Source organism: Bacillus sp. AM 13(2015), assembly GCF_001518755.1.
GTDB classification, from domain to species: Bacteria; Bacillota; Bacilli; order Bacillales; family Bacillaceae; genus Bacillus; species Bacillus safensis.
In genome coordinates this window covers 171,846-287,188 of record NZ_LKCP01000082.1, presented here as the reverse complement: position 1 = coordinate 287,188, position 115,343 = coordinate 171,846, and the positions used below count along the sequence as shown (strand labels likewise).

111 protein-coding genes, 4 pseudogenes and 1 other annotated feature (2 of these 116 cut by a window edge) are annotated in these 115,343 nt (G+C 41.6%); of the genes and pseudogenes, 20 read left to right on the top strand and 95 right to left on the bottom strand.

Annotated elements, in window-relative coordinates; all coding sequences use genetic code 11:
• The 51 genes and pseudogenes from pyrE to AOQ70_RS14825 form a co-directional block, all read right to left on the bottom strand.
• Positions 1-308 carry the start of an orotate phosphoribosyltransferase gene (pyrE, locus tag AOQ70_RS15075; protein ID WP_059377083.1) on the bottom strand. 331 nt of this gene lie to the left of the window's left edge, so the window shows 308 of its 639 coding nt (coding positions 1-308); it begins with the start codon at positions 306-308; its stop codon lies beyond the left edge, outside the window.
• A 7-nt stretch (positions 309-315) separates the two neighbouring features.
• Positions 316-1,020, bottom strand: a complete 705-nt coding sequence (gene pyrF / locus AOQ70_RS15070; RefSeq protein ID WP_059377082.1) for an orotidine-5'-phosphate decarboxylase — start codon at positions 1,018-1,020, stop codon at positions 316-318.
• The gene (locus AOQ70_RS15065; RefSeq protein ID WP_059377080.1) at positions 992-1,924 is read right to left on the bottom strand and encodes a dihydroorotate dehydrogenase; all 933 of its coding nucleotides are present in this window, start codon (positions 1,922-1,924) and stop codon (positions 992-994) included. Before AOQ70_RS15065 ends, pyrF begins: the two co-directional genes overlap by 29 nt.
• A complete protein-coding gene (locus tag AOQ70_RS15060; protein ID WP_047202126.1) occupies positions 1,918-2,694 on the bottom strand; it encodes a dihydroorotate dehydrogenase electron transfer subunit in 777 nt (258 codons plus the stop codon). Before AOQ70_RS15060 ends, AOQ70_RS15065 begins: the two co-directional genes overlap by 7 nt.
• Positions 2,691-5,906, bottom strand: coding sequence for a carbamoyl-phosphate synthase (glutamine-hydrolyzing) large subunit (gene carB / locus AOQ70_RS15055; protein ID WP_059377078.1), 3,216 nt, complete (start codon positions 5,904-5,906; stop codon positions 2,691-2,693). The genes AOQ70_RS15060 and carB overlap by 4 nt, the downstream gene beginning before the upstream one ends.
• Positions 5,891-6,985, bottom strand: coding sequence for a carbamoyl phosphate synthase small subunit (locus tag AOQ70_RS15050; RefSeq protein WP_024424230.1), 1,095 nt, complete (start codon positions 6,983-6,985; stop codon positions 5,891-5,893). The genes carB and AOQ70_RS15050 overlap by 16 nt, the downstream gene beginning before the upstream one ends.
• Complete coding sequence (locus AOQ70_RS15045; protein WP_059377076.1) at positions 6,982-8,268, bottom strand: dihydroorotase; 1,287 nt, start codon at positions 8,266-8,268, stop codon at positions 6,982-6,984. The genes AOQ70_RS15050 and AOQ70_RS15045 overlap by 4 nt, the downstream gene beginning before the upstream one ends.
• On the bottom strand, positions 8,252-9,175 hold the full coding sequence (locus AOQ70_RS15040) for an aspartate carbamoyltransferase catalytic subunit (protein WP_047202122.1): 924 nt from the start codon (positions 9,173-9,175) through the stop codon (positions 8,252-8,254). Before AOQ70_RS15040 ends, AOQ70_RS15045 begins: the two co-directional genes overlap by 17 nt.
• 130 nt (positions 9,176-9,305) lie before the next feature.
• The gene (locus tag AOQ70_RS15035) at positions 9,306-10,634 is read right to left on the bottom strand and encodes a solute carrier family 23 protein (protein WP_039178389.1); all 1,329 of its coding nucleotides are present in this window, start codon (positions 10,632-10,634) and stop codon (positions 9,306-9,308) included.
• Between the two features lie 155 nt (positions 10,635-10,789).
• On the bottom strand, positions 10,790-11,332 hold the full coding sequence (gene pyrR, locus AOQ70_RS15030) for a bifunctional pyr operon transcriptional regulator/uracil phosphoribosyltransferase PyrR (protein ID WP_024424234.1): 543 nt from the start codon (positions 11,330-11,332) through the stop codon (positions 10,790-10,792).
• A gap of 170 nt (positions 11,333-11,502) precedes the next feature.
• Entirely contained in the window at positions 11,503-12,417 is a 915-nt protein-coding gene (locus AOQ70_RS15025; RefSeq protein WP_039178386.1) for an RluA family pseudouridine synthase, read from the bottom strand.
• Positions 12,414-12,881 (bottom strand): signal peptidase II, encoded by a 468-nt coding sequence (lspA, locus tag AOQ70_RS15020; protein ID WP_024424236.1) that lies wholly within the window; start codon positions 12,879-12,881, stop codon positions 12,414-12,416. Before lspA ends, AOQ70_RS15025 begins: the two co-directional genes overlap by 4 nt.
• 94 nt (positions 12,882-12,975) lie before the next feature.
• Positions 12,976-13,350, bottom strand: a complete 375-nt coding sequence (locus tag AOQ70_RS15015) for a TraR/DksA family transcriptional regulator (protein ID WP_059377074.1) — start codon at positions 13,348-13,350, stop codon at positions 12,976-12,978.
• Positions 13,351-13,511: 161 nt separating this feature from the next.
• The gene (gene ileS / locus AOQ70_RS15010) at positions 13,512-16,277 is read right to left on the bottom strand and encodes an isoleucine--tRNA ligase (RefSeq protein ID WP_059377073.1); all 2,766 of its coding nucleotides are present in this window, start codon (positions 16,275-16,277) and stop codon (positions 13,512-13,514) included.
• Positions 16,278-16,336: 59 nt separating this feature from the next.
• Positions 16,337-16,573, bottom strand: a binding site (T-box leader).
• Between the two features lie 59 nt (positions 16,574-16,632).
• Positions 16,633-17,127 carry a DivIVA domain-containing protein gene (locus AOQ70_RS15005; RefSeq protein ID WP_008344947.1) on the bottom strand — a complete coding sequence of 165 codons (495 nt, stop codon included), beginning with the start codon at positions 17,125-17,127 and terminating at the stop codon, positions 16,633-16,635.
• Between the two features lie 26 nt (positions 17,128-17,153).
• Complete coding sequence (locus AOQ70_RS15000; RefSeq protein ID WP_059377071.1) at positions 17,154-17,930, bottom strand: YlmH family RNA-binding protein; 777 nt, start codon at positions 17,928-17,930, stop codon at positions 17,154-17,156.
• A gap of 53 nt (positions 17,931-17,983) precedes the next feature.
• The gene (locus AOQ70_RS14995) at positions 17,984-18,265 is read right to left on the bottom strand and encodes a YggT family protein (RefSeq protein WP_059377070.1); all 282 of its coding nucleotides are present in this window, start codon (positions 18,263-18,265) and stop codon (positions 17,984-17,986) included.
• A gap of 6 nt (positions 18,266-18,271) precedes the next feature.
• Positions 18,272-18,730 (bottom strand): cell division protein SepF, encoded by a 459-nt coding sequence (sepF, locus tag AOQ70_RS14990; RefSeq protein WP_003212271.1) that lies wholly within the window; start codon positions 18,728-18,730, stop codon positions 18,272-18,274.
• Between the two features lies 1 nt (position 18,731).
• On the bottom strand, positions 18,732-19,421 hold the full coding sequence (locus AOQ70_RS14985) for a YggS family pyridoxal phosphate-dependent enzyme (protein ID WP_039183105.1): 690 nt from the start codon (positions 19,419-19,421) through the stop codon (positions 18,732-18,734).
• 6 nt (positions 19,422-19,427) lie between these two features.
• Positions 19,428-20,291 (bottom strand): peptidoglycan editing factor PgeF, encoded by an 864-nt coding sequence (gene pgeF / locus AOQ70_RS14980; protein WP_059377069.1) that lies wholly within the window; start codon positions 20,289-20,291, stop codon positions 19,428-19,430.
• A 211-nt stretch (positions 20,292-20,502) separates the two neighbouring features.
• Positions 20,503-20,739, bottom strand: a complete 237-nt coding sequence (locus tag AOQ70_RS14975; RefSeq protein ID WP_008344958.1) for a YlmC/YmxH family sporulation protein — start codon at positions 20,737-20,739, stop codon at positions 20,503-20,505.
• A gap of 79 nt (positions 20,740-20,818) precedes the next feature.
• A complete protein-coding gene (locus AOQ70_RS14970; RefSeq protein ID WP_047202116.1) occupies positions 20,819-21,595 on the bottom strand; it encodes an ABC transporter ATP-binding protein in 777 nt (258 codons plus the stop codon).
• A 130-nt stretch (positions 21,596-21,725) separates the two neighbouring features.
• Entirely contained in the window at positions 21,726-22,082 is a 357-nt protein-coding gene (locus AOQ70_RS14965; RefSeq protein ID WP_007499733.1) for a PTS glucitol/sorbitol transporter subunit IIA, read from the bottom strand.
• 26 nt (positions 22,083-22,108) lie between these two features.
• Complete coding sequence (srlE, locus tag AOQ70_RS14960) at positions 22,109-23,119, bottom strand: PTS glucitol/sorbitol transporter subunit IIB (protein WP_024426936.1); 1,011 nt, start codon at positions 23,117-23,119, stop codon at positions 22,109-22,111.
• Between the two features lie 13 nt (positions 23,120-23,132).
• On the bottom strand, positions 23,133-23,663 hold the full coding sequence (srlA, locus tag AOQ70_RS14955; RefSeq protein ID WP_003210918.1) for a PTS glucitol/sorbitol transporter subunit IIC: 531 nt from the start codon (positions 23,661-23,663) through the stop codon (positions 23,133-23,135).
• An 18-nt stretch (positions 23,664-23,681) separates the two neighbouring features.
• Positions 23,682-24,113, bottom strand: coding sequence for a transcriptional regulator GutM (locus AOQ70_RS14950; RefSeq protein ID WP_039178369.1), 432 nt, complete (start codon positions 24,111-24,113; stop codon positions 23,682-23,684).
• Between the two features lie 12 nt (positions 24,114-24,125).
• Complete coding sequence (locus tag AOQ70_RS14945) at positions 24,126-25,370, bottom strand: NAD(P)H-dependent oxidoreductase (protein ID WP_039178366.1); 1,245 nt, start codon at positions 25,368-25,370, stop codon at positions 24,126-24,128.
• Between the two features lie 244 nt (positions 25,371-25,614).
• Positions 25,615-26,553: a sugar-binding transcriptional regulator gene (locus AOQ70_RS14940; RefSeq protein WP_039178363.1), complete on the bottom strand. Its 939-nt coding sequence runs from the start codon at positions 26,551-26,553 to the stop codon at positions 25,615-25,617.
• Positions 26,554-26,704: 151 nt separating this feature from the next.
• Entirely contained in the window at positions 26,705-27,484 is a 780-nt protein-coding gene (sigG, locus tag AOQ70_RS14935) for an RNA polymerase sporulation sigma factor SigG (protein WP_024424250.1), read from the bottom strand.
• Positions 27,485-27,627: 143 nt separating this feature from the next.
• Positions 27,628-28,347 (bottom strand): RNA polymerase sporulation sigma factor SigE, encoded by a 720-nt coding sequence (sigE, locus tag AOQ70_RS14930; RefSeq protein ID WP_007499746.1) that lies wholly within the window; start codon positions 28,345-28,347, stop codon positions 27,628-27,630.
• Between the two features lie 58 nt (positions 28,348-28,405).
• Entirely contained in the window at positions 28,406-29,335 is a 930-nt protein-coding gene (gene spoIIGA / locus AOQ70_RS14925) for a sigma-E processing peptidase SpoIIGA (protein ID WP_039178359.1), read from the bottom strand.
• A gap of 249 nt (positions 29,336-29,584) precedes the next feature.
• A complete protein-coding gene (locus AOQ70_RS14920) occupies positions 29,585-33,901 on the bottom strand; it encodes a S8 family peptidase (RefSeq protein ID WP_059377067.1) in 4,317 nt (1,438 codons plus the stop codon).
• Positions 33,902-34,203: 302 nt separating this feature from the next.
• Positions 34,204-35,349 carry a cell division protein FtsZ gene (gene ftsZ / locus AOQ70_RS14915; protein WP_024424252.1) on the bottom strand — a complete coding sequence of 382 codons (1,146 nt, stop codon included), beginning with the start codon at positions 35,347-35,349 and terminating at the stop codon, positions 34,204-34,206.
• Positions 35,350-35,382: 33 nt separating this feature from the next.
• A complete protein-coding gene (ftsA, locus tag AOQ70_RS14910) occupies positions 35,383-36,705 on the bottom strand; it encodes a cell division protein FtsA (protein ID WP_024424253.1) in 1,323 nt (440 codons plus the stop codon).
• Positions 36,706-36,864: 159 nt separating this feature from the next.
• Entirely contained in the window at positions 36,865-37,233 is a 369-nt protein-coding gene (locus tag AOQ70_RS14905) for a small basic family protein (RefSeq protein WP_003210988.1), read from the bottom strand.
• A complete protein-coding gene (locus AOQ70_RS14900; protein ID WP_059377066.1) occupies positions 37,233-37,958 on the bottom strand; it encodes a DUF881 domain-containing protein in 726 nt (241 codons plus the stop codon). Before AOQ70_RS14900 ends, AOQ70_RS14905 begins: the two co-directional genes overlap by 1 nt.
• Positions 37,959-37,978: 20 nt before the next feature.
• The gene (locus tag AOQ70_RS14895; RefSeq protein ID WP_039178348.1) at positions 37,979-38,668 is read right to left on the bottom strand and encodes a DUF881 domain-containing protein; all 690 of its coding nucleotides are present in this window, start codon (positions 38,666-38,668) and stop codon (positions 37,979-37,981) included.
• Positions 38,665-39,444 (bottom strand): cell division protein FtsQ/DivIB, encoded by a 780-nt coding sequence (locus AOQ70_RS14890; RefSeq protein WP_059377063.1) that lies wholly within the window; start codon positions 39,442-39,444, stop codon positions 38,665-38,667. The genes AOQ70_RS14895 and AOQ70_RS14890 overlap by 4 nt, the downstream gene beginning before the upstream one ends.
• A 126-nt stretch (positions 39,445-39,570) precedes the next feature.
• A complete protein-coding gene (murB, locus tag AOQ70_RS14885; RefSeq protein WP_047202109.1) occupies positions 39,571-40,482 on the bottom strand; it encodes a UDP-N-acetylmuramate dehydrogenase in 912 nt (303 codons plus the stop codon).
• Between the two features lie 31 nt (positions 40,483-40,513).
• Positions 40,514-41,607: pseudogene (murG, locus tag AOQ70_RS14880) on the bottom strand (undecaprenyldiphospho-muramoylpentapeptide beta-N-acetylglucosaminyltransferase).
• Positions 41,608-41,806: 199 nt separating this feature from the next.
• Positions 41,807-42,907 carry a stage V sporulation protein E gene (gene spoVE, locus AOQ70_RS14875; protein WP_024424259.1) on the bottom strand — a complete coding sequence of 367 codons (1,101 nt, stop codon included), beginning with the start codon at positions 42,905-42,907 and terminating at the stop codon, positions 41,807-41,809.
• 59 nt (positions 42,908-42,966) lie between these two features.
• Entirely contained in the window at positions 42,967-44,313 is a 1,347-nt protein-coding gene (gene murD / locus AOQ70_RS14870) for a UDP-N-acetylmuramoyl-L-alanine--D-glutamate ligase (protein WP_052196550.1), read from the bottom strand.
• Positions 44,314-44,322: 9 nt separating this feature from the next.
• Positions 44,323-45,297 (bottom strand): phospho-N-acetylmuramoyl-pentapeptide-transferase, encoded by a 975-nt coding sequence (gene mraY, locus AOQ70_RS14865; protein ID WP_003211854.1) that lies wholly within the window; start codon positions 45,295-45,297, stop codon positions 44,323-44,325.
• Between the two features lie 135 nt (positions 45,298-45,432).
• A pseudogene (locus AOQ70_RS14860) lies at positions 45,433-46,907 on the bottom strand (UDP-N-acetylmuramoyl-L-alanyl-D-glutamate--2,6-diaminopimelate ligase).
• A 211-nt stretch (positions 46,908-47,118) separates the two neighbouring features.
• Positions 47,119-49,038, bottom strand: coding sequence for a stage V sporulation protein D (locus tag AOQ70_RS14855; protein ID WP_039178327.1), 1,920 nt, complete (start codon positions 49,036-49,038; stop codon positions 47,119-47,121).
• 128 nt (positions 49,039-49,166) lie between these two features.
• A complete protein-coding gene (locus tag AOQ70_RS14850; RefSeq protein WP_059377115.1) occupies positions 49,167-51,317 on the bottom strand; it encodes a penicillin-binding protein in 2,151 nt (716 codons plus the stop codon).
• Between the two features lie 7 nt (positions 51,318-51,324).
• Complete coding sequence (ftsL, locus tag AOQ70_RS14845) at positions 51,325-51,672, bottom strand: cell division protein FtsL (RefSeq protein WP_039178324.1); 348 nt, start codon at positions 51,670-51,672, stop codon at positions 51,325-51,327.
• Positions 51,673-51,709: 37 nt separating this feature from the next.
• Positions 51,710-52,642 carry a 16S rRNA (cytosine(1402)-N(4))-methyltransferase RsmH gene (rsmH, locus tag AOQ70_RS14840; RefSeq protein WP_024426925.1) on the bottom strand — a complete coding sequence of 311 codons (933 nt, stop codon included), beginning with the start codon at positions 52,640-52,642 and terminating at the stop codon, positions 51,710-51,712.
• Between the two features lie 66 nt (positions 52,643-52,708).
• The gene (gene mraZ / locus AOQ70_RS14835) at positions 52,709-53,140 is read right to left on the bottom strand and encodes a division/cell wall cluster transcriptional repressor MraZ (RefSeq protein ID WP_003211163.1); all 432 of its coding nucleotides are present in this window, start codon (positions 53,138-53,140) and stop codon (positions 52,709-52,711) included.
• 128 nt (positions 53,141-53,268) lie between these two features.
• Positions 53,269-54,888 (bottom strand): bacillithiol biosynthesis cysteine-adding enzyme BshC, encoded by a 1,620-nt coding sequence (bshC, locus tag AOQ70_RS14830; protein WP_059377059.1) that lies wholly within the window; start codon positions 54,886-54,888, stop codon positions 53,269-53,271.
• A gap of 64 nt (positions 54,889-54,952) precedes the next feature.
• Positions 54,953-55,852 carry a 2-dehydropantoate 2-reductase gene (locus tag AOQ70_RS14825; RefSeq protein WP_059377057.1) on the bottom strand — a complete coding sequence of 300 codons (900 nt, stop codon included), beginning with the start codon at positions 55,850-55,852 and terminating at the stop codon, positions 54,953-54,955.
• A gap of 210 nt (positions 55,853-56,062) precedes the next feature.
• On the opposite strand from AOQ70_RS14825, the gene AOQ70_RS14820 reads away from it, so the two are divergent.
• Positions 56,063-56,542: an N-acetyltransferase gene (locus AOQ70_RS14820; protein ID WP_007499784.1), complete on the top strand. Its 480-nt coding sequence runs from the start codon at positions 56,063-56,065 to the stop codon at positions 56,540-56,542.
• Between the two features lie 45 nt (positions 56,543-56,587).
• Here AOQ70_RS14820 and gerR read toward each other — a convergent pair whose 3' ends face one another.
• The 3 genes from gerR to AOQ70_RS14805 all read right to left on the bottom strand — a co-directional run bounded on the left by gerR (position 56,588) and on the right by AOQ70_RS14805 (position 57,979).
• Positions 56,588-57,127, bottom strand: coding sequence for a sporulation-specific transcriptional regulator GerR (gerR, locus tag AOQ70_RS14815; protein WP_059377055.1), 540 nt, complete (start codon positions 57,125-57,127; stop codon positions 56,588-56,590).
• Between the two features lie 138 nt (positions 57,128-57,265).
• Positions 57,266-57,439 carry a 50S ribosomal protein L32 gene (gene rpmF, locus AOQ70_RS14810; RefSeq protein WP_008354700.1) on the bottom strand — a complete coding sequence of 58 codons (174 nt, stop codon included), beginning with the start codon at positions 57,437-57,439 and terminating at the stop codon, positions 57,266-57,268.
• Between the two features lie 21 nt (positions 57,440-57,460).
• On the bottom strand, positions 57,461-57,979 hold the full coding sequence (locus tag AOQ70_RS14805) for a YceD family protein (protein WP_019743276.1): 519 nt from the start codon (positions 57,977-57,979) through the stop codon (positions 57,461-57,463).
• A 206-nt stretch (positions 57,980-58,185) separates the two neighbouring features.
• On the opposite strand from AOQ70_RS14805, the gene AOQ70_RS14800 reads away from it, so the two are divergent.
• Positions 58,186-59,430 carry a nucleotidyltransferase gene (locus AOQ70_RS14800; protein ID WP_059377113.1) on the top strand — a complete coding sequence of 415 codons (1,245 nt, stop codon included), beginning with the start codon at positions 58,186-58,188 and terminating at the stop codon, positions 59,428-59,430.
• A gap of 40 nt (positions 59,431-59,470) precedes the next feature.
• Here the strand turns inward: AOQ70_RS14800 and AOQ70_RS14795 are convergent, their stop codons facing one another.
• Together AOQ70_RS14795 and AOQ70_RS14790 are read right to left on the bottom strand one after the other, a co-directional pair.
• On the bottom strand, positions 59,471-60,499 hold the full coding sequence (locus AOQ70_RS14795) for a SepM family pheromone-processing serine protease (protein WP_039178313.1): 1,029 nt from the start codon (positions 60,497-60,499) through the stop codon (positions 59,471-59,473).
• 4 nt (positions 60,500-60,503) lie between these two features.
• Positions 60,504-61,283 (bottom strand): patatin-like phospholipase family protein, encoded by a 780-nt coding sequence (locus AOQ70_RS14790; RefSeq protein WP_041084940.1) that lies wholly within the window; start codon positions 61,281-61,283, stop codon positions 60,504-60,506.
• 148 nt (positions 61,284-61,431) lie between these two features.
• On the opposite strand from AOQ70_RS14790, the gene ylbJ reads away from it, so the two are divergent.
• Positions 61,432-62,640: a sporulation integral membrane protein YlbJ gene (gene ylbJ, locus AOQ70_RS14785; protein WP_059377052.1), complete on the top strand. Its 1,209-nt coding sequence runs from the start codon at positions 61,432-61,434 to the stop codon at positions 62,638-62,640.
• A gap of 13 nt (positions 62,641-62,653) precedes the next feature.
• Here ylbJ and coaD read toward each other — a convergent pair whose 3' ends face one another.
• The 9 genes and pseudogenes from coaD to AOQ70_RS14740 all read right to left on the bottom strand — a co-directional run bounded on the left by coaD (position 62,654) and on the right by AOQ70_RS14740 (position 67,710).
• Positions 62,654-63,136, bottom strand: coding sequence for a pantetheine-phosphate adenylyltransferase (coaD, locus tag AOQ70_RS14780; protein ID WP_024426917.1), 483 nt, complete (start codon positions 63,134-63,136; stop codon positions 62,654-62,656).
• 1 nt (position 63,137) lies between these two features.
• Positions 63,138-63,695, bottom strand: coding sequence for a 16S rRNA (guanine(966)-N(2))-methyltransferase RsmD (gene rsmD / locus AOQ70_RS14775; protein WP_039178303.1), 558 nt, complete (start codon positions 63,693-63,695; stop codon positions 63,138-63,140).
• Positions 63,696-64,005: 310 nt separating this feature from the next.
• On the bottom strand, positions 64,006-64,278 hold the full coding sequence (locus AOQ70_RS14770) for a YlbG family protein (protein WP_003212137.1): 273 nt from the start codon (positions 64,276-64,278) through the stop codon (positions 64,006-64,008).
• A 65-nt stretch (positions 64,279-64,343) separates the two neighbouring features.
• Positions 64,344-64,792 (bottom strand): annotated as a pseudogene (locus AOQ70_RS14765) (YlbF family regulator).
• A 57-nt stretch (positions 64,793-64,849) separates the two neighbouring features.
• Positions 64,850-65,257, bottom strand: a complete 408-nt coding sequence (locus AOQ70_RS14760) for a hypothetical protein (protein ID WP_059377049.1) — start codon at positions 65,255-65,257, stop codon at positions 64,850-64,852.
• A 72-nt stretch (positions 65,258-65,329) separates the two neighbouring features.
• Entirely contained in the window at positions 65,330-65,578 is a 249-nt protein-coding gene (locus AOQ70_RS14755; protein ID WP_039178297.1) for a YlbE-like family protein, read from the bottom strand.
• Positions 65,579-65,597: 19 nt separating this feature from the next.
• Positions 65,598-66,011 carry a YlbD family protein gene (locus AOQ70_RS14750; RefSeq protein ID WP_024424279.1) on the bottom strand — a complete coding sequence of 138 codons (414 nt, stop codon included), beginning with the start codon at positions 66,009-66,011 and terminating at the stop codon, positions 65,598-65,600.
• Positions 66,012-66,121: 110 nt separating this feature from the next.
• Positions 66,122-67,165, bottom strand: a complete 1,044-nt coding sequence (locus AOQ70_RS14745; RefSeq protein ID WP_058837749.1) for a CAP domain-containing protein — start codon at positions 67,163-67,165, stop codon at positions 66,122-66,124.
• A 122-nt stretch (positions 67,166-67,287) separates the two neighbouring features.
• Positions 67,288-67,710 (bottom strand): CBS domain-containing protein, encoded by a 423-nt coding sequence (locus AOQ70_RS14740; protein ID WP_034663862.1) that lies wholly within the window; start codon positions 67,708-67,710, stop codon positions 67,288-67,290.
• Between the two features lie 161 nt (positions 67,711-67,871).
• Between AOQ70_RS14740 and AOQ70_RS14735 the strand changes: the two genes are divergently transcribed.
• Positions 67,872-68,237, top strand: a complete 366-nt coding sequence (locus AOQ70_RS14735) for a YugN family protein (RefSeq protein WP_059377046.1) — start codon at positions 67,872-67,874, stop codon at positions 68,235-68,237.
• 68 nt (positions 68,238-68,305) lie between these two features.
• Here AOQ70_RS14735 and ctaG read toward each other — a convergent pair whose 3' ends face one another.
• The 6 genes from ctaG to cyoE all read right to left on the bottom strand — a co-directional run bounded on the left by ctaG (position 68,306) and on the right by cyoE (position 74,479).
• Positions 68,306-69,184 carry a cytochrome c oxidase assembly factor CtaG gene (gene ctaG, locus AOQ70_RS14730; RefSeq protein ID WP_059377043.1) on the bottom strand — a complete coding sequence of 293 codons (879 nt, stop codon included), beginning with the start codon at positions 69,182-69,184 and terminating at the stop codon, positions 68,306-68,308.
• A 30-nt stretch (positions 69,185-69,214) separates the two neighbouring features.
• Complete coding sequence (gene ctaF / locus AOQ70_RS14725; protein ID WP_024426910.1) at positions 69,215-69,544, bottom strand: cytochrome c oxidase subunit IVB; 330 nt, start codon at positions 69,542-69,544, stop codon at positions 69,215-69,217.
• A 2-nt stretch (positions 69,545-69,546) separates the two neighbouring features.
• Entirely contained in the window at positions 69,547-70,167 is a 621-nt protein-coding gene (gene ctaE / locus AOQ70_RS14720) for a cytochrome c oxidase subunit III (protein ID WP_024424780.1), read from the bottom strand.
• Positions 70,167-72,038: a cytochrome c oxidase subunit I gene (ctaD, locus tag AOQ70_RS14715; protein ID WP_039178285.1), complete on the bottom strand. Its 1,872-nt coding sequence runs from the start codon at positions 72,036-72,038 to the stop codon at positions 70,167-70,169. The genes ctaE and ctaD overlap by 1 nt, the downstream gene beginning before the upstream one ends.
• 176 nt (positions 72,039-72,214) lie before the next feature.
• Entirely contained in the window at positions 72,215-73,282 is a 1,068-nt protein-coding gene (gene coxB / locus AOQ70_RS14710; RefSeq protein WP_039178282.1) for a cytochrome c oxidase subunit II, read from the bottom strand.
• Between the two features lie 279 nt (positions 73,283-73,561).
• The gene (cyoE, locus tag AOQ70_RS14705) at positions 73,562-74,479 is read right to left on the bottom strand and encodes a heme o synthase (RefSeq protein ID WP_059377041.1); all 918 of its coding nucleotides are present in this window, start codon (positions 74,477-74,479) and stop codon (positions 73,562-73,564) included.
• Positions 74,480-74,870: 391 nt separating this feature from the next.
• On the opposite strand from cyoE, the gene AOQ70_RS14700 reads away from it, so the two are divergent.
• Positions 74,871-75,794 carry a COX15/CtaA family protein gene (locus tag AOQ70_RS14700; RefSeq protein WP_059377039.1) on the top strand — a complete coding sequence of 308 codons (924 nt, stop codon included), beginning with the start codon at positions 74,871-74,873 and terminating at the stop codon, positions 75,792-75,794.
• Between the two features lie 38 nt (positions 75,795-75,832).
• On the opposite strand, the gene AOQ70_RS14695 is transcribed toward AOQ70_RS14700, so the two are convergent.
• The 5 genes from AOQ70_RS14695 to glsA form a co-directional block, all read right to left on the bottom strand.
• The gene (locus AOQ70_RS14695; RefSeq protein WP_269433629.1) at positions 75,833-77,269 is read right to left on the bottom strand and encodes a cryptochrome/photolyase family protein; all 1,437 of its coding nucleotides are present in this window, start codon (positions 77,267-77,269) and stop codon (positions 75,833-75,835) included.
• A gap of 100 nt (positions 77,270-77,369) precedes the next feature.
• Positions 77,370-80,816 (bottom strand): pyruvate carboxylase, encoded by a 3,447-nt coding sequence (pyc, locus tag AOQ70_RS14690; RefSeq protein WP_059377033.1) that lies wholly within the window; start codon positions 80,814-80,816, stop codon positions 77,370-77,372.
• A 79-nt stretch (positions 80,817-80,895) separates the two neighbouring features.
• Entirely contained in the window at positions 80,896-82,107 is a 1,212-nt protein-coding gene (gene ftsW, locus AOQ70_RS14685; protein WP_059377031.1) for a putative lipid II flippase FtsW, read from the bottom strand.
• Positions 82,108-82,316: 209 nt separating this feature from the next.
• Entirely contained in the window at positions 82,317-82,598 is a 282-nt protein-coding gene (locus tag AOQ70_RS14680) for a YlaN family protein (RefSeq protein WP_003212509.1), read from the bottom strand.
• A gap of 122 nt (positions 82,599-82,720) precedes the next feature.
• Entirely contained in the window at positions 82,721-83,650 is a 930-nt protein-coding gene (gene glsA / locus AOQ70_RS14675) for a glutaminase A (RefSeq protein ID WP_059377029.1), read from the bottom strand.
• A gap of 120 nt (positions 83,651-83,770) precedes the next feature.
• Between glsA and AOQ70_RS14670 the strand changes: the two genes are divergently transcribed.
• Positions 83,771-84,253 (top strand): hypothetical protein, encoded by a 483-nt coding sequence (locus AOQ70_RS14670; protein ID WP_059377109.1) that lies wholly within the window; start codon positions 83,771-83,773, stop codon positions 84,251-84,253.
• 15 nt (positions 84,254-84,268) lie between these two features.
• Here AOQ70_RS14670 and AOQ70_RS14665 read toward each other — a convergent pair whose 3' ends face one another.
• The gene (locus AOQ70_RS14665) at positions 84,269-85,591 is read right to left on the bottom strand and encodes a PhoH family protein (RefSeq protein WP_059377026.1); all 1,323 of its coding nucleotides are present in this window, start codon (positions 85,589-85,591) and stop codon (positions 84,269-84,271) included.
• Positions 85,592-85,731: 140 nt separating this feature from the next.
• Here AOQ70_RS14665 and AOQ70_RS14660 point away from each other — a divergent pair, with 140 nt between their 5' ends.
• Entirely contained in the window at positions 85,732-86,349 is a 618-nt protein-coding gene (locus AOQ70_RS14660; RefSeq protein WP_039178268.1) for a YhcN/YlaJ family sporulation lipoprotein, read from the top strand.
• A gap of 102 nt (positions 86,350-86,451) precedes the next feature.
• Complete coding sequence (locus AOQ70_RS14655) at positions 86,452-86,682, top strand: YlaI family protein (RefSeq protein WP_024424769.1); 231 nt, start codon at positions 86,452-86,454, stop codon at positions 86,680-86,682.
• Positions 86,683-86,713: 31 nt separating this feature from the next.
• On the opposite strand, the gene AOQ70_RS14650 is transcribed toward AOQ70_RS14655, so the two are convergent.
• Positions 86,714-86,995: a YlaH-like family protein gene (locus tag AOQ70_RS14650; RefSeq protein WP_044334035.1), complete on the bottom strand. Its 282-nt coding sequence runs from the start codon at positions 86,993-86,995 to the stop codon at positions 86,714-86,716.
• Between the two features lie 96 nt (positions 86,996-87,091).
• Positions 87,092-88,930: a translational GTPase TypA gene (gene typA, locus AOQ70_RS14645; protein WP_024424768.1), complete on the bottom strand. Its 1,839-nt coding sequence runs from the start codon at positions 88,928-88,930 to the stop codon at positions 87,092-87,094.
• A gap of 113 nt (positions 88,931-89,043) precedes the next feature.
• Here typA and AOQ70_RS14640 point away from each other — a divergent pair, with 113 nt between their 5' ends.
• On the top strand, positions 89,044-89,223 hold the full coding sequence (locus tag AOQ70_RS14640; protein WP_024426900.1) for a DUF5325 family protein: 180 nt from the start codon (positions 89,044-89,046) through the stop codon (positions 89,221-89,223).
• Positions 89,224-89,497: 274 nt separating this feature from the next.
• Positions 89,498-90,133, top strand: a complete 636-nt coding sequence (locus AOQ70_RS14635) for a hypothetical protein (protein ID WP_059377024.1) — start codon at positions 89,498-89,500, stop codon at positions 90,131-90,133.
• A gap of 125 nt (positions 90,134-90,258) precedes the next feature.
• Here the strand turns inward: AOQ70_RS14635 and AOQ70_RS14630 are convergent, their stop codons facing one another.
• Both AOQ70_RS14630 and AOQ70_RS14625 read right to left on the bottom strand, forming a co-directional pair.
• Complete coding sequence (locus AOQ70_RS14630) at positions 90,259-91,065, bottom strand: inositol monophosphatase family protein (protein WP_059377021.1); 807 nt, start codon at positions 91,063-91,065, stop codon at positions 90,259-90,261.
• A 133-nt stretch (positions 91,066-91,198) separates the two neighbouring features.
• Positions 91,199-91,387 (bottom strand): hypothetical protein, encoded by a 189-nt coding sequence (locus tag AOQ70_RS14625; RefSeq protein ID WP_039178243.1) that lies wholly within the window; start codon positions 91,385-91,387, stop codon positions 91,199-91,201.
• A 287-nt stretch (positions 91,388-91,674) separates the two neighbouring features.
• Here AOQ70_RS14625 and AOQ70_RS14620 point away from each other — a divergent pair, with 287 nt between their 5' ends.
• On the top strand, positions 91,675-92,310 hold the full coding sequence (locus tag AOQ70_RS14620; RefSeq protein WP_024426894.1) for a DUF1054 domain-containing protein: 636 nt from the start codon (positions 91,675-91,677) through the stop codon (positions 92,308-92,310).
• A gap of 27 nt (positions 92,311-92,337) precedes the next feature.
• Here the strand turns inward: AOQ70_RS14620 and AOQ70_RS14615 are convergent, their stop codons facing one another.
• Positions 92,338-92,607, bottom strand: a complete 270-nt coding sequence (locus AOQ70_RS14615) for a UPF0223 family protein (protein WP_039178240.1) — start codon at positions 92,605-92,607, stop codon at positions 92,338-92,340.
• A 190-nt stretch (positions 92,608-92,797) separates the two neighbouring features.
• Here AOQ70_RS14615 and AOQ70_RS14610 point away from each other — a divergent pair, with 190 nt between their 5' ends.
• Positions 92,798-94,270, top strand: a complete 1,473-nt coding sequence (locus AOQ70_RS14610; RefSeq protein ID WP_144495004.1) for an aminotransferase class I/II-fold pyridoxal phosphate-dependent enzyme — start codon at positions 92,798-92,800, stop codon at positions 94,268-94,270.
• A gap of 44 nt (positions 94,271-94,314) precedes the next feature.
• On the opposite strand, the gene AOQ70_RS19395 is transcribed toward AOQ70_RS14610, so the two are convergent.
• Positions 94,315-94,434: a GapA-binding peptide SR1P gene (locus AOQ70_RS19395; RefSeq protein WP_003212464.1), complete on the bottom strand. Its 120-nt coding sequence runs from the start codon at positions 94,432-94,434 to the stop codon at positions 94,315-94,317.
• A gap of 316 nt (positions 94,435-94,750) precedes the next feature.
• Here AOQ70_RS19395 and AOQ70_RS14600 point away from each other — a divergent pair, with 316 nt between their 5' ends.
• A complete protein-coding gene (locus AOQ70_RS14600; RefSeq protein ID WP_224929246.1) occupies positions 94,751-95,131 on the top strand; it encodes a hypothetical protein in 381 nt (126 codons plus the stop codon).
• 124 nt (positions 95,132-95,255) lie between these two features.
• Here AOQ70_RS14600 and lpdA read toward each other — a convergent pair whose 3' ends face one another.
• From lpdA to AOQ70_RS14575, 5 genes are all read right to left on the bottom strand, one after another.
• The gene (lpdA, locus tag AOQ70_RS14595; protein WP_039178233.1) at positions 95,256-96,668 is read right to left on the bottom strand and encodes a dihydrolipoyl dehydrogenase; all 1,413 of its coding nucleotides are present in this window, start codon (positions 96,666-96,668) and stop codon (positions 95,256-95,258) included.
• Positions 96,669-96,672: 4 nt separating this feature from the next.
• Complete coding sequence (locus AOQ70_RS14590) at positions 96,673-98,013, bottom strand: dihydrolipoamide acetyltransferase family protein (protein WP_059377016.1); 1,341 nt, start codon at positions 98,011-98,013, stop codon at positions 96,673-96,675.
• A gap of 107 nt (positions 98,014-98,120) precedes the next feature.
• Complete coding sequence (gene pdhB, locus AOQ70_RS14585) at positions 98,121-99,098, bottom strand: pyruvate dehydrogenase complex E1 component subunit beta (protein ID WP_039178226.1); 978 nt, start codon at positions 99,096-99,098, stop codon at positions 98,121-98,123.
• A gap of 3 nt (positions 99,099-99,101) precedes the next feature.
• Positions 99,102-100,217, bottom strand: coding sequence for a pyruvate dehydrogenase (acetyl-transferring) E1 component subunit alpha (gene pdhA, locus AOQ70_RS14580; RefSeq protein ID WP_039178223.1), 1,116 nt, complete (start codon positions 100,215-100,217; stop codon positions 99,102-99,104).
• Between the two features lie 409 nt (positions 100,218-100,626).
• Entirely contained in the window at positions 100,627-101,295 is a 669-nt protein-coding gene (locus AOQ70_RS14575; RefSeq protein ID WP_059377015.1) for a YkyA family protein, read from the bottom strand.
• 233 nt (positions 101,296-101,528) lie between these two features.
• On the opposite strand from AOQ70_RS14575, the gene AOQ70_RS14570 reads away from it, so the two are divergent.
• Together AOQ70_RS14570 and def are read left to right on the top strand one after the other, a co-directional pair.
• Complete coding sequence (locus tag AOQ70_RS14570) at positions 101,529-101,708, top strand: YjcZ family sporulation protein (protein ID WP_026050085.1); 180 nt, start codon at positions 101,529-101,531, stop codon at positions 101,706-101,708.
• A 111-nt stretch (positions 101,709-101,819) separates the two neighbouring features.
• Positions 101,820-102,377, top strand: coding sequence for a peptide deformylase (def, locus tag AOQ70_RS14565; protein WP_059377012.1), 558 nt, complete (start codon positions 101,820-101,822; stop codon positions 102,375-102,377).
• A gap of 38 nt (positions 102,378-102,415) precedes the next feature.
• Here the strand turns inward: def and AOQ70_RS14560 are convergent, their stop codons facing one another.
• Positions 102,416-103,195: a Cof-type HAD-IIB family hydrolase gene (locus AOQ70_RS14560; RefSeq protein WP_059377010.1), complete on the bottom strand. Its 780-nt coding sequence runs from the start codon at positions 103,193-103,195 to the stop codon at positions 102,416-102,418.
• A gap of 398 nt (positions 103,196-103,593) precedes the next feature.
• On the opposite strand from AOQ70_RS14560, the gene AOQ70_RS14555 reads away from it, so the two are divergent.
• Both AOQ70_RS14555 and rnjA read left to right on the top strand, forming a co-directional pair.
• Complete coding sequence (locus AOQ70_RS14555) at positions 103,594-103,803, top strand: DNA-dependent RNA polymerase subunit epsilon (RefSeq protein ID WP_008345114.1); 210 nt, start codon at positions 103,594-103,596, stop codon at positions 103,801-103,803.
• 5 nt (positions 103,804-103,808) lie between these two features.
• Positions 103,809-105,476 carry a ribonuclease J1 gene (gene rnjA / locus AOQ70_RS14550; RefSeq protein ID WP_012009818.1) on the top strand — a complete coding sequence of 556 codons (1,668 nt, stop codon included), beginning with the start codon at positions 103,809-103,811 and terminating at the stop codon, positions 105,474-105,476.
• A gap of 92 nt (positions 105,477-105,568) precedes the next feature.
• On the opposite strand, the gene ade is transcribed toward rnjA, so the two are convergent.
• The 5 genes and pseudogenes from ade to AOQ70_RS14525 all read right to left on the bottom strand — a co-directional run bounded on the left by ade (position 105,569) and on the right by AOQ70_RS14525 (position 110,842).
• Positions 105,569-107,299 carry an adenine deaminase gene (gene ade, locus AOQ70_RS14545; protein ID WP_059377008.1) on the bottom strand — a complete coding sequence of 577 codons (1,731 nt, stop codon included), beginning with the start codon at positions 107,297-107,299 and terminating at the stop codon, positions 105,569-105,571.
• Between the two features lie 263 nt (positions 107,300-107,562).
• Positions 107,563-108,231 (bottom strand): potassium channel family protein, encoded by a 669-nt coding sequence (locus AOQ70_RS14540; RefSeq protein WP_008345123.1) that lies wholly within the window; start codon positions 108,229-108,231, stop codon positions 107,563-107,565.
• Positions 108,232-108,268: 37 nt separating this feature from the next.
• A complete protein-coding gene (locus AOQ70_RS14535) occupies positions 108,269-109,105 on the bottom strand; it encodes a gamma-glutamylcyclotransferase (RefSeq protein WP_059377004.1) in 837 nt (278 codons plus the stop codon).
• Between the two features lie 4 nt (positions 109,106-109,109).
• Positions 109,110-110,419 (bottom strand): annotated as a pseudogene (locus tag AOQ70_RS14530) (ATP-binding protein).
• Positions 110,420-110,563: 144 nt separating this feature from the next.
• Positions 110,564-110,842: an AbrB/MazE/SpoVT family DNA-binding domain-containing protein gene (locus AOQ70_RS14525; RefSeq protein WP_017359400.1), complete on the bottom strand. Its 279-nt coding sequence runs from the start codon at positions 110,840-110,842 to the stop codon at positions 110,564-110,566.
• Between the two features lie 276 nt (positions 110,843-111,118).
• On the opposite strand from AOQ70_RS14525, the gene mreBH reads away from it, so the two are divergent.
• From mreBH to AOQ70_RS14515, 3 genes are all read left to right on the top strand, one after another.
• Entirely contained in the window at positions 111,119-112,126 is a 1,008-nt protein-coding gene (mreBH, locus tag AOQ70_RS14520; RefSeq protein ID WP_024424745.1) for a rod-share determining protein MreBH, read from the top strand.
• A 74-nt stretch (positions 112,127-112,200) separates the two neighbouring features.
• Positions 112,201-112,332 carry a protein YkpC gene (locus tag AOQ70_RS19800; protein WP_003210922.1) on the top strand — a complete coding sequence of 44 codons (132 nt, stop codon included), beginning with the start codon at positions 112,201-112,203 and terminating at the stop codon, positions 112,330-112,332.
• A 106-nt stretch (positions 112,333-112,438) separates the two neighbouring features.
• Positions 112,439-113,671, top strand: coding sequence for an aminopeptidase (locus AOQ70_RS14515; protein ID WP_059377002.1), 1,233 nt, complete (start codon positions 112,439-112,441; stop codon positions 113,669-113,671).
• 229 nt (positions 113,672-113,900) lie between these two features.
• Here AOQ70_RS14515 and AOQ70_RS14510 read toward each other — a convergent pair whose 3' ends face one another.
• Positions 113,901-115,343, bottom strand: the 3' portion of a protein-coding gene (locus AOQ70_RS14510; protein WP_039178203.1) for an ABC-F family ATP-binding cassette domain-containing protein. The gene runs 177 nt beyond the window's last position; 1,443 of the gene's 1,620 nt are visible here — the last part of the coding sequence; the start codon falls outside the window, past its right edge — the gene reads right to left on this strand; its stop codon occupies positions 113,901-113,903.

Here is a 115,343-nt window from a genome sequence, read left to right as displayed (position 1 = left end):
CCTTTTCCATGTGCTTTCGGCTTACTTCTGACATAACACATCGGGATGTTCAAGCGGTCTGCTGCTAATGCCGCATGAGGAATGCCTGCTGTTGCAGTACCCGCGACAACCTCTGCTCCCTTGAAATGAGTGAGAATCAAATCTTTTAGACCTTCAGCAATGTCGTGTCTCACTTCTGGATATGACAATGTCAGGCGGTTATCACAATAGATCGGTGATTTTATACCGCTCGCCCATGTAAACGGTTCGTCTGGTTTTAATGAGACCGCTTTGATTTGTAATAGATGTTTCGCGATTTTTGATTTCATCTGGCAGTCACTCCCACTCTTTCAAAATTTGATGATATGCTTCTATTGGTTTATCAGCTTTTGTGATTGATCTTCCGACAACGATTTGTGAAACACCTTGCTCTTTTGCATAGGCAGGTGTCGCCACGCGCTGCTGATCATCGGTTTGATCATTCGGTAAGCGAATTCCTGGCGTTACAGTGAGAAAGGATGGTGAAATATGTTCATGAAGTGCTTTAGATTCATGAACAGAGCAAACAACCCCGTCTAGCCCACTTTCATATGCTAATTGTCCGTACCGGATAACAGTCTCTTGCAGCGGACGGTCAATGAGTAATTCATTTCTCATCATGTCTTCTGACGTACTAGTCAGCTGGGTCACTGCAATGATGCCCGGGCGGTTTTGTCCGGCAGGGGTTCCGCTTTCAAGTCCCTCTAACGCAGCCTGCATCATTCGTTTCCCGCCAGCAGCATGCACATTGACCAAATCAACACCAAGTGCAGCAAGCCGGTTCATCGCTTTTTGCACGGTTGTTGGAATATCATGAAGCTTCAGATCAAGAAAAATACGGCAATTTTTTTCTTTCAGCGCATCAAGAATGGCAGGTCCTTCTTGGTAAAACAGCTCCATGCCTACCTTCACAAATAATGGTGTCCCTTCAAAAGGGTCTAAAAAGGCAAGCGCGTTCTTCCCTGATGGAAAATCAAGCGCGATGATGGGCAAGTGCTTCATGTTTCCAGCTCCTTCCGATGCATTCCTCTACAGATGAATAACCATATGCTGCTAACACTTTTGGCAGCTCTTCAATAATTTCCGGGCAAATAAACGGATTCACAAAATTGGCTGTGCCGACAGCTACTGCACTTGCACCTGCTAGTAAAAACTCAAGTACATCTTCAGCACTTTGCACTCCGCCCATCCCGATAATCGGAATAGAAACCGCTTGACTCACCTCGTGTACCATGCGCACAGCGACCGGTTTGACAGCTGGTCCTGATAATCCACCTGTTTTATTGGCAAGGATGGGTTTCCCAGTTTTTAAATCTAAACGCATACCGATTAATGTGTTAATCATGGTGAGTCCATCCGCTCCAGCAGCTTCAATCGCTTGAGCAATCTCCACAATATTGGCTACGTTAGGTGACAGCTTGACATAGACAGGTACAGAAGAGACTTCCTTGACCGCTTTTGTCAATGACGCCGCCATATTTGGATCTGTACCGAAGGCAATCCCGCCTGTTTTCACATTTGGGCAAGAAATATTCAGTTCAAGGGCATGAACATTTTTTGCTTGGCTGATTTGCTTGGCTACTTCCACATAATCATCAACCTGTGAGCCAGCAACATTCGCAATAATAGGTGTATCAAATTGTTCAAGCCAAGGCAGCTCATTTTCAAGCACGCCTTTTAGACCCGGATTTTGAAGGCCGATTGCATTAAGCATACCAGCTCCTGTTTCGGCTACCCTTGGTGTCGGATTGCCAAATCTCGGTTCAAGGGTTGTGGCTTTGATCATGATACCGCCTAGCAATGATAGGTCATATAAGGATGCAAATTCTCTCCCGAACCCGAAGCAGCCTGATGCAGGGATGATTGGATTCTTTAAAGATAATCCCGGTAACTCAACGTTTAGCATGACAATGCCACCTCCTCTGCTTTAAAAACAGGTCCATCAAGACAGACTTTGACGTAAGGTTTGTCGAGCTGATCTGTATGACAGACACATGCAAAGCACGCACCAATCCCGCATCCCATTCGTTCTTCCATCGAAATGTAGACGGGCTTATCAGGATACGTGTCTTTCAGCGCTTTTAGCATAGGTGTTGGGCCGCAGGAAAGTAGCACATCAAAGCCTAGGTTTTGCTCTTTTATCACATCTGTTACAAAGCCTTTAGCACCGTATGTGCCATCAACCGTTGCAATAAACGTATCACCGAGTGCTTGAAATTTCTCCTCGTAAAATACATCCTTTTTCGATTGAAAGCCGAGGACATGCTTCACGATGACGCCTTTTTTCGTTAAACGCTTGGACAGTTCATATAGAGGCGGTACGCCAATTCCGCCACCGACTAGTAATGCCGTCTCTCCGGGCTGGACGACTGAAGGATCATACCCGTTTCCAAGCGGCCCTAATACATCGACTGATTCTCCCTCCCGCTTTTGGGAGAGGAGCTTTGTGCCCTCTCCCTCTGCGCGGTAAATGATGGTTGCTTCTTTTTGCTCGGCATGAATGTTGGCAATACTGATCGGTCTTCTCAGCAGCGGTGTCATGGATTCACTGACCTTTAGATGAAGAAATTGTCCAGCCGTTTGAAAGGAGTCCACAAGGTCACCTTTTAATGTCATTTCGTAAATATGATCAGCGATCTCTCGGTTCGAGACGACCGTCAAGTATGCTTTTTTCATATCGTTACTGTCACCTCAGCATTCGTTTTCACTTCTGGCATTTCATCCGCTCTAAATGTCATGCTCTCAAGCACTCTTAAAATGGCTTCTGCTGTATCTAGGGACGTTAAGCAGGCCACTCCGTTTTCAACAGATTCACGTCTAATTCTAAAGCCGTCTCTTGCCGGCTGTTTTCCTTTTGTTAAGGTGTTGATGACAAATTGTGCTTCCCCGTTTCGGATGACATCGAGAAGATTTTTGCCTTCCTCTCCGATTTTGCCGACCACACTTGATGGAATGGAGGCTTGTTTTAAATAATTCGCCGTTCCTTCTGTCGCTAAAATATGATAGCCGATTGAATGGAATCTTCTTGCGATCTCAAGTCCTTCTTCTTTATCCTTATCAGCGACTGTCAGAAGTACTGTTCCGTCATTAGGAATTTGAATACCTGACGCAATCAATCCTTTATATAGGGCTTTTTCGATCGTGACATCTTTCCCCATGACTTCACCTGTTGATTTCATTTCGGGTCCGAGTGTAATATCGACTCTTCTTAATTTAGCAAAAGAGAAGACTGGGACTTTAACGTACACTCCTTCTTGCTCTGTGTGAAGCCCTTCTTCATAGCCATAATTTTTGAGCTTCTCTCCTAAGATGACTTTTGTCGCAAGGTTGGCCATCGGGATGCCTGTAATTTTACTTAAGAAAGGAACCGTCCGGCTTGATCGCGGGTTCACTTCAAGTACATACACTTCACCTTTTGATAGGACAAATTGGATGTTCAAAAGCCCAATAATGTTGAGTCCTTTTGCAAGCTTGATCGTGTATTCTGCGATCTTCGCTTTGATGTCCTCAGACAATGTTTGCGGCGGATAGACTGCAATCGAGTCACCAGAGTGAACTCCGGCTCTTTCAATGTGTTCCATAATGCCTGGGATCACGACCGTTTCGCCATCAGACACGGCATCTACTTCAATTTCTTTTCCTGTCAAATATTTGTCAATTAACACTGGATGCTGCGGATTGACCTTCACCGCATTCTCCATGTAGTGAAGAAGCTCGGCTTCTTGATACACAATTTCCATCGCGCGGCCGCCTAATACATAGGAAGGACGGACAAGGACTGGGTAGCCAATTTGATTGGCAATCGCTACTGCTTCAGGCACAGACGTTGCTGTTTTCCCTTTAGGCTGCGGCACGCCGAGTGTTTCTAACGTTTGTTCAAACTTGTCCCGGTTTTCTGCGCGGTCTAGGTCTTCTAGAGAAGTTCCAAGAATTTTAACCCCTCTATTTGATAATTCATCTGCTAAGTTAATCGCCGTTTGCCCGCCGAACTGAACGACAACTCCTTCAGGCTGTTCAAGGTCGATGATATGCATTACGTCTTCTACAGTGAGTGGTTCAAAGTAGAGCTTATCTGAAATACTAAAGTCTGTTGAGACCGTTTCAGGGTTGTTGTTAATAATGATCGCTTCATAGCCTGCTTGTTTAATTGCCCACACAGAGTGAACGGTCGCATAATCAAATTCAACCCCTTGTCCAATTCGGATAGGACCTGAACCTAATACGATAACGCTTTTCTTGTCTGTACGTTCTGATTCATTTTCATCTTCATACGTGCTGTAGAAATAAGGTGTCTCTGATTCAAATTCTGCCGCACATGTATCTACCATTTTGTATACAGGTACAATGCCTGCTTCTTGTCTGAGCTTGTAGACATCCGCTTCGTTCATATTCCACTCGCGGCTAATGTAGATATCTGAGAAGCCTTTTTCTTTCGCTTCTTTTAATACGTCTGTATTGCCTTTGTTTTCTTTTAATGTCTTCTCAAAGGCGATGATGCCTTCCAGTTTATGAAGGAAGAAGTAATCAATTTTTGAGAATTCGTGTATTTGTTCGACTGTATAGCCTCTTCTAAGCGCCTCAGCGATATAAAATAATCGTTCGTCTCCCGCTTTGATAATCCGTTTTTCAAGCACTTCATTTGTGATGTCTGCTTCATCTTTTAATTCAATGTGATGCACATCGGCTTCAAGTGAGCGTACAGCCTTTAGAAGAGACTCTTCTAATGTGCGGCCGATCGCCATGACTTCACCAGTTGCCTTCATTTGCGTACCAAGACGTCTGTTGGCAGATTCAAATTTATCGAATGGCCAGCGCGGTATTTTTGAAACGATATAGTCAAGTGCCGGCTCGAAGGCTGCATAGGTTTTACCTGTGACTGGGTTCATCATTTCATCAAGCGTTAAGCCGACTGCAATTTTCGCTGCCAATTTGGCAATTGGATAGCCTGTCGCTTTTGACGCAAGCGCAGAGGAACGGCTCACACGCGGGTTTACTTCGATGATATAGTATTGAAAACTGTTTGGATCAAGTGCCAGCTGAACGTTACAGCCGCCTTCTATGCCAAGTGCGCGGATCAGCTTAAGCGACACATTGCGAAGCAGCTGATATTCACGATCACTTAACGTTTGGCTTGGTGCTACAACAATACTGTCACCTGTATGGATACCGACAGGGTCAAAGTTTTCCATGTTACAAACAACGATTGCATGGTCACCGCTGTCTCGCATGACTTCATATTCAATTTCTTTAAAGCCTGCAATGCTTTTTTCAAGTAAGCATTGTGTAACTGGGCTTAGCTTCAGGCCGTTTTCAACGATTTCCTTCAGTTCTTGCTCGTTTGTACAAATTCCGCCGCCCGTTCCACCTAATGTATAGGCTGGTCTGACGATGACAGGGAAACCGATTTGATCCGTAAACGCCATTGCTTCTTCCAGGTTATGAATGATTTCACTTTCTGGTACAGGCTCATTTAGTTCATTCATCAGATTACGGAATAAATCTCTATCCTCTGCTTTTTGGATGGCTGACAGCTTTGTACCGAGTACTTCAACGCCGCATTCAGCTAATACACCAAGGTCTGATAATTCAACAGCAAGGTTTAATCCAGTTTGCCCGCCAAGTGTTGGCAAGATCGCATCAGGGCGTTCTTTTCGAATGATTCGTGTTAAAAATTCTGGTGTCAGTGGTTCGATGTATACCTTGTCGGCCATTTCTGTATCTGTCATGATGGTCGCAGGGTTAGAGTTCACAAGAACGACTTCATAGCCCTCTTCTTTTAGTGCTAAGCAAGCCTGTGTGCCTGCATAGTCAAACTCCGCTGCCTGACCGATGATGATAGGACCTGATCCGATTACTAAAATCTTTTTGATGTCTACGCGTTTTGGCATACTTCTTCCCCTTCTTTCTCAGTCGTATGAATCATTTCCATGAACTGGTCAAATAAGTAGTTTGCATCTTCTGGACCCGGTGATGCTTCTGGGTGGTACTGAACAGTGAATGCTGGTGCTTCTTTATGTTTTAATCCTTCAATCGTATTGTCGTTTAAGGCAATATGTGTGACTTCGAGCACGTCTTCGTTAATACTGCTAACCGTGTAGCCATGGTTTTGAGACGTCAGTGTTACCTTGCCAGTTGCTAGTTCTTTCACCGGATGGTTTGATCCTCTGTGACCAAATTTCATTTTTTCTGTACTTGCACCGCACGCTAGAGCAAATAATTGATGTCCGAGGCAAATTCCAAAGAGCGGCACCTTTCCAATCAATTGCTGAATCATCTCAACGGCTTCCGGTACATCCACAGGATCTCCAGGTCCGTTTGAAAGCATGATGCCATCAGGCTTTAGCTGCAGCACTTCATCTGCAGTGATGTTGTATGGCACCACAATGACGTCGCAATCACGTTTATTGAGCTCGCGCAAAATGCCGTGCTTCATGCCGAAATCGACAAGGACAATTCTTTTTCCTCTGCCTGGGCTTGGGTACGCATTTTTCACAGATACTTGACTCACCTGATCAGTTGGCAGCTGCAATGTTTGAAGGCGGCGGACAACGTCCTCCACTTGTTCATCAGGTCCTGCAAACGCCCCTCTTAAAGTCCCTGCACTTCGAATCATTCTAGTCAGCTTCCGTGTATCGATTCCGCTCAGCCCCGGAATGTTTTTCATTTTTAAATATTCATCGAGTGAGTATGAAGAGCGCCAGTTTGAGGGCTTTTCACAAAGCTCTTTCACAATCAGCCCTTTCACAAACGGTGTGATCGATTCAAAATCGTCACGGTTAATGCCGTAGTTGCCGATAAGCGGGTAAGTGAGTGTGACAATTTGTCCGCAGTATGATGGATCAGATAAAATTTCTTGATAGCCCGTCATCCCTGTATTAAAGACGACTTCTCCGACTGATGGTTCTAAGCTGCCAAAGCCTGTTCCTTCGAATACTGTTCCGTTTTCTAGCACTAAGCGTCTCTTCATTTTACTAGTCTCCCCTCTTCATAAACGACTTTCCCAGATGCAAGTGTCATGACTGGCCATCCTGATACAGTCAATTTGTCAAACGGTGTATTTTGTCCTTTTGATAAGAAGCTTGTTTTATCGATTGCCATTTCTTTGTTTAAATCAATGAGTGTAATATCAGCTATGTGTCCTTCTTCAAGCTTTCCGTATGGAAGGGAAAAGGCTTCTGCTGGTTTGATTGTCATATAATCAACGAGTTCTTTTAATGTCCATTCGCCTGTTTTGACAAATCGTGTATACAGAAGCGGGAACGCTGTTTCAAGTCCCACAATTCCAAACGGGGCACGCTGCATGGTTTCGTTCTTTTCTTCTTCTGTATGCGGCGCATGGTCTGTTGCGATGAAATCAATCGTTCCATCTAACAGTCCCTCGATCAATGCCTCGCGATCCTCTTTCCCTCTGAGCGGCGGGTTCATTTTATAGTTTGTATCAAGACCTGGAATGTCCGTATCACACAACAGCAGGTGATGCGGTGACACCTCAGCCGTCACACGGATGCCTGCTTTTTTTGCATCGCGTACGACTCGCACAGATTCTTTCGTACTGATATGACATACATGATAATGACAGTTCGCTGCTTCTGCTAAAAGAACATCTCTTGCAATATGCACCGATTCACAGATTGACGGTATTCCGTTTAACCCATTTGCTTTTGAAAATTCTCCTTCATGAACGCACCCGCCGTAAATGAGCGAGTTATCTTCACAGTGCGCCACAATCGCTTGATCAAGACTTGCTGCCTGTTTCATCGCTTCGTACATCATGCCTGCTGTTTGGATACCGACACCGTCATCTGTAAAAGCAAAGGCTCCTGCTTCTTTTAGTGCTGCAAAATTCGTCATCTCTTCCCCAATTTGTCTCGTTGTGATGGAGGCGTATGGCAGTACTCTAACAGATGAGGTTTCTTCGATTCGATTCATGAGCCATTCCATTTGCTCTTTTGTATCTGGAACCGGTCTTGTATTCGGCATCGCTGCAATGGTCGTATATCCACCTCTTGCGGCTGCTTTAGAGCCTGTTTCAATTGTTTCCTTTTTCTCTCCGCCTGGCTCTCTTAAATGCACATGCAGATCGATCAAGCCTGGTGACACAAATAGCCCTGCTGCATCAATAACCTCTTCTCCGTCTTCTCTTTCTAGGTGACCCATCGCTTGAATCACTTTTCCTTTTACCCTAATATCCTGCTGCACTCTTTCACCTGTGCTTGTTAAGATAAAACCGTTTTTAATGAGATATGACATAGACAGAATCTCTCCCTTTTTGATGTAGTGTGCTATTTTGAAAAGCTCTTTTTAATACGGCCATTCGGATATAAACACCATTTTCCATTTGCTTGAAAATCCTTGACTGCTTGGACTCTACTAATGAATCATCTATTTCAACACCTCTGTTTACTGGTGCTGGATGCATAATAATCGCGCGTTCTTTCATTTTGCTGGCTCTATCTACTGTTAATCCATAAGTTGATAAGTAATCATCACTGCCCATTTTTTCAGCGTGCCGCTCATGCTGGATTCTGAGCAGCATCACCACATCAGATTGTGCGATGGCTTCATCTACTTGGACGTACGTTCCGTGAGGGTTTTGTTCATCCTGGAAGGAAGCAGGTCCTGAAAAGAGGACTGTCGCTCCCAGTCTTGAGAGAACCTCAGCATTTGACCTTGCTACCCTGCTATGTTTGATATCTCCATGAATCGAAATCGTTAAGCCTTCAAAGCCGCCAAACTCTTCAAATATGGTCATGAGGTCAAGCAGTGATTGGGTTGGATGCTGTCCGCAGCCATCTCCTGCATTGATGATGGGAATTCCAACCTTCCCGATCAGCTCGTTATAATATTCATCGGTGCTGTCTCTGATCACACATGCCTTTACTCCGATTGATTCCAGTGTTTTTACCGTATCGTAAAGTGTTTCGCCCTTTTGAACGGAGGTGCTTGCCGCATCTAAGCTCAGGACATTCATCCCTAGTTTCTTCTCGGCTACTTCAAAGCTAAAACGTGTTCTTGTGCTTGGTTCAAAGAAGAGGTTTGCCACAAATTCTCCGGCTAGTCCATGTTCTTGTTTCCCCTTTTTGAGTGCCGCTGCTTCTTCAATCAGCTGTAAAATCTCTTCTTTAGACAAGCTGCTCATTGTCGATAAATCATTCATTTTTTCTTCCCCCTCTAGTTTTTCATCACTTTCAGGTTCAAAAAAACCCTAAGCCTCGGCAGCTTAGGGTTCTCCAAAAGAAGCAGCGGCACTTTCGTGCATTCTGCTCCATTTAGAACCCTTGTCAGCCTCACTGGACTTCTTTTAAAAGGTTTTCTGTATTTGATTCATTTGACTCGTCATCTTCCGCTTTTTGATGCGGCAGGATCAGGTTTAACAGGACACCCGTAATCGCAGCAAGTGCCATTCCAGATAGAGTGAGATTGATTTGTTTCACCTCAATAAATGCCCCGCCAATTCCGATGACTAGGATGACTGATGCGATAATGAGATTACGCTTTTCTTCAAAATTCACTTTATGATCAATCAGGATTCTCAGGCCGCTTGAGGCAATGATTCCAAAGAGCAGGAACGAAACGCCTCCCATCACCGCGGACGGCACTGTACTGATTAATGCTGAAATTTTTCCTACAAAACCGAAGCAGATCGCAAACACTGCTGCTCCGCCGATGACGAAGATACTGAACACTCTTGTGATGGCAAGTACGCCAATGTTCTCTCCATAAGTTGTTGTTGGTGGTCCGCCAATAAGTGAAGCGAAGATGGTCGCCGCACTGTCTCCTAAAATGGAGCGGTGAAGACCTGGTTTTTTAATAAAATCTTGTCCTACGACCTTACTTAACACCACTTGATGGCCGATATGCTCAGACATTGTGACAAAGGCAACCGGCACCATCACTGTGAGAATGCTTAAGGTCACAGCAGGTGTATAGTCGACAAATGGTACGACGAAGTCTGGTACGGCAAACCATTTTGCGTCAATGACCGGCTGGAAGTTCACAATGCCTTGAGTTAAGGCAAAGAGATAGCCGCTGATTATGCCGATTAATACTGGGATTAAGCTAAGGAATCCTCTTAGGAAAATCATACTGATAATCGTGACAGCCAGTGTGAAGCCAGCGACCATTAAATGCTTGAGGCTGTAAACTAACTCAGTAGCATTCGGATCAACATACATCGCCATGTTGACTGCTGTTCCAGCGAGTCCAAGTCCAATGACCATAATGACTGGTCCTACAACAACCGGCGGCAGAAGCTTCATCAGCCAGCCTGTGCCGAGCCATTTAATGAACAGGGCGATAAGCGCATACGCAACACCCGCCATGAAGGCGCCAACCATTGCGGCTCCAGGGCCGCCCGTTGCTTTCACATTCAGTATGGGGGCGATGAAGGCAAAGGACGATCCAAGATACGCCGGAATTTGTCCTCTTGTGATGATTAAGTAAACAATCGTTCCCACACCGCTTGAGATGAGCGCGACGGCTGGACTCATATCAATGATTTTTGGTACAAGAATGGTTGCACCAAACATCGCAAACAAATGCTGCAGGCTAAGTGATAGCCATGTGAATGGTTTTGGGATATCTCGAATGCCTAAATTGGCTTTTTGCTGACTCATGATTTTCCTCCTAGATGTGTCCTTTTTCATTAAAAAAGCCTCTTTGCGAGTATGCGCAAAGAGGCCTAGAAAAACCAGACACGTCATGTTAGCCGTGTGCTCGGTGTCTCTGTTATTGCCCTCTTTGCAAACTCTCTGGAATGCATTTAAAAAGGTTATTTTTCGTATATAGCGACAAGGTCGTTTTGATCTACTTCATTCAGTTGAACCATAACGGTCTCTGCTTTTGATGTCGGAATGTTTTTCCCGATATAATCCGCTCGAATTGGCAGCTCCCGGTGTCCCCGGTCGACGAGCACAGCCAGCTGAATGGAAGATGGTCTTCCTACATCCACAAGGGCATCCATAGCTGCTCTGACGGTTCTGCCTGTAAACAGGACATCGTCAACGACAATGAGTGTTTTGTCATTAATGTCAGCTGGGATGTCTGCTCCCTTTACAAGCGGGTCTTGATTGTCTGTCTTTTTTGTCAGGTCATCACGGTATAGCGTAATATCAAGTTCACCCACAGTGACTGGATTTCCTTCAATTTGCTCGATGCGCTCTGCAAGGCGCTTTGCAAGATGTATGCCTCTTGTCTTGATCCCGGCAAGGATGACATCCTTCATCCCTTTGTTGCGCTCAATCATTTCATGTGCAATTCGGGTAAGCGCTCGTCTGATCGCTTGTTCATCAAGAATGACTGCTTTTTGTTCCATCTTTTACACCTCTTTTTGACAAATAAAAAGCCCCTTCTGCAAAGGGCAGAGAGGGGCGTTCATTTGTGCATACTCGTGCACAAATTGATCCGTTATCCTTCTCAGCCTCTCTGGACTGTTTTAAAGAATCTCAATTTCTTCGTTTATTATTTCAAAAAAAGAACGGCCTGTCAATCGTTATTTCTTAATGAATCGATAAAGCCCCGCATATCAGCTGGAATTGGTGCTGTGAACTCGATATATTCTCCTGTTCTAGGATGATCGAATCCTAAAACACCTGCATGCAGCAGCTGTCCATTAAAATCGACTGTTTTTCTCGGCCCATATTTCGGATCTCCTGCAAGAGGGTAGCCGATATATTTCATATGAACACGAATTTGGTGTGTTCTTCCTGTTTCAAGACGGCATTCGACAACCGTGAAGTCTTTAAAGCGTTCAATCACATCAAAGTGAGTGACGGCCTGTTTTGCATTTTCTTTTGTGACCGTCATGCTTTGGCGGTCTTTTTTGTCTCTGCCAATTGGTGCATCAATTGTGCCTGTATCATGCTGGATAATACCGTGGACAACCGCCGTATACTTTCTTGTGACGGTTTTAGCCACCAGCTGATTGACGAGTGACTCATGTGCGATATCGTTTTTTGCAACCATTAACAGCCCAGACGTATCTTTATCAATTCGGTGGACAATTCCAGGACGCATCACACCGTTAATCCCTGATAAATCGGTACAATGTGCCATCAGACCATTTACAAGTGTACCTGACACATGACCTGGCGCTGGATGAACGACCATTCCTCGTGGTTTATTTACGACTAACACATCTGCATCCTCATAATAAATATCAAGATCCATTGGTTCTGCTTCTACATCTAGCGCTTCCGGATCTGGAATCTCCACTTTGATTTGATCCCCAGCTTGTACTTTGTAATTGGCCTTTACTTGTTTCCCGTTTACTTCGATCAGCCCATCTTTAACCCATTGCTGGACTTGGGTTCTTGACCATTCTGGTTCTGTTGTGCTTAGAAATTTATCTAGCCGTTCACTCGTTTGTTCTTCTGAAACGGCAATATTTACTTGATTCATGTAGTTGACTCCTTATTTTTCTTTCCATCTAACAGCATTTGAATGAAGAGCAGAATAACCCCTACACAGAGAGAAGAATCTGCAATATTAAAGATTGGGTAGTGATAATCCCCAAATACGAAATGAGCAAAATCAACCACTTCCTGACGGAAAATACGGTCGATAAAGTTTCCGATCGCTCCGCCAAGCATTAAGGCCAGCGCTACTCCAAGCAGCTTGTCCTTTTGTCCATGTTTTTGTAAGTAATAAACAATTCCCGCAATAACAACGAGTGTGATCACATAGAAAAACCACATTTGCCCTTGGAGAATTCCCCATGCGGCTCCTGAATTTCGGTGAGACGTGATATAAAAGAATCCATCAATAACTGGAACAGAATCTCCGAGCATCATATTTTTGACAATGAGCCATTTTGTTAATTGGTCTAAACAAATGATAACGAATGCGATTATGTAATAGAACACACACGTTCCTCCATCTTCATACTTTGATCTTTAAGCATTTTATCAAGAAAACAGGAAGGAGTAAAGAAACTTTAGTTGACAGACAAAAACCTCCCTACATGTGGAAGGCTTCAAAATGAGGATCATTTGATTCGGAAGGATAAGGAGTGAATGCTTTTTTCTCGTATTGCTTATGATATAAAAAGTCGTCAGCCGTGCGGGCGGTAGGAAGAATGCTCATTTGTTCAAGCGGAATCATATTACCTGTCGCCTCACATATGCCATAGGTCCCTTGTTCGATCTTTGCAATAGCGAGAGACACATCTTGCAGCTCTTCTTTGATGTGATAAAGAAGTGTGGTCGTTTTAACGTCATTTAACGAGACATGCTCAGCGGGTGAACGAAATGATGCGTATTCAAACAGTTTAGATTGCAGCTCTTCTTTTATTTGAAGGAGTTCCGTGTAAATCGTCTCTAAATCGCCATTCATGTCGCTATTTCAACTCCTGCCCTGTCGTGATAATCATATTGTTGCCCTGCCTGGTTACTTTAAAGCCATAAGATTTTTCCTTTCGTTCTAAACGCTGTCATTTTCTCAAAAAAGAAAACGCCCCGCATATGACGGGGCGCCAGCTTGTGATTATCGCACTGTTAATTTTGGTAATATTTCTCCACGATTTCAGCATTTTTCAGCGACAATGTTGGGTATTTCGGATTTGCACCAACATCTTTTGAAATAATGCGGGAACGTTCGCACAGTTCTCCTTCTGCTTTTTGAACCACAATTCTTCCTGATGTATATTCAGGCGCCGATGTATCTGCATGCTGCTTATCCTCTACCGTTAATTCAGAGATGATAAAGAGCTGCTTCACATCTTCTTTAATGGATGCAAGAAGGTTTTTCACTTCGTCTGTCGCATAAAGCGTCACACTTGCTTCAAGTGAACGTCCGATGACTTTCTCGTTACGCGCAATCTCCAGCGCTTTTAGCACATCGTCACGTACCTCCATAAAGTGGTCAAACTTCGCTTCTGTCGCTTCAGCTTGAGGAACTGCCACACCTTCTGGCATATCTGTTAACTGAACACTTGGCTCTTCAACAAAGCTTAAGTGGCTCCATAATTCATCTGCTGTATGCGGAAGAATTGGTGCAGTCAGCTTCACCAATGCCATTAATGTTTCGTAGAAGACAGTCTGCATGCTGCGGCGGTCTGGATGATCCGCATGCTCAATGTAGACGACATCCTTTGCAAAATCGAGATAGAAAGAGCTGAGCTCAATCGTACAGAAATTGTGAATCGCATGATAGACGACCGCAAATTCGTAATCATCATAAGCTTTTTTCACTTTATCAATCAATTTGTTTAATTTGATCAAGATGTATTGATCCACTTCGCGAAGCTCTTCTACTGGCACAGCATTTACTGCTGGATCAAAGTCAAATAGGTTTCCATGCAGGAAGCGGAAGGTGTTACGAATTTTACGATAGACTTCTGCTACTTGTTTCAAAATATCATCAGACACTGGATGATCGGCTTGATAGTTGACAGAAGATACCCAAAGTCTAAGAATTTCTGCACCGAGCTGCTTCGCAACCTTCGTTGGGTCAATCGTGTTACCTAATGATTTACTCATCTTACGTCCTTCTTTATCAAGCGTAAAGCCGTGGCTTAGGACACCTTTATACGGCGCTTTTCCAGTGACAGCAACTGCTGTTGATAAAGAGGAGTTAAACCAGCCGCGATATTGGTCAGAGCCTTCAAGGTATAGATCTGCCGGACGGACTAGGTCATCTCTTTCTTCTAAAACGGCTTGGTGAGAAGAACCGGAATCAAACCATACATCCATGATGTCCTGCTCTTTAGTGAATTCACCATTCGGGCTGCCTGGATGTGTAAAGCCTTCTGGCAATAGCTCTTTCGCTTCTTTTTCAAACCAAATATTCGAGCCATGCTCTCTAAATAATTGAGATACATGCTGGATGGTTTCGTCTGTGATGATCGGCTCACCATTTTCTGCATAAAACACCGGAATTGGAACGCCCCATACACGCTGTCTTGAAATGCACCAGTCACCTCTGTCACGCACCATATTGAACAGGCGTGTTTCACCCCATGCTGGAACCCATTTCGTTTCTTTAATATTGTCTAATAACGCTTCTCTAAAATCTTTAATGGATGCAAACCACTGAGCTGTCGCACGATAAATCGTTGGTTTTTTCGTTCTCCAGTCATGCGGATAGGAGTGCGTGATAAAGTCGAGCTTTTTCAGCGCGCCTTTTGCTTCAAGCTGTTCTGTGATGGCTTTATTGGCATCCTCGTAGAATAGTCCTTCAAAACCAGGTGCCTCATCTGTCATCACACCTTTTTCATCTACTGGACAGAGCACATCAAGACCGTATTTCATACCGACAATAAAGTCATCTTCCCCGTGGCCTGGTGCAGTGTGAACACAGCCTGTTCCCGCATCAGTTGTCACGTGATCGCCAAGCATCACAAGAGAATCTCTACCATAGATTGGATGCTCTGCAACGATGTTGTCTAATTCTTTTCCTTTTAGCGTTTTGACCACTTCATACTCTTCAAAGCCGAGTGTTTTTACTACTTGTTCAACAAGTTCAGATGCAACGACATAACGCTCATCACCGACTTGAAGAACACTGTACTCTAAGTTCGGATGAACACAAATGCCAAGGTTTGCAGGAAGCGTCCAAGGTGTTGTTGTCCAGATAATGAATTGTTCGCCGTTTTCAAGAACGCCTTTTCCATCTTTTACTTTAAACGAAACGTAAATCGATGGTGAACGTTTGTCTTTATATTCAATTTCGGCTTCAGCAAGAGCTGATTCACTTGAAGGAGACCAGTTAACTGGCTTTAATCCTTTATAGATATAGCCTCTCTTCGCCATTTCACCAAAGACAAGAATTTGCTGCGCTTCATATTCAGGCTTTAATGTGACATATGGATTGTCCCAGTCTGCTCTGACGCCTAAGCGTTTAAACTGGCTGCGCTGACCTTCAATTTGCTTCCAAGCATACTCCTCGCATAGTTTGCGGAATTCTGCTGTAGACATTTCTTTGCGCTTTACTTTTTTATTTTTAGTAAGAGCTGTTTCAATTGGCAGCCCGTGTGTATCCCAGCCTGGTACGTACGGAGCATGGTATCCGTTCATTGATTTAAAACGGACGATAAAATCTTTTAGGATTTTATTGAGTGCATGCCCCATATGAATGTCACCATTCGCATATGGAGGCCCATCATGCAAAATAAACGTTGGGCGTCCTTTTGTCCGCTCTAAAACCATTTGATAGATGTCTTTCTCTGCCCACTCCTCTTGGATTTCAGGCTCTTTGTTCGGCAAATTCCCTCTCATCGGGAATTCTGTTTTCGGCATTAATAAGGTGTCTTTGTAGTTCATACCCATTCCTCCACATGCAAATTCTGATTAAAAAACAATAAAAAAAGCCCTCTCATCCCATAAGGGACGAGAAGGCTTGTCTCGCGGTACCACCCTTTTAGACAAGCGCTATTTAAGCAGCCGCTTATCCACTCTAAAATCGTAACGTGATCAGACGCCTTTTCTTACTGTTTTTTCAGAAAAGGAACTAAAGGGGTGATCTCATTGCAGCGTCTCGTAATGTCAGGCTTCCACCATCCCTGATTCGCTTAATTACGCATGTGACAGCTGCGAGTGTCCCTTTCAAACGTTTATCTCTTGTTAATTTATGATGGTATTATATGCAACATGAGCACGTCATGTCAAGATGATGCGCTTATTCTTTTTCGTCAAAGACAGCGTCCACTTCATATTCCAGTAAATGATCCCAATCGTCATTTTTCAGAAGATCAAGCTGCGCTTCGATGAGCATTTGGAAACGAGTTCTAAAGACCTTCGATTGTTTCTTCAGCTCTTCAATTTCCATTGCAATCTTTCTTGATTTTGACAGCGCTTCGTTGATAATTCGGTCAGCATTTTTCTCTGCTTCACGAATAATCAATTTTGCTTCTTTATCAGAATGACGCTTAACGTCTTCTGCTGCTTCCTGCGCCACAAGAATCGATTTGTTTAATGTCTCTTCAATTGTGGCAAAATGACCTAGTCTTTCGTCAAGCTCGTTTACTTTGTCTTCAAGCTCGTTCTTTTTACGGAGTACGATCTCGTAGTCTTTACGTACTTGGCTTAAAAACTCGTTTACTTCGTCTTCGTCATAGCCGCGAAAGCTTTTTGTGAACGTTTTATTATGAATATCATTAGGTGTTAATGGCAACCTCGCCACCTCCAGATTCAAGTTCGTTATGTCATAAGCTCAAATGTTACTTTGAATTTATCTTTTTTGGTCTTCCCATCAATCGTTTTGAGGCTAAAGCGGCCAAATCCCCGAACAGAGAGCTGATCGCCTTCACCGATTGTAAAGGAAGGGTCCTCAGTGACTTTCCAATTGACTTTGACAAGTCCATTTTTGACTAAAAGCTGTGCTTTTTGCCGAGACTGACGGCTGACAGCAGCACATACAGCATCAAGCCGAAGTGAAGAGATGGTATCTTCTTTGATATCAGTCTTCGTCATCACTGGCTTTATTTCTGCCTGCGTGATTTCCTCTAATGAAACGGAGGCTCTGCCGACATGTGTCAGCTGCGCCCGCACAAAATCAGCGACATCACTTGTACAAATAAACTGCACATCTTCCTCTGAAAATAATAGATCTCCGAATTTTTGACGCTTCAAGCCTGTCCCAATCAATGAGCCGAGAAGCTTCGGGTGTTCTAGTGAAATAAACTTTTTCGCATAGTTCACCTGAAAAAATGACAGCTCAACATCTTCAATAGAAGGTTCTAAATAATCAGGATAAATGAGAGCTCTTTTGCGCTCCGCTCCCGCATACCCGCCAAAAAACATGATCCCAAGTTCTTCAGCATGCTGTATGACGGACTCGGTAATAAATTGCTCACGCGGATCAAGGAAGTCTGTTAATTTCATTCGATATTGGTCGAGTGCGATTTTTTTCCAGCCTAACACTTGGTCGACAAATGGCTGTTCGTCTTTTCTAAAATGCTGATAGATATCGCTCATTTTGTTCCCCTCTTATGTAAAAGAGCCTGGCAGTGCCAAGCCCGGCAGCCTGTTTACATGAAGCGCACAATCATATTGTAAAGACCAGTTAGTCCATATGATGATGCAAAACGAATTACAAGCAATGCCACAATCGGCGAGATGTCAATCATACCGATTGGCGGAATAATTTTACGAAATGGTTCTAAATACGGTTCGCATATATTTGTCAGAAAACGGCCAACTACAGTTTCTCTTGCAGATGGCACCCATGACATAAAGATGTAAATAATAATCGCGAATGAGTAAATCGTTAATACAGTCTGTAAAAGCTGGAAAATGTAATATAGAATCACTATAATTTACCACCTCTGAGGTTCTTCCTCTGTCAATAGCTCTGATATTGTGCCAGATACATCTACATTATCAGGTGTGCAGAGGAATATATTCGAGCCAATACGCTGAATGTCTCCACCGATTGCATAAACGGTTCCGCTTAAGAAGTCAATGATTCGCTTTGCTTGATCATGCTGAATGCGCTGCAAATTCACGACGACTGCACGTCTGTTTTTAATATGGTCTGCAATCTCCTGCGCTTCTGCATAAACACGCGGCTCACTTAACACCACTTTAGAGGATTTCTGCACGCTTTGCAAGCTGACAACATTTTGTTTTCCTGTCTGCGGGCGCTCTTGAAATGCTGCTTTGTCCTTCGTTCCTTTTTCTTCTTGAACGGGTTCTCTTTCTTCATCAATATATTCGTACTCATACTCTTCATCGTCGAGAGTGAAAAAGCTTTTAAACTTATTTTTTATGCTCATGTCACGCACCTCCTGTTTCATTTCCAACAAGTGAAGAGCCAATCCGAACGAATGTCGCACCTTCTTCAATTGCGATTTCAAAATCATTTGACATGCCCATCGATAAATGCTGACAAGGTGCATTTACTTGGTTAAGATGTTTTACTTCTTCTTGAAGGTTTTTTAATGCTTTAAAACAGTTGCGAATCACAGTGTGATCCTCTGTAAATGGAGCCATCGTCATCAGTCCTGCAATTTCAATCTGTTTGAAATCAGCGAGCTGCTTCACAAATGGAATGACGTCTTCACTTTTCAAGCCGTGTTTTGACTCCTCAAGTGATGTGTTCACTTGTACAAAACAGCGAACTGTGTGATCCGCTCTTTTTTCAATTTCATTCGCAAGAGACATCCTGTCGAGCGAATGTAAGTAGTCAATTGTCTGAATGACTGATTTCACTTTTCGTGTTTGTAAACTGCCGATAAAGTGCCAGTTAATGTTTTCATCGGTTATGGCCGCCTGCTTTTCAAGTAACCCTTGGTCTCGATTTTCACCAAAGTGCACAATCCCTGCTTCCTTGGCTTCTAGTGCTCGTTCAATCGAGACATATTTTGTCACAGCGACGACTGATACATCTGCTGGTTGTCTACCGGCTCTTTTACATGCTTCGTTTATTTGTTCATTTATTTGTCTGAGATTCTCTCGTACATTCAATTGCACTTATGCCTCCTTAAACCCGACAAAAGACATCATACGTCCTGTTTTCCCTTGATCACGCCGGTGTGAGAAGAAAAGCTGATCATTGCAGCTTGTGCACATCGAACTGACATGTATGTTTTCTTCTTTTATTCCTGCATGAAGCAATACGTTTTTGTTTAGTGTTTTCAAATCAATTTTATATTGTCCTTGTGAAATCTCGGAATACACATCCTCTGTTGAAAAAGGAAGCTGTTTCACTTGATCCATGACGACGTCATCGACTATGTAGCAGCAGCTGCCAATGGATGGTCCAATGACGACTTGAATCTGATCGACCTTGGCACCTTCTTGGCTGACCCATACATCAACCATCTTTGCACCAATTTGCTTGACGGTTCCTTTCCAGCCGGCATGAGCCGTTCCAATTAATCCGTTTTGCGGAGCTAGAAAATAAAGCGGAACACAATCAGCGAAACAAAGAGCGAGCATCATGTTCGTCTCAGACGTATATAAACCGTCTGTACCTGGCAGTGCCTCATCATAATGAAGACTTCCTCTTCCTCTTTGCTCCTTGGTGACTTTCAGGATGCGATCCTCGTGTGTTTGGTCTGCAAACACCCAATCAGAGAGCGGCACAGCAGCAGCATCTGCTATGACTTGACGATTCATTTGAACACTAGAAGCATCATCTCCTACATGGAGTCCAGTGTTCAATGATTGATATGGAAAAAGGCTGAAGCCGCCATTTTTTGTTGTAAACCCGGACAATACCTCTTTACCAGAACATGTCATGTTCGTCCAATCATGAATGGTCATTGCATATGGTGATTTCTGCTGAAAGGGGTCATATTTGTGTGTCAAAGCTGCCTCCCACCTTTCATTCATCTCTCTTTATTTCGCTCCTATTTTACCACAAGACATACATAGACAGTTAGTGGGATTCATTAAATATTACACTCAAATGTGCCCTTTCTGCAGGTTTTTTTTCAAATTGATATGAAAACGTAATCTTTTTACCCGAAAAAGACATTGTTTGCTAAGAATGAAGAGTTTATTTTAAGGAAAAATTGAATGATTCATTGAGGAGTTATACGAATTAAGAAGACAAGCGGACAAGTATCACATCTTCGCCAATTTTTACTATATTTCGCCATGGGACAATCATTTCCTCTTCTTTTCCGAAAAATCCCATCATTTTACCTGTGCCGCCAATAATAATCGCTTGGATTTTGCCGCTTGTGACATTAATATCAATGTCCCCAATGGTACCTAGTTTTTTCCCGCTGGATACATCGACGACATCCTTGATTTGGAATTCAGAAATGCTGATCATCTGTCCTTCCCCGCCTTTCGTTTTCTACTATAATATGTATGATGGAAAAGCAGGGACGCAGACCAATAGTTTCTATTATCTATAATTTACTTAAATGCGGACGGCCATTTCTCCACATGACATCTACCGGACATTCAAAAAAAGAAGAAAGTAGGCCGCTTGTCATCATCTCTTTTGTTTCTCCTTGATCAAAAACAGATCCATTTTTTAATAATAAGGTATGCTGAAAAACAGGCAGAATCTCCTCTGCATGATGGGTCGTATAGAGCAAAGTAGGCGCATCAGGTTTTGCTGCAATCAATGAGATGGTCTCCAGCACTTGCTCTCTTGCTAGAAAATCAAGACCCGTCACAGGTTCATCTAAAATCAAGAGCTGCGGATCATTCATTAAAGCCCTCGCAATCAAGACTTTTTGCTTCTCTCCCTGTGAGAGTGTTTCATAAGTTCTGTTGGCATATTTGAATGAACCGAATGCTTTTAATAGATCAATGGCTTTCTCTCTCATTTCATCTGTCGGGGTTTCATAAAGCCCGATAGAAGCAAATGCGCCGCTCAGCACAATTTCAAAAGCATTGTCGTCTCTGTGCAATTTCTTTTCAAGTCCTGCTGAGATGAGACCAATTTTCCTCCTGAGCTTTTCACCAAGAGCCTCCTTGCCAAAGACATGTCCCAGCACTGTCATCTCGCCTGACGTGGGGAAATAATAAGAGCAGAGCATATTTAATAATGCGGTTTTCCCCGCACCATTTAAACCGTAAAGTACCCAGTGTTCCTGCTTGTTCACCTGCCAGTCAATAGACTGCAGGAGCCATTTCCCATTTCGTTTTAATGAAACATTCTTCAATTCAAGTGACACGATAACTTCCTCCTGAGTAAAAATTCTGAATATACAAACAATGAATGTTTACAGCATATCGTAAATGCTCTTTCTGGTAAACCTCATGTAAAAAAGCTGCTCCTTTTTAGGAACAGCTTTTTTTACATGGTTACGAAATTTCAATTCGTACGCCTTCTTTTATATCAGGAAACGTGTGCGGGGATGCAAATACAGCTCCTGGTAATACATCATCAAACGGCTCTTGGAAGTAGATCGAAATATGGCCGAGCTCTTTAAAGTTGTCATTTGCTTTATTGCCGAGGGCTGTGATCGTGTACGTTTGATCGCCCACTTGAATGGTTCCGCCCAGCTTCAGCGGCTCTTCTTCTAGATGTTCGAACTCATGAATGACAGACATATCTCTTAATTCCTGCGGCGCTGCGGGTCCAAATAATACAATCAGCTTATCTTCTTTAAATTGCGGGACTAAGATCCCAATTTCTTTTACGACAGATTGTGTTACCATGTATCTCGATTCCTCCTTTAATACGTTTAATACATACCGAAGCTAGCAACGTATGCGATCACAACAGATAGAACCCCTGTAATGAGACGGCTATACAAAACAGCTGGTACCCCATATTGTACCGTTTCCGGCTTCGCTTCACCAAGTGACAGCCCCACTGGAATAAAATCACACCCTACTTGACCGTTGATGGCAAATAGTGCAGGAAGTGCAAATTGAGGCGGAATGTTTCCTAGTGCGATTTGACTACCAATCAGAACGCCGATAACTTGGGCAATGACTGCTCCAGGTCCTAAGACTGGTGATAGGAACGGCAATGTACAGACCACTACGAGCAGTAAGAGCCCCCAAAGAGATCCTGCCAAAGGTGATAGAAAATGGGCAATCAGGTCACCAATTTTTGTATAATTGATAATTCCAATTAACATACTGACAAATGCCATGAATGGAATAATGTTTTTCAAAAGCATATCAACAGAATCACGGCCAGCCTGGTAGAACGTACCGGTGACTTTCCCAATTCCACGCGAGAATCTCATCAGAAAATTGCCTTTTTCCTGCCGCTCGATATTTTCCTCTTTCAGCTTTGCATACGTCTCTTTGAAATTCTCTTTGTCAATCGACTCACTGTTTTCCTGACCTTCTGCTTTTGCCTCACCATCAGATGCTTCTGCATAGGAAATATCTTTTTCTGTTACGCCTGATACGAAGATATCTTCTGTAATATGTTTAGCAAGCGGTCCAGAAGGAGAGGATGCCAAAACGTCTACAGTAGGAATGCGTTTCATTGGATAAAGTCCGATTCGCGCTGTTCCTCCGCAGTCAATGACAACACACATCATTTCATCTTCTGGTATGGAGTTTTTAAAGCCGTCACATGCTTCTGTCCCTGTCATTTCTGCAATTTTACGTGCAACTGGGTGAATGCCTCCACCTGTAATGGAAACAACCTTTCTTCTTTTACCAGTTGGTTCAAGCTCTAAGCCTTCTCCCCATCCGCCAGCACCTTTTGCAACAAATACTTTGTGGTTTGTCATGTTTAACCCTCCCCTATTGTGAATTCGCTTTCATTTTTCCTGCTAAATATTTTGTAATCCATTCAGTAATGATTCCGCGTAGTAAAATGACGACGATCCCGACTAAGAAGTAACGAACAGCAAGCTCTGACATTGAATATCCAGCTTCTTTAATCCCGTTCGCAATTCCCAAGTAGACAAATAGTTCTCCTGCGTTGGCATACGGGAACAGTGATGTCACCGGATGAACAAATGAAACAGCTGAATCATAGAATGCTGGTTTTTGTTTTTCAGGTAAGAAGCGGCCAAACGTATAAGCCATTGGGTTTGTCAAAATAAGAACGGATAAGATCGGCATTAACGTGTAGCGCAAAATGGTATACTTCGCTGCAAACTGAATGGCTCTATTCACTCGCTCTTCTCCAATAAATTTCATGACAGCATAAGTGAAAGTAAGTAACACAACAAGCGTTGGAACGATACCTGTAACAAGACCCATGAATTGCTTTCCGCCGGCTTCAAACATTCCGATAAAGTGCTCTCCAAACCATTGAATCCATTCCATGTTTCATCTCCCCTTTCTTTAGTTCACATTTGTTATATTTTTTTTCGAAATCGAGACAAGTGCCTGCTCAGCCGCCATGGATAGTGCTTGCATGACAGCTGGCGTCTTTTTACGTTTTTTCAATGTTTTCTTCATCATGTGGTGCTCGTCCAGCACAGCCCCTACATGCTTTCCTTCATATGAAGGAACTTCTTTAAATTTAGATAAGATCGACACGCCGCCAAGCACATGACATTTTTGAATGATATACGATTCATCCACAATGATGAGCGCAATGGCCCCAGGGCCAACTTTGCGCCGTTCCATTCCTGAAAATAAGTGATATCCCTGTTTCCCTCTGTAGTCATCAATTAGTGAGTCCATGCTTTTGCGGTAATACTTGATCTGAATAAAAGATAATCCATACTGCACGATGAGAATGATACAAAGTACGATTGCTAATTTTTCCATAGCTTCACGTCCTTATGATTGAAATAAGTGATCTTGTAATGAACGCAGCTTCCAAACGGTTGTGTTTGAATCAAGCTCTACATCATCATGAGTGAGGAACTGTCCTAATTTGATGTCTTTTTTCGCTACGACTTTTCCGCTGATTAAGCCAATTGGAATATGACCGTTCGATTTCATGTCTTGATGCGTTTCAAGTACACCTCTTACGGAGTATCCGCCAATTCCGTCAAGTGATTCTCCTGCTTGAATATCTCTTTTCGCAACAGCGACTGTTTCTGACACTGGTACACCAATCGGGTGGATCGATGAGTCATGCTGTAAGACCGCTTTGGCGATGGTAACAGGTGTTTCAAGACTCGCTAAATGGAAGGGACGGTAAAGCGTGTAGTGAGGACCTTTTCCAACTTTTAAGTAACGAAGCTCTTCATCTACTGGCTCAAGATCACTCTTGACGATAACGAATACGCCTGGTGCTAGCCCATTTACATATTCAACGACTCCGAAGTTATCGAGCACGCCGCCTTGTTGTTTTTGATTCAATTTATCTGCTACATTCTCTAAATTTGCTTCGACTCCGTGCATACCGACTTTATCTGGCAAAAGCCCTGTCGCGTTACTTAATAAGTTCATTTCTGCCATTGTTTTTGTTCCGTCTTGGAAGGCAGCGAGCATATGTGCACTCATATGTTTACTATCTGCTTCTGCTTTACACGTATCTGGATTTGCTTCTGGGAAGAATGGGTTGTTCTTGCCTTTCCCAGCAACGAGCACCTCAAGTCCCATTGTTTTCGCAAATTCATATAATTCTAGTGTTGCTGCCGGTTCGTCACCAGCTGATCCAGAGTAAACAAGTCCTGCATTTGTGAATAATTTATGCATCACCAAACCGATGGTAATATCAACTTCTACATTTAAAAGAACGAGATGTTTTTTTGAATTAAGCGCTTCCAAAGAAATGTTTGCTCCGACTTCTGGAACACCTGTTGCATCTACAACTACTTCCACAAAATCTGATTGAATCACTTCTCTATAATCATTTGTGACGACCATTTGATGCGGCTTCGCATGCTGCTTGTAAAAATTCGCTGCCTTCTCTGCTGCACTAAGGTGAATATCACAAACACCTGCTACAATCATGCCTGGAATTTTAGAAATTTGTGAAATGAGTCCAAAGCCCATTTGGCCTGCCCCAATAATTCCTACTTTGATTGGATCTCCACTGCGTTCTCGAGCTAACAATTGTTGATAGATTGACATAAAAATCATCCTTTCAGGTTTTCTTGCTTCTCGGGTAGATTGCTAGAAAAATAATCTGAAACTTTTAACAAATGTTATAAAAATTAACAAAAATCTGTTTCTTGTAACATTTGTTATTTTATTTATCATTTGTTATGAACTTAGTTTATATGATGTGTCAACTTTGTGTCAAGCTAAAATCGATAAAATTTTCAATCTTTTTGAGTCTAAAGACTCAAAAAAACTACCTAATCATATTAGGTAGTTACTTTAACAAGGCATCTCCTGTTCGTTCATCTGTAATTAATACATGAATTAATCCACCTTCTAATGCTGCCCTGATCGCTTCAATTTTCTCTTCTCCTCCAGCGACACCAATGACTAGCGGGATTTCCTTCAGCTTTTGCGGGCTTATGCCCATTACCCGGTCGTTCCACGGGTGGGGATACACTTCCCCTTGATGATCAATAAAGTTATAGCAAATGTCACCCGCCACATCCTTCGCTTGAAGAATATCCTCCTCACCGCTTGTCATATAAGATTTCACCATCGTTGAATGCTGCGGAACCCCGCCAATTCCGACAACCGCAATATTTGATGATTCTCCTAGTTTAATCACTTTTTTGATTGATGGCTGCCGGATTAGTACGTCCTTCGCTTCTTTCGTATCAAGCATAACAGGCACATGTAAAAACTCACATTTAGATTTGAGTGCTTCTGTGCACCTTGCAATAATATAGTTGGCGTGGATATCAACATCTTCGTTTCCCACACCCCCGACAAGCGGAACAAATGTCACGGATGGAAAGTGCTGAACTGACGTAAGCGCTTTCGCCATTTCATGTAAAGTGGTTCCTGATGAAAAACCGATGACTTGTCCATCCTTTATCACTTTTAACAAAAAGCCTGCCGCTGCAGCGCCGATTCGGCTTTTGGTTGTTTCTTGGCTGAGCGTTTCCACACAGACGACTTCTCGCAGCCCATATTTCCGCTCTATTTTTCTTTCTAATGATCCATATTGTTGATTCACTTCATCATGAATAATGATTTCCACGATTCCTGCTTCACGTGCTTTTGCCAAATATTTCGATATGAGCGAACGGCTAACCCCAACAGCTTCTGCTATTTTAGATTGAGTGGCGCCTTCTTCATAATACATATGCGCAACCTTTATGAGCAGCCTTCTTTCATCATGGAATGTCATAATAACCCTTCTTTCCGCTTAAGTGTTCCCTAACAAATGATATCTAAAATAACATTTGTTAAAAACAGATTAAATGAAAAAAATAACAGAGTCAATACTAGAGACGTGCTCTCTCACAAGAATGAAAAAAGCCGCACATGAAGCGGCGGCTTTAAAAGATATTTTTATTCATTTGTTTGATGGCCGCTTTTTCAAGTCTTGAGACTTGTGCTTGAGAAATCCCGATCTCTTCAGCGACTTCCATTTGCGTTTTTCCTTGGAAGAAACGTTTGCGGAGAATCATTTTTTCTCGATCATTCAATCGGCGCATTCCCTCTTTTAAGGCTAATTCCTCTACCCATTGTGTGTCTTTGTTCCGATCATCACTAATTTGATCCATCACATAAATCGGATCTCCTCCGTCATTATAAATCGGTTCAAACAAAGAAACAGGATCTTGAATCGCATCTAGGGCAAAGACAATTTCCTCATGAGGCACTTCCAGCACTTTGGCAATGTCTTCTGCCGTTGGCTCCTTGCTTGTCTCACTAATCAGCCTCTCACGGACCTGAAGCGCTTTATAGGCAATATCTCTTAGTGAACGAGACACCCGAATCGGGTTGTTATCACGCAAGTATCGACGGATTTCTCCTATGATCATAGGGACCGCATAAGTTGAAAATCTGACATTGTGGCTTAAATCAAAATTATCAATTGATTTCATTAATCCGATACAGCCTACTTGGAAGAGATCATCCACATACTCGCCTCTGTTGTTAAAACGCTGAATCACACTTAAAACCAACCGCAAATTGCCATTGACTAGCTTTTCTCTTGCTGTATCGTCACCTTCATCTTGCAGCTGTCTGAACAATTTTCTCATCTCTTCGTTTTTCAGAACAGGCAGTTTGGAGGTGTCGACTCCGCAGATTTCCACTTTATTTCTGGACACTTTTTTCCCTCCCTACAGGAGCTGTTGTACAAAGTTCAGTATCTCCTTGGGATGGAAAAATATGCACGAGTGATGATGAGAATCATGAGAAAAGAAGTTGATTCCTTTGACAGCAAAGGGACAGAGCTTTCAAAAAAATTTTTTTAGACCATTTTGTTAAATTCTTTTTGTAATCGTTTAATAATTCTTTTTTCAAGCCTCGAAATATACGATTGAGAAATTCCTAGCATGTCAGCGACATCTTTTTGGGTTTTTTCTTCGCCGCCGACCAAACCGAACCTGAGCTCCATGATCTGCTTTTCGCGGTCATTTAATTGCTCCAGCGCTTTTTTCAAAAGTTTTTTATCTACATTTGCTTCAATATCCCGCGTGATAATATCATCATCTGTTCCAAGGACGTCTGATAAAAGCAGTTCATTTCCGTCCCAATCAATATTGAGCGGCTCATCAAACGACACTTCTGAACGAATTTTATTATTCCGGCGCAAATACATCAAAATCTCATTTTCAATACATCTCGAAGCATATGTCGCGAGCTTGATCTTTTTTTCTGGGTTAAATGTATTGACCGCCTTAATCAGGCCAATGGTTCCAATACTAATTAAATCCTCTATATTAATCCCTGTGTTTTCAAATTTTCTTGCGATGTAGACCACCAACCGCAAATTTCTTTCGATCAGGATGGCTCTTGCTGTTTGATCACCTTTTGGTAATTTGACAAGCAGTTCCTGCTCTTCATCCTTTGATAATGGCGGCGGCAGCGCCTCACTACCACCAATATAATAAATCTCATCACTCTTTAGACCTAGCTTCATGAGGAGTTTATACCAGTAGTAAGTGAGTTTAAATTTTAATTTTTTCATCTTCTTCTCCCTTCTAAATGTCAAGTTGACCTCGTAAGATAAAAGACATCACCAAAACTTAAGACACCCCTTGGATGATTTTTCCGTCTAACATATCTGGATGAATGATGGATTGAAATTCCTGATCTGCTGATAAACCGCTTAGACTCATGCCTACAAAACACTTGGCTGGCTGGATCATATGTGTTTTTGAATAAATGATGACCGTATCTGGTTTTAAGCATAGAAGAAACCCGTGATCATGACCGACCGCTCGATATGGAACAAGTCTTAAACGATCAAGAAGCGGAAATCGATCATCTAGCTTTTGCATCACTTCAACAGGATGAGACTGCTTCATAAGCTCTATAAAAGGCTCTCCGCAAATGGACATGAGCTGATCGGCCTGAACAATCATCACAGGTGTTTTCGTCATAGGATCATACAGCTGATTGCCAGAATCGACGAGTCCCTTTAGCCGGATGGTCTCTCCGTGAATGTGTATCTCCACAAGTACTTGTTCATCAAACTGTCTTTTTTTCGCACCGACCTCTCCTAATCTTTTCTTTGAAAAGAGCCAAATCGCAGGAAAGCCAGTTAAAACGAAAAGCCAGCTAATGGGATCACCAAATCCATCATTTTGTGAAATCAGCAGCCCGTTTTGAATAACAGTATTGGTTTGTAAAAACGAATGAACCCCGATCATGCCTCCTCCCATCAAAAATGTGACAAAGTAAAAAGCAAACAGGTTTTGAAAAAAGGAACGAAATCTTTGAAATCCAAAAGTTGCAAGCACGATCAAGACAGAAAAAAGCAGTTTGCCTAGAGGGTGTGACACAAACATTGCAAATGGTGTAAAGAGCAAGAGAACAATGCTCGATCCAATCAGAGCTCCTAACATATATCGCCTTTTTTTTACTTGTCGTTTGAGAATAAATGCAGTGAGTAAGAGAAGCAATAGATCAAAACAAAAGTTTAACAGCCAAATCACATCTAAATAAATGACCACCTTCTGCTCCTTTCATCTGAAACAAAGAATCAAAAGCAGTACTTGCACTTGTTTGTACCAGTATAAAACAGCCATGAGATGGAAGTCTGTCAATTCTTGTTGGGGATGATAGAGAACTTTTGGTGGATTGTTATTGTTTTTGTCGAGGAATGAGAGCGCAAAGCAAGAGAGTGTTCTCCCGGACAAGCCTTCAAACAATCGTTCGAAACGAAAAAGGCACGCTCCTAGGAGTCGTGCCTTTTTTAAGGATTATTTTTCATTGATATTTAATGTGCCTGGAGCCTTTTGTCGTGTGACGTTTCCATAATCATCCTGCACAATCACTTCAATGACTGCACCTTTTGCTTTGGCAGTAGAGGTAGCTGTCCAGTAGCCTTCATATGTTCCGTTAGCTACCTCGCGAAGCGGCAGCTCTGTTGTATTTTGCAGCTTTGATCTAGCGTTTGTCAGCGGCATATGAATGACAAACGTTGCGTCTAGCTTTTCTCTGCTGTGAAATGAAATTTTAACAGACTCACCTGATGATAGATTGACATTCTCTGCTGGTGTCAGCTTCGAAATTTCAGGTGCTTCGTATTGAACATCGATATCGACTTTTTTAGTCGTTTTGTTTCCTGCTGCATCTTTCGCTGTTACTTTGATCGTATTTTTCCCGTTTTCAAGCAGTATTCTTGCAGTATATTTCCCATCTTTTATTGCTGCCTTTTTTCCATTCACAGTGACTTGATCAAGATGATCATCCGTTACCTTTCCTTCTACAGTGAGAGATTCTTTGTTAGACTTTTCCCCTTTTTTCGGTGTATCTATCGTTAACGCTGGGGCTGTTTGATCAATGATCACCTTGACTGATTTGGATTTTTTCGTTGCGCCTTTATCCGTAACAGTAGCAGCCGTGAATACATGCTCTCCGCTTGACACTGTGACCTTCTCTTTGAAAACACCTGACTGGTCTGCTTTTACTTTGGCAATCTCTTCATCATTTTGATAGATCGCTACATCAAGCCCTGGAGAGGCTTTTCCTTCAATCTCCAGTTCATCTTTGTTCGTGATCGTTCCTGCTTTTGGAGACGTTATTTCTGGTACATCTGCTTCATATTGGACAAGCGCACGAATCATATAATTTCCCTCTTCTTTTGGAGAAGGAGAAAAGGCACCGCTTGTCAGCTGCCAGCTTCTTTCTGCATTTGGTCCATCTTCATCTGTTGCAAGGCCTGGAGATTCCGTATTCTTTTTCGTTTGAATATAGACAAGGTAGAAATCTCCCTCCACCGTAATGGCTTGATCTTCTAAATCTACTTTTGTCCATTCACCATTGCGCAGCGCATTCGCTTTGAAAGGTCCAGCGATTTTCTCACCGGGAGCGCCGTCCTTTCCGGACGCATCATACACTTCAACCGCAAATTCATTTCCGCCAGGGGCTGGCCACTCTGCTGTCCAGAAACGGAAAAGCCCACCTGTGACTTGCGCTTGTTTCTTACCCTTTTCTAATGAAAATTTCACCGCCCAGCCATTGCCAGGATCATAGAACGCCCGCGCATTTTCAGCTGTTCCGTCATCGTAGCCAATTTCGCCAGCAAAACCGATGAAAGGTTCCAGCTTAATTGCTTTTTCAAGCGGCTTTTCTGTCACATCTGCTGTAAATGAATATCCTTTAAACCCTTTCGCAAATACTTTGACTGTATACACACCGCTCAATGCCTCTAGAGAAAACTCGCCGGATTCATCTGTTTTGACCGGCTCAATTTTCGCATCCTCTACAAGATAAACCGTGGCATCCTTGACTTTTTCACCCGTTGTTTCGTTTACAATTGTGCCGGAGATCGTTCGTTTCTCAAGTGGCTGCAAAGAGAAATTTGCCTCTGCCGTGTCATTTGAGGGAATATTGACTTTTTGGGTGCGTGATTCAAATCCATATGCTTCAGCTTTCACTGTAAACTCCCCTGCACCATGAGAAAGCTGATATCTCCCTGTCGCTTCATCTGTGTACGTGGATTTTCCGCTTTCAAGAACACTGATTTCTGCCTTCATCGGAAGAGCTTTGATAGACGGAGCATCTAAGCTTTTTTCCTTTTTCATCTGGACATGTTTTTCTTTTATTTTAGCAGGCTTTGCCCTTTTCGGATCAACGGGTTTCTTCTGCTCCTGTGCTGGCTTTTCTTTTTTGATGATGCCAAGTTGTTTCTTTGCCTTTTGAGGCAAGGCTTCATCTGTTATTTTCACATCATCTAAATAAAAACCGTCTTTTGTCACACTGCCATCCGTTCTGAGCTGAAAAATAACCCTCACATTTTGGCCTTTGTAGGCAGATAAATCAACTTCTCCTTTTGTCCATGCACTTGTTTTACCTGTATAGGCTGCCACCTGGACAGCATCTTCCCCCTCAGGCTGCACATGAATATGCACATAGTCATAATTTGCTTCAAGGTCATGCCAGTATTGATATTGTAAAAAGGAGGAGCCTGACTCAGGTACAGCAATCATCGGCATGGATAAATGAGCATCCGTTTGATTTTCATAAGGACTGTCTAGGTTTGTGGCGTAAACATGATCTCCAGTAAAGGCTTGTTTCGGACCTGTGGTCGGCTTTCCCCACTGCCAAGGATCTTTTGTTCCGCCACTGAACCATCCACTAGGCCATGCTTCAAAATCTTGCGAGTAGCCAGTCGTGATGGATGTTCTAATCGGAAGCGTATACGGTTCTGATGCGGCTTCATTTTCTCCAAAATCTTTCACAATCCATCGGTACGTGACGTTTTCTCCCTCAAGTTCTGGCAGCTGGACAACATATGTCCCCTTTAAATGATTTCCATCCGTACGTTTTGCTTCCAGCGTCTCCCTTTTCCCTTGATCCACTTGATAGCTCAAGGAGACATTTGTCACAGCTACTTCATCTTCTGCTGTGATGCTTAGAGGAGTTGGCGTAGAGGCAAAAATTTCATTCGGTCCTTTATGAGAAAAAACAGGTGGTTCTGTATCTTCTCCTTCTTTTGTTACCTGTCCTTCAATCTTGCCAATTCCATCTGTTAATGCTGTGATCGCCTCTCTTGCATCAATTAATCCTGCCCCATAGCCATTGTTAGGAGATTCCGGGAATTGCTGATCTGTCAGCGGCTTTGCAGTATCAATGAGAACTTCTTCGATCTCTTCCACAGACAGATCTGACTGTACTTGGCGAAGAAGAGCCACAACAGCTGAAACATGCGGACCTGCCATCGAGGTTCCATTCCAGCCATCCTCATACCCTTTTCCAGGTATAGAAGAACGAATGTTTACCCCTGGGGCCGCAATATCTGGTTTCATGACGCCATAAGGAGAGGGACCTTGCAAAGAGAAAGAACCCAATTTGTTGTTTTGATCTGTTGCACCCGTCGCAAAAGCTTCTGGATAGTTCGCAGGATTTGCAATAGATCCCTCACCGCCAGGGTTAAATAAATCCGTATTACCAGCTGAAAACTCTGGGAAGATATCTGCCGCTCTCCAAGCATTGACCACATCTTTATACCAATCATCTAGACCAGGCCCGCCGCCCCAAGAATTATTGACTACATCTGGTGCCTTTTCTGGATGAGGGTTTCCGTTTTCATCTTTTGGGGCTAAAATCCACTCACCTGCGTCAAGCAGATCAGCATCTGATCCACCATCTTCTGAGAAAGCTTTCACCGCAATCCATTTTGCACCTGGTGCGACGCCAATTTGATTCTCTCCATTTGGCTCAGAGCCAACCATCGTTCCCGTCACATGTGTACCATGCTCTAAATCATCGTATGGCGTTTTAGAGCCTGTCGTTGCATCGTACCAATTGAATTCATGTGAAGGTTCATTCGGACGTGCAGGATCAAATCCGCGGTATTTTTCTTTTAATGCAGGATGATCCCATTCCACACCTGTATCAATACTTGCCACAACGGTACCAGTACCGTCATAGCCTAAAGCCCACGCTTCTGGGGCATGAACTTGAGAAATATTCCACTCGATTCCATCTGCTGCTTTGATTTGTTTGTTCGGCTTTGAAGTCTTCAAATCAACAGGACGATGAATTTGACGGATTTCATTTAGCAACACTTGATCTACTTCTGGGAAGGAAGCAACCTTTTCCATGACTTCTTTCGTTCCAGTCACAGCGAGACCATTCACAATATAGTACGAATGAATATCCTTCACTTGCTTTTTCTTTTGTGCCTTTTGTAAATAAGCAAGCAGCGCTTCCTGCGTCTCTTCAGATGTTGCTCTTAGTTCTGATACAACAGCTGATCTTTTTGTGTACTGCGTTTTAGCAGCTGTTAACTTCTGTTTTTTTGCTTTTGACACAGCATCCTTCGCCACTTTTTTGACATTTGTTTGTTCCTTCATTTTGACTAAAAAGGTCACCTTGTCTTCTTGTTGAAACTGTTTCATTAACCTAGATGAGATCTTGGCTTTTGTTTTCTTGGAGGAAACAGCTTCCTCTTGATATGAGGTAGAAGTCGATTTTGCTTGAACCATCCCAAAGCTTGTCATCGTTAAAGTACCAATCACCAAAAGACTCATCAAACGATAGCCGGCGGTTTTGTGAAACTTCACTTTCAATCAAATCCCTCCTCCTCAAATGGTCAAACAGAGTGCGGGTCTCACTCCTCCCTTTCCTTTGTTCATGACAAGATTCATGGTGTTCTATTTAATGTAGTCAAATAAAGATCATCATTTTGTCGCTTTTTGTAATAGGATTTAAAAATGATTCTTTTTACTTAATCACCCTAAGCCAAAATACACATGTTGAATGAAGTGACCCAGACACATTCAAGACTTTTTATTCAGACGAGATGCTGGTTTCTTTATATATGAGACATGAAAAAATCCCCTTCCAATGGAAGGGGATGAGTAATACTTGATTAGCGTTTATTACGATTGCGCAAGAACGTTGGGATATCCAGCGTATCATCGCTTGATTGTGTATTTTGTCTCGGCTGAGATGATGGCTGCTGATGCTCCTCACGTTTCACTTCACGCTTTTGAGGAATGGATTGATTTTGCTTTAATCCTTGTCCTAATGGATTTCTTTGTGGTTTTGTCACCTCTGGCTCTTGCTCAATAAATCCAGTTGCGATCACGGTTACCACAATTTCATCCTTCAAGTTATCATTAATGACAGACCCGAAAATCATGTTTACATCTTCGTCAGATGCAGAAGCAACAATGTCCGCTGCTTCTTGTACCTCATAAAGGCTTAGGTTCGTACCACCAGTAATATTCATGATGACACCTTGTGCACCATCGATTGCCGTTTCCAGAAGCGGTGAAGAAATAGCTTTCTTCGCAGCTTCAGCAGCACGATTTTCACCTGTTGCGACACCAATACCCATAAGAGCAGAACCTTTATTAGACATGATCGTTTTCACGTCAGCAAAGTCAAGGTTGATTAAACCTGGTGTAGCAATAAGATCTGAGATCCCTTGAACACCTTGTCGTAGTACGTTATCTGCTGCACGGAATGCTTCAAGCATTGGCGTGTTTTTATCAACAATTTCAAGCAAGCGATCGTTTGGAATCACAATTAATGTGTCAACTGCTTCTTTCATAGAAGCAATTCCTTCTACTGCTTGAAGCTGACGTTTTCTTCCTTCAAATGTGAAAGGACGAGTCACGACTCCAACTGTCAATGCACCAGAATCTTTTGCGATTTTTGCAATGACAGGTGCAGCACCCGTACCAGTTCCACCGCCCATACCAGCAGTAACAAAGACCATGTCTGCGCCTTTTAATACTTCTTCAATCTGTTCTTTGCTTTCCTCAGCAGCTTTTTTACCGACTTCAGGATTCGCACCTGCTCCAAGCCCTCTTGTCAGCTTAGCACCGATTTGCATTTTCGTTTCTGCTTTTGATAGATTTAACGCCTGTGCATCTGTATTGACTGCAATGAAATCGACACCTTGTACGTCATTTTCAATCATTCGGTTGACAGCGTTATTTCCGCCTCCACCTACTCCGATTACTTTAATTGATGCTAGGCCGTCTATATTTGTTTCAAACTCCAACATGCTGAATCCTCCTAATCCGTCGAAAATCTAATTCTATTCCCAGAACATATTAAATAGTTTTTTCATTTTGCCCGGTTTTTTATTTGTCTCTTCTTGTGCTTTTTGTTTTACTTTCGGTCTTGGCTGCGCTTCTTTTACTTGTGGTGCAGAAGAAACCGGCTCCATGGATGCGCCTACTTCATGAAACGCCTCATCCGGCATTTGGAATCCAACCTGTCTGCCCTGAATCTTTGCATTGCGATAAGCAAAGTGGATCAGACCCACTCCTGTCATATACTGAGGTTCTCTCACTCCAATATAATTCGGACTTGCAATTCTAACATTGTTTTGCAAGACCGTTTGTGCAAGAGAAAGGATACCTGGTATAGCTGCCTGTCCACCTGTTAGAACGAATCCGCCAGGCAAATCATGGACACCCATATTTCTTAATTCCTCTGCCACAAAGAGCAAGATTTCTTCCAGCCGAGCTTCGATGATATTGGCCGCTTCAAGCTGTGTATACGTCTGTTTCTGATCGGTACCGATGACAGAAACTTCAAATGTTTCCTCAGACGATGCCTCATCATAAAACGCATGTCCAAATTGTTTTTTGATTCGTTCAGCTTCTTCAGTAGAAGTTCTAAGTCCTATAGACAAATCTTTTGTAATGTTCTCTCCGCCCAAAGGGATACTGTGAGTAGAATAGAGATGCCCGTTTTCAAATACGGAAATCGTTGTAGATCCGCCGCCAATATCAACGAGAGCTACCCCTAGATTTTTTTCATCTTTCGATAATGCTGCTGAGCCCGATGCGAGCGGCTGCAAGCAAATATCCATAATTTCAATTCCAGCTCTCTCTACACATCGGAGCCAGTTATGTAGAATCGTTTTAGAACCTGTAATTAACGATCCATCCACCTCTAGCCGAACACCAAGCATTTTTTTCGGATCAGTGATCTCATCTCTTCCGTCGACGATAAATTGCCTCGGGATGACGTCTACGACGAGATGTTCTTGAGGAATAGATACTACCTGTGCAGCATCTAAGACACGTCTCACATCTTCAGCATGTATTTCTTTGTTTTCACTAGATACTGCGACCACGCCGCTCGTATTCTGAATATGAATGTGGTTTCCGTTAATTCCGACAATCGCCTTTTGTAAAGGAAAACCTACCATTCTTTCAGCCTGTTCAAATGCTTGTCTAATAGAATGAACTGTCTCATCTATATCAACAATCGATCCTTTTTTTAACCCTTCTGAAGGGACATTTCCAACACCTATAATGTTAAGCGAATCATCCGCCATTTCTCCGACGATGACTTTAATATTGGATGTACCGATGTCAAGGCTGACGTAAATTTCATTGTTGTTCATTCTATGGCACCTCCTCACATATCAATACTTTCTATTCTATTATTTGCTGAACAACAATACAATGAATGTGTTTTTACAAGTGTGTAACAAAACTTAAAAAATCAACATTTTTTATTAGGATTACTGAAAATATTCGTTACATCATATGTATATCCTTTTTTATGACTCACTTTTTTTCTTTTTTTCTCTAGAAATTGTCCATTTAGTTAGTAGAATTCTTCGAATAACTGCTATATTTTGAAACAATCTAACGCCGAAAGCAAACATTCCGACTAAGTACAAGTCTACACCAAGATGGACGCCCAGAAAAGCTAAACTTATTGCAAGTATAATATTAAAAAAGAAGCCTGATACAAACACTAGTTCATCGTATGCCCCTTGCAGATGTGCCCTGATTCCACCAATCAATGTATCAAGTGCAGCAAGTACAGCGAGGGAAAGATAATTAGAATACTCATTCGGTATCGTAAAATTTGTTAAGAAACCGATCGCAACTCCTATGATTAAGCCAAGTACAGGAAGCCACATTAAGATTTTCCCTCCTTTACATCGTCAAGAGGCTTCAACTCGTTTACCTGAATTGCACCGTCATATGCTTTTAGTTGAATTTGTTGCTTTGGCTGGCTAATACTCAAGCCGAAATTTTCCTGAGCAAACAAATCAGCAATATCTGATACATTTAAACGGCTGTATAATTTGTCGGCCTGGTCGCTGATCATCTTGATAGTGACTTCATCACCATCTAAGCTGTAGCCATCCATTTTTGTCGTGCCATTAATATCTCGAATCACACTAGTATTAATCACACGGTGGTCATTAATGGAAATATGCTTTGCCCCATACATATTGGCTTCGTTGATTAGCTTTTTCAGAAGATCAGGCGGGATATTTTTCACTTCTTCTCCAGTCAGATCCTTTGAGAAGAGCTGAGAGATGTCAACTTCAATTCCCTCCCCTGTCACTTCTGTAAAACCAGCCTTTTCTTTTAAATCTTTTAATGTTTTTGTTAGTTGAGCTTCTTTTGATTGATCACCTTGATGACCATACTTTTTCAGCATTTCATCATATTTATCAATTTCTTTCAGTAAATCCAATTCTTTACTTTTAGATGCAGATAAATCCTCTCTTAGCTCCCACACATCGCGAGTATCACGAACTTTGGGCTTTTGCAATGAGTTAAATTGGATGGAGACCATGATGCCGAATATCACCATTAAGGCTGTCAAACTAAGTAAAGGCTTCTTTTTCCTCAACACCACTCACCTTTTCACTTTTAATCTTTGTGTTTTAAAAGAGGATTCATACGAATATCCTTTTTTTCAATCGTCATCGAAATATGATCACTTGTCAGCTGGTCGACCACTCCTCCTGCAATATTTAATGCAGGTATTAACACCGCCGGATCACCGATAGCAGAAATGACAAACGGCGCTGGATGCTGAACACCGTCAACTGTGACAACTGGGCCGTTACAATGTATGTATGATTGGTGTGTAATTCTCTGTCCGTTAATAGATACGGCAGAGGCCCCTGATATAAACAGTTCGTTTATCACATGAAAAATGTGGCTCTCATGAACAATGTAATTATTGACATTTTGTCCACTCGGGATATAAGATGCATCTTCAAGGGATACTTTTACCCCTTTTCCTTTTACGCCGATCTCTCCTGTAAACATCCTGTATTTCTCAACATCTTCCAATACATTAAAATACTGCTCTTTTTCATTTTTCAAATTGGACTCAGTGGCTTGAACCTGTGATTGAAGGCTGTATAATTCTTTTTCAAGTTTCTGATTCGCCTTTTCTTGCTTTGTCAGCTGACTTTTCAAGGAATATTCTTTTTTCCATTGCTCTGTGCGAATGACCTCTGCCTGATGCTGCTTAGTATATTGGTATGAAAAAGAAATCAGAAAACCAAGAACAAGCATTACAATTGAGAATATAACTGTTTTGCCTCTCAACGTTCATCTTCCTTTTTCTCAGATTTAAACGCTTCAAAATACGTCGCGACTTCCATATGGATTGTGCCTTTTTCAGAAGGTGAAAGTTCTTTTACAATGGCAGGATAAGTTTTCATTTTATCAGCGAATGTTTTAATTGATGCAATCACAGTGTTCCCATCATTCATATAAAATTTAACGAGCCATTGGTTTGAGCTTGTCGGCACATAATATATTTCAGAGATGAGTTCCTGAATAGAGGCTGGCAGCTGATTTAAAGATCTTACAGTTTGCTTCAGCTTCTCTTTATTGTCCCAATCCACAAAAATAGGTCCTGCATGACTTGGTGTGACTTCTTCTGGTAATGCTGTCCCATTTTCAAGAAGCTCATAGTATAGATTTCCCTTTTGAAGATACGCAATATTGGTATATTCTTTGACAGCAATACTGACCTTATTCGGAAAATGTTTTTTGATACTAACACTTTTAATCAGTTTGTTTTGTTTAATATGATCTGCTGTTAAATCTTTATTTAAATTCCAAAACTCTGTTTCGCCTTCTTTAATTTGGGAAAGTTTCACAAGTTGTTTTGTAGGGACATGCTCGTTACCCGTAATAGTTAAAGAAGAAATTTTACTGATTGGTGTCTGCAAATAAATAATGATTAAAACCATGATAAAAAACAGTAGAATAAAAGAGATTAGTCTCCGGTTCGCTTTCTGCTTCCTTTGTTCTTTAATTTTAGGAATTCGTTCTTCTATATTGACGATCTTTTCATTTTCATGATCAGGCCGCATGTATATTCTTCACCCCATTCAAAGCTGCTTGTCCACACCTTTGGGTCATCATTTTGATGAGAAAACAAACGGCATTCTTTCATGCCGTTTGTTTTCCTGTGATGCCATCATTCATAAAAACTAGTTTTAATTTGCTTCACCGATAATTTCTACTTCTGTATGCATATCTACATTGTAGTCATCTTTAATTTTCTTTTGGATGTATTGAATTAAGTCCAGCACGTCTTGAGCAGTTGCGCCACCAGCGTTCACAATAAAGTTGCCATGCATATCAGAGATTCTTGCTCCGCCAATTTGGTACCCTTTTAAATTCGCTTTTTCTACAAGCTGTCCTGCATATTCAGGCAGCGGATTTCGAAAAATACTTCCGGCACATGGTCGATTGTAAGGCTGTGTTTCCTTACGATAGTCTTTATTTTGCTGCATTTTCTTTGTGATTTTCTCGCGATCATCCTGTTTGAGCTTAAACACGGCCTCGAGAACAATGCCTGGTCGTTCCTTTTGAAGGACAGATGTTCTATAGCTAAAGTTCATCTGCTCATTTGTTAGCCACTCGATACTTCCATCTTCAAATAAGATTCTCGCTTTCACAAGGATCTTACTAATATCAGATCCGTGCGCACCTGCGTTCATATAAACAGCGCCGCCAATAGATCCCGGGATACCAGCTGCAAACTCCAGCCCTGAAAGACCCTGCTTACTAAGAGACGTTGCAAGCCTTACAACAGAATAGCCCCCGCCAACTGTAATTTCTTCATCATTTATAGTTAAATGATCAAGTCCAGCGCCTAACTTCAGGACAACGCCACGTATTCCTTTATCAAGTACGAGTAAATTCGATCCTCTCCCAATAACCGTCCAGTCCGCGTGGTGTTTTTTTATCTGATCCATGATCGTTTTAACTGCATCGATATCTTTAGGAACGATCAATAGATCTGCCGGCCCGCCTATTTTCATCGTCGTATGATTTGCAAGCGGCTCATTTTCAAGCACTTTACCGACTTGCGCTTCTAATAATTCATTCTTCAAGTTCTCCATATTACCCTCCGCCTTACCTAATATCATTCCATCATGTAGTCGTAATTTCTTTTAATACATTATATAAACGTCCAGCCGCATCCGGTACTCCCAGTTCTTTTGTTAAGCGGCTCATTTCGTTTAACTTTTCTTCATTACCAGCAATTTCATCAATGGCATGAAGAAGGCTCTCTCCAGAAAGCTCTGATTCTCTTAAAACGATTGCAGCGTCATGCTTTTCTAGTGATCTTGCATTAATTTCCTGGTGATTTGCTGTCACGTATGGGCTTGGAATAAAAATAGTTGGGATTCCAAGGGCTGTTACTTCAGCAATCGTTGTGGCACCCGCTCTTGCAACAATCACATCAATTGATTTCAAGTACTCCGGCATTTGATGCAAGAAAGGCTTTGTGATCATATTAGGTGCTACATCTTTTTCCTTTAGTTCGTTCAGCACTTTCTCATAATGAACCTCACCTGTGATATATAAAAGCTGATAGTTCTTAGCCTTTAATTCATCTTGCATGTCAATGACTGCTCTATTAATCGGTGCAGCACCACGGCTCCCGCCAAAAATAAGAACTGTTTTTTTCTTTTCATCCAGCCCAAACTCTTTAAGAGATTTCCCCTCTTTTATAGAGACGACTTCAGAGGCTCTAGGGTTTCCCGTAAATACAACCTTTTCAGAAGGAAAATGTGCCTTTGCTTCTTCAAAGCAGATGGCTACCTTATCAACATATCTCGCCAGAAACTTATTTGTGATACCAGGCAGGCTGTTCTGTTCGTGAATAATGGTCGGGATCTTCAGCTTGGATGCCGCATAAACGACAGGACCACACACATAACCACCTGTTCCAATGACCGCATCTGGCTTGAATTCCTTCAAGTAAGATTTGCTCTTTTGAACGCCCTTTAGAAATCTCATCACCGTTTTTACGTTATCAAAGGAAAGCTTTCTTTTAAAACCTGAAATTCTATGACTTGAAGGTAAGTATTTTCTCTTTCTACAATTTTCTTTTCAAGTCCATTTTCAGTACCAATATATAAAAATTCTACATTAGGATGCAGTCTTTTCACTTCTTTAATAAAAGCTAAGGCCGGATAAATATGTCCGCCTGTTCCGCCTCCACTGATTACTATACGCATTATACCATTTCCCCTCAATTTTTTTCTGCTCTGAACAAAGTATAAACCCTGTTTTAAACAACAGGGCTCCGTTAAAACCTGTAAAGAAGAGTCAAAAAAACATGTTTTCAATACGAAAGCTGTCTTTTTCACTCTTCAAATCATTTTTTTGTACTTTTGCAAAATAAATGTCATCATGGTTTCATTAACTAGCAGCACATTAATATCTAGCGTACCTGCTTACATTCAGAAGTACACCAATTGCCATCAGCATTAATGTCAGTGATGAGCCGCCATAACTTAGGAATGGGAGCGTGATCCCTGTCACAGGGATGAGTCCAGTAACAACTGCGATATTAATCATCACTTGAATGGCAACCATTGAAATAATGCCAACTGCTAGGAAACTTCCGTATAAGTCTGGGGCTCCAAGTGCTATTCGTATGCCTCTCCATAATAGAACACTAAAGAGCAGCAAAATGAGTGATCCTCCTATAAAGCCAAGCTCTTCAGACAATATCGCAAAGATGAAGTCTGTTTGAGGCTCAGGTAAATAAAAGAATTTCTGTCTACTTTGACCGAGACCCATTCCGAACAGACCGCCTGGACCAACAGCGTATAAGGATTGAATAATTTGAAACCCACTGCCTAGTGGATCTTCCCAAGGATTTAAGTACGATGTAATTCGTTTTATGCGGTAGGGCGCTGATAAGACGAGTGCAGCAAATCCGCTGAGCCCTAAAAGACCGAGAAATATAAAGTGAGCAATTCTCGCACCTGAAACAAATATCATAATAATACAGGTTCCAACCATTACCGTCCCTGTTCCCAAATCTGGCTGCAGCATTATGATGGCAAATGCAGAAAAGACAATGCCTAATGCTGGTGCGAAACCTTTACGAAAGGATGTGATATTTTTTTGTTTTTCAGATAAGAATTTTGCAAGAAACGCAATCATCGCAAGCTTCATAAATTCAGAGGGCTGAATACTAAACGCACCGACACCGATCCAGCTTCTTGATCCATTTCTCTCCATACCGATACCTGGAATAAGTACAAGCAGTAAAAGGAGAAAACAAACAGCAATCAATATCTTTGACCAAGTCCGCCACGTCCAATAATCGACTCGCATAATGAAAAACATCGCGATAACTCCGATTCCGGCAAACAAAAGCTGTCTTTTTGCAAAATAAAACGAATCATCAAATTTATACGATGCCCACACAGCACTAGCGCTGTACACCATAATTAAACCAATCGTCAATAAAAGTAAAGTAATGACAACAAGCAAAAAGTCCGGAGAAGTTTTCTTATTCGTCAAGAGACCGACACCCCAAGCATAATTCATTTGGGCTGTCAGTCATTATGAGAGACAAGCCCTTATTTAAGCATATGCACGGCGTTTACAAACATGTCTCCACGTTCTTCAAATGTTTTATGTTGATCCCAGCTTGCACAAGCCGGGGATAATAAAATCACGTCTTCTTCTTCAGAAATGTTAAACGCCGCAGGTACTGCTTGTTCAACATTATCGACATGTTTTACGTGATGTATTCCCAGTTCTTCACCAAGCTTCACAAACTTAGGTGCCGTCTCACCAAATGTGATGATTCCTTTTACATTTTTCATAAAAGGCTTCAATTCATCAAATTCATTACCGCGATCAAGCCCGCCGGCTAGTAAAATGGTCGGCTGCTTAAAAGCTGACAATGCTTTACTTGTTGCCAGTATATTGGTGGCTTTACTATCGTTATAGAATTTTCTGCTTTGAATTGTATCTACAAACTGGAGACGATGCTTCACTCCACTAAAAGTCGTGAGAACGTGTGCGATTGCTTCATTTGAGCAGCCAGTATTTTTCACAACACAAATAGCTGCTAAAATATTTTCTTGGTTATGCTCACCAGGAAGAACAACATCCTTTAAATCGATGATATGTTCATTCATGTAGTAAATCGCACCATTTTTAATATAAGCACCATGTTCTACTTGCTCTTTCACCGAGAAAAATACTTTTTTTGCTTTTGAAGCTTCAGCCAGTTTTACGACTGATGGATCATCGAGGTTAATGACAGCTATGTCATCTTCAAGTTGATGTGCGTATACTTTCTGCTTTGCTTTTTCATATTCATCACGAGTGTGGTGATAGTCTAAATGGGCATCAAAAATATTTAATATTAAGCTGATTTTAGGTCTAAAATCAACTGTTCCCATCAACTGGAAAGAAGACAACTCAGTTACAATCCACTCATCGCCAGCTGCCTTTGCAGCGACTTCGCTGGCAACTGTGCCAATATTACCTGCCACTAAAGTTTTTTGACTATCGCTTTTCAGCATTTCATAAATCAAAGTCGTGGTGGTGGTTTTTCCATTTGATCCAGTAATCCCAATAAAAGGAGCTGAGGTTAAATGATAAGCTAATTCAATTTCTGTCCAAACTGGAATTTGGCGGCGAATCGCCTCTTGAACCATCACATTTTCATATGGAATTCCTGGATTTTTAATTAAAATCGTTATTTCATTATCATCGAACATACGAAGAGGATGGCTGCCACAAATGACATCAATCCCCTTTTCAGAAAGAAGCTGAGCTGGTTCATTTTCTTCAAACGGCTTTTGGTCATTTACTATGACATTTACTCCATGCTCATGAAGAATTGAAGCTGCCGCATATCCGCTTTTTGCAAGACCTAATACTAGTACATGTTCGTTTTTTAACATTTGCATCTTATTCAATTATAACCACACCTCGATGTAAATTCCTAAAACAGCAAGTAATAAACCAGCTGTCCAGAAGGTGACAACTACTCTCCACTCAGACCAGCCAACTAACTCATAGTGGTGGTGAAGCGGACTCATCTTAAAGATTCTTTTTCCAGTTGTTTTAAAGGAGATCACTTGAAGAATAACGGATAACGTTTCGACAACAAATACTCCTCCAATAATGACAAGTAAAATTTCAAGCTTTGTTAAAATGGCAATCGCTACAATCGCTCCGCCTAAAGCAAGCGACCCTGTATCGCCCATAAATACTTTTGCAGGATGCGCGTTAAACACAAGAAACCCAAGAACGGCTCCAGCAACAGCTACTGAAAAGATCGCTACATCGTACTGTGATTGATTCCAAGCCAGTATAGCAAAGGCTCCAAAGGCAATAGCAGCGGTACCAGATAATAGACCATCCAGTCCATCCGTTAAGTTCACAGCATTAGAACCCCCGACAAGCATGAAAACGACAAGGATAAAGTAAGCCCATCCTAAATCGAAGCTGACATCTGTTCCTGGAATGCGAATCGTCGTTGCAAACTGATAATAATGGAAGACTGCATAAAAAATCACTGCGATCACAATTTGACCGATTAATTTCTGTTTTGATGTTAAACCTAGGTTTCGTTTCATCGCTACTTTAATATAATCATCTAAAAATCCTAATAGACCGTAGCCAAGCGTGACAAATAACAATAAAAACATTTCTGGACTAATCTCAGAAAATTTGTTGATCATCACAATCGTCGTAATTGTGATAGAAAAGATAATCATAATTCCGCCCATTGTCGGAGTACCTGATTTCTTTTGATGAGACTGTGGTCCTTCTTCTCTAATACTTTGACCAAATTTAAGTCTTCTTAAAAACGGAATAAAAATCGGGGATAAAAGAACACTGATTAAAAATCCCATTATGATTGTAAACAATATCACCTGTTCAAGCATCGTTCTTTACTCCTTCCGAATTTCCAAAGCCGTTTTCCATCAGAAAATTGCATTCATTATTAAGGTATTCATTCGCGTTCTTCGTATGTTGTTTTTGTACAAAATGCTTCATTTCATTACACTCTTTTCATCATTTTAAGATTTGTTTAGATCTAAAATAGCGTCCATTGCAACCTTTGCATCATCAAAATCGTACACTTGATCGCCAACGATTTGATATGTCTCATGGCCTTTACCCGCTATTAAGACTGTATCGCCTTTTTTCGCATTGGCAATTGCAAAAAAGATGGCTTGTTTGCGATTCACAAAGCTATGATAATATGCGTCTGGCACACCATTTTCCATATCCTTTAAGATAGCTGAAGGATCTTCGCTTCTTGGGTTGTCTGATGTAAATACAGGCTCATCTGCATACTTCACAGCGATTTGGGCCATTTGAGGACGCTTTGTTTTATCACGGTCGCCGCCGCAGCCTATCACACAGAAAATTTTGCCGGCTGTTAATTCTCTACACGTTGTCAGGACATTTTCTAAGCTGTCAGGTGTATGGGCGTAATCGACGATCACAGGGAAATCTTGATCACAGTTCACAAGTTCAAATCGGCCTTTGACTCCCTCCAGCTCTTCAATAGCACTTACAATCGTTTCAAATGTTAAGCCAGATACGATCCCTACTGATACAGCTGCTAGGATGTTGTACACATTAAACTTACCGATGAGGGCAACTGTCACATTTTTGGTGCCAATTGGAGTGATTAAATCAAATTGAGTTCCCTTCGGCTTGATTTGAATATTCTTTGCCATGACATCTGCTTTTTGCTCTAAGCCATATGTCATGACTTCAGCAGCTGTCACTTTTTCATAGTAACTCGAAGCATCATCATCCGCATTTAAAATCGCATGCTTTGGCTTATCGTGATGAAAGGCACTGCCCAGCTGTGAAAACAGCAAGCTTTTCGCATGTTTATATTCTTCCATTGTGTTGTGGTAGTCAAGATGGTCCTGCGAAAGGTTTGTGAAAACGGCAATATCATAGTCACATCCATGTACCCTGCCAAGATGCAGTGCGTGTGATGATACTTCCATAATGGCTGTGTCTACATCTTGATCAAGCATCTGTTTAAAGGTCTTCTGAAGTGTGACACTTTCAGGTGTCGTGTTTTTCACATCGAGAATGTCATCATTCACCTTCATATACATCGTACCGATTAAGCCTGTTTTCTTTTCGGCTTTTCTCATCATTTGTTCAATCATGTGTGTTGTGGAAGTTTTTCCGTTTGTGCCTGTGATCCCGATGAGATTCAGCTTATGAGTTGGCTGTTCGTAAAACGCATCAGCTATTCTTGCAAGAGCTCTTTGAGAGTGTTTCACAATAATGACTGGTACATCTGTTATGTTAAGAGGGTGTTCTGCTACAATCGCTGCAGCCCCGCTTTTCACCGCTTTTTCAGCATAATCGTGTCCATCTACTGTATAGCCTTTTATACAGACAAAAAGGCTTCCTTTTTCACCTCTCTAGAATCCATTTCGATGGAAGTGATATCAGGATTTTCGTTTATTAATTCGTTGTTTTCACTTTTAAAGTATGTAAGGAGTTCTTGTAATTTCATTTCATATCAAACCTCTCAAATTCGTTCACGTGCATGTCTTGCGAAAAAAACACACAGTCTATATTTTATCGTAAAAAAAAGGATACATCCAGCGTATTCCTTAAGTTTCTCTTGGAAAAAACACACTTTAGGTTCTTTTTTTCAAACAGACCTTCTCTTTCAACAAAAAGAGGCAGCCGAATGAGTGCGGCTACCCTCTGTTCATTCTTTATTATTCATCGTTTAAGTATAATCTGATGGTGGAGCCTTCTTTGACCTTCGTCCCAGCAGCAGGTGATTGCTTCACCACTTTACTGCCAGTTCCAGAAGCATCGATCTTAAGATTAATCAGGAGGGATTCAAGGTCTGAAACAGATCCCCCTACAAGATTCGGTACTTCAATCGTTTTTGTGTCCAGCCACTGGTACTTCTTTTCAATTTGTCCTTTTCTTTTTTTCACACCCATCTCAGGCAGGCTGTCCCGCATAATATGACCCACAATTGGTGCAGCAACTGTCCCGCCAAATTGAATGGTGCCTTTCGGGTTATCTACAGCCACATATACAACGATACTTGGATCATCAGCAGGCGCAAACCCGATAAACGACACAATGTGGTTATTTTCCATGTACTTGCCGTCTTTTACCTTCTGTGCTGTCCCTGTTTTTCCGCCAACACGATATCCTTCAACAAATGCATTGCGGCCAGTCCCTTGAGCGACTACACTTTCAAGCGCATATCTGATTTCTTTTGATGTTTCTGCTGAAATCACTTTCTTTTTGGCTATCGGCGATTGCTTTTTCACAACCTCTTTTGTGATTGGATCTATCCATTCTTTTGCAATGTACGGCGTGTAAAGTGTTCCGCCATTTACCGCTGCGGCTACGGCAGCTACTTGCTGTATCGGCGTAACAGATACACCTTGACCAAAGGCAGTTGTCGCCTGCTCTACAGGGCCAACCCGGTCCAGCGGGAACAATATGCCCCGCCCTTCCCCTTGAAGATCGATCCCTGTTTTTTGGCCAAACCCGAAATTTTTAATATAGGAAAATAATTTATCCTTTCCTAGACGGTCGCCTAGTTCAACAAAGCCGGGGTTACAAGAGTTTTGCACCACTTCTAAAAATGACTGTGATCCGTGCCCGCCTTTTTTCCAGCACCTAAGCCTTGCACCATCTACTGTTACAGATCCGCTGTCAAAAAAATGATCGCGTTTTAAATTGACTTTTTTCTCTTCTAGCGCTGCTGCAAGCGTAATAATTTTAAACGTCGAACCTGGCTCATATGTGCTCCACACCGGTAGATTTCGGTTAAACACTTTCGAGTCAACTGATTGATAATCCGCTGGATCAAAATCCGGTCTGCTCGACATTCCAAGCACTTCACCGTTCTTCGGATTCATCGCAATTGCAATCATGCCGTCTGGGTTATATTTTGCCTGCGCGTTGTCTAATTCCCGTTCTATGATGGTTTGTACTTTCGCATCAACAGTTAACTTCATATCAAGACCATCTTTAGGCGGTGTATAATCATCTGCTTCATCTGGCATTTTCTGCCCTTTTGCATCGGAATAGAACTTTACAGAGCCTTTTTCACCTTTTAGGTCATCATCATAATAGGCTTCCAGTCCAAGTAACCCTTGATTATCAATTCCAGCGAAGCCAAGCACATGAGAAAGAAAACTGCCGAAGGGATAGTGTCTGATGCTGTCTTCCGCGACATAAACGCCATCTAAATCAAGCTCTCTGACTTCTTTTGCTTTTTCATGAGATACTTTTCTTCCCTCTGGAGAAATTCGTTCGATCGATGTTTTCTTTGTGACGTGCTTGTACGCTTTTTCCTCTGACATATTCAGTACTGCCGCCAGTTTCTTGCTTGTTTCTGCGGGATCTTTAATTTGACGCGGAACGACCAATATAGATGGGGCACTTTTGTTCGTCGCAAGCTCTACCCCATTTCGATCCAAAATATCTCCCCTTTCTGGTTCGAACGGGAGGTTCCGGCTCCATGAATCTTTTGCTAAGCTTGTGAGCTTCTCACCCATAATAAACTGTACATATCCTAATCTAGTATCTATGATGAAAAAAATGATCACCCCAATCAGCAGCACGAAAAGCAATCGTTTTCTAACTGTTACACTTGATACTCGCACGCCCGGTTCACTCCTTACATACATATGGCTTGTTTCCATCATATGCAGGCCCGTCCTTATGTAGAACGTCTCGTCTATCCCGCTCGGCAAAAGAAAAAACCTAGCAAGTCGTTTGCTAGGTTTTGCAATTAATTCGGGCTTTTAAATGTCACAGTGACAACTTTATCTGAAATCTCTGCTCCACTTTTAACACTTTGTTTGACAGCATATCCTTGTCCCTTTGTTTCGATATGCACACCGGAAATGGATGCATATTGAAGGACTTCTCTTCTCGACCAGCCTGTCATATCAGGCATTTTGATGGTTTTTCCTGCTGTTTTCAAGAAAACTTTCTGGCTTTCAGAGAATTCAGAGCCTGCACTTGGCCACTGTCGTTTAATGGAGAGGCCGTCGCCGATGACAACAGGCGTTAAGTTTTTGCTTTTGGCTTCTGTTTCCGCCTGCTTCACTTCTAAATCTAAGAGTGAAGGCATTGTTTCTTGCTTCACTTTTTGTTCGCCTGATTTTTTATCGTCTGTTTTTGTTGGTGCAATATTTAAATATAGCAGACTATTTTTCATCACTGGGTTAAAGATTTGTGCAACTGGGGCAGAGCCAGTTTCTGTGTCAGACAGCTGCGGCTGCTGTACAGCTACATAAACGAGCAGCTTTGGATCATCTTTCGGCGCCATTCCCATAAATGAAAAGACGTAATCATTTCTTCCTTGGAGATAACCACCGGCACCACCGATTTGTCCTGTTCCTGTTTTTCCAGCAACGTCAAAGCCTTTGATTTGGTAAGGCTGACCTGTTCCAATCTTCGAGGAAACAACCTCGCCTAAAATGTCACGTACTTGCTTTGCTGTATCTGAGGAAATTGGTTTTCCAGCTACTGTTGGTTCGTGCTGTAAAATCGTTTTGTTTGTGTTCGGGTCTGTAATATGATCAATGACATATGGCTTCATCATCGTTCCACCGTTTGCTATCGCTGTCGCTGCTTCAATTTGTTGAATCGGTGTAATGGCAGACGCTTGACCGTAAGCTGTCGATGCTTTGTCATATTCGTATCTGTAATTGATTTTACTAGACGCTTCGTTCGGCAAGTCAATACCTGTTTTGTCGTAGAAATGGAACTTCTGCAAATATTGTTCGTAGCGCGTGAAGCCTAACTTTTCTTTTGCCAGCTTTGCAAAGGCTACGTTTGATGAACGGAGAACACCTTCATGAAAGTCAATTTTCCCCCAGCCATTTCCGTTGTTATGGTCTCTTACAAGGCCGCCGCCTACTTTATAAGTACCAGATTGATATTTATCATTGCCTTGGTAGACCCCTTCTTGGATTGCCGCAGCAAGTGTAAAGATTTTCATCGTTGAACCTGGTTCAAACGCATATGAAATGACATCATTGTTATAATTCGTAATGTCTAATTCATTTAAATTAAAGCTTGGCCGCTGTCCCATCGCGAGCACCTTTCCCGTTTTTGGGTCAACGACTGTAGCAATGATTTTCTTCGGTTTATATTTTTTGGCAACCTGCGTCATACTTTCTTCAAGGAACGCTTGAATTTTTTGATCGATTGTCAGCGTGACATTTTTCCCATCCTTCGGAGCGACAATGTCTTCTTTACTATTTGGAAGAGCCCATCCGCTTCTGTCACTGTTATATGTCACATAGCCGTCTTTTTCTTTTAAAAATTTGTTCAGCGCCTTCTCAAGTCCCATCGCGCCTGACATGTCCTTTGTCGCCTCATCTAATCTTGCATAACCGATCAGATTTGAAGCAAACATTCCGTTTGGATAATATCGCTTCGTGTCTTTTTCAAATGCGATCCCTGGAAGCTTCAGCTTTTCAATTTTTTCCTTTGTTGAAAAACTGATGTCTTTCCCAGCTTTACCAAACTCAACTTGGAACGCATCTTTAGTATTCAGACGCTTTAAAATTTCGCTTTCGCTCATATCAATTACTTTTGACAGCTCTTTTGCTGTCTTTTCTTTGTCGACGACATGCATTGGGTGCTTTGGATCGACCGTCATTTTCTTGCTCATGATCGCAATCAGCTTATAGACAGACGTATCCTCGGCAATCACATTCCCATTTCGGTCTAAAATAGATCCTCTTTTGGCTTCAAGTGTTTTCTTCGATTGATATTGTTCATTTGCCTTTGCAGCTAACACTTGACCATCGACCGTTCCTGTAATCTGAATATAAATAAAACGTGCAAGGATGATAAAGAAAAACAGGGCGAAGCAAATACTCGCAATTGCCGCGCCTCTGTTCATCATTTTATTCTTTTTAGGCATCGCCATCTTAATCAACCTTCTTAACATCTTTCGAAATGCTTAAGCCTGCTTTTTTCGCAGCTTCAATGATTCTTTCTGGTTCACTCAGCAAGTCTTTTTCCTTTTGAAGCTCAGTGATCTTCTTCGATTCTAAAGATACTTGCTGCTCTAATTTCTGCACCTCGATATTGGCGTGATAGACAGCAAAGGCTTTAGAAATGATGAGAATGGAGCTGCACATAAGAGCCATGACAAACATGACAAGTAAGATTTTTTCACCAAGTGTGATAGAACCTCTTCTTTTAATAACAACCGATTGGCCTTGCTGCTCTGTTTGATATTGTTTTACTTCTCTTTGGTAAGCCAAATTACTCATAAGAAACCTCCTTTTTATCATCATCTATGGTGTCGTTTTACTTTTTTTCTGCAATTCGGAGCTTCGCTGAACGGGCACGGTTGTTATGTTCCAGCTCTTGTTCTGATGCAACGATTGGTTTTCTCGTGATCAGCTTCAGCTTTGGTTCAAGTCCTTCTGGAATCACTGGTAGTCCGTGCGGAAGTTCTGGAAGAGAAGACATTTCTTTAAATGTACTTTTACAAATCCGGTCTTCAAGTGAATGGAATGTAATGACAGAAATTCTCCCCTTCGGATTGAGTAACTCTATTGCTTGTTCTAGTGCTTCTTCAAAAACTTTCAATTCATCATTTACGGCAATTCGGATCGCTTGAAACACTCTTTTTGCTGGATGTCCGCCAGTTCGTCTTGCAGGTGCGGGAATTCCTTCTTTGATAATGTCGACAAGCTCACCTGTTGTTTCAATTGGCGCTTTTTTTCTAGCTTCTTCAATTTTGCGTGCGATTTGCTTGCTGAATTTTTCTTCCCCATATTTGTAGAAAATCCGAACTAGATCTTCAAATGGCCATTCATTCACCACTTGTTTTGCCGACAATGCGGCTGTTTGATCCATTCGCATGTCAAGAGGTGCATCATGGTGATAACTAAAGCCTCTCTCTGGTGTGTCGAGCTGAGGAGATGAAACCCCAAGATCAAAAATCACACCGTCTACGCTTGTAATGCCTTGTTCATTCAGACGTTCTTTTAAATATCGGAAGTTGCTTTTTATGAAAAGAATGTTCGCTTTAGAATCCGCGAGCTTCTCTCGTGCATGATCCAGTGCAGCATCGTCTTGGTCAAATCCAATCAATGTACCTTTTTCTGATAGTTGAGATAGTAAATATGAGCTATGACCTGCTCCGCCCAGCGTGCAGTCTACATATGTACCGTCTTCTTTGACGTTTAAACCGTCAACTGTTTCTTTTAATAATACTGTCTCATGTTGAAACATGATGTTATGGTCCCACCTTTTTCAAATAGAAATGAATGTGTAGAAAGCTTGCTGCACAAGGGATTATTATATATCAAACCCAATCATGTTTTCAGCAATTTCAGCAAAAGAATCTTCTTGCTCTTCTGTATATTGTTCCCAGATCGACTTACTCCACAACTCAATTCGATTTGAAACGCCGATGACCACACATTCTTTTTCGAGTTTTGCATATTGGAGTAGGTTTGATGCGATGTTAATGCGCCCCTGCTTGTCCAGATCGCATTCAACTGCGCCGGAGAAGAAGAACCGGGTAAACGCACGTGCATCTTTTTTCGTTAGCGGCAGTGCTTTGAGTTTCTCTTCAATTAGTTTCCACTCACTCATAGGGTAGCCAAATAAACATTGATCAAGCCCTCTCGTCAGCACAAACTGTTCTCCGAGACCGTCTCTAAATTTAGCAGGGATGATCATGCGCCCTTTTGTATCAATCGTATGTTGGTATTCACCCATGAACATGATAATCAGAGCCCCACTTTCTCACCCTTACTCTCCACTATCCACCACTTCTCTCCACAAAACTTATTTTACACTGTTTCTACATAAAAAAAAACCCTGAACTAGTCAGGGTTCATTAAAACTTTATTTCAAAGTTTGACAATTTGCTGCTTGTTTTGAAATGAAAATGGCAGATTTTTGAACGTTTTGAAGAATTCTGGACCATATTTGTTTAAAAAGTACATGATATTCCAAATTCTTTCTTGCGGGGCATCTAGTGGTTTTAAGCTGTTTTCAATCCGTTCAAAATCCCGAAGGATATATCCTTCCTTCTCTTCCACACGCTGCGCCACCTTTTGATAAACAAATTGAAGCTGTTCTTCGATAAATTTGGCATTTTTATCTAGCAGCTGCTCGAAGTTTGGTTCAACCTCCAGTGCTTCTTTTCTCAATACACCGTGGACATTCGCTAATTCACGTTTCGCATGATCAACGGCTTGAACAAAGCTGTCTGGAAGGCTTTGCTCAAAGTGAGCCTCTTTCTTTTCTTTTACTCCGCTTGTGAGCACTTCTTCTACAGAAAGTTCTCTGACCGGGAGCTTCTTATCGATATGCCTTTCAAGAATGGTCACATGCAGTCTTGGAAGAACAGGTGCCATCTTTAATTTAAAATGCTCAAAGATTCCTTTCAGCTCTCCCCAATAGTTGACTTCACCGTGTCCTGCCATAAAAGCAAGTGTCGGAAGAAGGGTTTCCTGCATTAAGGGGCGCGTCACCACATTGTTGCTGAACCGTTCTGGGTGCTCCTCAATTTCCTGCAAAAGCTCTTCTTTTGTCCATGTAAGCCCCACTTCTGATATAGAAAACTGGCCGTTTTCTTTTTCAATAAGGAAACGCTCCTCATCATATTCGTAAAACAGGTTCGCCTGATTGTCACCAGCTTCAATGATCGGCTGATATCCCGCTCGTTTCATGGCAGCCTGCGTTTCATTCAAACGAGCTGTGACCGCATCATTTGTCTCGACAATGTGCTTGAACAACGTACGCTCAAGTGGTTTAACGCCTAAATCTCCTGAATTAAATAGAAGAAGTCCATCTTCTTCAAAAAGGTCGCATACAATCCATTCAAAGAAATCCGTAAACGTTTGTGATTTGCGTAAACATCGAAGAAGCTGATCAAGCAAGTCATTTGTATATGCAGATTCCTCATACGTTGAAAACACGTCACGTAGCCATTTCTCTGTTTTTTCTTGATGCAGCGGTGTTCTTTTTGCAGCAGTTTTTTTAACGTTATGTAATGGCAGCTTTTGCTTGACTGGACCTTTTTCGCCAGATGTGTAGACAAAATTAATTTCATCTACGTCATGATCCTCACCTGCTACCCAAAAGACTGGAATCACAGGAACGCCAAGCGCTGATTCTTTTTCTTTTGCGAACTGAATAATGGATATGATTTTATGTATGGTATAAAGCGGTCCTGAAAGTAGGCCTGCCTGCTGCCCTCCAACCACCATGACACTCCGCTTGTCACGGATCTTTTCAATGTTCTGACGCATCGCTGCCGATTCAAACTTTGCGTGGTATGCGCTCATATAATCTGCTAAAGCCTCGCGCGGGAAGCTCATTTCCATGAGATCGTCGTATCTCTTTTTCCATGTGTGCTCAGAATGTATATCATAATCAAAAAAAGCAGTCATCTCTTTTTTTTCTTCTATATAATCACGTATGAATAAATTCTGACTTCGGATGGAAAGTTCAGTCAATTGCATGTTTAGAACTTCCTTTCTTCAATAAATAGTTAGTTTCCCGAAAAAGTATAGCATGTAAATGAGCTCACTCAAAAGATTTTGTTTGCTTTTTTTCCAATACTTCCAAGCTTCGATTGAAGAAAGTAAGATGTGGCGCCTGAATCTCTTGAGCTTGAGCCTTTTTTAAAAGATAGCCAACGATGGCTTTTCTTTCGGTTTCACGGCCTTTGATGATATCTTGAAGCATCGACGATTGATTGGCGGCCGTTTTCTTACAAATTGAAACGACGTGTGACCAGAGCTGCTCTTTTTCAGCCAGACCTAAAATGGACAATGCTTCTTCAAATGCACATTTCATCATGTATTCATATGGAGGATTTGCAATCAATTCCCCATTTTTCACATGCAATAAAGCCGTGAGCGGGTTAATGCATACATTGACTAGCAGTTTTTCCTCCAGCACTTTTTTCCATTCATCCGTATAAATCATCTGAAAATGAGCCGGCGTTTCGTTTAAAGCATTTCTCACATCAGCTGCATCCTCAGGATGAAAAGCCCCCCACTTGATGACACCAATCCCTGTATGGTTTACCGCATGATCTGATACCTTCATCGCCCCGTGCTCTACGACACCTATATATATTGTATGCGCCGTTTTCCAGTTTTCTAAATCTAATAAGTGGGCCATGCCATTTTGTAAAAATAAGATTCGCTGACGAGGTAATGTCGATAGGTCATCAAGCACCTTTTGCAAATGATGATATTTCACCGTCACAATCAGAAGATCAAATCCTCCTGTAATCCCTGCCCTTGCCTCAGCAGACGACCAGAATGTCTCTCCTTTTACCGTTCGCTTAATTCCTGATGTTCGAATCTCCTCTGCCTGTTCTTTTCTTCTTGTCAAAACAGTGATGTCATGATGCTGTGATAAATAACTAGCACAAAGCAGACCAATTGCACCACCGCCAATGATTCCAATGTTCAACTGCCGCACTTCCCTTTTTCTGTTTACTCCATCATATCAACCATTTTAACAGTTTCATGCCGCGATGCAAAAAGCAGATGGCGCGCCGCGATTGAATTTTTTTAATTTAAAAACTATAATAATAAGTGTAAAAACTTTTTGAGGCGGATGGGATGAAAACGCCTTCAACGAAATCACTGTCAACATTATGTGTGTAAGGGGGAAGATCATATGACACAAGTAAAGCGACTTCTAATCAATTACAAAACTTTAGAGGAATTTAAACAATTTAAGGAATATGGCATACAAGAACTATCTATGCTTGAAGACCTTGAAAGTAATATGATAGAAAATGACAGCAACTCTCCATTTTACGGGATTTATTTTGGAGATAAGCTGGTTGCACGTATGAGCCTTTATCAAGTGGACGGCTCGACGACAACGTATTTTGACCACAATCATGATTATTTAGAGCTGTGGAAGCTGGAAGTGCTTCCTGGGTATCAGCGTAAAGGGTACGGCGAGGCACTTGTTGATTTCGCCAAATCTTTCGGATTGCCTATCCGGACCAATCCACGCGTCAAATCTGCCGGTTTTTGGGATAAAATGGGCTTTGAAGCAGTGAAATATGATATGGAACGCGATAAAGGTGAAAATCCACTCATCTGGGAGCCCGCCCATATTCAAAAGAATACAGGTGAATCCGCTTAATACTGATGGCAAAACGCCCCTCCTTTCTCTGTGAGGGGCGTTTTCTTATTTAGCATATTCTTTTAAGTTGATATTCTGTTTGACTCTTTCAACAATCCCAATGAGTGCCCGGTAATCTTCTTCTGTTATTTTTAATTGCCGCTTCAAATGTTCATTTTCTTCCGTGAGCGACTTCAGTTGATGCTGTGCATCCTCTAGTTCTTCGCGTAAATAAACAGAGCCAGCAGGTTCTTTTTCAAGCTGCTCTAAAAACTGAATCACTTCTCGCAAGGTTAATTCAGCCTGATTTGAAGATGCCTTCTCTTCTATCGTTAACGTATTTTGCGGTAAACCAGAGGAATGAATTCCAATCTTTTTACGCAGTTCTTTTCGCTGTTTTTTCGCCAGCTCAATGCCTGCCTGATATTGTTTTCTAACGTATGAGTTCCATCTGAATCCACATGCTGCAGCTGTTCTTGACAATGCTTTCCCGACTTCCTCAAATGCGGAAAGCTGCGTTCCTCCATCTCGAATGTGCCTTAAGACGACTTCTGCTAAAAGTAAATCTTCATCTTGTGTCCATGCATCCTGCCTTGTAATCGTCAATTGATCATCCCCCCTGAATCTGAATACCACATCATATGCGCTTACTAGAGTAGATAGACTATTTGCAGGAGAGAAACCTAAAAAATAGACAAATAAAAAAACGCAAGGGAAGATTCCCTTACGCTTTTTTATCAAGCATTAGTTGCTTTTTACGTCTTTGCCTTTGTATGTTCCGCAAGATTTGCAGACACGATGAGAAATTTTCATTTCACCGCATTCTGGGCAAGCTACCATACCAGGTACTTGTAGTTTGAAATGCGTACGACGCAATCTTTTTTTCATTTTAGAAGTTCTTCTAAAAGGTACAGCCATTATTCCCACCTCCTTAAAGAGTTAAGATTCATTATTTTCTTCTAAGAGCTTCTTCAAGCCTTCCAGACGCGGATCAATTCGGTTTTGATGTGCATCTTCCGAAATGACCGCCCAGTCATTCCCTTCCTGTGGTGCAGCACCTTTTACGTCTGTTTGGTCGCAAAAGATTTGCATCGGCACTTCAAGAAGAATTTCTTCCTTGACTATAGGCGTTAAGTCGATGATATCGTCTTCTACAACAGATACGTCTTCATCTTCTATATCGTCTGTCTTATGAAGTACAAATAGTTCTTTCGTTGAAATCGCAAATGGATAATTTACATCAACAAGCGTTCTTGAACAAGGCAATGTCATTTCACCTGTGATGGTTAAATCAAATGCGACTTGCTTTGATTCGATCACTCCAGTCCCTTTCACCTCTACTGGTGAAATGCGACGTATATCTGAATGAAGGCTAGTAAGTTCATTTAAGTCAACCGTCTCATGAAAATCGAAGCTGTTTTTAGCTTTTTGATGTAACTGATAAACTGTCCATTTCAATTGTATCACCTCTAAGAGCAACAAACATGATTATAGCTTTCATCATGCTATTTGTCAATATTTTTTCTTTACAGTCCTTTGTGATGTCAGAGCGTTGTTTGACATCAGTTCACGGAATGCCTACACTGAAAAAAATGGGCTTCATTTTTCCCTTATGCTACTGTAGCATAGACCATTTAACCATAGCAAGAAAGGCGGAACATCTATTGAAAGCAACAGGAGTCGTTGTCGAGTACAATCCATTTCATTATGGACATGCCTATCATGTTCGTCAGGCGAAAACACATACCTCCTCAGATGTAGCCATTGCCGTCATGAGCGGTTCCTTCCTCCAGCGCGGAGAGCCTGCCATCGTCTCCAAATGGGCACGTACTAAAATGGCATTACAAAACGGTGTAGACATCGTATGTGAGCTTCCATACATCTATGCAGTGCAAAAGGCAGAAACCTTTGCAAACGGCGCTGTGTCCATTTTAGACGCTTTAAAATGCCGCTCCCTTTTTTTCGGAAGCGAGGATGGAGATATCAAAGCATTTGAACGAACAGCTCACGCTTGGCATGAGAAAAAAGAAGAAATTGATCTTTTCACAAAAGCAAAGGTCAAAGAAGGACTTAGTTATCCAGCCGCCTCTGCCGCTGCGTTTCAAGAGATCATTGATCCTAAACACTTACTGGATCTGTCTAAGCCCAATAACATTTTAGGCTTCCATTATGTCAAAGCGATCTTAGAGAGATCTCCTCACATAGAGCCCTTTACCTCTCAAAGAATTGCATCAGGTTATCATGATCAAGAGCTTCCTAAACATCAGAAAATCGCAAGCGCAACAAGCATCCGAAAAGCGTTAAAAGAGAATGGGTCATTTGAAACTGTCGCCTCTTATCTTCCGGAAGCTTCGCTTAAGCAATTACATGACTATTATTCTTCTTATGATCTTTTACATACACAAGAAGACTATTTCAGCTTCTTAAAACATGTGTTTCACACAATGGATACAGCAGAATTAGAAGGCATCTATGAAATTGAAGAAGGCATCGAACACCGCATGCAAAAGGCGATCACGCATGCGTCCTCCTACGAGGAATATCTATCACTTTTGAAAACAAAACGATATACGTGGACAAGGCTGCAGCGGATGAATACGCACCTTTTAATGAGGGTAAAGAAAACTGTGATGCATGAGCTGCTAAACGAGAAACACACGCCATACATTCGTTTACTTGGTATGTCAAAGAAAGGACAGCAATACTTATCACTTGTCAAAAAAGAATTGGACGTACCGCTCATCAGCAAGCTGTCTTCCTTTTCACACCCTGCCCTTGATCTTGACATTCGTGCTTCCCGCGTCTTCAGCCTTCCCCTCAGCGAACCAATGCAAACAAAGCTAACAGAAGCAGAATTTAAAACCTCACCGATCCGCTATGATGAAGAGACTGGTCTCTTCCAATCTTGATAAAAAGAGCAGCCTTTGATGAAGGCTGCTCTTTTTTTAGTTAAGATGCTTTCTCTTTTAACTTGTTTAAATAGTTCAGTGCGTCCTGCATTGTGTCTACAGGAACGATTTTCATATCACTTTTAATATCTTTCGCTGTTTTCACTGCATTTTTGTAGTCGGAATTTGGATCACCTTTATCGTTTGGTGCAAAGAAGATATCTTTTCCTGCTTTATCTGCTGCAACGACCTTTTGATCAATGCCGCCAATTGGCCCGACCGTGCCATCTGCGTCAATCGTTCCGGTCCCTGCAATCGCATAGCCATGAGTTTCGTCTTCTTTTGTTAGCTGGTTATAAATTTCAAGTGACATCATTAAACCTGCCGACGGGCCGCCTATATTCTCAATATCCACCTTAATAGAAGGCGAGACTTTCACATTTCGGTCTGTAAATAATGATACGCCAATTCCAACTCGATTCGGCTCTTCTTTAAAAGGTTTTAACTTCACTTGCTGCGTGATATCCTTGCCGTTTCGTTCAAGGACAAAACGGACAGATGTACCAGCTTTTTGACGGCTGATATACGAAACCATTTTATCAGCAGAATCATACGTCTTACCATCAACGCTTTTAATCCGGTCGCCCACTTCAATTTTACCGTAAGCAGGCATGCCTTTCATGACGTAGCTCGCATATACCCCATTAAACGTATAATCTACTTTTTTGCCTGCTTTTGTATACGCTGCAATCATGGCATTCTCTTGAGAGCTTTTCATCAGCTGAAGCTGTCTTTTCATATAATCTTCATCCGACTCTCCGTCCGCTTTAATATTTTCTTCTGGGACGATCTCGTCATATTTATTCATTTTCGCAAGCAAATACGTATACGGATTGGCTGGACCTACTTTAATCGTCATAAGAGAGAAGCTGCCCTTCTCACCGTATCCACCGTCCACTTGAATGTGGGGGGCAATCTCTGTTGCATCACCCGGCTTTGTCACGTAATACGGCAGTTTGACAAAAGTTAAGCCAAATAAGACAAGAACAACGACAAAAAAGCTGAGCCAGCGAATATTCAATTTTTTCATTCGATTAACACTCCCATTTATCAATGACATCTTTCAGTTTACCTGTTAATTGGTCTGCGGCGAGTTCCCCAGCTTCAATCATCTCCTGAACCTGTGTGAACGAACTAGAGCTAAATGTTTCAAGCCTCGGCCGAATCATGAGATCTGCATGAATGGTTTGATGACGGACCAATTCATTTTGAAGGATGTCCAAACTTTGCATAATCACATCCGATAATCTCGTCGCCTTTTCTGTTTTTTTCACCCTTGATACATCAGAGGCGATAATAAGGTCTGCGCCCATTTCTTTTAACACAGACACAGGAATGCGGTCAACAACCGCTCCATCCACTAGCTGTCTGCCGCCCATTTCGTGAGGAACAAACACGCCTGGAATGCTGATGCTTGCTCTGACTGCTTGTGAGACAGACCCTTCTTTAAACACAACCTTTTCCCCTGTTTCGAGGTCACAGGCGACCACCGCAAGGGGCATTCTTAATTCTTCGAATGTTTTCCCATATGTAAACGTGTGAATCAGCTGCAAAATTCGATTTCCTTTTAAAAGACCGATTTTTGGCAGTGTATAGTCAGCATAATACTTTCTTCTGAAGACAAGTGCAAGTTTTTTCATTTTTTCTACGTCTTGTCCTGCCGCATAAAAGCTCCCAACAAGTGCGCCAATACTGCTTCCTGCGATCATATCTACCTGTATCCCTTGCTTCTCAAGACTAGACAAAACCCCGATATGCGCCATTCCCCTCGCACCCCCGGAGCCTAATGCAAGCCCGATGATCGGTCGCTTCATGAAAATCCACCCTCCTCTTTCTATGCATATATACGAATCTATAGGTCTAAACATGCCCCTACTGCTCGTATAGTAATAGAAGACAGGCTCGGCAAATTTCTTATCACGAGCTCGCCAATAGATCATAACGGCAAGGGGCGAAATCTCCATGAAAAAATGGAACACTCTGTTCATCGCTGCTTTTTTTATTTTTTTAACAGCCACTGTGATTACACACCCACAAGCCTCTTTGCAAGCGTCGAAAAATGGACTTGCAATGTGGTGGGAGGTTGTGTTTCCATCATTGCTTCCTTTTTTTATTTTGTCCGAGCTATTAATTAGTTTTGGGATTGTCAGATTTGTCGGAGTATTATTAGAGCCATTTATGCGCCCCATCTTCCGGGTGCCAGGTGTAGGCGGATTTGTCCTAGCAATGGGAATGGCTTCAGGGTTTCCTTCCGGTGCGAAATTAACGACAAGACTGAGGCAGGAAAGGCAGCTGACGCGGATCGAAGCAGAGCGTCTCGTTTCCTTTACAAATTCATCGAATCCATTGTTTATTTTCGGTGCGGTGGCTGTTGGTTTTTTTCATCACCCAGCTCTAGGCATTGTATTGGCAAGCGCACATTATTTAGGGAACCTTGCTGTTGGTGTGACGATGCGGGGATATAAAGCGAGGCATGATGCGCATCTAAGAAGCGGCAAGAAATTTTTATTCCCGCCGTTTAAAGAGGCATTCAATGCTCTTCATACAGCAAGACTCGCAGAGAAAAGACCGCTCGGCCAAATTTTAAGTGATGCAGTCATGTCATCAGTCCAAACACTCTTTATGATTGGCGGCTTTATTATCTTATTTTCTGTGTTTAGCAAAATGCTGTCAGTTGTCCATGTGACAGACCTTTTATCCATAGGGCTCGGATATATGCTGCAAACGATGCACCTTCCGCCAGAATTAGACCTTGCCATGATTGCTGGTTTATTTGAAATCACATTAGGAAGCCAGATGACGGGGGCACAGGAAGTCACCCTTCTCGCTAAAACCATTGTGGTCAGCTTTATTTTAGGATTCAGCGGGTTTTCTGTTCAAGCCCAAGTCGCCGGCATTCTAGCGGCAACCGATATCCGCTTTAAACCATTTTTCTTCGCCCGTTTGCTTCACGGGATTTATGCAGCTGTTTTTGCCTTTTTATTATTCAAGCCTCTTTATGTCTCTCGATCAGACATCGCTCTCCCGGCGGGTGCCTTTGATGCAGGCCAGCAGGTCGTCATGTTCAGCAGCGTGCTTTGGAATCAACTTGTGACAGCTGGTCCCTTAATCACACTTTGCAGCTTAATTGTGTATATCGCGCTATACTATCGGAAATTAAAAAATGGATGAGTGCTGGGTGCACTCATCCATTAAATTTTTCCTTCAGCGCTGCTTCTACCTCTTTTGGTACAAGATCTTTGACTGCCCCATGATATTTCGCTACTTCTTTGACAATGCTGGAGCTTAAGAAGGAATATTGATTGTTGGTCATCATAAAAAACGTTTCAATTTCATCGTCTAACACCTTGTTCATTGAGGTGCCTTGCATCTCATACTCAAAGTCCGTCACAGCCCTTAGTCCGCGTAAAATAACTTTGGCCTCTTTTTGTTTTGCGTAATCAACGAGCAGGCCGTGAAAGGATTCAACTTTGATATTTGGCAGCTCCTTCGTCGCTTGGCGAATAAGTTCACACCGTTCTTCAACAGTAAATAACGGTTTTTTAGATGAATTATTTAATACACATACATACACTTCATCAAAAATCTTTGCACCTCTTTTGATGATATCCAAATGCCCCAATGTGACTGGATCGAAGCTGCCCGGACAAACGGCTATGTTCCCCATATTAATTCCCCCGCTTTCTATAGATCGTAATACCAGTCAATCCGTACAGTTCCTGTCTTGTGATGTGAAGTTGTCCTGCTTCTTCTGGCAGCTTCACATCTTTGTCGTGCTCACACACGATCACGCCGTCATCTGTTAACAAGGCGTGCTCGTCAATCATTTCAAGAAGTGCTTTTAGCTGTTGATCTTTATAGGGCGGATCAAGGAAAATGGCTTGAAAGGATTCCTCTCGTTTCACAACAGCTGCGAGTGCACGCTTTGCTTCATTTCGAAACACTTCACTTTGATCCATTAGCGACAATTGATTCAGGTTGCCTTTAATCGTCTGAATCGCCTTCATATCTCGATCAACAAATATGCAATGATCGAATCCTCTAGAAAGCGCTTCAATTCCTAAACCACCGCTTCCTGCAAATAAATCAAGGGCCCATCCGCCATCGAAATACGGGCCGATCATATTAAATATCGATTCTTTTACTTTATCTGTCGTCGGTCTTGTTGATTGACCTGGTACCGCTTTAAGTGTGCGGCCTTTTCTCGTTCCAGAGATGACTCTCATTTTTCCACCACTTTTTCTGCTTGCTTCTATTGGTCATTGTTGATGACAAAAAATTCAACATTATCTTACCACATCACTCCTCAAGGAACAATGCGCGGATTTTCATTCATTTTCTATGTATAGATCAAGAAATCCGGGGTCATACTACTTATAACAGCATCTGATGTGGTGCTGTTGCCAACCGCGGAGAAGACTTACGTTTCCCCATAAGTTCTTCCTCCGGTTTCTCCTCTCCCTTTGCCTTCTCCTTAATGAATCATTAAGAATAGAAGGACCCCGCGGGTGATGCCGCGGGGATTTTTTTGTGTCTTTAAAAGCCCACCTTATAATCATACTCTTTTGCTTTGTCCAATTTGGATTCGTACTCTAATTTAATAAAAGGTTTATATGAAGGCTCAACACGTTTCACAAATGGTAACGAGCTGAGCTTAGCCATATGGCGCTCAAGATCATTCATATCACAATAGATCACCGCATATTTCATTTTCCTTGAAATATAGTGAACATTCCCGAATTTTCTTAGCGCTTTTGACTGCTTTAACGAATGCAGCCAGACGACCATCCCTTGACGTTTGGTTTCCATCTTTTCACCTGCCGCTTTTCAATTCTTTTCATTCATTATGTAAAAGACGAGACATTCAAGTCTCGTCAAGATACTTTACAGCCGCAGCTGCCACCTGATCCACAGCCACCGCCGCATGATGATAGACCATCAAAATATGGGTTCCCTGTTGGAACTTTAATATATGCTGATACAGCTTGACCGATTTCAATACTAATCTCATCTAAGATGGATTGAATCGCTGTTTCTGCTTTTTTGAAATCAACCACTGTATCGTGAAGATCTAGCTTTCTTTTGACCTCACGCATTTCCTTTGAGATCGTTCTATAGTCCGGATGGTATTTGCCGAACCGCTGCACATCCTCATATTGCTCTTTTACTTTTGTAAAATGGGCAATAATTTGTTGGGCTTCTTCGTCTTGCTGGAGACGCTTAAAGCAGTTGCGGTAATGTTCAGCCTCCTCCGACTGAAGAATCATGCAGCCAATTGATTTGCTTCCTCTTGGAGCTCCACAGATTCGATTGTCGCATACATAAATGTTGCACCTCCAATTCATAGTTTACCACGAAACCTATGGATCAGAAAATGCTTTTACGTGACAAATACATCCCATGTTTCTCTTTTCTGTTTATATTCTGGATGACGAGAATTCAGCACAACGGTCATTTTATGCTTTCCTTTTGAAAGGTGCTTGACCACAAATGCCGCAGTATACTCATTCCCTGCACGTTTCCCGTCTACATACACTGTGAAATATCCCGCCTTCTCGTTCTTTTTTAGACGCTCTGGCTGAAGATGAAAATCTTGAAGTGTACTTTCTATATAGACCGACGATCCCTGCACTTTGTATTTCAAAAAGCCTTGCTGCTTCATTTCGCTTTTGGCTTGCTGCATGACTGGTAATGCTGGGTCTTGCTTGATCACTTGCTCTTCTCCATGTTGACTTTGACACCCGGTAACAAGAAAAAGCAATGCGCCTATTGACAGCATCCATTTCATCATCTGATTCTCCTTTCATCTACTTTTATAGGATGCTCAGGAAATAGACATCTTAATCAACTCAAAAAAGCCTCAACCGGCTCCATTTTGATTGCGCATTGCTTGGAACATTTGAATCATCATTTCAGCCATTTGGACGCTATTGCTCAACTGACTTACACGATGAGGAATGGTTTTTTCGTAAAAGTTCATTTTATCTAATTCAAAGGACGATAGATTTTCAGGATGTCGCGTCAGCTGTCTGTACCAGAGAGGACGCTGCCTTATGAATTTGATTCGATCCTCTTCGGCCATGACAAATTCCTGTACTTCTTTTCGCACCAGAAGCATCCCCTTTCACTTAATCTTTCCTGAAGGAGAATGGGTGCTGACTGCCTCCAGATGAACCTTTCTTTGAACCATTGGATGAAAATTGGCCGAGTAAGCTTTGTAAAGAGGAAATAGACTGGCTCATTTTGTTAATCTGTTCATTCATTTGATCAGCGTCCATTTTTTTCACAGCAGAAACCATTTTAGACATAAAATCTGCTTTTCCTGCTTCACTTGGCTTAGAGGCTTTTTCTTCTTTAGCGTCTTCAGATTTCGATTGCCGGTAAGGTGACCACATCTCATCTTCCTCACCAAACATGACCCAATTCTCGTAGACACTTTGCCAGCTTTTTTCTTGCGTTTGCACTTCTTGAATTAACTTCGGATGGCGTCTGACGAATTGTTTAAATTCATCAATGGATGTTTGTTTTTGCTTGTTTGTCATATCCTCACCCCCCATACAAATGCCTACTATACTATATACACCAGCATCTATTTTGGTGAGCCTCTTTTTAATCATCAAAAAACAGCTGCGACTTATGCAGCTGCTTTCGTTTAAGATGATTTCTTGATGAAATTCTGGGTGTAATATTTTTCTTTCACCCCTACGCCAAGGTGCGTGTAATCTTTATTTAATAACGCCTTCCTGTGGCCTTCACTATTGAGCCAGCCCTCTACCGCTGCAGGTCCATCGACATAGTTATAGGCAATGTTTTCACCTGCGAGCTGAAAGCCCACCTCGCCTCTTTCTAACCGGTCTTTCAGCGTACCGTATTTTTTAGATTCATGGGAGAAATAATGATTCTCTTTCATGTCCTCACTATGCATAAAGGCCACTTCAGAGGTTTCATCATCCCACTTTAAGATCGGCAGGTTGTACTTATGGCGGATAATATTGGTCATATCAAAAATTTGTTTTTGACTGGATGTTTCGATATCTTTCCACTTTTCGCCCGATATTGGCTCAGGTTCTACCAATTGACCTCGGTAGACGACCTCATATGGCTTTTGTTTCACAAATGTATCTGCGTTGAAGGCCCTGATACTTGAAAGGGTGCTTTCAAACTTATCCATGTAAAGCTGAACATACACATCATCTCCCACTTTCACAGTGGGTCTTGTATTCATATCATCTTCTGAGAATTCAAAGCGGTATGAATTTTGTTCATCCTCTACATGAATGTAAGGTGCAATTTGTGTTTTCTTAAATACTTCACTTGTGGCTTGACCGATTTTAAATGGTTCAACATTCAGTCCGTCTCCTGTTGCAAACAAGGTCACCACTTTACTATCCTTTACCCCTACTTGAATATAGTGCTTCTTCGATTGGTTGTAAATCCACCAGTCATAATCATATGCGGAAGGATCAATGCGATCTGGTTCTCCCAGCTGTTTAAGCACTTCGTTTGAAGATTTCCCCATAAAGGACATGAGCCCCTTCTTTGGGATATTGATCGGCTTATCGCTAGATGTTTCTTCATTAGACACCTTCGGTTCATTGCTGTTTTCTTTTTCTGGTGAAGATCCATATTGAATAAACAGAACGTACGTTCCAGATATAATCAGGAGGATGAGGAGTGTTTTGAGCACAGTTTTCAAATAAACACCTCCGTTAAATTGGCAAGGTACAAAAAGTACCTTCTACTGTCATTTAAACAAAACTTGCTCCATTTATCAACGACAATACAGCCTATTTAACACGAATTTAAAATATGCCCCTCTTAATGAAGAAATCCTTGTCCATGATCTTGATCCTGTTGAGAGATTTCTGTCAGTGCATCTCCCGCGCGATCATTTGATAAATCTTCGACTGATAAATCTCCAAGAGCGACAATCCCTGTTAATGCACCGTTTTTCACAACGGGAATGCGGCGGAGCTGATGCTCTGACATGAGCCGGACAATTTCTTCAAGCGTTGCATCTTCTTCAGCTGTTAGTACTTCCTTTGTCATCAGCGAGCCCACTTCCTGTGAATTTGGCTTTTTTTCTGCAATGCCTCTAAGCACAAGGTCACGGTCTGTCACTATTCCAACGAGCTGATCTCCGTCAACTACTGGAATGGCACCGATGTCAGCATCTCTCATTTTGACTGCTGCTTCATACGTATTGTCATCTTGCTGACATGTCACTACTTTTTTTGTCATAATATCTTTGATTTTTTTCGTTTTCACGTTGATTCCTCCATCCGTTATTTTCTTTATTACTGTAACCAGCTTATAAAAGAACATACCTTTCACAGTTGAAAGTTTAACGCTTTCATACTATGATTGTCAGTAAAGGGAAATTTTATAAGGAGGGGTTTTGGGTGAAGTTTGAAGGTACGGGGATTGAAGATGTATCAGCTGACTTAAATAAATTAGATTTCATTATGGAAAGTGAAGGATTTGTACGAGCCGATCAATGGGATTATGAGCGTGTGACGTACGACAGAAAGTACAGCATGGTAGAGGGAACCTTTTATTTACGAATTTCCGGCTACGCCACTGAAGGAGATGTCGGTTCCAAAAAGGCACACATCCAGCTTCTAACACCATTACTTGGAAAACATTATTATCCACATGGCGTTGAATATGGCGAAGGCGAAGAATTCCCTAAGTCTCTCATCCAATCAAGCAAAAAAACACTCGCACAGCTGAAGGAAAAACTAGAAGCCATGACGGCTGAAGCATAAAACAAGGCTAAAATGATCTTTTAGCCCTTTTTCTAAGATGAAAGCACAGCCAGTCGGCTGTGCTTTTTTTATTCATATTTCGGAATAAGCGCATCTGGTACGGCATCTTTCGCTCTTTCTTTTCTTGCCCAGTCAAAGAAGACAACAGCAAGAATAGAGCCGTACACAATCTCCTGAATAATTTTCATCAAAATGGCACCTAGCTGCTGATCCTCTAGCAGCGGCAAGGTGTGGAACATTTCAGGACCAGTGAGAGCAAGGCCTGCAAGCATATCACTTGGCACACATAAATGCAGTGCTTGTATCCATGCACCTGCATCAGAATAGGTTGCATAGATCGGCGCCTCACTAAACATGATGAGTGCACAGGCCGGAGTCATCAATATCCCGTCTGCCATGATATATCCAAGCTTCAAAATGCCTGTGATCTGCGGCAGACTTTGAACTTTATGGACAAGCGGCCACCACATGAAAAAGGCAGCGATAAAAATAACAACCGTCATCAATGCATGGTAAAACGGATCTGTTTTCACAAAATCAAACACAAGTGGAATGTGATACAGCGAAAACAAGCCGTTAAACCCAAGCAGTGCAATTAAAGGCTTGGAAAACAAACGGAAAACGGCTTGAATACCTGGTGTTTGAATGATCCGCTCCCAGATGGCTGCAGGCAATCCTGTAATAAGGAGAGGCGGGATGACTAAATAGAGCACCGCCATTTGCGCCATATGTGCACTAAACATAATATGCCCCATTAAATCAATTGGGCTCCCTTTCACAGCATATAACAGAACAAGCCCCGTCAGAAATAACGTTTTCTCTTTCACCGTCGCACGGTGCTTCCCCTTTGTCACAAGAAACAGATAAAGAGCAGCTGCTATCACAATACAAGTCAAATAATAAGGGCTCCATAATGCCCGAAATCCGAATATTTCTAAGTTCTCCATTGCTGCGCCTCCTTCAAGGGCAAAGCGGGTTTACCACCATATAATGGTCAAAAAGGCTAATACGGTAATAAACGCAACAAACACACCTGAGTATAGAAACAAGGCGGGTGTTTCATGCCCTTTTTGGTTCATGTGCATAAAATAATAAAGCTGAAAAGCCACCTGAATGCCTGCAAGCAGTAAAATAAACGGTACAGCGAACCAATTTCCAACGTCTTCTGAGGCGATCGTTAAAAACGCAACAAATGTTAATCCAATCATCAAGCCGAAAGAAATGAGCTGATGCTTCATTTCTTCGGCATTTTTCTTTTTACGATATACAAGGTCGACTTTGGACTGATTTGTGTTTTTATTTCCCATTCTTATCCCACCATTCCCATTAAATATACAACGGTAAAGATGAAGACCCACACAACATCAATGAAGTGCCAATAGAGACTTGCCACATAATATTTCGGTGCATTGTATAAATCGAGTCCGCGTCTCATATTTCGAATCATGAGAGCGGTAATCCAGCAAAGTCCGAAGGCGACGTGAGCTCCATGAGTTCCTACAAGTGTATAGAAGGAAGAACCAAGAGCTGAGCTGGTAATCGTAAATTCATACGCATGCACGTAGTGATAAAACTCATAAATCTCAACCCCTAAAAATCCAGCACCTAAAAGGACCGTGATACCAAGCCAAAGCTGCATCTTTTTAAAGGCAAAGTTTTTCATATGATACATGGCATACACACTCGTTAAACTGCTCGTTAATAGAAGCATTGTGGCAATAAAGACAAGTGTGAGGTCAAACATATCAGTTGTTTTTGCTCCGCCTGCATTTGAGTTTTTCAGTGCCAAATACGTGGCGAAAAGCGATGCAAACAGAACGGTTTCTCCTCCAAGAAACAGCCAGAACCCGACAAACTTATTCTTCCCTTCTAACGTGGCTTTCTCAGGAGAAGCCGGAAAGGTTTCCGCCGTCATTTTTTGTGGTTCCATTATGCTTTCACCCCTTTATCATCGTCGTCGGTCAAATCTTCTTTGTGAATATGGTATCCATGATCATCTTTCAGAGACCTAACGAGCATGGTCGCAAACGTAATACCAAGACCAATGAAGATCACTGGAAGCCCCCAGTCGTGCTCTTGACGATACATGAAACCAAACGCTGACACAAATAGACCGAATGAGATAATGACAGGCAAAATGGAATTATTCGGCATGTGAATATCATCGAGCGGTTCAGATGCTGTCATTCCTTTTTTACCATCCATTTTTTCAATCCATAATGGATCTAGTCCTCTCACAAGCGGAAGCTGTTTAAAGTTGTATTCTGGCGGAGGCGAAGACACTGCCCATTCAAGTGTTCTTCCATCTCCCCAAGGATCGCTCGATACACGCTCCCCTTTTGCTGTTGTCCAGATGATATTAATCAGCATGATCACAACAGCTACAAACATAAACAGTGCCCCAATCGTACTGATCAAGTTCCCAAGCTCGAGACCCTGACCTGGCAGGAACGTAAAGACCCGGCGCGGCATGCCCCATAGACCGAGAAAATGCTGGATAAAGAAAGTTAAGTGGAAACCGATGAAAAACAGCACAAAGCCAATTTTTCCAAGTTTCTCATTCAGTATCTTTCCAAACATCTTCGGCCACCAGTAATGCACACCTGCTAGAATACCGAATACAACCCCGCCGATAATGACGTAATGGAAATGCGCCACAACAAAATACGTATCATGGAACTGATAATCTGCTGCAGCTGCCGCAAGCATGACCCCGGTTACCCCGCCAAGTAAGAACGACGGAATAAAGGCAACAGAATAAAGCATCGGCGTTGTAAACTTCACATTACCGCCCCATATCGTGAGCAGCCAGTTGAACACTTTAATTCCTGTTGGCACCGCAATTGCCATGGTCGCTACGGCAAAGATCGCATTGGCGATAGGTCCAAGCCCTGTTGTGAACATGTGATGCGCCCACACCATGAATCCAAGGAAACCAATCAATACAGTAGCGAACACCATGGACGAGTAGCCAAACAGTCTTTTTCTTGCAAACACAGGAATGATCTCAGAGAAGATTCCAAATGCCGGCAGGATCAAGATATATACTTCCGGGTGTCCGAAAATCCAGAACAAATGCTCCCAGATGATTGTATTTCCTCCAAGCTCTGGATTGAAAAAGCTCGTGTCAAACATTCTATCAAGCATCAGCATCGCAAGCCCTGCTGTCAGCGGCGGGAATGCGAATAAAATAAGTGCGGAAGCGACAAATGTCGTCCAAGTAAAGAGCGGCATTCTCATATACGTCATACCAGGCGCTCTCATATTAATAATCGTTGCAAGAAAGTTAATCCCGGCAATCAGCGTACCAATACCCGCAATCTGCAAACCTAAAATATAGAAATCCATTCCATGCCCTTCAGAATTCAGCGTGAGCGAAGCGTATGCAGTCCAGCCTGCATCAGGTGCTCCGCCCATAAACCATCCAAGGTTTAAGAAAATTCCTCCGAAAAAGAATAACCAAAAACCAAGTGAATTCACAAACGGAAATGCTACGTCACGTGCACCAATTTGAATTGGTACAACCGCATTCATTAATGCAAATAAAAGCGGCATAGCTGCAAGGAAAATCATTGTCGTTCCATGCATCGTCATGATTTCATTGTAAACCCCTGCACTGACAAAATCACTTTCAGGGATGGCTAGCTGAATACGGATAAACATCGCTTCGATTCCGCCAACCAAAAAGAAAAATCCCCCTGCCACTAAATATAATATGGCAATTTTTTTGTGGTCAACCGTTGTCAAGTAATCCCATAAGACAGCGCCAAACCCCCGCTTTTTAGCTATTGTACTCACCATGAAATCCCCCTCTTATCTCCCATTTGCCCCTTTTCATATAGATGTCTTTCTTCACGATCCTTTAAACAGACTATGTCTGACAGATGACGACTTCTCGGTTGTAGAGACATATTCGGGAGCTCTTAACAAAAACTTCACATCGATCACATACCCTCTTGCATATCTGCTTCTAGTTGTTACTCGACTTTAAGACCTTTTAAATACTCGTAAAGTGCATCTGCTTCTGAGTCATTTAATTTAGGGTACGTTCCTGTCATCTTATTACCTGGTTTAAAGCTTTCTGGATCTTTCAGCCATGCTTTCACATTTTCTTTGTTCATGTCTTTGATTCCAGCTACTTTCGTCCGCTCTCCGAAGGTCGCAAGGTTTGGTGCTGTCCTTGCTGCTTCCGGCCGTTCGTCACCAGGCTCTACTGCGTGACAGCTTAAACAGTTTTTCTCTTTAAATAGCTTTTCACCCTCTAAAGCGAGATCTTTTGTGGATTCAGGCTTCTTGTAATCAGCCATTTTTTTCGTCCATCCTAAGAACTCATCTTGAGAAAGCGTTTTAACTTTAAAGTCCATTAAAGCATGTGACGGTCCGCAAAGCTCCGCACATTTCCCGTAGAAATATTCCCCTGCATCTTTCGTTCGTTTCGAGTCAAAGATTAAATAAAATTTGTTCTCATTATCTGTGTTTGTATCAATTTTACCGCCAGCCGATGGAACCCAGAATGAGTGTTTGACATCGGATGCTTTTAGCTTAAAGTACACCTTTTGATCTGTTGGTACGATCAATTCCTGACTTGTGACAATCCCATAATCAGGGTATTCAAATTCCCACCAATATAAGCTGGCCCTTACATTCACAACAAGTGTCTTTTCAGGATCTCGTTTTTTCTTATCCATAGCGCTTGTATCCCCTAGTTCAAGCGTGTATGCCACAACAGGTACAACGAGAATAATAAGTAGAAGAATCGGAATCGCTGTCCATGTGATTTCCAAGTTGCGGTTTCCTTCCACTTGCTTTGGAATCGTATCTTCTCCCACTTTAGAACGTTTGAATTTAATGATGACGTAAAAGAAAATGATCGATACAACAATGACGACAAGAACCATAATAAGTGTACTCAGTACCGTTAGGAAAAACTGTTTATCTGCTACTTCCCCAACTGGCTTGAGTGTTGATAAGTATGGTTCACCACAGCCCGCCAAAACGAGCGTCAGTAAGAGAAACAGTGAATAAACACGCCATTTTCTTATCATAATTTGTCCCAACCCCTTTTGCTTGATCTCCTTTGCCTTTCGCTTTTTACCTCTTATTTATAAAATCACTTCTCACCCATCTATAACCCCCGCCTCTTATAAAAGCACTTACATTTCCTCTTTTCATAAAAAAATGATGTTTTTACTCAAAATACCATCTATGTATAAACAGAAAGCCGCCTAAATAGAACTGAATATCAGGCGGCTTTCATAGTTGTTAGAAAATGTTGTGTTATAAGATATAGCCATTGTTTTGATGTGATCAAAGTGTATTTCACTCTAGAATAGTGTAATAATAATCATCGCTACGAAAAAGATGGTTAAGTAGTTTAATGAATAAACGAACATGAGCGTTGACCACTTCATGACGTCTTTCATTTTAAAGCCCATAAGGCCAATAACAAGCCATCCAATATTAAGCAGTGTACCAAGTGCGACAATCGGCCATCCTAATCCACCTAAGAAAAATGGAAGTGGAAGAAGACATGCTGTCCAAATGATGATTTGGCGTTTTGTGACTTCAAAGCCGTAAACAACTGGCAGCATTGGAATGCCCGCCTTACGGTAATCTTCTGTTTTCTTAATCGCAAGTGATAGGAAGTGCGGGATTTGCCAAATGAACAGAATCATAAACAAAACCCAAGCCGTTGTGTCAATTGTACCTGTGACAGCTGTCCAGCCGATTAATGGCGGAACCGCGCCAGATACACTTCCGATAACTGTATTGATGGTGTAATGGCGTTTAGACCACATGGTGTAAAGAACCGCATAAGTAAAGACCCCAATAAATCCAATCACTGCTGATGTAATGGTTGTCATCAGAAGCATAATGAGTCCTAATACAACAAGCAGAATGCCAAATGCATACGCTTGCCCCGGCTGAATTTTACCTGTAACCGTCGGTCTTGTTTTTGTTCTTTCCATTAATATATCAATATCACGGTCAAACGCATTATTAATCGCGCATGAACCGGCAATAATAAGAGAAGAACCAATCATTGTTAACAGCACAATATCAAGATTTCCAAGAAAACTCATACCTGTAAAATAAAAAGCAAGCCACATTCCAGTAAATGTCGTAATGAAATTGGAATTGACGATGCCCATTTTAATCAGAGCAAGAAAATCTTTCCACGCTGTTGTTTCTTCTATTTGTCCATGAATAGCTGCTTCCGCGGCTGTTTTGGAATTTGCCAATGTGTATAACCTCCCTTGCCCAAACCTTCAAACGAACGAATGACACGTAAAATCATTACAACTCTATCATACAAGATAAACAGCTGTAAAAAACATCCTATTAAATAATAAACGACAAACTTGAAGTTATTTGTGAACTTTTCGTGAATTTATTAGGATATATGTGTGTTTCAGAAGGCGGTGCAAAATGAAATATTCTCTCCTCTATTTCTATCAGACTGTCAAAGAAAGATCAAGCACTCTAAATCTGTAAACTTTGTGAACTAACATATCATTTTTTTGTGAACTTTGGTCATTATGAATTGCAACAGAACACGCATTTGGCTTAAACTTGAGAGCATGTGAGGTTTTCATTTACATCAGAAGTTTTTAGAGAAGGTGAAATAATTTGATGAAATTTGCTTTAAGGCTATTAAGCGTGATCACAACGTTTGTGATGCTGATCGTACTGATTGGCGGTGCGCTTGTTACGAAAACCGGTTCGGGTCTTGGCTGCGGTAGACAGTGGCCCCTTTGCCATGGTCGTTTCTTTCCTGAAATGAACCCCGCTTCCATCATCGAATGGAGTCACCGCATGTCAACAGGGGTTTCCACCATTCTTGTTCTGGCACTAGCGGTCTTATGCTGGAAAAAAATTAGTCCAGTATTCCGTGAAACCAAATTTTTGGTCATCATGTCCATTATATTCTTAGTGCTTCAAGCGCTTTTAGGAGCTCTTGCCGTCGTATTTGGTTCTAACGCACTTGTGATGGCACTGCACTTCGGTATTTCACTCATTTCGTTTGCTTCAGTATTACTGCTTGCCCTTCTTGTCTTTGAAGCAACCAGATCTGAAACAAAGCTTGTGAAGCCGCTTCATATCGGCAAAAAGATGCAGTTCCATATTTATGGGTTGATCACGTATACGTATATCGTTGTCTATACGGGTGCTTATGTGAGACATACAAAGTCAAGCCTTGCCTGCTCTGTCTTCCCGTTTTGTTCAAAAGACGGTGCGCTTCCAACTTATTTTAATCAGTGGGTTCAAATGTCTCACCGAGCAGCAGCACTTCTTTTATTCGTCTGGATATTTGTCGCTATGTTCCATGCCATGAAACATTATAAAGAACAGAAGCAGCTGTATTATGGATGGATCATCTCAGCCATTCTGATTACACTTCAAGCCATTTCAGGTGTGCTGTCTGTTTATTCTCAGCTTGCACTTGGTTACGCGCTGGCTCATTCATTCTTTATTTCTTGTTTGTTTGGGGTACTATGCTACTTCTGCTTACTTATTGCCCGGTTTAAATATGAAAGCAAAGAGCCATTTAAATAAGATTTACATCCCCCTTTCATGCCGAGAGGGGGATTTTTTTATTGTTGTTTTGCTTCTTCGAATAGCGAGATGGCTTTTTTGCGTCTTTCCCCGTGATCAACTGTTGGCAGCGGGTATGTATCCCCTAGTACACAGCTCGATTTCAGTTGTTCATCGATCGGCATTTTACTTGGTTCATGAATCCATTTTTCATCGACATGCTTAAGCTCTGGTACATATCTTCTAATATATTCCCCGCTCGGATCAAATCGCTTTGACTGAGTCGTTGGGTTAAAAATACGGAAGTATGGAACGGCATCTGTCCCAACAGAAGCTGCCCACTGAAATCCTCCGATATTCGAAGCCTCATCATAATCCACAAGCTTTTTTGCAAAATACGCTTCTCCCTTTCTCCAATCAATCAAATAGTCCTTTGTTAAAAATGAGGCGGTGACCATTCTTAAACGGTTATGCATCCAGCCTTCCTCATTTAACTGCCGCATCCCTGCATCGACGAGGGGAAAGCCTGTTTCACCTTTACACCATGCGTTAAACAGCATCTCATCTTCATTCCATTTCATCCCTTGAAACGCCGAATTAATTTCTTTTTCTTTCATCTCTGGATAATGAGCATAAATCATATGGTAAAAATCTCGCCATGCTAGCTCTTTGATAAAGGTTTCTCTGCCCTCGTCTTCAAACAGCGCTTCCTCCTGAACCGCATGGAAGATCGTTCGGATTGAGATTGTCCCTGTTTTTAAGAAACGTGACAGCTTGCTCGTTCCAAAAACAGATGGAATATCTCGTTTTTCATGGTAACGTGTTAATCTTTTTTGGATAAAGTCATGCAGCGTGTTCATCGCTTTGTGTGAGCCGATTTGATCAAATTTCCTTGAGCATTTCTTGATCATGCTGCGTAGTTTGTCATTCCCTTCATGCGAAAGTGACTCATCACAAATCGTATGAGCGCTGCTGAGAAATGATTTGTCAACTTTTATCACAGGCTGCTTCTCTTGCTTTCGCCATGATTGATAGTATGGAGTAAACACTTGATAATGAGTGCCATCCGCTTTTAAAATATCTTGCGCCCCGTGAAGGTGTGTATCTTGCCATTTTGACACATGAATGCCCTTCTTTTCTAAAAAATCGGTTACGTGATGGTCACGCCTTTGTCCGATTCCCACTTGATCTTCATTAAAAAAAACAGCTTTGATGTCATACAGATCGATAACTTGCTGAAAGGCACGCAAGACATCTCCATAGAGAAGGTGAACATACATTTGAGATTCTCTTGCTTCCTTGACGAAATGCGCCACGTTTTGGAAAAAATGTTCGTTGTTTAAATCGAGGTCCATTTCAGTAAAGAATGGATCTAGATGATAAAGAGCAAATAATTTGTACTCGTGTTTTTTTGCATATGTGATCGCTTTTGATAAGGCGATATGATCATCTAATCGCATATCCCGGCGAAACCATATCACAACAGTTTTGTCCAACCTTCTTCACCTCACTCTATAGTGTAATCACTCTCACTTGCTGCTGCACATTTTAATGCGCTCAAAAAAAAGACACATCACGGTGGATGTGTCTCACTTCTTATTCAGGCTTTAATACAATGAGCAGATCACCGGTTTGAATCGGTTCTCCATTTGTCACATGTATTTCATCTACGACCGCAGAAAATGGGGCTTGTACAGTCGTTTCCATTTTCATGGCTTCGTTGATCATCAAATGCTCGCCTTGTGAAATTTTTTGTCCTTTTTCCACGAGTACTTTAATGACAGTGCCTGGCATCGACGCGGCGATGTGATTTGAATTCGAGCGGTCCGCCTTCAATTTTTCTTGAACGGAGGATTTGATGCTTTCATCCTTAATCACCACTTCACGCGGCTGGCCATTTAACTCAAAGTAAAGAACTCTTGTGGCATCTGGATTCGGTTCGCCAATTGATACGAGTTTGACAATAAGGGTTTTTCCTTTTTCGATTTCTACCTCAATCTCTTCTCCAAGTCTCATCCCGTAGAAGAACGTTGGTGTATCAAGAACAGAGATGTCACCATAGCTTTCTGCTGTTTGGACAAATTCAGAAAAGACTTTTGGATATAAGGCATACGCAATTGCGTCTTGCTCTGTTAACGTCAGGTCATGAGATTCTTTGAACTGCTTCTTAATGTCTTCAAAGTCCACTGGCTTCAGCTTCTCACCAGGTCTGACAGTAAGAGGCTCTTCCCCTTTTAAAATCAGCTTTTGCAGTTTTTCTGGGAATCCGCCATGCGGCTGGCCTAAATAGCCTTTAAATAATTCCACAACAGAATCCGGGAAGTCTAATGTTGCTCCTTTTTCATAGACATCTTCTTCTGTTAGATCATTTTGCACCATATAAAGTGCCATATCTCCAACTACTTTAGAAGATGGTGTTACCTTTACAATATCACCAAACATGTCATTCACACGTCTATACATTTCCTTTACTTCATTCCAGCGCTCACCAAGACCGACACCTTTCGCCTGCTGCTGCAAGTTACTATATTGACCGCCAGGCATTTCATGCTCATAAATTTCTGTATGAGGCGAATTCATGCCGCTTTCGAATTCATGATAGTATTTTCTGACGGAATCCCAGTATTGAGAAAGGCGTTCGACAGATTGGACATTCATGTCTGGCTTTCTTTCATGTCCATCTAAAGCATAATAAAGTGAGCTTGCACTTGGCTGCGATGTGAGTCCTGCCATAGAGCTGACGGCAACATCCACAATATCAACACCCGCATCAATCGCTCTTGCGTAGGTGAACAGTCCATTTCCACTCGTGTCATGCGTATGAAGATGGATAGGGATTGTAAGCTCATCTTTTAAAGCAGAGACTAGTTCATAGGCTGCCTGCGGTTTTAATAACCCCGCCATATCTTTAATACCTAAAATATGTGCGCCGGCAGATTCAAGCTCCTTCGCAAGAGATACATAGTACCCAAGATCATATTTTGGACGAGACGGATCAAGGATGTCCCCCGTATAACAAATGGCCGCCTCTGCCACTTTGCCTGATTCCCGAACAGAATCAATGGCAAGCGTCATGCCTTTGACCCAGTTTAAGCTATCGAAAATACGGAACACGTCAATGCCTGCCTCGGCAGATTCTTTTACAAATGCTTTGATCACATTATCCGGATAGTTTGTATATCCGACAGCGTTTGATGATCTTAATAGCATTTGGAACAGTGTGTTTGGCACTTCTTGACGAAGCTCTTTCAATCGTTCCCACGGATCTTCTTTTAAGAAACGGTACGCGACATCAAATGTAGCCCCGCCCCACATTTCCATACTAAACAGCTCTGGCCATAAACCTGCTGTTGGCTGGGCAACTTTCTTTAAATCATGAGTTCTGAAGCGTGTCGCAAGCAGAGACTGATGCGCATCTCTAAAGGTTGTATCAGTTAAAAGGACGTTATTTTGTTCTTTCACCCAGTTGGCAAGTCCTTCAGGTCCATGCGTATCTAACAATTGTTTTGTCCCAGACGGGATCTCTTGATTGAGAGGAAGCTTCGGTACGTCTGGCTTGTCAAAATGAGGCTTCTTTTTCTCAGCAATACCAGGGAACCCATTAATGGTAACGTTACCAATATAAGTTAACATTTTCGTTCCGCGGTCTTTTTGCTTAGGGAAATTAAATAGCTCTGGCGTTGAGTCGATAAACGATGTATCATATTCTCCTTTTAAGAATTTCTCATGCTTAGCTACGTTTTCAAGAAATGGGATGTTTGTTTTAATCCCGCGAATCCTGAATTCTTGTAAATTTCGGACCATTTTAGCAGCCGCTTGATCAAATGTGAGCGCCCATGTGGACAGCTTGACCAATAGTGAATCGTAATAAGGTGTAATGACCGCACCTTGGAAACTGTTCCCTGTATCAAGACGTACACCAAATCCCCCACCTGAACGGTAGGCCATAATTTTTCCTGTGTCTGGCATAAAGTCATTGAGCGGATCTTCTGTTGTGACCCTTGATTGAATGGCAAAGCCGTGTGTAAAGATATCTTCCTGCTTTGGAATACCAACTTCTTTGCTGTGAAGGTTATGCCCCTTTGCAACAAGAATTTGGGTTTGGACGATATCGACACCTGTGATCATTTCTGTGATCGTGTGTTCTACCTGCACCCTTGGATTAACTTCAATAAAGTAAAACTCTCCATTTGCAACAAGGAATTCTACAGTCCCAGCATTAATGTACGATACATTCTGGGCCAGCTGAACAGCTGCTTCGCAAATATCTTCACGCAATTGATCTGTTAGAGACACACTTGGCGCCACTTCAATGACCTTTTGATGCCGCCTTTGAACAGAGCAGTCACGCTCATATAAATGAATGATATTGCCGTGATTGTCACCAATCACCTGCACTTCAATATGTTTTGGATTCTCAATCAGCTTTTCAACGTATACTTCGTCATTTCCAAAAGCAGCTTTTGCCTCTGACTTCGCACGGTCATAGGCTTCCTTCAGCTCTTCTTTTGATCTGACAATCCGCATACCACGGCCGCCGCCGCCTAGTGAAGCTTTAATAATAAACGGGTAACCGTATTCTTCACCGAATTTTTCGACTTCTTCGACCGAATCAACTGGTCCGTCACTTCCTGGAATGACTGGAATACCAGCTTTTTTCGCTTCTTCTCTCGCCTTTACTTTATCTCCAAACATATCTAAATGCTGAGAAGTTGGACCGATAAATTGAATGCCTTCCTCTTCGCATCGTCTTGCAAAATGAATGTTTTCGGATAAAAATCCGTAGCCTGGATGAATCGCATCCACGTCATTTCGTTTTGCAATTTCGATGATCCCCTCGATATCAAGGTAGGCATCAATCGGTTTCTTTCCTTCTCCAACTAGATATGCTTCATCTGCTTTATAGCGATGATAAGAGCCAGAGTCTTCTTTGGAATAAATGGCCACTGTACGTAAGTTGAGCTCCGTACAGGCCCTGAAGACTCTGATAGCGATTTCCCCTCTGTTTGCAACTAGAACCTTTTGAATTGTTCTCTGTGACATTCTCACTCCTCCATATCCCTTAAAATTTTATATGTACTCTATAATAAAGGAAGAAATGAAAACTGTACACTTTTGTTTTCTAAAGATTCAAAGTTTTCTGCAATCCATTTTTTTCAACCGATGGTTTGCTCATTGATTTTTTCTTTTTGTAACGCTCTTTATATTCAGTAAACATGCTGATATTCAGCAGCATGCCCATACAGATGCTAAGTAAAATGATGGACGATCCTCCGTAGCTGATAAACGGAAGTGTCACCCCAGTGATCGGAATAAGACCTGAAACACCGCCTAAATTGATACAAGTTTGGATCGCAATCATGGAGGAAATTCCTATTGCAAGCAAACTTCCAAACGGATCTTCACACTTTCTCGCAATATAAAAACCTTTCACGACGATGAAACCAAGAAGAGCGATAACGAAAAACACGCCGAAAAAACCAAGCTCTTCCGAGATAATTGCCATGATAAAGTCTGTGTGCGGTTCTGGCAGATACCCGTACTTTTGAACGCTTTCTCCTAGACCGAGTCCAAAAAAGCCGCCTGATCCAATTGCATAATATGAATTAATCAATTGATGCCCAGTAGCCCCTGCATCTTTAAATGGATCTTGGAAACTCTCAAAACGTCCGAGACGATTTTGCGTGAAAATTTTATCCCAAAAAAGCATAATAAATGGGGTCACGACGACCATTACTGCACTAAATAGCGCGAGCAGCTTCGCTAGCGTTTTGCCGCTAAAACCTGAGCATAAAATCATCGCAAGGGCAATCATGCCAATGATAAAGGCTGTCCCATAGTCTGGCTGCAAAATGATAAATCCGCACAGGATAGAGACAATCACGATCGGAGGCGTAACACCTCTTAAAATATGATCAATATAATGCTGCTTTTTGGCATACACCGCAGCAAGATAGATGATGACGACAATCTTCACAAATTCAGCTGGCTGAAGACTAAAAGGTCCTAATTTGATCCAGCTTCTTGCGTTCCCTGCAATATGACCGCCAAAATACACATAGATGAGGGAAAAAACTGAAAGCAGCAGCATACCAATCTGGAATTTCTTATTTGAAAACAGCTGATATGGAACTAATGCTGTAAAGATCAAGATGGCTGCTCCAACAATCATAAATAAGAGCTGTTTCTTAAAAAAGTTATCTGGCGCGGCATCGTATCTGATAACAGATGTAATCATACTTGAGCTATACACCATAACCAAACCGAATGCGCTGATTAAGATAATGGCGAACAATAATGAGTAGTCATACGATTTTAGCATTCTCTTTAACATATAATCCTCTTCCTAACGTCTGTTTCTACTGCTTGATATCTTCTTAGCTGTTCTTATTCTACTACATTTTCTCCGTTTGATCCCGTTTTACCTCTTTTATATTGTTCGTCATTCATGAAAGAATCAAGTCCGTTTGCCGTTAATCCATCAAAAGAAAATAGAGGACAAAAAAACTCAAACTTAGTTGTGGAAGTTTGAGTTTTCAATCATTATTTTTTTGTGAACGCATCATGAAGTGCGGAAAGCTCTCTCTCAAGTTTATCGAGTAGTTTCTTACCTTCATGTTGATCAACTAATCCAAGCCGGACAGCGAAATCAATTTCTCTCGATAATCCGAACATTTGAGTATCTAAAACCTCTTCATAAAGAGGACATTGCGGCATCGTTAAGTTGTCCATTTGCACTTGGATCAATTTTAAAATTTTATCTGCATCCAATTTTAATAAAGCCAGTGCTTTTTGCCGATGATCGACTAAAATTTCTGACGCCAAAAGTATCCCTCCGTTCCCCAGGCGAGTACCTAATTCTTCTATTTATCATAAAGCGAAACGCCCAAAATTGCAAGCAGATTTGTACAGTTCGCTTTGTAAAAATAAAAAGAAGACATTCATCATTAAAAGATACTCATCTCATATTTTTCACTCATGAGCTCAAGCAGCTTAATCCCAGCAATGCTATTCCCTTTTTCATCCAGTTCTGGACCAAAAATTCCGATCCCAAAATCATATGGAGCCGCTCCCATAATCCCGCCTGAAACACCGCTTTTAGCAGGTATGCCGATATTAATGGCGAATTCCCCGCTTGCATTGTACATGCCGCACGTCACCATAAAGGTTTTACAAATTCTAGCGACATCTTTTGAAAGAATTTGCTGACCCGTCTCTGGATGTCTGCCATCTAATGAAAAAACACAAGCAATTTTCGCCAAATCTAAGCTGTTCATCATGATGGCACATTGTTTCGTATACACGTCCATAACCTCTTCTACGTTCCCTCTAATAATATGATATTGCTTCATATAATAGCACATAGCCCGGTTAATCATTGATGTCTCAAATTCGGATGCGGCTGTTTCCTTGCAGTATGTAATGCTTTTATCATTTGCAAGCTCTCTAATAAAGCCAAGCAGGCGGTTTAGCTGATCTTGCGGCGTCGCGCCTCTTATTAAGCTTGTGACTGCAAGCGCTCCTGCATTAATCATTGGATTCAGCGGCTTATTTGGACTTGCTGTTTCCAGCTTAATCATTGAATTAAACGGGTCACCTGTAGGCTCTTGTCCAACAAATTGAAAAACTTTTTTTGGCCCTTCTTCTGAGAGTACGAGCGCAAGGGCTAATACTTTTGAAATACTTTGCAGAGTAAAGCGTTTATCTACATCTCCTGCCGAGTGGCAAGTATTACTCACATGATACACAGCCACAGATAAATCCGTCTGATCCGCTTTGGCGAGAGCGGGAATATAGGATGCTACTTTGCCATCTTTGGCCACTTTTTTTGCTTCTTCTACAAATCGCTGAAGCTCTTCATTGTCGCGACATGCCATGCCCAATATCCTCCCTATCTTTCATGTAAGATTAGTGTGTACAAGGAGATGCATGTTTATGAAAGTGACAAAGCAGGCGAAAACTTCTATAATTTATGGTGGAAAGGGGTTGTCTTGAACATGAGCATCATTCAAATTAAGGGGAACGTAAAGTACAAGATCACCATTGATCCAAGTGTATGGATTTTTGATGACCGCAAATTTTTAATGGATTCATTTTTTGAAAAAAGTACAGCAAATGAAGAAAGTCAGCTGGATCAGGAGCTTGACCAAGAGCGGGTGATCAGAGAAGGGCAAACACTTCCACCCACTTTAAAAACAGAGAAGAAGTACGAAAAGGAAAGACTCGTCACTGGCAGCTTCGGAATGAAGCTGGGTGATATGCTGAAAAATGCAGAACCGCTTGAACATGCAGATACATGCGAATTTGTCACAGAAACAGGGACAATTGCTGTCCCGATTTCTCAGGCAATGGAAAGCATTGCACACTTCAGCCAAAATGGGAAGCCTATGACTGAAGAAGGACCAATCCACGTTTATTTCGCGGATCAGTCCAACCTCACTCAGCCGATAAAAGGTGTCAAAGAGCTCATCATTACATAAGACAGAGGGTCTGGACTACAGCAAATCAGCTGCAAGCTGTGCAAGCCCAGACCTTTCTCCTTTGACAAGCTTGACATGTCCAGATATTTGCTGTCCTTTGAACCGCTCAATGACATACGTAAGCCCATTATTTAAGCTGTCTAAATAAGGATGATCGATCTGCTCTGGGTCTCCCATCAGCACAATTTTACTTCCCTCTCCGACTCGCGTTAATAATGTTTTCACCTCGTGTTTCGTTAAATTCTGCGCCTCATCAATGATAATAAATTGATCAGGGATACTTCTTCCGCGTATATACGTTAAAGCTTCCACTTGAATCGAACCAATTCCCGCCAAAATCGCATCAAGTTCACCAGGTTTTTTTGTATTAAATAAAAATTCTAGATTGTCATAGATCGGCTGCATCCATGGTCTGAGTTTCTCTTCCTTTTCACCTGGCAAGTAGCCTAAGTCCTTGCCGACAGGAACAATTGAACGAGCTACGATCAGTTTTTTAAACATGCCGAGATCCTCTGTCTGCATTAATCCGGCAGCCAGCGCAAGGAGTGTTTTACCAGTTCCCGCTTTTCCGATCAATGTCACGAGGGGAATATCACGGCGCAATAGCAGTTCTAGTGCCATCGTCTGCTGAACATTTTTCGGACGAATTCCCCAAACATGCTCTTGATCATAAATGAGCCGTTTCACATTCTCTGCTTTTTGGTCAAGCATTCCTAAAGCAGAGCCGCCTTCATTCCCCTTCATAATGACAAACTGATGAGGGTTTAATGGTACACTCGTGACTTCTTTTATCGGTAATTGGCTTTGTTTATAAAATGTATTCAATTGCTCCGTCGGAATATAGAGCTCATGATAGCCGTTAGCAATGTCTTCGTTTTGCAGCACACGGTCACTTAAGAAGTCTTCAGCTTGGAGGCCTATAGCATCTGCCTTTACCCGGACTAAAACATCTTTACTGACCAAAATAACTGGCCGGCCGTGAGGCTTTGTTTCTTCCTCTAAGCTCAAATTTTTCGCGACAGCCAAAATCCGATTATCGTTCGTTTTTTCAATGAAAATTTCTTGAAGTTCATGGAAAGAGCGATGATTTAGCTCGATGCGCAGCGTTCCTTTTGACTCTAGCGTAATTTTTTCATGGAGTTTCCCTTTCGATCTCAAACCGTCGATTAAACGTGAGACGCGCCGAGCGTTTTGCCCAACCTCGTCCATGTATCTCTTTTTCGAGTCTACTTCTTCTAACACAACGGCCGGAATGACGACCTCGTTGTCTTCAAATGAAAAGATTGAATTCGGATCCTGTAATAACACATTTGTGTCTAATACATAAATTTTACTCAGGTCCTTCGCCTCCTGATCGGGGTTTCATTCATCCTTGTCTTTCCCAAAACGATTGTTAAAATATATGTTTTCATGAATAAAGTTAGAAGGTTAATTCAACAATAAAATAAATCATGCAGTTTGTGAAGGAGGGAATTTAGATGCGACTATTTTTAACATTATTCATGATTCAAACGATCATTCTGTTAGGCGCTTGCCAGCAGCAGGAAAAGCCAGAGGCGCTGGACAAGCAAGATGGACGCCAGCACTTAGTAAGGGTGTCTGACTCATCGAAGAAAAAGACAGATCAAGCCCGCCCATCCACAGATGTTGCGCAGCATCTTGTCAATGTGACAGAGCACGTAGCAGATGTCAATGATGCAACAGCAATCGTCATCGGCCGATATGCTGTTGTTGGTATTGATGTAAAAGATGATTTAGATAGAAGCAAAGTAGAAACCATTAAATATTCAGTTGCAAAAGCGCTGAGAAATGACCCGGAAGGTGCAAATGCTGTTGTGGTTGCTGATCCGGATACAGTCAGCCGTTTAAAAGAAATGGGCAAAGAAATTCAAGCAGGCCGCCCTGTAAGCGGTATTATGGATGAACTGGCTGCCATTGTCGGCCGCGTGATGCCAGAGATGCCGAAAAATGAGATCGACCGTAACGAAAAGGATCCGACAAATGATCCGAATAATCAGCTCAAAGAACAAGATCAAAAACAGTTAGAAAAAAATCAAAACGACCAATCAAATCATCATATGAACCAAAAGAAATAATGAGAACGGCTTATATCTCCTGTGATATAAGCCTTTTTCTACGCTGATTTTAAGTGGCTGGAAAACATGCTATAATAAATGCAATAAAGTGAGGTGAAAATGATGAGAGTGAAGTGCTCATTATGTGAAAAGCTTGAAACCATTGATGATGATACACTCGTTGCGAAACGGTTAAGAAACCGGCCAATTCATACATATATGTGCGATGACTGCCAAGAACGCATTAAAATAAAGACAGAAGCTCGCATCAAAACCGGCAGATTCTCTCTTTATCAGGATCCTGCGACAAAAGAGAAAAAGAAGAAAAAAGGAAAGAAAGAACAAAAGACATAAAAAAAGACCTGACACATGTTCAGGTCTTTTTTTACGTATTGACTGTTCCTTCTTTTTTCGCACGATGCAGCCGTATTTTATAAATAATCAAAATGGCAGCTGCCACAACAAGGCCTTCCGCTACTGGCAGGAAGATTCCTAGAAATGTGAGAAACGTGCAGCCAAAAATCAAAAATAAATAAATCACGAGCGCTTTTAAAATCGGTAAACGTCTTGCAAAGCCGAGCTTAAAAACAATAATCGCTAAAACAAGGATGGTGCCATATAGGAGCCACATCCCTGTTTGCGGATTTTCATCGACACGAAACAGCATCGCGAAAAAGGATAGATTTTCACTTACTTCCTGATCATTCAAAAAGATTCCCTCCCCTTATCATTCAGGGTTCTATCTTTTTAATTCTTCATGGAATTAAGATAATCCTGCTAGCTTTTTCTTCTTCGCTGCTTTCTCACGTTCGTTTTTGTCTAAAATTTTCTTTCTAAGACGAATGGATTCAGGTGTAACCTCACAGTATTCGTCTTCATTCAAGTACTCAAGAGATTCCTCAAGTGACATAATACGAGGTTTTTTCATGCTAACCGTTTGATCTTTCGTCGCTGAACGTACGTTTGTTTGTTGTTTCATACGGCTTACGTTTACAACAAGGTCGTTCTCACGGTTATGCTCCCCAACAATCATCCCTTGGTATACTTCAGTACCTGGCTCAACGAAGATCACACCGCGCTCTTCAACACCTTGGATTCCGTAAGCAGTCGCTTTACCTGTTTCCATTGAAACAAGTACACCTTGACGGCGTCCGCCGACTTGACCAGACTGCATTGGCTGGTAGCTGTCAAACGTATGGTTCAAAATACCAAAACCACGAGTTAATGAAAGAAATTCAGTTGTATATCCAATTAAACCACGTGATGGCACTGTAAAGATCAGGCGAACTTGACCGTTACCATTGTTGATCATGTCAATCATTTCACCTTTTCTTGCACCCATTGATTCCATAACAGAGCCAGTATGCTCTTCCGGTACATCAATTTGAACGCGCTCAACAGGCTCACATCGAACACCATCAACTTCTTTTACAATAACTTCTGGCTTCGATACTTGTAATTCAAATCCTTCACGTCTCATATTCTCAATGAGAATGGATAAGTGAAGCTCTCCGCGTCCAGAAACAACCCAAGCATCAGGTGAATCAGTTGGATCCACACGAAGACTGACGTCTGTTTGAAGCTGCTGCTCTAAGCGCTCTTCGATTTTACGTGATGTCACGTATTTTCCTTCACGGCCTGCAAATGGGCTGTTGTTTACAACAAACGTCATTTGAAGTGTCGGCTCATCAATACGAAGGATTGGAAGTGCCTCTTGGTGTTCTACCGGACAAACCGTTTCACCTACGTTGATGTCTTCCATTCCAGATACAGCGACAAGATCTCCCGCTTTCGCTTCGTTGATTTCCACTCGTTTTAACCCTTGGAAACCAAAGATCTTTGTTACACGGAATTGTTTCACAGTGCCGTCGACTTTCATCAAGGCTACCTGCTGTCCTACTTGCATTGTTCCTCTGAATACACGGCCAATTCCAATTCTGCCAACATAATCATTGTAATCAAGTAGCGCCACTTGGAATTGAAGCGGCTCTTCATGGTTATCAACCGGGCAAGGAATATGGTTCACAATAGCTTCAAACAAAGATTCCATGTTTTCATCTTGTTTGCTCGCATCGTTACTTGCTGTACCATTGATTGCTGATGCATAGACAACTGGGAACTCAAGCTGTTCTTCTGTTGCATCCAATTCAATGAACAAGTCAATCACTTCATCGACTACTTCAGCCGGACGAGCAAAGTCGCGGTCAATTTTATTGACGACAACGATTGGTGTTAAGTTTTGCTCAAGTGCTTTTTTCAGCACAAAGCGTGTTTGAGGCATACAGCCTTCATAAGCATCCACGACGAGGAGTACACCATCTACCATTTTCATGATACGCTCAACTTCACCACCGAAATCGGCGTGTCCTGGTGTATCTAAAATATTAATGCGTGTATCTTTATAATTTATCGCAGTATTTTTAGCTAAAATCGTAATACCGCGCTCTCGCTCTAAATCATTTGAATCCATGGCTCTCTCAGCGATATTTTCATTCGCACGGAAAGTACCAGCTTGATGGAGCAATTGGTCAACAAGCGTCGTTTTACCATGGTCAACGTGGGCAATAATTGCGATGTTGCGAAGGTCTTTTCGAAGTTTCACATTTTCATCTCCTAAAATAATTAGATAACTTTCATATTATATCACAATCCCCTTTAAATGCCGATCGTTTTTCTGTAAACTTATATTAACTCTAAAAAAAGGGATGGGGACATATGAAACAAATCAAATGGCTTCTATTATTATGTGCATTACTTGCAGTTGTCAGTATGGCGTTTATTGGGGTAACTCTTGCAGAAAAAAACATACTGGGCATATGTCTAAGCATTGTATTCGCCATGATTTTCATGGGTACAGGATTTACATTAAAAAGAAAATTAAACGTGCAATCATAAAATTAGGTAAAAGCCTTTTACATTCTACATGTAGAAGGCTTTTTATTTTGAGTAAAAACAAGACAATTCACCTATGAAAGCTTGCGTCACATACAAAAACATCTATTGAGAATTGACAAAAGTAAGCAATCTGAACCTCTCCATAATTCGACAAGAACTTTTATAGTTCTCCAAAATCAAACAGAAAGTTACAATTTTCCTATTCTTCCACAAAGTTTCTCATGGTATGCTGTTCTTGCAACAAAATTTAACAGAAAAGGGAGAGAAAAGAAGCATGAAGAAGTTTTTGAGCAAATCGCTCAGCTCTGTTGTATTTTTCGCTTTAGCTATTATTCTTACTTTCACAACAGTAGCTCCTGGGCAAGCAAGCGCTGCAACTTTCAAAGGAATTCCTTTTGAACAGCAGCAAATCATTAAAGAATTATTGGAGAAAAACGAGCGTGTCATCAACATTCTCATCAATTCATTTGTTGAGGAAGACAACAACTACACATTTGATGTGAAAAAAGCTGTTGAGCTCGGACTAACTGAAGAAGAAGCGGCGACTGCTGAGAAATTCTTAGATCGCGCAGCTGTTCTTACAATCGTTTTCAGTGAAAGCATCACTAAAAACGAAAAAGGGAAATTGGTTTTTGATGCAGCAAAAGCTGTTGAACTTGGTCTTACAAAAGAAGAAGCGGCTAAATTCGAAAAGCTTTTCAAATCAGTGATCAGAATTGCTGATCTTGCTGGTGATGCCCTTGTTCTAGACAAAAAAGGAAACGTTGTGATTGATTCAAAAATCGCAAAAGGTCTTGGATTCAGCTCTACTGAATTACTTGTTTTCAACCAAATGCTTAAGAAAATTCCTCAAGAGCAATTAAAAACGTTTTATGATGCAATTCAAATTGCGAAAGAAAAATTAAGCTAAGCTAGAAAAACCCCCATCTGGATAAATCAGATGAGGGTTTTTTATTTCAGCCAATAAGACATTCGCCTTACAAAAAAGTTTCAGGAAAAACAAAAAATCACTTCATTCTCATGAAGTGATTCCGTTTATTTTTTATTTCCGCTTCCTTTTATGTAATCATGCAAGATTTTTTCACAAACGGATCGATTTCCGGCGACTATGCTGTTTTTATCTAGGAACGTAAGACGTTCTCCGTGAATATTTGAGTAAACAGCCCCTACTTCATCAAGCAGTACGCAGCCCGCTGCATAATCCCATGGCGCAAGCCTTAACGTGACATATGCGTCACTTCTGCCGCTTGCAATATAAGCAAGCTCAAGGGCAGCGGATCCAATCGTTCGTGTCCCTCTCACATCACGTACAAGACGGGCAAATGGTTTGGCGTCAAAATAAGGGCTTTCGATCGCCCATGTCGGATTAATCCCCACAATGGCTTTTTCAATCTCCACCTCTTTTAATCGAGGGAGCAGGGTATCGTTCATATAAGCTCCTTCTCCTTTGATGGCATGGTAGAGCTCGTCATGAATGACGTCATAAATAAGACCGATTTTCCCAACACCATTTTCAAATATCCCGATTGAAATGGCAAAGTTGCGTTTTTGATGGACAAAGTTCATTGTGCCATCGATCGGATCAATGATCCACACAATCCCATCGAGTGAGGTCACCTCTTCCCCTTGTCCCTCTTCTCCTAAAATGTGATGGTCTGAAAATGTCGACTGTATTTTTTCAATAAAAAAACGCTCTGTTTCTTTATCAATATTCGTGACAAGATCATTTGGATTTGATTTTGTTTCAATTGATAGACCTTCCTGCATGGACGCTTTAATACGGCTCCCTGCTTCTTTTACCCAGAGCTTTGCAAGACGGTCAATTTCCACCCAGTTTGTCATCAGATTGTAAACCTCTTTTCTATGTAGGACCTATTTGTAATAGCATACTGATATTATGTACGTAAAAGCAAGAAAAAAGCAGCTTCATACAAAAACGAACCGATGAATTGGTTCGTTTTTACCTCACGCTGTTTTACCCTTGAAGCTGCTCCCATTCTTTTCTTAGGCGCTCAAGCTTTCGTTTGCTGCGTTCGATTTGGATGTCATCTTTATGCTCGATGGCTTCATGAAGCGTAGAAAGCTCATAATCAACCTCTAATCTCCACACAGCGATGCGATTCTTCTTCTCCTGCCTATACCCCTGCTTCACGATTTGCTTCATTGGTCAACGCCCCTTCCAGAGAATGATTCATTCCTTGTCAGTTTTCATTGATAAAAAATTCAATCGATAAGAGAAATGGTTCTTGCTTATATCGTATGAAGCGATCGCATAACCGCAACGACATTCTGAAAATTGTGTCTTTACCTATTTGTTATGTACCACAAAATTGATGATTTTAAACGCTGCGCCACGACCTTCATAAACTTTGATCTAACGGTGCATCTTTTTTTGAGCTTGACCCAAGCTATGATAAAATATGATCAGCGAAAAGATACAGGAGGCATAACATGAGTGAAATGCGTTTTAGAGATGAAGATTTTGAAACATTCACAGTTGATGGTTTAGATGAACGAATGACTGTATTAAAAGAAAGAGTCCGTCCAAAGCTTGAGGCACTTGGCGAACATTTTGCTCCACTTCTTTCTTCTATTACAGGAGACGAAATGTTTGTACACGTCGCAAAGCATGCTAGAAGATCTGTTAACCCGCCAAATGATACGTGGGTTGCTTTTGCAAACAGTAAGCGCGGATACAAAAAACTCCCTCATTTTCAAATCGGGCTTTGGAAAACACATGTCTTTGTCTGGTTTGCACTCATTTATGAATCTCCAGTAAAAGGTGAGTACGGCCAGCTATTTGAAAAGGAGCTAGACACCATCCAGCAGAAAATACCGCAAGATTTTGTTTGGTCTAAAGATCATATGAAACCAGATGTCATGCGTCACAGCGAACTAGATTCCGAACAGCTGAAAACGCTGTTTGAACGTGTTCAAACAGTCAAGAAAGCCGAGCTTCTTTGCGGCATTCAGCTACCTAGAGAGGAAGTCGTGCAAATGAATAATGAAGAATTCCTCTCGAAAATTGAAAATGCCTTCCGCACGCTGACGTATCTATACCGTTTTACACAGAAAGAATCTGTATGAAAAAACGAGCCCTTTTAGGCTCGTTTTTTACATCCGTATAATAGCAGTCTCTTCTGCTTCTCTAGCTGTTTTCACTGCATGATAAGGGGAATACCCGCTTCCCTTTTCAAACGCCGCACAATGCGTTTTTTCCTCTGCTTTTGATGGCACAACCTCTTTAAATCGTTTATATGCGTCTAATAACTCCTGCTTCGCAATTCCTTTTTCGTAGGCTTTTTCAACAGCCTGAAAAAATGAAATGACCGCAATCTTTTCCTCTGTCGTCCAGTCGACATCCATTGGATATTGATATTCCATTTACTTGTCCCTCACTTTAATACTCATTTCTGATTTGAACTTTTATTATAGCATCTGTTTGTTCAGAAACCGATTGATTTTATGCTTTACATTCCGATCAGTTCATAATATAATTCTTTTGTTTTATGCAATGAAATCTGCTGTAATTGGCACAATAATAGCAGGTATTTCGATGAAGGTGGGAAAGCAATTGTCACAACATGATACACCCTTATACACTGGACTAAAAAAACACGCAGCAACCAATCCAGTCCAATTTCATATTCCAGGCCATAAAAAAGGAGCCGGAATGGATCCTGAATTTAGAGCATTCATTGGCGACAATGCATTAAGCATTGACCTCATTAATATAGAACCTCTCGATGATTTACATTCACCTCGAGGGATGATAAAAGAAGCACAGGAGCTTGCTGCTGAAGCCTTCGGTGCTGATCATACGTTTTTCTCTATTCAAGGAACAAGCGGCGCCATCATGACAATGGTGATGACGGTATGCGGACCTGGAGATAAAATTATCGTTCCTCGTAACGTTCATAAATCAATTATGTCCGCGATTGTATTTTCTGGCGCCATTCCTGTTTTTATTCACCCAGAAATAGACAAAGAGCTTGGCATCTCTCACGGTATTACACCTGAATCAGCCAAAAAGGCGCTCACTAAGCATCCAGATGCGAAAGGTTTACTTGTCATTAATCCAACGTATTTTGGTATTTCAGCAGACTTAAAATCAATCGTAGACATTGCCCATTCATTTGATGTGCCTGTCCTTGTAGATGAAGCACACGGTGTGCACATCCATTTTCATGATGAGCTTCCCCTCTCTGCGATGCAGGCAGGTGCTGACATGGCAGCAACAAGTGTCCATAAACTCGGCGGCTCTCTTACGCAAAGCTCTATTTTAAATATGAAGGAAGGGCTTGTTTCAAAAGACCGCGTGCAATCGATTTTGAGTATGCTGACGACAACATCCACTTCTTATTTGCTCTTAGCGTCACTTGATGTCGCTCGAAAACGATTAGCCACTGAAGGAAAGGCGCTTGCAGACGAAGCCATTCGTTTGGCTGAATCAGCGAGAGACCGCTTGAATCAAATTGACGGTATTAGCTGCATTGGCAAGGAAATACTTGGATCAGCTTCTACTTACGATTATGACCCAACGAAATTAATTATCTCCATTAAAGACCTTGGGTTAAACGGACATGATGTAGAAAAATGGCTGAGAGAAAGCTATCGAATTGAAGTAGAACTCTCTGACCTTTATAATATTTTATGTATCGTAACCCCTGGCGATTCAGATGAGACAATTGATACGCTCGTGACGGCGATGCAGGAAATTGCCGCAGCGTCTACTCGTGACGGCGGCAAACAAGCGGTAACAGAGGTACTGCTGCCTGAGATCCCATCGCTTGCTATGACGCCGCGTGACGCTTTTTATGCCACAACAGAAGTCGTTCCTTTTAAGGAAGCAGTCGGCCGCATCACCGCAGAGTTTGTGATGGTATATCCGCCAGGTATTCCAATTTTTATACCAGGTGAAATTATCACAGAAGAAAATATATCGTATATCTTTAAAAATATTGAAATTGGCCTCCCTGTCCAAGGACCTGAAGATTCAACGCTTGAAATGATCCGTGTGATTAAGGAACAAAAACCAATTTTATAAAAAAGAAACATGCAGCCCCAAATGGAGCTGCATGCTTTTTTTATTTATTCAGAGGCTTCATCACAGCAATGACAGTGACCGCACGTTCCGTATAGCGTTGTCACTTTTTCATTTTCAAATTGATCAATGGTTTCATTGCAATCTTGACAAATAATTGTACCCACGTACATTCCCCTTTTCTTCATTCATAGTTTGAAAGCGTTTGATCTATTTCTTATCTCTATAATATGATGTCACATTTAAGTTGTCAACGGTTAATTGTATGACACATTTAATCATTTTTTATAAATATGTGCTTTTTTCTCATCATATTGAGGGAACGTTTCAATTGTATTTTGCTTCATATCAATTCTGTAACAATTGAGTAACAATCGAAAATTGTCAAAAGGGACATGATACACTAGAGTGACTAACAGGGAACAAGCTCCTAAAAATGTTGGGACAACCCCAAATGATTTTGAGGTGAATAGATTGAATTTTATGAGGACACTTCTCATTATATTCCCCATGCTCTTTGTACTTAGTTCATGCTCATTTGCGTATATCATACCGACTCAGACCGACCAAGTCAGTCATATTCAAAAACCGAGAATTCTCTTCTTTACTGATGCAGAAAACCTTGATAAAGAAAGCCCTTATTATGATGCAGTCCTCGATTTAAAGAATGAATACCCTAAGGAAATGTCAAAAATGATTGTGAAAGAAGATCGTAAAGGCTGGAAAAATGAAGTTGATGAACTGCCGGCTATTTTACTTGTCAATGATGAAAAAGTCATCGTGAAGGTTGAAGGAAATGTTCGCAGTAAACAGGAGATCTTATCGCCCTTATGCCATGCTTTAGACCGCGTCAATACAAACTAATGATATTTTCCTTGCACTTATATATAACCATATGAAAAAACCCCTCACCTCATGAGGGGTTTTTCATATGATGTTCAGGGCGCAAAAAAACCCTCTCCATCAAGGAGAGGGTTTCATAGGTTCATTATTTTACGATGTGGATTGGGCTTCCAATTGCTACTTCAGCCGTTTCCATTGTAATTTCACCTAATGTTGGGTGAGCATGAATTGTCATAGCGATGTCTTCAGCAGTCACTCCAGCTTCGATTGCAAGGCTAAGCTCTGAAATCATATCAGAAGCGCCAACACCTGCGATTTGAGCACCGATAACTAGACCATCCTCTTTACGAGTGATCATTTTCATGAAGCCATCAGTTGCATCAAGAGAAAGTGCACGTCCGTTCGCTGCGAATGGGAATTTCGCTGCAACGATTTCGATTCCTTCTGCTTTTGCTTCTGCTTCAGTGTATCCAACAGTTGCAAGTTCTGGCTCAGAGAATACAACAGCAGGAATACCAAGGTAATCAATTTCAGCTGGCTCTCCAGCGATTGCTTCAGCTGCAATTTTACCTTCGTAAGAAGCTTTGTGTGCAAGTGGTGGTCCATCAACGATGTCACCAATTGCATAGATGTTAGATACGCTTGTACGGCATTGTTTGTCTGTTTTGACAACTCCGCGGTCAGTCAATTCAACACCAACTTGCTCAAGACCAAGCTCATCAGTGTTTGGACGACGACCAACAGTCACAAGTACGTAATCAGCATCAACTGTTTTTTCTTCACCTTTTACTTCGAATGTAACAGTGACACCATCAGATTTTTCTTCAACGCCTTTTGCAAGAGCGTTTGTATGGATTTCAACGTTTCCTTTTTTCTTCAGGTTACGTTTAACCAATGAGCTCATTTGCTTTTCGAAACCTGGAAGGATTTCGTCTCCACCTTCAAGGATCACAACTTCTGTTCCAAAGTTTGCATAAGCAGTACCAAGCTCAGTACCGATGTATCCACCACCGATAACAACTAACTTTTTAGGTACTTCTTTAAGCGCTAAAGCACCAGTTGAGTTGATCACGCGGTCTGTGTATTTAAAAGTAGGCAATTCGATTGGACGAGATCCAGTAGCAAGAATTGCATTTTTGAAAGTGTAAGTCTGTGCTGAATTTTCATCCATTACACGTACAGAGTTGCTGTCTACGAAATAAGCTTCACCTTTAACGATGTCTACTTTATTTCCTTTAAGAAGACCTTGAACTCCACCTGTTAATTTGTTTACAACAGAAGCTTTCCACTCTTGAACTTTTGTGAAATCAACTGTTACGTTTTCAGCTTTGATACCCATGTCTTCAGAATGCTTAGCATTTTCGAAACGATGGCCAGCATTGATTAATGCTTTTGAAGGAATACAACCAACGTTTAGACATACACCGCCAAGTGTTCCTTTTTCAACGATTGTTACTTTTTGTCCAAGCTGTGCAGCACGAATAGCAGCTACATATCCACCAGGACCTGCACCGATGACAAGAGTATCTGTTTCGATTGGGAAATCTCCTACTACCATGACATTACGCCTCCATTAAAATTAATTGTGGATCATTCAATAAACGCTTGATGTGGTTAAGGGCATTTTGCGCAGTAGCTCCGTCAATCATACGGTGGTCAAAGCTTAGGGAAAGAGCTAAGACTGGAGCTGCAACGATTTCGCCATCACGAACAACCGCTTTCTCAGCGATACGGCCAATACCAAGGATCGCTACTTCTGGGTGGTTGATGACTGGAGTAAACCATTGTCCACCAGCAGAACCGATGTTTGTGATTGTGCAAGATGCACCTTTCATTTCAGCTGGAGCCAATTTACCATCACGTGCTTTTGTTGCAAGCTCGTTGATTTCGTTAGACACTTCGAAAATTGCTTTGCGATCTGCATTTTTCACAACTGGAACGAGCAAGCCTTTTTCAGTATCAGCTGCAATTCCGATGTTGTAGTAATGCTTTTGAACAACTTCATCCGTTTTATCATCGATAGAAGTGTTAAGTACTGGGTACTTTTTCAAAGCAGAAGTTAGAGCTTTTACAACGTAAGGCAAGTAAGTTAACTTGATTCCTTGATCAGCTGCAACTTGTTTGAATTGTTTACGATGAGCAACAAGGTTTGTTACATCAACTTCATCCATTAATGTTACGTGAGGAGCTGTATGCTTAGAGTTCACCATTGCTTTCGCGATTGCTTTGCGGATTCCGCTCATTTTCTCGCGAGTTTCTGGGAATTCTCCTTCAAGAACTGGAGCTGCTGCCGCTTTAGGAGCTGCTTCTTCTTTCACACTTTCAGCTGCTTGAGGTGCTGCTGCTGGAGCTGCAGAACCACCATTAACGAAGCTGTCGATATCTTCTTTTAACACACGTCCGTTTTTACCAGAACCTGCAACTTTGTAAATTTCAACGCCTTTTTCACGAGCATATTTACGTACAGATGGCATAGCGATCACGCGTTTGTTTGGATCAGCATCTACTTGCTCTTGTGCGCCTGCACCAGTTGCTGCTGCCGCTTCTTCTTGTGCTACTTCTTTCTTCTCTGGCTCGTTACCAGCTTCAGCAGTACCTTGTACTTGAGCTTCAGTTTTTGCTTCGCCTTCTTCTTCGCTGCCTTTAAATTGAAGATTTTCGTAACCAGGTGCATCAAACGTAATGATTGTTTGTCCTACAGTTGCAACTGTTCCCTCTTCAACTTTTAATTCTAATACTTTTCCTTTAACAGGTGAAGGAATTTCTACAACTGCTTTATCATTTTGTACCTCTGCTAAAACGTCATCTTCATTGATTTCGTCGTTTGGTTTAACAAACCACTTAACGATCTCACCTTCGTGGATACCTTCTCCGATGTCCGGAAGTTTAAATTCAAATGCCACTGTTTTTCGCCTCCTAGATTTTGTTGAACCCTTGTTGTGTATGTTTACACGGTCATGTAATTGATAAAGGGGAAGAGAAATAAATTCTTTTCCCCTCTGTCATTTAATTAAAATTCAAGAACTTTTTTCGCTGTTTCAAGTACATCTTTATGGTTTGGAAGCCATACGCTCTCAGCTTGAGAGAAAGCAAATACAGTATCAGGTGCAGCTACACGAAGTACTGGTGCTTCCAGGCTAAGGATCGCTCTGTCATTGATTTCAGCTACTACGTTTGCAGCAATACCAGCTTGTTTTTGTGCTTCTTGAACAACGATCGCACGGCCTGTTTTTTCAACAGAAGCGATGATTGTTTCAATATCAAGCGGGCTTACTGTGCGAAGGTCGATAACTTCAGCAGAAACGCCTTCTTTTTCTAGCTCTTCAGCAGCTTTTAGTGATTCGTGAACCATTGCACCGTAAGTGATGATAGAAAGGTCAGTACCTTCACGTTTCACGTCAGCTTTACCGATTTCAATTGTGTACTCTTCTTCAGGAACTTCCTGACGGAAAGAACGATAAAGTTTCATATGCTCAAGGAACACTACAGGATCGTTGTCACGAATTGCAGAAATTAAAAGTCCTTTTGCATCATAAGGTGTTGAAGGAATGACAACCTTGATACCAGGCTGTTGTGCGATAAGACCTTCTAAGCTGTCAGCGTGAAGCTCAGGTGTGTGAACTCCCCCACCGAATGGAGAACGGATTGTCACTGGAGAATGCCAGCGTCCGCCAGAACGGTAACGCATACGAGCCATTTGTCCAGAAACAGAATCTAATACTTCGTAAACGAATCCGAAGAATTGAATTTCCATTACTGGGCGGAATTCTTGTAGTCCAAGGCCAATTGCAAGACCGCCAATACCAGATTCAGCAAGTGGAGTATCGAATACACGATCCTCACCAAACTCTTTTTGCAATCCTTCAGTCGCACGGAATACGCCGCCGTTTTTACCAACGTCTTCTCCGAAAACGAGAACGTTTTCGTCATTTTTCAGTTCTGTGCGTAACGCATCAGTGATCGCTTGAATCATTGTCATTTGCGCCATGGCTTACTTCGACTCCTTCTGTTTGTAAATTTCAAGCTGTTCAACTAAGTTGAATGGTTTCACATCGTACATGTTTTCAATCAAGTCAGTGACTTTTTGCTTAGGCTGTTCGTCAGCTTCTTTGATCGCTTGTTTGATTTGTTCTTTTGCATCTTCGATCACTTTATTCTCTTCTTCTTCAGACCATAGGCCTTTGTTTTCCAAGAATTTGCGGTAGCGTACCAATGGATCTTTTTGCTCCCACTCGTTTTCATCTTCTTTTGTACGATATCTTGTTGGATCGTCACCAGCCATTGTATGTGGGCCGTAACGGAATGTAAGAGTTTCGATTAATGTTGGACCTTCACCATTTACAGCGCGCTCACGAGCTTCAGCAGTTGCTGCATAAACAGCTAATGCATCCATACCGTCAACTTGTACGCCTACGATACCAGCTGCAGCTGCTTTTTGTGCAATTGTTTGTGCAGCAGACTGCTTTTCAACAGGTGTAGAGATCGCATATCTGTTGTTTTGGACAACAAAAATCGCTGGCGCTTTGTAAGCCCCTGCAAAGTTAATACCTTCGTAGAAATCACCTTGTGAAGCTCCACCGTCACCAGTGTAAGTGATTGCAACAGCTTTTTTACCGCGCTTTTTCAAACCAAGAGCTACACCAGCAGCTTGAATGATTTGTGCACCGATAATGATTTGCGGTGAAAGTGCATTCACATCATCAGGCATTTGGTTACCAACAAAGTGTCCGCGAGAGAACAAGAATGCTTTTGTTAGCGGAAGACCATGCCAGATTAATTGTGGTACATCACGATATCCTGGAAGAATGAAATCTTCTTTCTCAAGTGCAAAGTGAGTTGCAAGCTGAGAAGCCTCTTGTCCAGCTGTTGGCGCATAGAAGCCAAGACGTCCTTGACGGTTCAATGAAATTGAACGTTGATCTAATACACGTGTAAACACCATACGGCGCATTAATTCTTTTAATTGGTCATCTGAAAGATCCGGCATTGCCGCTTCGTTTACGACTTCGCCTTTTTCGTTTAAAATTTGAAACGTTTCAAACTGCTTTTTGATGGCATCAAATTGCTTTTTGCTATCAACAATTGCTTTTTTTGTTTTTGCAGCCATTCTAAAGTCACCTCTTCCTTTCTTTTAACAGTCCATTTGTCGTGAATCCATTTATACATACAGATATAGGATAACCCAAAATACTCATATGACTCCTGTATATAATAGCCACTAAGATCGTTGTCGAAACATAGGTTGACCACTCTTTTTTGAGTCCTTCTAACTGTATTAACGATAGTTCACAAAAAACTAATACAACTTCTGTTAACAAGGAATAGTTTACAACAAGAAAAATAGTCCGTCAATTGATTTAACGGCTTTATTTAAATAAATGTATTCGCTTTACTTTTTATGGTGAACTGTATCAATCTGTTTAACAAACAACCTAATCTGTACTAGTATAGAGTGTACTACTGTACTACAATAGAAAATGTTTGTTTTTGTCGAAAAATAAAAAAAGAGCTGTTTTTCAGCTCTTTTTTGACTCTTGTTCTGCTGCTTTATACAAAGCCTTTTTATGATCATTCAATTGATCTGTATATCGATTGAACTTCTTACTTTCTTTTCTGACTTTGCTATATGAACGATTGACGGTCTTCAGCTTAGACTTCAGCTCTTCATATCCTAGATCCTTTTTCTTTAAAGATTGATACAAATGCTGATCTTGTTTCAGCGCCTTTTGATACTCCTTGTATAGCTGATCATATGATGCATATCGTTTCTCGATCGATTTGACTGTTTGATCTGCTTTCTCTTTTAACTCGGCATCTTGCAATCGTGCGGCAGATTCCTTTACCGTATTCAATTCTTTTTTCGATTCATCCATGCTGTCTTTTTCTGTTTTTAAATGTTCTTCTCGTTTCGCTGCCGATGCTAATGCCTGATCAGAAAGGCTTGACACTGTTTTTGTATGGTCCTTTGTTGTTTGAATCATTTTTGTATACAGCTTCTGCTCTTTTTTCTCATAGCTTTGCAGTGTACCTTGCTCTTTTTCGAAGGAAGCTTCTTTTTCACTCATTTTCGTCATCGCATCCTGCATGTCATTGAATGGATTTTGACCTCCGCATCCTGTCAGCAAAAGGGTACATATCCCCGCTAAAGCAGCACCTGCTTTCATGCTTCTTTTCATCTGTCTCATCACAAGGTCCCCCTTTACATCTCCACATACCACTATAATTTTTATAGGCGTTTGTGACAAGAAAAGAGGTCAGTCAGATGAGACGGAGAAGATTTTTTTCAAGCAATAGGCTCATGACTATACAAATAGTGCATTCATACATAGTTTATATTACACGCTTCGCCTTCACTTATGAGAGGCCGAGTGTATTTCCAAAGGAGGTCAAAAGTATGTCTAATTATAGTCATGGAAGTATGTATGGTGGATACGGCGGTTACGGGTATGGATACGGCGGCGGCTGTTGTTACCCAAGTTATGGCGGTGGATACGGATGCGGATACGGCGGCGGACGTACATTCGCTTTAATCGTTGTGCTTTTCATCCTATTAATCATCGTTGGCGCAGCATTCTTAGGCGGCGGTGGCTGCTGCTAAGGCTGTTTAAGCCTCTGACCGGTCTCAAAGGACCGGTCTTCTTTATTTCATTGCATATGTTGTGTATCATTTTATATACTTTACATACAAAGGAAATAGGAGTGAAGTTTTGTGATTACCATGGATGATATCGTAAGGGACGGACATCCCGTCTTAAGACAAACAGCTGAAGCGGTCGAGCTCCCGCCGACAGAAGAGGAAAAACAGCAATTAGCTGACATGATCGAATTCGTCAAAAACAGTCAGGATGCTGACATTGCTGAAAAATACGGACTAAGACCCGGCGTTGGATTAGCTGCTCCGCAGATCAATATTAGTAAACGGATGATCGCAGTTCACTGTGAGGATGAAGACGGAGAAGAATACAGCTATGCTCTGTTCAACCCGCGTATTGTCAGTCATTCAGTCAAAAGAGCTTATTTAGCTACTGGTGAAGGCTGTTTATCAGTTGATGAAGCCATCCCTGGATTTGTTCCTCGATATCAAAAAATCAGGGTGAAGGCCACAACGCTTGAAGGAGAGGACATTGATATCCGTCTAAAAGGATTCCCTGCTATTGTCTTTCAGCATGAAATTGACCATTTAAATGGCATTATGTTTTATGATCATATTCAAAAGGATCAGCCATTCTCTGAGCCAGAAAACTCTGTTGCGATCGGCAGATCATAACATAAAAAAGAAGACCCCACATCTAAGGGTCTTCTTTTTTATTCTTCAATAAGGCCAAGATGGGTCACTGCATGGAATATGCCGTCCTCATCTACTGGCTTTGTCACAAAATCAGCCAATGCTTTCAGTTCACTCACAGCATTTCCCATCGCAACGCCTGTTCCAGCAAACGAAATCATTTCTCTATCGTTCAGTCCGTCTCCAAAGGCAATGGTATCCTTTTGATCGTAAGGAAGTCTTTCGATGACTCGTTTGATGCCTTCAGCTTTTGATCCGCCTTTTGGCAGAACATCTGTTGACAGCTCATGCCATCTGACAAGGTCAATCTCATTGTAGAATGCCTTATATTGCTCTTCCTCTTCTGCCTTACAAAATAACAGCATTTGAAAAATGTCGTTTTCTTTAAAGAAAGACAAATCGTGCTCAGGATGCTCTGTTTTTAAAGTACCGATTCCTTCATGGATAAACGGATGGTTCGGTACAGACGCCTTCATCGTTTCTTCTCCCATAAAAACAAGCGGATGATCATGACGATCCGCTGTCTCATAAATCCGCTCCATCAGCTCCTGCTTCAGCGGATTACCGTAAATAACATCTCCCTCATACATGACATACTGACCGTTATAAGCAATGAATGAGTCAAGCCCTAATTCTTCTAAAATGGGCTGAATCAGAAAAGGAGAACGCCCAGATGCAATAAAGAGATGATGACCTTTTTCTTTTAATAAATGAACCGCTCGCTTCGTTGACTCAGGTATATTTTTATCATGGTCATATAAAGTACCGTCGATATCAAAGAAGATGACTTTTTTATTCATATCTCGCCCTCCTGTCCTTTGTTATGTATACACACTCCCTTTCATCATACAGAAAGATTTCCGCTTTCGAAACCAAATCCTTTTGAAAACGCCTATTTTCCCACATATATCCATGTAACATTCATTGGAAACATCATATAATACAAGTATATAGAGAGAGCGGAATACGCTGTTTAAGCTTACTTTAAACCGAAAGGAGGAGGCCTGTGATGCTTCGTCGTCTGCGCAAGAAAATTCGAAGACAATGGAAGGACATGCTTCGTAAAAAATCGATTGCTTAAAGGGATCTTTCGCACATTTGCCGAAGGTCCTTTTTTCTCAGAGACTTTTCTTATGCGCGTTTTTTTAATATAATAGAATAAGCGAGTGTAACATACGGTATTTAAGGAGAGATTTGGATGATATATAAGGTATTTTTTCAGGCAAGTACTACTGAGGTACCTGTAAGAGAACACACAGATTCACTATACGTTGAAGCGGTTTCTGAAAGAGACGTACGCGATAAGTTGAAAAAACATAACTACAACATTGAATTCATTCAGCCTGTAGACGGTGCTTTTTTAGACTATGAACGAGAAAGTGAAAATTTTAAAGTATTGGAGCTATGAGAGGAATGAAATTTGTAAAAAACGATCAGGCGGCAGTTTTTGCGCTCGGCGGTTTAGGCGAGATCGGTAAAAACACGTATGGCGTTCAATTTCAAGATGAAATCATTTTAATTGATGCTGGTATTAAGTTTCCTGAAGATGAGCTTCTTGGAATTGACTACGTCATCCCTGACTATACGTACTTAGTTAAAAACGAAGATAAAATCAAAGGTCTTTTCATCACTCACGGACATGAAGATCACATCGGCGGTATCCCTTACCTTCTCAAGCAAGTGAATATTCCAGTTTACGGCGGCAAACTCGCAATCGGCCTACTTCGTAATAAATTGGAAGAGCATGGTCTCTTGAGACAAACAAAACTTCACATTTTTGAAGAAGAAGATACCATTAAATTTAGAAAAACAGCTGTGTCTTTCTTTAGAACGACACACAGTATTCCAGATTCTTATGGAATTGTCGTCAAGACACCTCCTGGGAACATCGTACATACAGGTGATTTCAAGTTTGACTTTACTCCTGTTGGCGAGCCTGCCAATTTAACCAAAATGGCTGAGATCGGAAAAGAAGGCGTACTTTGTCTTTTATCTGATAGTACAAACAGTGAAATCCCAGAATTTACGATGTCTGAAAGACGTGTAGGTGAAAGCATTGATGACATCTTTAGAAAAGTCGACGGACGTATCATCTTTGCCACGTTTGCTTCAAACATTCACAGACTTCAGCAAGTGATTGAGTCTGCTGTTGCCAACGGCAGAAAAGTCGCTGTATTTGGACGCAGTATGGAGTCTGCTATTGATATTGGACAAGATCTTGGCTATATTAAATGTCCAAAAAACACGTTTATCGAACATAATGAAATCAACCGCCTTCCAGCAAACAAAGTAACCATTCTTTGTACTGGTAGCCAGGGTGAACCGATGGCAGCTCTTTCTCGTATTGCGAACGGTACTCACCGCCAGATTTCGATTAACCCTGGAGACACTGTTGTCTTCTCATCTTCACCAATCCCAGGTAACAATATTAGCGTAAGCCGCACCATTAACCAGCTTTATCGTGCAGGCGCTGAGGTCATTCATGGCTCGCTTAATAATATTCATACATCTGGTCACGGCGGACAAGAAGAACAAAAACTGATGCTCCGTTTAATTAAACCAAAATTCTTTATGCCGATTCACGGTGAATACCGCATGCAAAAAACGCATATCAAGCTTGCGAATGACTGCGGCATCCCTGAGGAAAACTGCTTTATCATGGATAACGGTGAAGTTCTTGCACTGAAAGGCGATGAAGCAAGTGTCGCTGGCAAAATTCCATCAGGCAACGTGTATATCGACGGAAGCGGTATTGGCGATATTGGAAACATCGTTTTAAGAGACCGCCGCATTCTTTCTGAAGAGGGTCTTGTCATTGTAGTCGTCAGCATGGACATGAAAGAATTCAAAATCTCTGCTGGACCTGATTTGATCTCAAGAGGTTTTGTCTACATGAGAGAATCTGGAGACCTTATCAACGATGCACAGGATTTAATTTCAAAGCATCTTGAAAAAGTAATGGAACGTAAGACAACTCAGTGGTCTGAAATCAAGAACGAAATTACTGACACTCTTGCACCTTTCCTTTATGAAAAAACAAGACGCCGCCCAATGATCTTACCGATTATTATGGAAGTGTAATCACAAAAAAGAGACACAAGCCGCTTGGCTGTGTCTCTTTTTTTCACCATTCATTGAAAAAACCGCATATATACATATGCGGTTTCTCTTTTTTATGATTGAATTGGGAGATGCTGAAAGCTTCTGACATCAAACAAACCCTTTGTCGTCATTTTCACATCAGGAATGACTGGGAGTGCCAAGAAGGACAGCGTCAAAAATGGATTAAAATCTAAAATAAAGCCTGTTTCTTTTAACGCTTCATGGAGCGCATGAAGGCTTTCATTTACAAGATGTGCCGGCTGATCTGAAAGTAAACCAGATATCGGTAATGGCAGCGTATGAAGAGACTCGCCATTTTTGACAACAGTCAAACCGCCGCCTGCTTCTTTTAACACGTCAATGGCTTTTACGATATCAGCATCATTTGTGCCAACCGCAATTAAATTGTGAGAATCATGCGCAACCGTTGTTGCAATTGCGCCCTTTTCTAATCCAAAGCCGCTGACAACCCCTATCCCCATTTCAGATAAGCCTTGATGGCGTTCGACAAGCACCATTTTTAATACATCTCTTTCTGTATCACTAGTGAATTGTCCGTTCGTTTCTGAAGGAGAGACTTGTTCTAATTTTGTTTCTAGCTGATTCGGAATAATGCGGATCACATTCATTTTTTGATGAGCTGTGATAGGCAGTGCCAGATCTTGCTCTTGAACGTCTATAGTATGAACAGATTGTAATAATGCTGGACTCGGTACAATTTTTTCGACACCTGGCTTGTACTCTCCATGCTGCGCCACCAATTCTCCTGCAATAAATACGCTGGTGATGTCGACTTGATGAAGATCAGAGACGAGCATAAAATCAGCATCAAAGCCTGGCGCAATGGCTCCCTTTGTTTTGAGGCCAAAACACTCTGCTGCGTTTAAACTTCCCATTTGAAACGCTAAAAATGGATCCAACCCTTCTTTTATAGACATACGTACTTGTTCGTCAATACTTCCCTCTGCCATTAAATCATCTAAATGTTTATCATCGGTACAAAAGAAAAAACGTCTCGCATTCTTTTCATTCACAGCTGGTAAAACGTTTTTCACGTTTTTGGCAACAGAGCCTTCTCTTAGCATGACATACATGCCTCGTTTTACACGTTCAAGGGCTTCGCTAGCTGTTGTTACCTCATGATCTGTTTGGACACTCGCTGTGCGGTAAACGTTTATTAATCGGTCTGTTAAGCCTGCTAGATGGCCATCAATCAGTTTATGTTCGTTTTGTGCATCAAGCAGCTTTTGAAGCATATCTTCTTCTGCCTGCTCTACACCGACGTAATCCATCACCTCAGCAAGACCAAGAACCTCTTTCTCTTGATACAAAGGCTTTAAATCTTTCGCTTTTAAGACAGCACCTGATCGTTCAAAACTGACTGCCGGTACGCAGGATGGCAGCATGAAATAAATATTTAAGGCAGCTTTTCTCGCTTCTTCCAGCATAAAACGGATGCCTGAGATCCCTGACACGTTGGCAATTTCATGCGGGTCTGTTACGACAGTTGTCACACCGTGGGGGACGACAGCTTTGGAGAATTCAGCAGGGGTCACCATAGAGGACTCGATATGAACGTGGCCATCAATAAAACCGGGTACAAGCATTTGACCTGCTGCATCCAGCTCCTGTTCTCCCTCATACTCTCCAATCCCTACTATTTGTCCATTTTCAACAGCGACATCAGCGTCTATCCATTCCTGGTTAAACACGTCCATAACCTTCGCATGTTTAATCACTAGAGCTGCTTTTTTTCTCTTTGCAGCTACTTCAATTTGATGTCTGAAAAGCTCCTTATCCAACGACACTGCCTCCTCCAAGTAAACAATATAATGTTTCTTATCGTAAACGAATCTGTTTGCCCAGTCAATGACATTTAGAGAAAATCATCCAGATAAAAAGGCTGATTTTTATTTCTGAATAGTGATAATTGCACGAAAAATATGATGATTGACTTTTGCTGTTTATGCAGAACAAAACAGCCCTTTTTTAGTGTCTTCTTCTCTCCTCACTGTCCGTCCTGTGTGTACACAACAATATAAAAAAACACCCCGTTCCGGAGTGTTTAATAATCGTTCTGCATTTCTCGTTTTTCAAAGCGTCCAATATCGGCTACTGCCCCGATGACAATCAAAATATCTTCTTTTTGTATCATTTCATCTGCGAGTGGTGAAACAATCACTTCTTTTCCACGCTTTATCGCCACAATATTAATGCCATATCTCGCTCTAATATCGAGATCTAAAAGAGAATGCCCTGCAAGCCTGCTGTTGGCAACGATTTCAATGAGGCTGTACTCATCTGACAGCTCAAGATAATCTAATACGTTGTTGGAGATGATTTTATGTGCAATTCGTCTGCCCATGTCTCGCTCTGGATGAACGATGCGATCAGCCCCAATTTTATTTAGTACCTTTTCGTGATAGTCGTTTTGCGCCTTTACTGTGACCATTTTGACGCCAAGCTCTTTCAGCATAATCGTCGTTAAAATACTAGCCTGAATGTTTTCACCAATCGCAACGATGACATGATCAAAATTACGAATACCGAGATTTTTTAAAACCGATTCGTCCGTCGAATCGCCAATGACCGCATGTGATGCAATTTTCGCGTATTCGTTCACTCGATCTTCATTCATATCCATGGCCATGACTTCAAGTCCTTCTTCGCTCAGCGCTTTGCAAATACTTCCGCCAAAGCGTCCAAGACCAATGACTGCATATTCCTTTTTCATGTTCAGACTCCTTTTATCTCACTTACCATGCATTTTACTACGGTTTGATTAATGAATCCATATGCGAGCGAATTTTTTTACGGAACGCTTCACTTAAGTAAAGGTCTGCTCCTTTTTCAATTTCACTGCGGTAATGACCTGGTGGAGCAATTTCTTCGCTCTTTTGAAGAACAAGAAAGGTTAAACAGTCCTCATATATTTGGTCACCTATTTTAACATCCACAAAAGCTGGACGATATGTGCCCTCATATACGCCTTCTCGTTTGTACAAATATCGAATGGCATCAAAAGGAACCTCATATAAAACGCCCTCTGTTTCTCCGCCGTCTTCTACCATATCGGCTCTTGACCCATCAGGCCTCACCAATGTAAATCTAGTTGTAAAGCCGTTCAGAGCACCACCGCCGATGATTTGTTTAAAATAATGATCGACTTCTGCCAGTTTAAATCTTGCATCATCCATACAAGAGCCATAGGCAAAATAATAGAAGGATGCCGGCTTCTGCTGCCATAGTTTATATTCCTTCCAGCACCCGCTCTCGATTTCCTTCAGTGCTGATGCTTTCTGCATTGGTAAAGTGTATGTAATAGCCGCTACCGGCCCTCTGTCTGTCATGACATCGACCACCTGCTTGTCATACCCTTCCTCAAGTAAATCTATCTTATTCAGCGTGCTTGCGGTTACCTCGTACAATTCTCCATATACTGTGCTTTTTTCTTCTGGAACGCACGCAGGGTATCCTTGACCTGTATCATAGATTCTGCCGCTGATCCAAGCTGATTTAGCTAATGGTCTGCTTTCTTTCATATATGTCTCGTGGTGTTCTTCATGCTGCAGAAGCGTCCCATATACAAATAAAGCTTTCGCCTTCATGAAATCACGTCCTCTCGCCTTGCTGCTGTCTGCTTTTTTGACACACAGGTAAATAGATATGAAAAGTTGTACCTTTTCCCAGCTCACTGATCACATCCATTCTCCCGTGATGATCTTTTAAAATCGTTGCACAGATGGTGAGGCCAAGTCCCGTCCCTTCTGTTTTCGTGGAGAAGAAAGGATCATAGATTTTCTGAATATCATCTTCAGACATCCCTTTTCCTTCATCTTGAATGGTAATTTTCCATTCGTTCATCACTTTTTCTGTTGATATGTATATGCTGCCGCCTTCAGGCATTGCCTCAATGGCATTTTTGATTAAATTAATGAACAGCTGCTTCATTTGGTTAGCGTCTGCTAATATAGCGCCGGCATCCTGCTTTTTAAATGGCTGTTTGAGATCAATATTCGAAAGGACTGCATTGGTTTTTAGCAATGTAATGACCTGCTCTAACAGTCCATGAAGTTGAACTTCTTGAAAATGGACCGACTGCGGCTTTGCCAGCACAAGCAGTTCACTTAAAACAAAATCAATCCGTTTAATTTCGGAAAAGATAATGTCAAAATAATCGGTTCTTTCAGGATATTGAGTTTTCATCAGCTGCAAAAAGCCGTTTACTGAGGTCAGCGGATTTCTGACTTCATGGGCAATTCCAGCGGCGATTTGTCCTGCAACGGCCAGCTTTTGCGCCTGCATTTGCAATTGTTGATTTGATCTTTCAAGCTCAAGCTTTGCCAGCTTTTGTTTTGTAATATCTGCAACTGTTCCAATACCTCCAGTAAACTGGTGCTCTTCATCAAAGTAGAGCTTATAATGAACGTCTCCCCATACTTTCTTTCCCTCTTTATGAAGAAGCTGCAGCTCGATCCGCCCTGAATCTTTATGCTCTTTGATGACAGATGACAAATGCTGAATAACTCTTTCTTCTTGATCAAAGTACTGATTGTACATCGTACCTAGACATTCATCTATGTCATAGCCGGTCATTTGTTTCCATGCTTGATTTAAGAAAATGATTTGCCCTTTTTCATCTGTTTCAAAGACGATTTCCTGCAAGTTATCTGTAATTCGATTCAGCCGCTCTGTCAGTTCGTGTGCTTCTTTTTCTCTTTTATTTAGATCTGACACAAGTAAATTCAAGCGGTCTACATACCCTGAGACACCCAGATCCCTGCTAACACAACGACTGTAAAGGCTAAATCGAGCGGCCAATTAATTTGATAGCCGCCTAGATAATAAAAGAAATCCCAGCTTATGATTAAGATAAATGCAAGAACAGATAACACGATCCGCACTTGATATGTTTTGTTCAAATGATTCCACCTGCCGCCCTGAGATTCTTTGTCAATTGTACCATTTTCCACTTATTTTTTGAGGGAGATGGGGCATTTTTAAGGAACTTTTTTAAAGAAAAATAGCCTGTTCTCAGCACAAAGGAAGAGAGCAGGCTATTCCGATTACTGCTGAAGAGCTTCTTGCAGCTCTTTTAACAGCAGTTCTGCGCCTTCAGCGCTTAAAGTAATTTGACCATTTCCGTATTCATGGTTCTCTGATGTAATCTCACCAGTCATGAGACAAACGCCCTCTGGCTGATATTTTTTCAAGACGATTTTATCTCCATCTATAAAAAATTCCATACTGTCTTTAATAGCGATATCAAGTGCTCTTCTCAATTCGATTGGCATCACAATACGCCCTAGTTCATCTACTTTTCTTACGACTCCGATAGATTTCAATTTCGTTCCCTCTTTCTTTCATTAGCTCAAGATCAATCTGTTTTTCACCAATTGATATATCGTAGACGTAAGAGATTCTGAAAAGGTTTCTCCTCTATAAAAATTTTTTTCATAAAAGAAAAAACAAAGGGAAAATTTATTGTGATTGTCAAAATGATACTTGAATTTTACAGATTCATTTCAAGGTGATCACAAACCCCCACAAATGACATCAACCCTCTGAACTTTTAAATGTAAAATTGTTTAAAACAGCAAAAATAGAGATTGGGTGAAAACATGTTTCAAAATGCCGAAATTGGAATTGATTTAGGAACAGCTAACATATTGGTTTATAGTAAAAATAAGGGAATTATTTTAAATGAACCGTCCGTCGTGGCAGTCGATACAGAAACAAAGACTGTACTTGCCGTCGGATCAGAAGCAAAAGAAATGATCGGGAAAACACCTGGGAAAATTGTTGCGATCCGTCCGATGAAAGACGGTGTTATCGCTGATTATGATATGACAACAGATTTACTTAAACAAATCATGAAAAAAGCAGGAAAAAATATCGGGTTTACCTTCAGGAAGCCAACTGTCGTTGTATGTACACCTTCTGGATCAACAGCTGTTGAGCGCCGCGCCATCAGCGATGCTGTGAAAAACTGCGGAGCAAAACATGTGCATTTAATTGAAGAACCTGTTGCAGCTGCAATCGGTGCTGATCTTCCGGTAGACGAGCCTGTTGCGAACGTCGTAGTCGATATTGGCGGCGGAACAACAGAAGTTGCGATTATTTCATTTGGCGGCGTTGTTTCTTGTCATTCGATCCGAATTGGCGGCGATCAGCTGGATGAAGATATCATTACGTTTGTCAGAAAGAAATATAACCTATTAATCGGCGAACGGACTGCCGAGCAGGTGAAAATGGAAATTGGGTATGGTCTTATTGAGCATGAGCCTGAATCATTAGAAGTGCGCGGGCGCGACCTTGTAACAGGTCTGCCAAAAACGATCACACTTGTCTCTCATGAAATTCAAGGCGCCATGCGAGAATCACTTCTTCATATTTTAGAAGCGATTCGTGCCACATTAGAGGACAGCCCTCCAGAGCTAAGCGGAGATATTGTAGACCGCGGCGTCATTTTAACTGGCGGAGGCGCTCTTTTAAATGGAATTCAAGAATGGCTTTCTCAAGAGATTGTTGTTCCAGTTCATATTGCAGCTAATCCACTTGAGTCTGTTGCCATTGGAACAGGTCGTTCATTAGAAGTGATCGACAAATTGCAAAAAACTTTAAAATAATCTTCTTGTTCTACTTCTTTTTTCGTCATTTCGATCATATCGTGAGAAATGGATAAACGTGAAGGAGGAAGAACATGTTGCTTGATTTAGGTAAACGGGTCGTTGTCACAGTCATTTTAACGGGTATTATTTTAGGAGGAATGAGCCTGTCGTTTTCACATATGCCGCCTTCTAATGCACAGCCTGTGAAACAACTGAACCGCTAAAAAAGCCGCACGAAAGCGGCTTTTTTATTTTGGCTTTAGCGTGCTCCCCATTTTCCTTTTCGGTCATAAATCTGATATGATGAACATGACTAAAGGAGGGTTTTTTATGAGTTCATTTGAAAAACAACTAGATCAATATGCTAAGACCATCGTTGAAGTCGGTGTGAATGTACAAAAGGGGCAGGAAGTGGTTGTATCCGCATTTACTGAATCTGCACACCTTGTTCGTCTTGTCGCGAAACACGCGTATGAGCGCGGGGCGAAAAACGTACATATCCGCTGGAGTGATGGTGTTCTCACCCGTTTAAAATTTGAACATGCGCCACAGGATGTCTTTGAGCAATTCCCAGAATGGGAAGCACAGATGATGGAAACCATCGCAAAACGCGGCGGTGCTTTTATTACCATCCTGTCAGAAAGCCCTGACCTTCTGCGAGGCATTGATTCGAAAAAAATCGCTGCACAGCAAAAAGCTGCTGGTTCAGCACTACATACATATCGTCAATACGTTCAATCTGACAAAGTCGCTTGGACGGTCGTAGGTGCTGCATCAAAAGAATGGGCGAAAAAGATTTTCCCTGATCATACAGATGAAGAAGCTGTCACTTTATTGTGGGATCAAATCTTTAAAGTCGCACGCGCTGATCAAGCAGATCCTGTTGAGGCTTGGAAAAAGCACGATGCGTCATTAAATGAAAAGGTCAAAATACTCAATGAACGTCACTACCATAAGCTTCATTATGAAGCACCGGGCACAGACCTAACGATTGAGCTTCCAGAGCAGCATATTTGGGTAGGTGCTGGCAGCGTAAGTGAACGCGGCGTCTCCTTCATGGCCAACATGCCTACAGAAGAAGTCTTTACCGTACCGAAAAAAGACGGTGTCAATGGGACCGTCTCAAGCACTAAGCCGCTCAGCTATGCTGGAAACATCATTGATGAATTTTCATTAAGCTTTGAAAATGGCCGGATTGTGGATGTGAAAGCAAAAGAAGGCGAAGATATTTTAAAATCTCTCGTTGAAACAGATGAAGGCTCTCATTATCTAGGTGAGGTTGCCCTCGTACCAGATGATTCACCAATTTCTAATTCCAATATTCTTTATTACAATACACTTTACGATGAAAATGCATCAAATCACCTTGCGATCGGCAGCGGATATGCGTTTAATATCGAAGGCGGAAAAGAAATGAAACGAGAAGAATTAGACGCAGCGGGTGTGAACAGCAGTATTACACACGTTGATTTCATGATTGGTTCAAAGGAAATGAATATTGACGGGATTACAAAAGACGGGAAACGCGAACCGATCTTCCGAAATGGAAACTGGGCGATTTAATCAAAAAAAGACATCCATAGGATGTCTCAGATTGTTGACAAAGGGCTAAAATGATCTTGATTTTAGCCCTTTGTCTTCTTTTCAGCGTGATAGAAAACCTTTGCAGTCTAGGAAGGATGAGCACCGGAACGGAGCGAATTTGACATTCGTGAGTACCGGCGCGCAGACCTGACACCGAATGCGAGGGTTTGTCTACATGCTGAGACATCCATAGGATGTCTTTTCTTTGTTATGCGTAAAGCTCTTGAAGTCTTTTTTGGATGTCTTGATCTGATAAGAACTCATCATATGTTGTTTGTTTATCGACGATGCCATTTGGCGTCACTTCGATAATTCGGTTTGCGACTGTTTCAACAAACTGATGGTCATGAGATGAGAAGAGCATTGCTCCTTTAAAGCTCATGAGGCCGTTATTCAGCGCTGTAATGGATTCTAGGTCTAAGTGGTTCGTTGGCTCATCCAGCAGCAAAATATTCGCTCCAGACAGCATCATTTTTGATAACATACAACGAACCTTTTCTCCTCCTGATAAGACACTTGCTTTTTTCTTCACTTCTTCCCCAGAGAAAAGCATACGTCCTAAGAAACCACGCAGGAAGCTCTCACTTTGATCATTCGGAGAATATTGACGAAGCCAATCAACGAGATCAACATCGTTTCCTTCAAAATATTCACTATTGTCTTTCGGGAAAAAGGCTTGTGACGTTGTGACACCCCATTTAAATGATCCGCTGTCTGGCTCCATTTCACCAGCAAGGATCTTAAATAAAGTGGACACAGCAAGCTCATTACGGCTTAAGAACGCAATTTTATCTTCGCGGTTCATAATAAAGCTGACATTATCAAGCACTTTCACACCGTCAATTGTTTTTGATAGACCTTCTACTTGAAGGACATCATTTCCGATTTCGCGCTCTGGCGCAAAATGAACATACGGATATTTACGTGAAGACGGCTTAATGTCGTCTAAAGAGATTTTATCAAGCAATTTCTTTCTTGATGTCGCTTGCTTCGATTTAGAAGCGTTCGCACTAAACCGGGCAACGAATTCTTGAAGCTGCTTAATTTGTTCTTCTTTTTTCTTATTTGCTTCTTGGCTTAGTTTCAGCGCTAACTGGCTGGACTCATACCAAAAGTCATAGTTACCGACGTATACTTGGATTTTTCCGAAATCAAGGTCCGCAATATGTGTACATACTTTGTTTAAGAAATGACGATCATGCGAAACAACGATGACGGTATTTTCAAAGTTAATGAGGAACTCTTCGAGCCACTGGATTGCTTGTAAGTCCAAGTGGTTCGTCGGCTCATCGAGAAGAAGAACGTCAGGCTTGCCAAATAAAGCTTGAGCTAAAAGTACTTTTACCTTTTCAGAACCGCCAAGCTCAGACATTTTCTTCGATTGAAGGCTTTCTGGAATGCCAAGACCCTTTAATAGGATCGCTGCTTCACTTTCAGCTTCCCATCCGTTTAATTCAGCAAACTCACCTTCAAGCTCGGCTGCACGAATCCCGTCTTCATCTGAGAAATCAGGTTTCATATAGATCGCATCTTTCTCCTGCATCACGTCATATAAACGTTTGTGACCCATGATGACGACTTTCAGCACTTCAAACTCTTCGTATTCAAAGTGGTTCTGTTTTAAAATCGCTAAACGCTCACCAGGGCTCAT

Excerpts from the sequence above, each read along its gene's own strand:
- pyrF (WP_059377082.1), bottom strand. The coding sequence starts at position 1,020 with ATGAAGCACTTGCCCATCATCGCGCTTGATTTTCCATCAGGGAAGAAC.
- AOQ70_RS15065 (WP_059377080.1), bottom strand. The coding sequence starts at position 1,924 with ATGCTAAACGTTGAGTTACCGGGATTATCTTTAAAGAATCCAATCATC.
- AOQ70_RS15060 (WP_047202126.1), bottom strand. The coding sequence starts at position 2,694 with ATGAAAAAAGCATACTTGACGGTCGTCTCGAACCGAGAGATCGCTGAT.
- carB (WP_059377078.1), bottom strand. The coding sequence starts at position 5,906 with ATGCCAAAACGCGTAGACATCAAAAAGATTTTAGTAATCGGATCAGGT.
- AOQ70_RS15050 (WP_024424230.1), bottom strand. The coding sequence starts at position 6,985 with ATGAAGAGACGCTTAGTGCTAGAAAACGGAACAGTATTCGAAGGAACA.
- AOQ70_RS15045 (WP_059377076.1), bottom strand. The coding sequence starts at position 8,268 with ATGTCATATCTCATTAAAAACGGTTTTATCTTAACAAGCACAGGTGAA.
- AOQ70_RS15040 (WP_047202122.1), bottom strand. The coding sequence starts at position 9,175 with ATGAATGATTTATCGACAATGAGCAGCTTGTCTAAAGAAGAGATTTTA.
- AOQ70_RS15035 (WP_039178389.1), bottom strand. The coding sequence starts at position 10,634 with ATGAGTCAGCAAAAAGCCAATTTAGGCATTCGAGATATCCCAAAACCA.
- pyrR (WP_024424234.1), bottom strand. The coding sequence starts at position 11,332 with ATGGAACAAAAAGCAGTCATTCTTGATGAACAAGCGATCAGACGAGCG.
- AOQ70_RS15025 (WP_039178386.1), bottom strand. The coding sequence starts at position 12,417 with ATGAATCAAGTAAATATTGCCGTTTCAGAAGAACAAACGAGTGAACGG.
- AOQ70_RS15015 (WP_059377074.1), bottom strand. The coding sequence starts at position 13,350 with ATGAATGGCGATTTAGAGACGATTTACACGGAACTCCTTCAAATAAAA.
- ileS (WP_059377073.1), bottom strand. The coding sequence starts at position 16,277 with ATGAACTACAAAGACACCTTATTAATGCCGAAAACAGAATTCCCGATG.
- AOQ70_RS15000 (WP_059377071.1), bottom strand. The coding sequence starts at position 17,930 with ATGAGCGATATCTATCAGCATTTTAGAAAAGACGAACAGCCATTTGTC.
- sepF (WP_003212271.1), bottom strand. The coding sequence starts at position 18,730 with ATGAGCATAAAAAATAAGTTTAAAAGCTTTTTCACTCTCGACGATGAA.
- pgeF (WP_059377069.1), bottom strand. The coding sequence starts at position 20,291 with ATGAATGAAAGGTGGGAGGCAGCTTTGACACACAAATATGACCCCTTT.
- AOQ70_RS14975 (WP_008344958.1), bottom strand. The coding sequence starts at position 20,739 with ATGATCAGCATTTCTGAATTCCAAATCAAGGATGTCGTCGATGTATCC.
- AOQ70_RS14965 (WP_007499733.1), bottom strand. The coding sequence starts at position 22,082 with ATGGTAACACAATCTGTCGTAAAAGAAATTGGGATCTTAGTCCCGCAA.
- srlE (WP_024426936.1), bottom strand. The coding sequence starts at position 23,119 with ATGACAAACCACAAAGTATTTGTTGCAAAAGGTGCTGGCGGATGGGGA.
- srlA (WP_003210918.1), bottom strand. The coding sequence starts at position 23,663 with ATGGAATGGATTCAATGGTTTGGAGAGCACTTTATCGGAATGTTTGAA.
- AOQ70_RS14950 (WP_039178369.1), bottom strand. The coding sequence starts at position 24,113 with ATGGAAAAATTAGCAATCGTACTTTGTATCATTCTCATCGTGCAGTAT.
- AOQ70_RS14945 (WP_039178366.1), bottom strand. The coding sequence starts at position 25,370 with ATGTCAATCTATCAACAATTGTTAGCTCGAGAACGCAGTGGAGATCCA.
- AOQ70_RS14940 (WP_039178363.1), bottom strand. The coding sequence starts at position 26,553 with ATGACATTCCATGATGAAAGAAGGCTGCTCATAAAGGTTGCGCATATG.
- sigE (WP_007499746.1), bottom strand. The coding sequence starts at position 28,347 with ATGAAAAAATTAAAATTTAAACTCACTTACTACTGGTATAAACTCCTC.
- ftsZ (WP_024424252.1), bottom strand. The coding sequence starts at position 35,349 with ATGTTGGAGTTTGAAACAAATATAGACGGCCTAGCATCAATTAAAGTA.
- ftsA (WP_024424253.1), bottom strand. The coding sequence starts at position 36,705 with ATGAACAACAATGAAATTTACGTCAGCCTTGACATCGGTACATCCAAT.
- AOQ70_RS14905 (WP_003210988.1), bottom strand. The coding sequence starts at position 37,233 with ATGTGGCTTCCTGTACTTGGCTTAATCATAGGAGTTGCGATCGGTTTC.
- AOQ70_RS14890 (WP_059377063.1), bottom strand. The coding sequence starts at position 39,444 with ATGCGGCCTGATCATGAAAATGAAAAGATCGTCAATATAGAAGAACGA.
- murB (WP_047202109.1), bottom strand. The coding sequence starts at position 40,482 with ATGGAGAACTTGAAGAATGAATTATTAGAAGCGCAAGTCGGTAAAGTG.
- murD (WP_052196550.1), bottom strand. The coding sequence starts at position 44,313 with ATGCAAATGTTAAAAAACGAACATGTACTAGTATTAGGTCTTGCAAAA.
- mraY (WP_003211854.1), bottom strand. The coding sequence starts at position 45,297 with ATGCTTGAACAGGTGATATTGTTTACAATCATAATGGGATTTTTAATC.
- AOQ70_RS14850 (WP_059377115.1), bottom strand. The coding sequence starts at position 51,317 with ATGCCTAAAAAGAATAAAATGATGAACAGAGGCGCGGCAATTGCGAGT.
- ftsL (WP_039178324.1), bottom strand. The coding sequence starts at position 51,672 with ATGAGTAATTTGGCTTACCAAAGAGAAGTAAAACAATATCAAACAGAG.
- rsmH (WP_024426925.1), bottom strand. The coding sequence starts at position 52,642 with ATGTTTCAACATGAGACAGTATTATTAAAAGAAACAGTTGACGGTTTA.
- mraZ (WP_003211163.1), bottom strand. The coding sequence starts at position 53,140 with ATGTTCATGGGTGAATACCAACATACGATTGATACAAAAGGGCGCATG.
- bshC (WP_059377059.1), bottom strand. The coding sequence starts at position 54,888 with ATGCAATTGACTGAACTTTCCATCCGAAGTCAGAATTTATTCATACGT.
- AOQ70_RS14820 (WP_007499784.1), top strand. The coding sequence starts at position 56,063 with ATGACACAAGTAAAGCGACTTCTAATCAATTACAAAACTTTAGAGGAA.
- rpmF (WP_008354700.1), bottom strand. The coding sequence starts at position 57,439 with ATGGCTGTACCTTTTAGAAGAACTTCTAAAATGAAAAAAAGATTGCGT.
- AOQ70_RS14795 (WP_039178313.1), bottom strand. The coding sequence starts at position 60,499 with ATGAAAAAATTGAATATTCGCTGGCTCAGCTTTTTTGTCGTTGTTCTT.
- AOQ70_RS14790 (WP_041084940.1), bottom strand. The coding sequence starts at position 61,283 with ATGAAGCGACCGATCATCGGGCTTGCATTAGGCTCCGGGGGTGCGAGG.
- ylbJ (WP_059377052.1), top strand. The coding sequence starts at position 61,432 with ATGAAAAAATGGAACACTCTGTTCATCGCTGCTTTTTTTATTTTTTTA.
- coaD (WP_024426917.1), bottom strand. The coding sequence starts at position 63,136 with ATGGGGAACATAGCCGTTTGTCCGGGCAGCTTCGATCCAGTCACATTG.
- rsmD (WP_039178303.1), bottom strand. The coding sequence starts at position 63,695 with ATGAGAGTCATCTCTGGAACGAGAAAAGGCCGCACACTTAAAGCGGTA.
- AOQ70_RS14770 (WP_003212137.1), bottom strand. The coding sequence starts at position 64,278 with ATGGAAACCAAACGTCAAGGGATGGTCGTCTGGCTGCATTCGTTAAAG.
- AOQ70_RS14760 (WP_059377049.1), bottom strand. The coding sequence starts at position 65,257 with ATGAAATGGATGCTGTCAATAGGCGCATTGCTTTTTCTTGTTACCGGG.
- AOQ70_RS14750 (WP_024424279.1), bottom strand. The coding sequence starts at position 66,011 with ATGACAAACAAGCAAAAACAAACATCCATTGATGAATTTAAACAATTC.
- AOQ70_RS14740 (WP_034663862.1), bottom strand. The coding sequence starts at position 67,710 with ATGACAAAAAAAGTAGTGACATGTCAGCAAGATGACAATACGTATGAA.
- ctaG (WP_059377043.1), bottom strand. The coding sequence starts at position 69,184 with ATGGAGAACTTAGAAATATTCGGATTTCGGGCATTATGGAGCCCTTAT.
- ctaF (WP_024426910.1), bottom strand. The coding sequence starts at position 69,544 with ATGGGAAATAAAAACACAAATCAGTCCAAAGTCGACCTTGTATATCGT.
- ctaE (WP_024424780.1), bottom strand. The coding sequence starts at position 70,167 with ATGGAACCACAAAAAATGACGGCGGAAACCTTTCCGGCTTCTCCTGAG.
- ctaD (WP_039178285.1), bottom strand. The coding sequence starts at position 72,038 with ATGGTGAGTACAATAGCTAAAAAGCGGGGGTTTGGCGCTGTCTTATGG.
- coxB (WP_039178282.1), bottom strand. The coding sequence starts at position 73,282 with ATGATAAGAAAATGGCGTGTTTATTCACTGTTTCTCTTACTGACGCTC.
- AOQ70_RS14700 (WP_059377039.1), top strand. The coding sequence starts at position 74,871 with ATGAAATTTGCTTTAAGGCTATTAAGCGTGATCACAACGTTTGTGATG.
- pyc (WP_059377033.1), bottom strand. The coding sequence starts at position 80,816 with ATGTCACAGAGAACAATTCAAAAGGTTCTAGTTGCAAACAGAGGGGAA.
- ftsW (WP_059377031.1), bottom strand. The coding sequence starts at position 82,107 with ATGTTAAAGAGAATGCTAAAATCGTATGACTACTCATTATTGTTCGCC.
- glsA (WP_059377029.1), bottom strand. The coding sequence starts at position 83,650 with ATGGCATGTCGCGACAATGAAGAGCTTCAGCGATTTGTAGAAGAAGCA.
- AOQ70_RS14670 (WP_059377109.1), top strand. The coding sequence starts at position 83,771 with ATGAGCATCATTCAAATTAAGGGGAACGTAAAGTACAAGATCACCATT.
- AOQ70_RS14660 (WP_039178268.1), top strand. The coding sequence starts at position 85,732 with ATGCGACTATTTTTAACATTATTCATGATTCAAACGATCATTCTGTTA.
- AOQ70_RS14655 (WP_024424769.1), top strand. The coding sequence starts at position 86,452 with ATGAGAGTGAAGTGCTCATTATGTGAAAAGCTTGAAACCATTGATGAT.
- AOQ70_RS14650 (WP_044334035.1), bottom strand. The coding sequence starts at position 86,995 with ATGCTGTTTCGTGTCGATGAAAATCCGCAAACAGGGATGTGGCTCCTA.
- AOQ70_RS14640 (WP_024426900.1), top strand. The coding sequence starts at position 89,044 with ATGAAACAAATCAAATGGCTTCTATTATTATGTGCATTACTTGCAGTT.
- AOQ70_RS14635 (WP_059377024.1), top strand. The coding sequence starts at position 89,498 with ATGAAGAAGTTTTTGAGCAAATCGCTCAGCTCTGTTGTATTTTTCGCT.
- AOQ70_RS14630 (WP_059377021.1), bottom strand. The coding sequence starts at position 91,065 with ATGACAAACTGGGTGGAAATTGACCGTCTTGCAAAGCTCTGGGTAAAA.
- AOQ70_RS14625 (WP_039178243.1), bottom strand. The coding sequence starts at position 91,387 with ATGAAGCAAATCGTGAAGCAGGGGTATAGGCAGGAGAAGAAGAATCGC.
- AOQ70_RS14620 (WP_024426894.1), top strand. The coding sequence starts at position 91,675 with ATGAGTGAAATGCGTTTTAGAGATGAAGATTTTGAAACATTCACAGTT.
- AOQ70_RS14615 (WP_039178240.1), bottom strand. The coding sequence starts at position 92,607 with ATGGAATATCAATATCCAATGGATGTCGACTGGACGACAGAGGAAAAG.
- AOQ70_RS14600 (WP_224929246.1), top strand. The coding sequence starts at position 94,751 with ATGAGGACACTTCTCATTATATTCCCCATGCTCTTTGTACTTAGTTCA.
- lpdA (WP_039178233.1), bottom strand. The coding sequence starts at position 96,668 with ATGGTAGTAGGAGATTTCCCAATCGAAACAGATACTCTTGTCATCGGT.
- pdhB (WP_039178226.1), bottom strand. The coding sequence starts at position 99,098 with ATGGCGCAAATGACAATGATTCAAGCGATCACTGATGCGTTACGCACA.
- pdhA (WP_039178223.1), bottom strand. The coding sequence starts at position 100,217 with ATGGCTGCAAAAACAAAAAAAGCAATTGTTGATAGCAAAAAGCAATTT.
- AOQ70_RS14575 (WP_059377015.1), bottom strand. The coding sequence starts at position 101,295 with ATGAGACAGATGAAAAGAAGCATGAAAGCAGGTGCTGCTTTAGCGGGG.
- AOQ70_RS14570 (WP_026050085.1), top strand. The coding sequence starts at position 101,529 with ATGTATGGTGGATACGGCGGTTACGGGTATGGATACGGCGGCGGCTGT.
- AOQ70_RS14560 (WP_059377010.1), bottom strand. The coding sequence starts at position 103,195 with ATGAATAAAAAAGTCATCTTCTTTGATATCGACGGTACTTTATATGAC.
- AOQ70_RS14555 (WP_008345114.1), top strand. The coding sequence starts at position 103,594 with ATGATATATAAGGTATTTTTTCAGGCAAGTACTACTGAGGTACCTGTA.
- rnjA (WP_012009818.1), top strand. The coding sequence starts at position 103,809 with ATGAAATTTGTAAAAAACGATCAGGCGGCAGTTTTTGCGCTCGGCGGT.
- AOQ70_RS14540 (WP_008345123.1), bottom strand. The coding sequence starts at position 108,231 with ATGAAAAAGGAATATGCAGTCATTGGTCTTGGACGCTTTGGCGGAAGT.
- AOQ70_RS14535 (WP_059377004.1), bottom strand. The coding sequence starts at position 109,105 with ATGAAGGCGAAAGCTTTATTTGTATATGGGACGCTTCTGCAGCATGAA.
- mreBH (WP_024424745.1), top strand. The coding sequence starts at position 111,119 with ATGTTTCAAAATGCCGAAATTGGAATTGATTTAGGAACAGCTAACATA.
- AOQ70_RS19800 (WP_003210922.1), top strand. The coding sequence starts at position 112,201 with ATGTTGCTTGATTTAGGTAAACGGGTCGTTGTCACAGTCATTTTAACG.
- AOQ70_RS14515 (WP_059377002.1), top strand. The coding sequence starts at position 112,439 with ATGAGTTCATTTGAAAAACAACTAGATCAATATGCTAAGACCATCGTT.